The organism is Photobacterium sp., assembly GCF_033720175.1.
Classification (GTDB): domain Bacteria; phylum Pseudomonadota; class Gammaproteobacteria; order Enterobacterales; family Vibrionaceae; genus Photobacterium.
The window spans coordinates 1-115343 of record NZ_JAWWDA010000004.1 but is presented as its reverse complement, the minus strand read 5'-3'; the positions used below and the strand labels follow the sequence as shown (position 1 = coordinate 115343).

General features: G+C 46.7%; 93 protein-coding genes and 3 tRNA genes (1 of these 96 running past the window's edge). 62 read left to right on the top strand and 34 right to left on the bottom strand.

What is annotated here, in order from left to right; genetic code table 11:
- Nucleotides 1-301: the end of a lipoprotein-releasing ABC transporter ATP-binding protein LolD gene (lolD, locus tag R3289_RS06345; protein ID WP_318924654.1), read on the top strand. It extends 389 nt beyond the left edge of the window; only the last 301 of its 690 coding nucleotides appear in the window; its start codon lies beyond the left edge, outside the window; its stop codon occupies nucleotides 299-301.
- The gene (lolE, locus tag R3289_RS06340) at nucleotides 301-1545 is read left to right on the top strand and encodes a lipoprotein-releasing ABC transporter permease subunit LolE (RefSeq protein ID WP_318924653.1); all 1245 of its coding nucleotides are present in this window, start codon (nucleotides 301-303) and stop codon (nucleotides 1543-1545) included. Before lolD ends, lolE begins: the two co-directional genes overlap by 1 nt.
- A 191-nt stretch (nucleotides 1546-1736) precedes the next feature.
- Here the strand turns inward: lolE and R3289_RS06335 are convergent, their stop codons facing one another.
- Nucleotides 1737-2249 carry a DUF2062 domain-containing protein gene (locus R3289_RS06335; RefSeq protein ID WP_318924652.1) on the bottom strand — a complete coding sequence of 171 codons (513 nt, stop codon included), beginning with the start codon at nucleotides 2247-2249 and terminating at the stop codon, nucleotides 1737-1739.
- Between the two features lie 94 nt (nucleotides 2250-2343).
- Here R3289_RS06335 and R3289_RS06330 point away from each other — a divergent pair, with 94 nt between their 5' ends.
- The 5 genes from R3289_RS06330 (at nucleotide 2344) to kdsB (ending at nucleotide 8507) form a co-directional block, all read left to right on the top strand.
- A complete protein-coding gene (locus tag R3289_RS06330) occupies nucleotides 2344-4686 on the top strand; it encodes a DNA internalization-related competence protein ComEC/Rec2 (protein ID WP_318924650.1) in 2343 nt (780 codons plus the stop codon).
- 123 nt (nucleotides 4687-4809) lie between these two features.
- Nucleotides 4810-6567, top strand: coding sequence for a lipid A ABC transporter ATP-binding protein/permease MsbA (gene msbA, locus R3289_RS06325; RefSeq protein ID WP_318924649.1), 1758 nt, complete (start codon nucleotides 4810-4812; stop codon nucleotides 6565-6567).
- On the top strand, nucleotides 6567-7601 hold the full coding sequence (lpxK, locus tag R3289_RS06320) for a tetraacyldisaccharide 4'-kinase (RefSeq protein WP_318924648.1): 1035 nt from the start codon (nucleotides 6567-6569) through the stop codon (nucleotides 7599-7601). Before msbA ends, lpxK begins: the two co-directional genes overlap by 1 nt.
- On the top strand, nucleotides 7582-7761 hold the full coding sequence (locus tag R3289_RS06315) for a Trm112 family protein (RefSeq protein WP_107281432.1): 180 nt from the start codon (nucleotides 7582-7584) through the stop codon (nucleotides 7759-7761). Before lpxK ends, R3289_RS06315 begins: the two co-directional genes overlap by 20 nt.
- On the top strand, nucleotides 7761-8507 hold the full coding sequence (gene kdsB, locus R3289_RS06310; RefSeq protein ID WP_318924647.1) for a 3-deoxy-manno-octulosonate cytidylyltransferase: 747 nt from the start codon (nucleotides 7761-7763) through the stop codon (nucleotides 8505-8507). The genes R3289_RS06315 and kdsB overlap by 1 nt, the downstream gene beginning before the upstream one ends.
- 85 nt (nucleotides 8508-8592) lie before the next feature.
- On the opposite strand, the gene elyC is transcribed toward kdsB, so the two are convergent.
- Nucleotides 8593-9438 (bottom strand): envelope biogenesis factor ElyC, encoded by an 846-nt coding sequence (elyC, locus tag R3289_RS06305; RefSeq protein WP_318924645.1) that lies wholly within the window; start codon nucleotides 9436-9438, stop codon nucleotides 8593-8595.
- A 120-nt stretch (nucleotides 9439-9558) separates the two neighbouring features.
- Here elyC and cmoM point away from each other — a divergent pair, with 120 nt between their 5' ends.
- From cmoM to torA, 9 genes are all read left to right on the top strand, one after another.
- The gene (gene cmoM, locus R3289_RS06300; RefSeq protein ID WP_318924644.1) at nucleotides 9559-10335 is read left to right on the top strand and encodes a tRNA uridine 5-oxyacetic acid(34) methyltransferase CmoM; all 777 of its coding nucleotides are present in this window, start codon (nucleotides 9559-9561) and stop codon (nucleotides 10333-10335) included.
- Nucleotides 10336-10366: 31 nt separating this feature from the next.
- Nucleotides 10367-11689 (top strand): chromosome partition protein MukF, encoded by a 1323-nt coding sequence (gene mukF, locus R3289_RS06295; protein WP_318924643.1) that lies wholly within the window; start codon nucleotides 10367-10369, stop codon nucleotides 11687-11689.
- Nucleotides 11670-12395: a chromosome partition protein MukE gene (gene mukE, locus R3289_RS06290; protein WP_318924642.1), complete on the top strand. Its 726-nt coding sequence runs from the start codon at nucleotides 11670-11672 to the stop codon at nucleotides 12393-12395. Before mukF ends, mukE begins: the two co-directional genes overlap by 20 nt.
- Nucleotides 12395-16855: a chromosome partition protein MukB gene (mukB, locus tag R3289_RS06285; RefSeq protein ID WP_318924641.1), complete on the top strand. Its 4461-nt coding sequence runs from the start codon at nucleotides 12395-12397 to the stop codon at nucleotides 16853-16855. Before mukE ends, mukB begins: the two co-directional genes overlap by 1 nt.
- 282 nt (nucleotides 16856-17137) lie before the next feature.
- Nucleotides 17138-18142 (top strand): hypothetical protein, encoded by a 1005-nt coding sequence (locus R3289_RS06280; RefSeq protein ID WP_318924640.1) that lies wholly within the window; start codon nucleotides 17138-17140, stop codon nucleotides 18140-18142.
- A gap of 325 nt (nucleotides 18143-18467) precedes the next feature.
- Nucleotides 18468-19259 (top strand): tetratricopeptide repeat protein, encoded by a 792-nt coding sequence (locus R3289_RS06275; RefSeq protein WP_318924639.1) that lies wholly within the window; start codon nucleotides 18468-18470, stop codon nucleotides 19257-19259.
- 160 nt (nucleotides 19260-19419) lie between these two features.
- Nucleotides 19420-19593: a periplasmic nitrate reductase, NapE protein gene (locus tag R3289_RS06270; protein ID WP_318924638.1), complete on the top strand. Its 174-nt coding sequence runs from the start codon at nucleotides 19420-19422 to the stop codon at nucleotides 19591-19593.
- A gap of 36 nt (nucleotides 19594-19629) precedes the next feature.
- Nucleotides 19630-20814, top strand: a complete 1185-nt coding sequence (gene torC, locus R3289_RS06265; protein ID WP_318924637.1) for a pentaheme c-type cytochrome TorC — start codon at nucleotides 19630-19632, stop codon at nucleotides 20812-20814.
- Nucleotides 20815-20841: 27 nt separating this feature from the next.
- A complete protein-coding gene (gene torA / locus R3289_RS06260; RefSeq protein WP_318924636.1) occupies nucleotides 20842-23319 on the top strand; it encodes a trimethylamine-N-oxide reductase TorA in 2478 nt (825 codons plus the stop codon).
- 146 nt (nucleotides 23320-23465) lie between these two features.
- Here torA and R3289_RS06255 read toward each other — a convergent pair whose 3' ends face one another.
- Entirely contained in the window at nucleotides 23466-25151 is a 1686-nt protein-coding gene (locus R3289_RS06255; protein ID WP_318924635.1) for an NAD-dependent malic enzyme, read from the bottom strand.
- An 86-nt stretch (nucleotides 25152-25237) separates the two neighbouring features.
- Nucleotides 25238-26425 (bottom strand): dicarboxylate/amino acid:cation symporter, encoded by a 1188-nt coding sequence (locus R3289_RS06250; protein WP_318924634.1) that lies wholly within the window; start codon nucleotides 26423-26425, stop codon nucleotides 25238-25240.
- A 395-nt stretch (nucleotides 26426-26820) separates the two neighbouring features.
- On the opposite strand from R3289_RS06250, the gene R3289_RS06245 reads away from it, so the two are divergent.
- Nucleotides 26821-27720, top strand: a complete 900-nt coding sequence (locus tag R3289_RS06245) for a LysR substrate-binding domain-containing protein (protein WP_318924632.1) — start codon at nucleotides 26821-26823, stop codon at nucleotides 27718-27720.
- Between the two features lie 65 nt (nucleotides 27721-27785).
- Here R3289_RS06245 and aspA read toward each other — a convergent pair whose 3' ends face one another.
- The 5 genes from aspA to R3289_RS06220 form a co-directional block, all read right to left on the bottom strand.
- Nucleotides 27786-29216 carry an aspartate ammonia-lyase gene (aspA, locus tag R3289_RS06240; RefSeq protein WP_318924631.1) on the bottom strand — a complete coding sequence of 477 codons (1431 nt, stop codon included), beginning with the start codon at nucleotides 29214-29216 and terminating at the stop codon, nucleotides 27786-27788.
- A gap of 494 nt (nucleotides 29217-29710) precedes the next feature.
- A complete protein-coding gene (locus R3289_RS06235) occupies nucleotides 29711-30994 on the bottom strand; it encodes a dicarboxylate/amino acid:cation symporter (protein ID WP_318924630.1) in 1284 nt (427 codons plus the stop codon).
- 333 nt (nucleotides 30995-31327) lie between these two features.
- On the bottom strand, nucleotides 31328-32749 hold the full coding sequence (locus tag R3289_RS06230; protein ID WP_318924629.1) for a sigma-54 dependent transcriptional regulator: 1422 nt from the start codon (nucleotides 32747-32749) through the stop codon (nucleotides 31328-31330).
- Nucleotides 32749-34449, bottom strand: a complete 1701-nt coding sequence (locus R3289_RS06225; RefSeq protein ID WP_318924628.1) for a transporter substrate-binding domain-containing protein — start codon at nucleotides 34447-34449, stop codon at nucleotides 32749-32751. The genes R3289_RS06230 and R3289_RS06225 overlap by 1 nt, the downstream gene beginning before the upstream one ends.
- A gap of 360 nt (nucleotides 34450-34809) precedes the next feature.
- Nucleotides 34810-35520: an aspartate/glutamate racemase family protein gene (locus tag R3289_RS06220; RefSeq protein WP_318924627.1), complete on the bottom strand. Its 711-nt coding sequence runs from the start codon at nucleotides 35518-35520 to the stop codon at nucleotides 34810-34812.
- A 192-nt stretch (nucleotides 35521-35712) separates the two neighbouring features.
- Here R3289_RS06220 and R3289_RS06215 point away from each other — a divergent pair, with 192 nt between their 5' ends.
- Entirely contained in the window at nucleotides 35713-36594 is an 882-nt protein-coding gene (locus R3289_RS06215; RefSeq protein WP_318924625.1) for a LysR substrate-binding domain-containing protein, read from the top strand.
- Nucleotides 36595-36755: 161 nt separating this feature from the next.
- Nucleotides 36756-37526 carry a TSUP family transporter gene (locus R3289_RS06210; protein WP_318924624.1) on the top strand — a complete coding sequence of 257 codons (771 nt, stop codon included), beginning with the start codon at nucleotides 36756-36758 and terminating at the stop codon, nucleotides 37524-37526.
- Here R3289_RS06210 and R3289_RS06205 read toward each other — a convergent pair.
- On the bottom strand, nucleotides 37486-38331 hold the full coding sequence (locus R3289_RS06205; RefSeq protein WP_318924623.1) for a LysR family transcriptional regulator: 846 nt from the start codon (nucleotides 38329-38331) through the stop codon (nucleotides 37486-37488). The genes R3289_RS06210 and R3289_RS06205 overlap by 41 nt on opposite strands.
- A 102-nt stretch (nucleotides 38332-38433) precedes the next feature.
- Nucleotides 38434-38925: a MarR family winged helix-turn-helix transcriptional regulator gene (locus R3289_RS06200; protein WP_318924622.1), complete on the bottom strand. Its 492-nt coding sequence runs from the start codon at nucleotides 38923-38925 to the stop codon at nucleotides 38434-38436.
- 575 nt (nucleotides 38926-39500) lie between these two features.
- Between R3289_RS06200 and R3289_RS06195 the strand changes: the two genes are divergently transcribed.
- The 7 genes from R3289_RS06195 to R3289_RS06165 all read left to right on the top strand — a co-directional run bounded on the left by R3289_RS06195 (nucleotide 39501) and on the right by R3289_RS06165 (nucleotide 48232).
- Complete coding sequence (locus R3289_RS06195) at nucleotides 39501-41222, top strand: L,D-transpeptidase family protein (protein ID WP_318924621.1); 1722 nt, start codon at nucleotides 39501-39503, stop codon at nucleotides 41220-41222.
- Nucleotides 41223-41366: 144 nt separating this feature from the next.
- Nucleotides 41367-41906 carry a DUF882 domain-containing protein gene (locus R3289_RS06190; RefSeq protein WP_413466683.1) on the top strand — a complete coding sequence of 180 codons (540 nt, stop codon included), beginning with the start codon at nucleotides 41367-41369 and terminating at the stop codon, nucleotides 41904-41906.
- 77 nt (nucleotides 41907-41983) lie between these two features.
- On the top strand, nucleotides 41984-42637 hold the full coding sequence (locus R3289_RS06185) for an MBL fold metallo-hydrolase (protein WP_318924619.1): 654 nt from the start codon (nucleotides 41984-41986) through the stop codon (nucleotides 42635-42637).
- 450 nt (nucleotides 42638-43087) lie between these two features.
- On the top strand, nucleotides 43088-44485 hold the full coding sequence (gene uhpT / locus R3289_RS06180; protein ID WP_318924618.1) for a hexose-6-phosphate:phosphate antiporter: 1398 nt from the start codon (nucleotides 43088-43090) through the stop codon (nucleotides 44483-44485).
- A gap of 211 nt (nucleotides 44486-44696) precedes the next feature.
- Nucleotides 44697-45305, top strand: coding sequence for a transcriptional regulator UhpA (uhpA, locus tag R3289_RS06175; protein WP_318924617.1), 609 nt, complete (start codon nucleotides 44697-44699; stop codon nucleotides 45303-45305).
- A complete protein-coding gene (uhpB, locus tag R3289_RS06170) occupies nucleotides 45305-46816 on the top strand; it encodes a signal transduction histidine-protein kinase/phosphatase UhpB (protein WP_318924616.1) in 1512 nt (503 codons plus the stop codon). Before uhpA ends, uhpB begins: the two co-directional genes overlap by 1 nt.
- A gap of 54 nt (nucleotides 46817-46870) precedes the next feature.
- A complete protein-coding gene (locus tag R3289_RS06165; protein WP_318924615.1) occupies nucleotides 46871-48232 on the top strand; it encodes an MFS transporter in 1362 nt (453 codons plus the stop codon).
- Here the strand turns inward: R3289_RS06165 and R3289_RS06160 are convergent.
- Complete coding sequence (locus R3289_RS06160) at nucleotides 48211-48876, bottom strand: DUF2982 domain-containing protein (protein ID WP_318924614.1); 666 nt, start codon at nucleotides 48874-48876, stop codon at nucleotides 48211-48213. The genes R3289_RS06165 and R3289_RS06160 overlap by 22 nt on opposite strands.
- A 392-nt stretch (nucleotides 48877-49268) precedes the next feature.
- Between R3289_RS06160 and R3289_RS06155 the strand changes: the two genes are divergently transcribed.
- Nucleotides 49269-49676, top strand: a complete 408-nt coding sequence (locus R3289_RS06155) for a MarR family transcriptional regulator (RefSeq protein ID WP_318924613.1) — start codon at nucleotides 49269-49271, stop codon at nucleotides 49674-49676.
- A gap of 242 nt (nucleotides 49677-49918) precedes the next feature.
- Entirely contained in the window at nucleotides 49919-50224 is a 306-nt protein-coding gene (locus tag R3289_RS06150) for a hypothetical protein (RefSeq protein ID WP_318924612.1), read from the top strand.
- A 113-nt stretch (nucleotides 50225-50337) separates the two neighbouring features.
- Here the strand turns inward: R3289_RS06150 and R3289_RS06145 are convergent, their stop codons facing one another.
- Nucleotides 50338-51531 carry an amino acid aminotransferase gene (locus R3289_RS06145; RefSeq protein ID WP_318924611.1) on the bottom strand — a complete coding sequence of 398 codons (1194 nt, stop codon included), beginning with the start codon at nucleotides 51529-51531 and terminating at the stop codon, nucleotides 50338-50340.
- 392 nt (nucleotides 51532-51923) lie between these two features.
- On the opposite strand from R3289_RS06145, the gene R3289_RS06140 reads away from it, so the two are divergent.
- Complete coding sequence (locus R3289_RS06140) at nucleotides 51924-53495, top strand: BCCT family transporter (RefSeq protein WP_318924610.1); 1572 nt, start codon at nucleotides 51924-51926, stop codon at nucleotides 53493-53495.
- Nucleotides 53496-53600: 105 nt separating this feature from the next.
- Here the strand turns inward: R3289_RS06140 and R3289_RS06135 are convergent, their stop codons facing one another.
- Together R3289_RS06135 and R3289_RS06130 are read right to left on the bottom strand one after the other, a co-directional pair.
- Entirely contained in the window at nucleotides 53601-54335 is a 735-nt protein-coding gene (locus R3289_RS06135; RefSeq protein ID WP_318924609.1) for a 3'-5' exonuclease, read from the bottom strand.
- A gap of 17 nt (nucleotides 54336-54352) precedes the next feature.
- Complete coding sequence (locus R3289_RS06130; protein ID WP_318924608.1) at nucleotides 54353-56233, bottom strand: DUF294 nucleotidyltransferase-like domain-containing protein; 1881 nt, start codon at nucleotides 56231-56233, stop codon at nucleotides 54353-54355.
- 238 nt (nucleotides 56234-56471) lie between these two features.
- Here R3289_RS06130 and R3289_RS06125 point away from each other — a divergent pair, with 238 nt between their 5' ends.
- Nucleotides 56472-56945 (top strand): DUF1456 family protein, encoded by a 474-nt coding sequence (locus R3289_RS06125; protein ID WP_318924607.1) that lies wholly within the window; start codon nucleotides 56472-56474, stop codon nucleotides 56943-56945.
- An 87-nt stretch (nucleotides 56946-57032) separates the two neighbouring features.
- On the opposite strand, the gene asnS is transcribed toward R3289_RS06125, so the two are convergent.
- Entirely contained in the window at nucleotides 57033-58433 is a 1401-nt protein-coding gene (asnS, locus tag R3289_RS06120) for an asparagine--tRNA ligase (protein ID WP_318924606.1), read from the bottom strand.
- A gap of 765 nt (nucleotides 58434-59198) precedes the next feature.
- Between asnS and betI the strand changes: the two genes are divergently transcribed.
- The 7 genes from betI to R3289_RS06085 all read left to right on the top strand — a co-directional run bounded on the left by betI (nucleotide 59199) and on the right by R3289_RS06085 (nucleotide 68242).
- The gene (gene betI / locus R3289_RS06115; RefSeq protein WP_318924605.1) at nucleotides 59199-59792 is read left to right on the top strand and encodes a transcriptional regulator BetI; all 594 of its coding nucleotides are present in this window, start codon (nucleotides 59199-59201) and stop codon (nucleotides 59790-59792) included.
- Between the two features lie 41 nt (nucleotides 59793-59833).
- The gene (betB, locus tag R3289_RS06110; protein ID WP_318924603.1) at nucleotides 59834-61294 is read left to right on the top strand and encodes a betaine-aldehyde dehydrogenase; all 1461 of its coding nucleotides are present in this window, start codon (nucleotides 59834-59836) and stop codon (nucleotides 61292-61294) included.
- Nucleotides 61295-61331: 37 nt separating this feature from the next.
- Complete coding sequence (betA, locus tag R3289_RS06105) at nucleotides 61332-63026, top strand: choline dehydrogenase (protein ID WP_318924602.1); 1695 nt, start codon at nucleotides 61332-61334, stop codon at nucleotides 63024-63026.
- A 172-nt stretch (nucleotides 63027-63198) separates the two neighbouring features.
- A complete protein-coding gene (locus R3289_RS06100) occupies nucleotides 63199-64116 on the top strand; it encodes a choline ABC transporter substrate-binding protein (RefSeq protein WP_318924782.1) in 918 nt (305 codons plus the stop codon).
- Between the two features lie 116 nt (nucleotides 64117-64232).
- Entirely contained in the window at nucleotides 64233-65081 is an 849-nt protein-coding gene (gene choW, locus R3289_RS06095) for a choline ABC transporter permease subunit (protein ID WP_318924601.1), read from the top strand.
- 2 nt (nucleotides 65082-65083) lie between these two features.
- The gene (gene choV, locus R3289_RS06090) at nucleotides 65084-66286 is read left to right on the top strand and encodes a choline ABC transporter ATP-binding protein (RefSeq protein ID WP_318924600.1); all 1203 of its coding nucleotides are present in this window, start codon (nucleotides 65084-65086) and stop codon (nucleotides 66284-66286) included.
- Between the two features lie 177 nt (nucleotides 66287-66463).
- Nucleotides 66464-68242 (top strand): choline/carnitine O-acyltransferase, encoded by a 1779-nt coding sequence (locus R3289_RS06085; protein WP_318924599.1) that lies wholly within the window; start codon nucleotides 66464-66466, stop codon nucleotides 68240-68242.
- A 15-nt stretch (nucleotides 68243-68257) separates the two neighbouring features.
- On the opposite strand, the gene R3289_RS06080 is transcribed toward R3289_RS06085, so the two are convergent.
- Both R3289_RS06080 and queE read right to left on the bottom strand, forming a co-directional pair.
- On the bottom strand, nucleotides 68258-71029 hold the full coding sequence (locus tag R3289_RS06080; protein WP_318924598.1) for a hydrogenase expression protein HypA: 2772 nt from the start codon (nucleotides 71027-71029) through the stop codon (nucleotides 68258-68260).
- 196 nt (nucleotides 71030-71225) lie between these two features.
- On the bottom strand, nucleotides 71226-71894 hold the full coding sequence (queE, locus tag R3289_RS06075; RefSeq protein ID WP_318924597.1) for a 7-carboxy-7-deazaguanine synthase QueE: 669 nt from the start codon (nucleotides 71892-71894) through the stop codon (nucleotides 71226-71228).
- Between the two features lie 178 nt (nucleotides 71895-72072).
- Between queE and R3289_RS06070 the strand changes: the two genes are divergently transcribed.
- The 3 genes from R3289_RS06070 to R3289_RS06060 all read left to right on the top strand — a co-directional run bounded on the left by R3289_RS06070 (nucleotide 72073) and on the right by R3289_RS06060 (nucleotide 73596).
- Entirely contained in the window at nucleotides 72073-72396 is a 324-nt protein-coding gene (locus R3289_RS06070) for a DUF134 domain-containing protein (protein ID WP_318924596.1), read from the top strand.
- Nucleotides 72371-72931, top strand: coding sequence for a NifB/NifX family molybdenum-iron cluster-binding protein (locus R3289_RS06065; protein ID WP_318924595.1), 561 nt, complete (start codon nucleotides 72371-72373; stop codon nucleotides 72929-72931). Before R3289_RS06070 ends, R3289_RS06065 begins: the two co-directional genes overlap by 26 nt.
- Nucleotides 72932-73092: 161 nt before the next feature.
- Nucleotides 73093-73596, top strand: a complete 504-nt coding sequence (locus tag R3289_RS06060; protein WP_318924594.1) for a PaaI family thioesterase — start codon at nucleotides 73093-73095, stop codon at nucleotides 73594-73596.
- A gap of 92 nt (nucleotides 73597-73688) precedes the next feature.
- Here the strand turns inward: R3289_RS06060 and modD are convergent, their stop codons facing one another.
- Nucleotides 73689-74534, bottom strand: a complete 846-nt coding sequence (modD, locus tag R3289_RS06055) for a ModD protein (RefSeq protein ID WP_318924593.1) — start codon at nucleotides 74532-74534, stop codon at nucleotides 73689-73691.
- Nucleotides 74535-75337: 803 nt separating this feature from the next.
- Here modD and R3289_RS06050 point away from each other — a divergent pair.
- Both R3289_RS06050 and R3289_RS06045 read left to right on the top strand, forming a co-directional pair.
- The gene (locus R3289_RS06050; protein ID WP_318924592.1) at nucleotides 75338-76552 is read left to right on the top strand and encodes an ROK family protein; all 1215 of its coding nucleotides are present in this window, start codon (nucleotides 75338-75340) and stop codon (nucleotides 76550-76552) included.
- Nucleotides 76553-76671: 119 nt separating this feature from the next.
- Entirely contained in the window at nucleotides 76672-77076 is a 405-nt protein-coding gene (locus R3289_RS06045) for a thiol-disulfide oxidoreductase DCC family protein (RefSeq protein ID WP_318924591.1), read from the top strand.
- Between the two features lie 75 nt (nucleotides 77077-77151).
- Here the strand turns inward: R3289_RS06045 and R3289_RS06040 are convergent, their stop codons facing one another.
- The 6 genes from R3289_RS06040 to bioA all read right to left on the bottom strand — a co-directional run bounded on the left by R3289_RS06040 (nucleotide 77152) and on the right by bioA (nucleotide 83540).
- On the bottom strand, nucleotides 77152-78054 hold the full coding sequence (locus R3289_RS06040; RefSeq protein ID WP_318924590.1) for a LysR family transcriptional regulator: 903 nt from the start codon (nucleotides 78052-78054) through the stop codon (nucleotides 77152-77154).
- A gap of 86 nt (nucleotides 78055-78140) precedes the next feature.
- A complete protein-coding gene (locus R3289_RS06035; protein WP_318924589.1) occupies nucleotides 78141-78932 on the bottom strand; it encodes a lactate utilization protein C in 792 nt (263 codons plus the stop codon).
- Nucleotides 78933-78941: 9 nt separating this feature from the next.
- Entirely contained in the window at nucleotides 78942-80357 is a 1416-nt protein-coding gene (locus R3289_RS06030) for a LutB/LldF family L-lactate oxidation iron-sulfur protein (protein WP_318924588.1), read from the bottom strand.
- Nucleotides 80358-80369: 12 nt separating this feature from the next.
- The gene (locus R3289_RS06025; RefSeq protein WP_318924587.1) at nucleotides 80370-81089 is read right to left on the bottom strand and encodes a (Fe-S)-binding protein; all 720 of its coding nucleotides are present in this window, start codon (nucleotides 81087-81089) and stop codon (nucleotides 80370-80372) included.
- Between the two features lie 493 nt (nucleotides 81090-81582).
- Entirely contained in the window at nucleotides 81583-82149 is a 567-nt protein-coding gene (locus R3289_RS06020) for an LON peptidase substrate-binding domain-containing protein (RefSeq protein WP_318924586.1), read from the bottom strand.
- 131 nt (nucleotides 82150-82280) lie between these two features.
- The gene (bioA, locus tag R3289_RS06015) at nucleotides 82281-83540 is read right to left on the bottom strand and encodes an adenosylmethionine--8-amino-7-oxononanoate transaminase (RefSeq protein WP_318924781.1); all 1260 of its coding nucleotides are present in this window, start codon (nucleotides 83538-83540) and stop codon (nucleotides 82281-82283) included.
- A gap of 186 nt (nucleotides 83541-83726) precedes the next feature.
- On the opposite strand from bioA, the gene bioB reads away from it, so the two are divergent.
- Genes bioB through bioD form a run of 4 tightly spaced genes read left to right on the top strand, consistent with a single transcriptional unit; the run spans nucleotide 83727 to nucleotide 87479 of the window.
- Nucleotides 83727-84779: a biotin synthase BioB gene (bioB, locus tag R3289_RS06010; RefSeq protein ID WP_318924585.1), complete on the top strand. Its 1053-nt coding sequence runs from the start codon at nucleotides 83727-83729 to the stop codon at nucleotides 84777-84779.
- Nucleotides 84751-85962, top strand: coding sequence for an 8-amino-7-oxononanoate synthase (bioF, locus tag R3289_RS06005; protein ID WP_318924584.1), 1212 nt, complete (start codon nucleotides 84751-84753; stop codon nucleotides 85960-85962). Before bioB ends, bioF begins: the two co-directional genes overlap by 29 nt.
- Nucleotides 85955-86806, top strand: a complete 852-nt coding sequence (bioC, locus tag R3289_RS06000; RefSeq protein ID WP_318924583.1) for a malonyl-ACP O-methyltransferase BioC — start codon at nucleotides 85955-85957, stop codon at nucleotides 86804-86806. Before bioF ends, bioC begins: the two co-directional genes overlap by 8 nt.
- Nucleotides 86799-87479: a dethiobiotin synthase gene (bioD, locus tag R3289_RS05995; RefSeq protein ID WP_318924582.1), complete on the top strand. Its 681-nt coding sequence runs from the start codon at nucleotides 86799-86801 to the stop codon at nucleotides 87477-87479. The genes bioC and bioD overlap by 8 nt, the downstream gene beginning before the upstream one ends.
- 108 nt (nucleotides 87480-87587) lie before the next feature.
- Here bioD and R3289_RS05990 read toward each other — a convergent pair whose 3' ends face one another.
- Nucleotides 87588-87752, bottom strand: coding sequence for a hypothetical protein (locus R3289_RS05990; protein ID WP_318924581.1), 165 nt, complete (start codon nucleotides 87750-87752; stop codon nucleotides 87588-87590).
- Nucleotides 87753-88154: 402 nt separating this feature from the next.
- Here R3289_RS05990 and htpX point away from each other — a divergent pair, with 402 nt between their 5' ends.
- Nucleotides 88155-89033, top strand: coding sequence for a protease HtpX (htpX, locus tag R3289_RS05985; RefSeq protein WP_318924580.1), 879 nt, complete (start codon nucleotides 88155-88157; stop codon nucleotides 89031-89033).
- A gap of 72 nt (nucleotides 89034-89105) precedes the next feature.
- Here htpX and R3289_RS05980 read toward each other — a convergent pair whose 3' ends face one another.
- The 4 genes from R3289_RS05980 to R3289_RS05965 form a co-directional block, all read right to left on the bottom strand.
- Nucleotides 89106-90671, bottom strand: a complete 1566-nt coding sequence (locus tag R3289_RS05980) for an FGGY-family carbohydrate kinase (RefSeq protein ID WP_318924579.1) — start codon at nucleotides 90669-90671, stop codon at nucleotides 89106-89108.
- A gap of 308 nt (nucleotides 90672-90979) precedes the next feature.
- Nucleotides 90980-92197: an MFS transporter gene (locus R3289_RS05975; protein ID WP_318924578.1), complete on the bottom strand. Its 1218-nt coding sequence runs from the start codon at nucleotides 92195-92197 to the stop codon at nucleotides 90980-90982.
- On the bottom strand, nucleotides 92197-92370 hold the full coding sequence (locus R3289_RS05970; protein ID WP_318924577.1) for a hypothetical protein: 174 nt from the start codon (nucleotides 92368-92370) through the stop codon (nucleotides 92197-92199). The genes R3289_RS05975 and R3289_RS05970 overlap by 1 nt, the downstream gene beginning before the upstream one ends.
- 217 nt (nucleotides 92371-92587) lie before the next feature.
- Nucleotides 92588-93526, bottom strand: a complete 939-nt coding sequence (locus R3289_RS05965; protein ID WP_318924576.1) for a LysR family transcriptional regulator — start codon at nucleotides 93524-93526, stop codon at nucleotides 92588-92590.
- A 134-nt stretch (nucleotides 93527-93660) separates the two neighbouring features.
- Here R3289_RS05965 and R3289_RS05960 point away from each other — a divergent pair, with 134 nt between their 5' ends.
- Complete coding sequence (locus tag R3289_RS05960) at nucleotides 93661-94749, top strand: efflux RND transporter periplasmic adaptor subunit (RefSeq protein ID WP_318924575.1); 1089 nt, start codon at nucleotides 93661-93663, stop codon at nucleotides 94747-94749.
- A gap of 3 nt (nucleotides 94750-94752) precedes the next feature.
- Complete coding sequence (locus tag R3289_RS05955; RefSeq protein ID WP_318924574.1) at nucleotides 94753-97854, top strand: efflux RND transporter permease subunit; 3102 nt, start codon at nucleotides 94753-94755, stop codon at nucleotides 97852-97854.
- 149 nt (nucleotides 97855-98003) lie between these two features.
- On the opposite strand, the gene R3289_RS05950 is transcribed toward R3289_RS05955, so the two are convergent.
- A complete protein-coding gene (locus R3289_RS05950; RefSeq protein WP_318924573.1) occupies nucleotides 98004-99599 on the bottom strand; it encodes a BCCT family transporter in 1596 nt (531 codons plus the stop codon).
- Between the two features lie 560 nt (nucleotides 99600-100159).
- On the opposite strand from R3289_RS05950, the gene R3289_RS05945 reads away from it, so the two are divergent.
- Nucleotides 100160-100561, top strand: coding sequence for an H-NS family nucleoid-associated regulatory protein (locus R3289_RS05945; protein WP_318924572.1), 402 nt, complete (start codon nucleotides 100160-100162; stop codon nucleotides 100559-100561).
- A gap of 112 nt (nucleotides 100562-100673) precedes the next feature.
- On the opposite strand, the gene R3289_RS05940 is transcribed toward R3289_RS05945, so the two are convergent.
- Entirely contained in the window at nucleotides 100674-101261 is a 588-nt protein-coding gene (locus R3289_RS05940; RefSeq protein ID WP_318924571.1) for a LysE family translocator, read from the bottom strand.
- Nucleotides 101262-101371: 110 nt separating this feature from the next.
- On the opposite strand from R3289_RS05940, the gene R3289_RS05935 reads away from it, so the two are divergent.
- Entirely contained in the window at nucleotides 101372-101812 is a 441-nt protein-coding gene (locus R3289_RS05935; protein WP_318924570.1) for an Lrp/AsnC family transcriptional regulator, read from the top strand.
- A gap of 462 nt (nucleotides 101813-102274) precedes the next feature.
- Here the strand turns inward: R3289_RS05935 and R3289_RS05930 are convergent, their stop codons facing one another.
- A complete protein-coding gene (locus tag R3289_RS05930) occupies nucleotides 102275-105217 on the bottom strand; it encodes an MGH1-like glycoside hydrolase domain-containing protein (RefSeq protein WP_318924569.1) in 2943 nt (980 codons plus the stop codon).
- A 239-nt stretch (nucleotides 105218-105456) separates the two neighbouring features.
- Here R3289_RS05930 and R3289_RS05925 point away from each other — a divergent pair, with 239 nt between their 5' ends.
- The 5 genes from R3289_RS05925 (at nucleotide 105457) to R3289_RS05905 (ending at nucleotide 110561) form a co-directional block, all read left to right on the top strand.
- On the top strand, nucleotides 105457-106377 hold the full coding sequence (locus tag R3289_RS05925; RefSeq protein WP_318924568.1) for a LysR family transcriptional regulator: 921 nt from the start codon (nucleotides 105457-105459) through the stop codon (nucleotides 106375-106377).
- Nucleotides 106378-106590: 213 nt separating this feature from the next.
- Entirely contained in the window at nucleotides 106591-107514 is a 924-nt protein-coding gene (locus tag R3289_RS05920) for an HlyD family secretion protein (protein WP_318924567.1), read from the top strand.
- A complete protein-coding gene (locus R3289_RS05915; RefSeq protein WP_318924566.1) occupies nucleotides 107507-108433 on the top strand; it encodes an ABC transporter ATP-binding protein in 927 nt (308 codons plus the stop codon). Before R3289_RS05920 ends, R3289_RS05915 begins: the two co-directional genes overlap by 8 nt.
- Nucleotides 108430-109539: an ABC transporter permease gene (locus tag R3289_RS05910; RefSeq protein WP_318924565.1), complete on the top strand. Its 1110-nt coding sequence runs from the start codon at nucleotides 108430-108432 to the stop codon at nucleotides 109537-109539. Before R3289_RS05915 ends, R3289_RS05910 begins: the two co-directional genes overlap by 4 nt.
- Before the next feature lie 158 nt (nucleotides 109540-109697).
- On the top strand, nucleotides 109698-110561 hold the full coding sequence (locus tag R3289_RS05905) for a tetratricopeptide repeat protein (protein ID WP_318924564.1): 864 nt from the start codon (nucleotides 109698-109700) through the stop codon (nucleotides 110559-110561).
- A 110-nt stretch (nucleotides 110562-110671) separates the two neighbouring features.
- Here the strand turns inward: R3289_RS05905 and R3289_RS05900 are convergent, their stop codons facing one another.
- Nucleotides 110672-110965, bottom strand: a complete 294-nt coding sequence (locus tag R3289_RS05900) for a hypothetical protein (protein ID WP_318924563.1) — start codon at nucleotides 110963-110965, stop codon at nucleotides 110672-110674.
- 657 nt (nucleotides 110966-111622) lie between these two features.
- Here R3289_RS05900 and uvrY point away from each other — a divergent pair.
- From uvrY to R3289_RS05870, 6 genes are all read left to right on the top strand, one after another.
- Nucleotides 111623-112267, top strand: coding sequence for a UvrY/SirA/GacA family response regulator transcription factor (gene uvrY, locus R3289_RS05895; RefSeq protein WP_318924562.1), 645 nt, complete (start codon nucleotides 111623-111625; stop codon nucleotides 112265-112267).
- Nucleotides 112267-114102, top strand: coding sequence for an excinuclease ABC subunit UvrC (gene uvrC, locus R3289_RS05890; RefSeq protein WP_318924561.1), 1836 nt, complete (start codon nucleotides 112267-112269; stop codon nucleotides 114100-114102). The genes uvrY and uvrC overlap by 1 nt, the downstream gene beginning before the upstream one ends.
- A gap of 57 nt (nucleotides 114103-114159) precedes the next feature.
- The gene (gene pgsA / locus R3289_RS05885; RefSeq protein WP_318924560.1) at nucleotides 114160-114717 is read left to right on the top strand and encodes a CDP-diacylglycerol--glycerol-3-phosphate 3-phosphatidyltransferase; all 558 of its coding nucleotides are present in this window, start codon (nucleotides 114160-114162) and stop codon (nucleotides 114715-114717) included.
- A 271-nt stretch (nucleotides 114718-114988) separates the two neighbouring features.
- Nucleotides 114989-115062, top strand: a tRNA-Cys gene (locus R3289_RS05880).
- A gap of 20 nt (nucleotides 115063-115082) precedes the next feature.
- Nucleotides 115083-115158, top strand: a tRNA-Gly gene (locus tag R3289_RS05875).
- 95 nt (nucleotides 115159-115253) lie between these two features.
- Nucleotides 115254-115340, top strand: a tRNA-Leu gene (locus R3289_RS05870).
- Nucleotides 115341-115343: the final 3 nt, after the last annotated feature.

Genomic DNA, 115343 nt, shown 5'->3' with positions numbered 1-115343 from the left:
TGATTTGGTCGGCTTGAGCCACCGTTATGAACACCGGCCCTCTGAATTAAGTGGCGGGGAGCGCCAGCGTGTGGCTTTTGCCCGAGCATTAGTCAATAACCCCTCGGTGGTGCTGGCCGATGAACCGACCGGTAACCTGGACCATAAAACGGCATTAGAAATTTATGATCTGATGCGTAAGCTCAATAAAGAGTCGGGGACGGCTTTTCTGGTTGTTACCCATGATAATGAATTAGCCGCTAAGCTTGATCGCTGCATGCACATGCAAGATGGTGAGTTAGTTCAGGTCGAGGTAGCCTGATGTTCCGACCGTTATCGCTTTATATCGGCAGCCGCTTTAGTCGTGCCAAACAACGTAACCGACTGGTGTCGTTTATCTCTATTTCTTCCACCCTGGGCATTGCGGTTGGCGTTGCGGTGATTATTATCGGATTATCTGCGATGAACGGTTTTGAGCGCGAGCTGCAAAATCGGGTGCTGGCGGTGATTCCTCATGGTGAGTTGGAAGCGGTGCAACCGCCTTTTGCAGAATGGCAATCGGTACTGGAAACCGTCAGGTTGCATCCTAGAGTAACAGGGGCGGCACCGTATATATCGTTCACGGCTTTATTAGAAAAAGGTAATAATTTAAAAGCCGTGGAAGTGCGAGGGGTGGATCCGCAATCTGAAATTCAGATCAGCGCGCTGCCTCAATATGTGAAAGATAATGCCTGGCAGCAGCTCTCTGCGGGAAAAAAACAGATCATTGTTGGTCAGGGTGTCGCGGATAAATTAGATATCGATGTTGGCGATTGGATCACGGCGATGATCCCGAATTCTGATCCGGCACTGAAGCTTAAAGCGCCGCATCGTATTCGCCTTCAAGTCGCAGGGCTGCTGGCCTTGGGGGGGCAGATTGATCATAATTTTGCCCTGGTGCCTTTAACCGATGCCCAGCAATATCTGTCGATGGGCGAGGGGGTGTCAGGCATTTCGATCAATGTCGATAACGTGCTGGATGCTCAATATATCGTGAAAGAAGTGGGCTTTACCTTACCGGTTACGGTTTACCTGAAAAGCTGGACACAAAAGTTTGGTTATCTTTACCGTGATATCCAGATGGTACGGACCATTATGTACCTGGTTATGGTGCTGGTGATTGGTGTTGCCTGCTTTAATATTGTATCGACTCTGATGATGGCGGTGAAAGATCGCGCTCCGGATATCGCCATTTTACGCACGATGGGCGCAAGCGATGGTTTAGTGAAAGCGATTTTTATCTGGCACGGTATCTTATCGGGTGTCGTCGGCAGCCTGATTGGTTCGGCGATAGGTTCACTTGTCGCGGTAAACCTGACTCGCCTGATACAAGGTTTAGAAGCCCTGATTGGCCATCAATTTCTATCCGGTGATATCTATTTTGTCGATTTTTTACCGACCGAACTGGCGATGCAGGATGTTGCCATTGTCACCACGACGGCCATAGCCTTAAGTTTACTGGCTACCTGGTATCCGGCCAGACGAGCCAGTGCATTGCATCCGGCGCAGGTGCTGAGTGCCAAATAGCGGCGAGTGTCAGTAAATGAATCTAAAACGGAGCCTCTGGCTCCGTTTTTTGTGAAAGGGAAATATGTGAGTCGTGCCAAGAGAATAGTGAATGTGCGTTGAGGGTTGAAAGTCTTGGCGTTAATCCACTCTCACTTCAGGATAACGGGGCTGAAGTGTTTGTTGTATACGGTTTTATACCAGTGTTTATACTAATCGCGGGTTTTACGCTTGTTCCAGCTTCGAACGACAGAATAGCGCCATAAGCCCCGGATACCAAAGTAACCCAGCAGGGCGAACAGCATACTACTGACAAAGCAGCCCAACAGGAATGGAGGACCAATTTGGCTCATCTGGTGTAGCAGGAATTCCCAGGACAGTTCAAAGTGAAATGGCTGATGGGGCGTATTCATCAGCCAGGCCCCGACTTTATAGGAGCAATAGAAAAGTACGGGCATAGTAATTGGGTTACTGATCCACACCAAAGCGACAGACAAAGGAAGGTTTACACCAAGAAGAACGGCCAACCCTGCAGCCATGATCATCTGACTGGGCAAGGGAACAAATGCCATAAACAGACCGACAGCAAAAGCCCCCGATGCCGAGCGGCGGTTCAGGCACCATAAATTGGGGTTATACAGTACATTGCCAAATATCTTCAGCGCTTTCTGGCGCTTGATAAGCTCATGGCTGGGCAAGAAACGTTTAATAAATAGTCTTGGCATCGTTATACATATGTTATTAAAAACAAAGGTTCTGAAATGTAATGGTTTTAAAACTCACCGTTTTAAACGTTATGGCCTCTAAGGCAATACAGGGATGAATCAAGTCGCTTTCGGTATTGCTTTGGGGCTTTTATCACTTCATTGGTGGCTCTTTATTCCAGAGTCCTTGTGGTTTGTTACAGCCATAATGATCAGTGGTATAGTTTCTTATTATTCGCGAACCCGTTTGTTGATCTGGGCCACTTTTGGCGCTCTTTTGGCTAGTTTGGCAGCAGTTAGCTATTCAACTGCGGTAAAAACAATACCGATTCAGCGCGGAAATATTACCATAGTTGGCCAGGTTAGTAGCCTTTTAAATGAAAAGATCCCCAGTTCTAAAATAGATTTCATTATTATATCGCTTAATAAGCAACCCGCCCCCTCTTTCTACCCTATGCACGTGCGTCTTGACTGGCCGCAAGCACCTGATTTGAAACAAGGTGAAACCTGGCAGCTCAAGGTGCAATTGCGCCGCCCGTACGGGCGTTTAAACAGTGCCGGATTTGATGCTGAGCAGTACTATATCGGGCATGGATTTCATGGCCGGGGTACTGTTAAGTCAGGCCATAAATTAATACCGGCTGATGTCCGTAACGGCGATCATGCCCATGGTTCACGAACCCTGAGACAGCTTGTTTTTGATCGGGCAATGGTCGTACTGGCGGATAAACACCATATGCCATTCCTGATAGCCCTGAGCTTTGGCGTCCGGGATGCCTTAGGTGAGCAAGATTGGTCGCGTTTGCGCGACAGTGGATTAGCACATCTGATGGCTATCTCGGGTTTGCATATCGGCCTGGCAATGCTGCTTGGCTGGGGGCTGGGAAGCAAAGTGAAAGCGCTGTTGCCAGAGCGCGATTACTTAGTTTGGTTACCGCTATGGTGCGGTTTATGGGCAGCCTTCGGTTATGCGTGGCTGGCGGGGTTTAGTTTACCGACTCAGCGCGCCTTGCTGATGAGTAGCATTGTCGTGGTGTTAATCCGGTTTCGGGCACACTGGGCGGGCTGGCAAGTGTTTATCATCGCCCTGGCAAGTTGCTTAGTGCTTAACCCATTGGGATCGTATGCCGCCGGTTTTTGGATGTCGTTTGCAGCAGTGATGATTCTATATCTGGCTAATATCAGCGGTATGAGGGCTCGGCCATCGGCAGCACAAACACGGGATTTGTGGTGGAGCAAAGTGAAGGTGCTGGCCCTGCTGCAATGCGCATTGCTGGTTTTTATGCTGCCGCTACAGTGGCAGTGGTTTGGCGGGGTTTCTCTTGTTGCCCCGGTTATTAATTTTTTTGCGGTGCCCTGGGTAAGCATCTTAACGGTACCTCTGGTGTTAGCTGCTGTCTCGACTCTATGGTGGCCGGGGCTGTCGGATTTATTGTGGCTACTTGCCGATCTGACGCTTTACCCGGTGATGTGGCTAGCGGATTTATCAGCAGGAACCTGGTGGGCAGTATCATCACAATGGTTGCCATATGTCTGGGGGGCAATGGTCGGATCGCTGCTGTTATGGTTTCTGCCATGGCGGTTATTTAAGTGGCTGCATCTTTCGGTAATGCTGGTTATTATCACCTGGCGCGCCGAGCTATTTGTTCAGTCTGGAGTGCCAGAACTATCAGTACCGGACTGGAAGATAGAGATGCTTGATGTCGGGCACGGTCTTGCGATACTGATCGAACGTAATGGTAAGGTTGTCTTGTATGATACCGGTGAAAGGTGGGAGCAGGGCAGCATAGCTTCAGCCGTCATAGAACCTGTATTGCGTCACAAGGGGGTCTATCAGCTTGATGGTCTTATTTTAAGTCATGCTGATGGCGATCACGCTGGTGGTGCAAGGCAAGTGATAGAGCGCTTTCAACCGGGTTGGAAGCGAAGCAGTGATTATCGAGAGGGTTTTCTTTCCTGTATAAAAGGCGCTCAGTGGCAATGGGAAGGGTTAGACTTTAGCGTGCTCTGGCCTCCGAAAAGGGTATCGCGTGCTGCCAACCCGCATTCGTGTGTGATCCAAGTCAGCGATCAGGCAATTAGCCAAACAATGCCGACGACAGTGCTGTTTACCGGGGATATTGATGCAATATCTGAATTGTTGCTGGCTCGTCAGGTGCCAGATCTCAACCCCGATATTGTGTTTGTTCCCCATCATGGCAGTACGACGTCCTCGACGGATACCTGGCTGGCGGGTATGTCTCCTGATTATGCATTGGTTTCCGTCGCAAAACATAATCCCTGGCAGCTGCCATCCGAAGAGGTAAAACAGCGGTTTCTAGCAAAAGGAACAACCTGGCTAAGTACTGCAGAAACAGGGCAGGTATCAATAACAATCAATAACGGTGAACTTGATGTTCAGCGATATCGGCAAGATGTTTCTGATACCTGGTATCGACGCCTGTTTTATTCCGATTAAATACAAATGATTAATGCTTGTTCGAAAATTAGCCGACTTAAACATAGATGCTGTAACTTATTTGGTGCATTCGCCGGTTAGGAGTAGAATAGGCGGAATTGTTTTTAAGAAAAACTGATGTTAATGACGCAATCTACAGAAAAATCCACCTTGGATACATATAAGCGACTCTGGCCATATATCAGCATTTATAAGACCGGTTTAACGGTTGCGGTCGTTGCACTTATCATTAATGCTTTGGGTGATACCCTGATGCTTTCGATGATAAAGCCGCTTCTTGATGAAAGTTTTGGTGGCTTCGATCAGATAGAGTCAGATTTTCTGACCATGATGCCATTTTATTTAGTTGGATTAATGTTCCTGCGTGGTATCAGTGGTTTTGTTTCGACTTACTGCCTCTCCTGGGTCTCCGGCAATGTGGTGATGAATTTACGTCGCCAGTTGTTCAATCACTTTATGAAAATGCCTGTCAGCTTCTTTGATAAAGAATCGTCAGGTGCACTTCTCTCTCGCATTACCTATGATTCAGAGCAAGTAGCAGCCGCCACCAGCAGTGCATTAGTGAGCATGGTACGTGAAGGAGCTTCAATCATCGGTTTGATGGCTCTGATGTTCTGGAACAGCTGGCAGTTGTCCGCTATTTTACTGGTTATTGCGCCTGTTGTCGCAATCAGCATTCGGGTGGTATCAAAGCGTTTCCGTAAAATTTCCAAAAATATGCAAGATGCGATGGGATCAGTCACATCCTCTGCCGAGCAAATGCTGAAGGGCCATAAAGTAGTATTAAGTTATGGTGGCCAACAGGTTGAGAGTGCACGTTTCGATTCGGTAAGCAATCGCATGCGCCAGCAGACGATGAAGCTGGTATCGGCTCAGGCGACGGCCAACCCGGTCATTCAGCTTATTGCATCGTGTGCGCTGGTTGTTGTTCTTGTCTTAGCGAATTCAGAGTCGATGCGGGCAGAGCTAACGCCAGGTACTTTTGCGGTGGTTTTCGGTGCTATGTTTGGCTTAATGCGTCCATTAAAAGCCCTTACTAACGTCACATCACAGTTCCAGCGCGGTATGGCGGCCTGTCAGACCCTGTTTGAGCTGATGGATCTGGATGCTGAAAAAGATAACGGCCAGTATCAGGTTGAGCGCGCGAAAGGTGATATTGAAGCGAAAAATATCAGCTTTACCTATCCAACCAAAGATACACCGGCATTACGCAATGTCAGTTTCTCGCTTCCTGCAGGTAAGACACTGGCTCTGGTCGGGCGTTCCGGTTCCGGTAAAAGTACTATTGCCAACTTGTTGACCCGTTTTTATGACATTGATTCTGGCGAGCTTTGTTTAGATGGTCACAATGTCTGTGACTACAAGCTGTCAAACCTGCGTGATCAGGTCGCGGTTGTCTCGCAAAATGTTCATCTGTTTAACGACACCATCGCTAATAATATTGCCTATGCCAGTGGTGGTAAGTATAGCCGCGCTGATATTGAAAAGGCCGCTGAACTGGCTTACGCGATGGATTTCATCAAAGATATGGATAAAGGGCTTGATACCGTTATTGGTGAAAATGGTGTCAGTCTCTCTGGCGGTCAGCGCCAGCGCTTAGCGATTGCACGTGCGTTACTGCGTAACGCACCGGTCCTGATCCTTGATGAGGCAACTTCTGCTCTCGATACCGAATCGGAGCGTGCCATCCAGTCGGCGCTGGATGAGCTGCAAAAAGATCGTACAGTATTGGTGATTGCCCACCGTCTGTCGACGATTGAAAATGCCGACCAGATCCTGGTGGTTGACGACGGTGAAATTATCGAACGTGGCACACATGCCGAACTGATTGAACGTGATGGTGCTTACGCCCAACTTCATCGCATTCAATTTGGTGATTAATGGCTACGCTTATTGAAAAAATCTGGTTCCAGCGTCAGCCTCGCGGGCTGTTGTTGCTATTATTTGTGTTGATGTGGCCGTTATTGTGGCCGCTGAGCAAACTGTTTGGTTTGATCGGTCAGCGACGCCGTATGCAGTATCAATCGGGTCAGAAAGCATCATATCGCGCGCCACTGCCCATTGTTGTGGTGGGCAATATTACCGCCGGTGGTAATGGTAAGACGCCGGTTGTTGTCTGGCTCGTGGAGCAATTACAGGCTCAGGGTTTCAAACCTGGCGTTGTTTCCCGTGGTTATGGCGGAAAAGCACCGTATTACCCGTATTTGGTAAATAAAGAGACCGCAACTGACATTGCCGGAGATGAGCCGGTATTAATCAGCCGCAGAACAGGGGTCCCTGTTGCTGTTTCGCCCAAACGAGCTGAAGCGGTCAAAATGCTGCTTGAATATGATGTCGATGTCATTATTACTGATGATGGTTTGCAGCATTACGCCCTGGCACGGGATATTGAAATCGTCGTCATTGATGGTCAGCGCCGCTTTGGTAATCAGCAGCTGATCCCGTTGGGGCCGCTACGTGAAGCCTGCGCAAGATTAACCGACGTTGATTTTCTGATTTGTAATGGTGGACCGGCTCAGGCTGGCGAAGCGCCGATGCAACTTAAGCCGTCGCAGCTCATTAATCTGAAAACCGGATCGCGTTGCGCCGTAACAGAGCTCGACGATATTGTCGCAATGGCCGGAATTGGCCATCCGCCACGTTTCTTTAATACATTGAACGAGCTGGGAGTGAACCCTGTTCATTGCCAGCCTTTTGCTGATCATCAGGCATTTTCAGAGAATGCATTAAACCAATTGGCCCAGCAGGGGCTGCATTTAGTAATGACAGAGAAAGATGCGGTGAAATGCCACACTTTCGCACAATCAAATTGGTGGTATCTACCTGTAGATGCAGTGCTGCCAGAATCTGATGCGCAGGCCATTATTAACCGGATTATTGAGGTAAAGGAAGAGTATGGATCATCGTCTGCTTGAAATCGTGGCATGCCCAGTGTGTAAGGGCAAATTGAACTACGATAAAGATAAGAGTGAACTGGTTTGCAAGTTCGATCGTCTTGCTTATGCGATTAAGGACGGCATTCCTGTGCTGCTGGAAGTAGAAGCCCGTACGCTAAGTTCTGACGAGGTTAAATAATGTCATTTACGGTTATCATTCCTGCTCGCTATCAGTCGACCCGTCTGCCTGGCAAACCACTGGCTGACATTGGTGGTAAGCCGATGATTCAGTGGGTTTATGAGCAAGCAAGCAAAGCCGGTGCCGAGCAGGTTATTGTGGCAACCGATGATCAGCGCATTGTTGATGCGGTGAAAGGCTTCGGTGGCGAAGTGTGTCTGACCCGGGCCGACCATGAGTCCGGTACCGAGCGTTTGGCTGAGGTTGTCGCGAAGTATCAACTGGCTGACGACCACATCGTGGTTAACGTGCAAGGTGATGAACCATTGATCCCTGATACGATCATTCGTCAGGTGGCTGATAACCTTGCTAATAACAGTGCGCCAATGGCGACACTGGCCGTTGAGATAGATCAGCCTGATGAAGTCTTTAACCCAAATGCAGTGAAGGTTGTAACGGATAAAGATGGCTACGCGCTGTATTTCAGCCGGGCATCGATCCCCTGGGATCGTGATAACTATGCCAAGCGCCCCCAAGAAATTCATCATAACCTGATGCGTCATATTGGTATCTATGCGTACCGGGCCGGTTTTATTAACACCTATATTAATTGGGAGCCAAGCGCACTGGAAAAAATTGAAGCATTAGAGCAGCTTCGTGTGCTTTGGTACGGCGAAAAAATCCATGTTGATGTCGCTATTGATGCACCGCCAGCAGGTGTCGATACGCCGGAAGACCTTGAAAAAGTCAGGGCATTACTCGGTTAAACGACAGACAAAAAGGCCATCCGATTGGATGGCCTTCTTATTTATATCGTGGAAAGAGCAGGCAGCTTTTGCTTTAAAGGTTGAGCTAAGGCGTCTGTATTTCTGCATCGCCCAGTAACATTTCTGCCGGGTTGTCATTGACGTGATTGCGAGATTCTGTCTTTTTGGTATCCGTTGCCATACTACGTAGCTGTTGCCACCATTGCCCCATGGTTTCATGCCAGTAACGTTCTGTTTGCTCCAGATATTGCGCTTTAGGCGCGTACCTTATCCAAGGTTGCTTTATCTTGTTGCTTGCCAGGAAATTAGTTGGTGCTGGGGTTGGGTTCAAACCCGCCTGTTTAAACTCGTATAATGCTCGCGACATATGGCTGGCAGAAGTGACAAGCACCAGTTTTTTGCTGCCGACGACAGATGCCGCCTGGAAGGCTTCTTCCCAGGTATCACGAGCGGTTTCCAGCAGTAAAATATCTGTTTTGTTGACCCCTAACGCGAGAGCGGCTTTCGCCATCATTCGAGCCTGACTTATCCCGGTACCGCCGCCATAGCCCGACAGGATCAGTTTTGACCCCGGGAATAAACGATAGATCCGTATTCCCTCGGCCAGGCGCATTAAGGCCGTGCGGGAAAGTTCCGAGGTGATCGGCATCGCCTTATCGATAACATGGCCACTACCCAGCACCATAACGTAGTTGACGGGGGTTGAAGACGGAACAAATGGGTGATGCTCACGCTCCAGCGGCCTTAGCAGGCTGGTTGCAACCGGCTGGAAGGAGACGAGGAAGATGCCCAAAAAAGCAAAAGCAATAAAACATGATGCGAGACCTTTTCGTCGGGTAAACCATAACACCAATAGCCCGATGAACCCGAGAATGAGCATCGCGGGTAAGGGCATGAGTAAAGCAGATATCATTTTTTTTAGTTCAAACATGCAATGTAGTCCGAAATTTCAGCAGTTGAGCTTGAAAAAGCATCACAAGCCTTTATTCCTTTAACGCTTGTGAGAAAATAAGCCTCATTTTTAGAGTCGCCATCATAACGTAAAGCTGACGTGATTGAAGATCGAAATTTTGATGATTTATCGCAAAAATTTGCGAAAAACATTTATGGAACTGCCAAAGGGCAGATCCGCCAGACAGTCGTCTGGCAAGACATAGAGCAGATTCTTACTGTGCTCAATGAAGCCACACCGTTACGTATCTTGGATGCCGGCGGTGGGATTGGCCAATTGTCACAAAAAATTGCCCAGCGAGGTCATCACGTTACTTTATGTGATCTTTCTGGTGAAATGTTGAAATTAGCAGAGCAAGAAATTGCTAAAAAGGATCTGCTTGAGCAATATCGTCTGGTTCATTGTCCGGTGCAACAGATTGGCGAGCATCTTGAACACCCTGTTGACCTGGTGCTATTTCATGCCGTCATGGAATGGTTGGCTGAGCCAATGGCTGCGCTTGAGACGCTACTTGAGCAAGTAAAACCTGGCGGAATTATCTCAGTCATGTTTTATAACTACAACGGCTTGCTGTTTAAAAATCTTGTTTGTGGCAATTTGACGCATATCGAAGAAGGCATGCCTCACCGTAAGCGTTTTAAATTACAGCCACAACAAGGTATCAAACCTGAAGAGGTGTATAGTTGCCTGGAAAAATCAGGGTTAGCGATTTTAGGCAAAACGGGCGTACGTACCTTTCACGACTATATGCAAAACCATATGATCGGTGATTACAGTTTTGAACAAGTTCTTGAGATGGAGCAACGGCTTTGTCGTCAGGAACCCTATTTGTCTCTTGGCCGCTACATTCACGTGTATGCCCAGAAGCCTTATTAAGAAAATGATATGACAGCAATAAGGACAACGGATGAGTGAAGTATCCCAGACCGTTCCCGAGTTGGTTAACTGGGTTAAGCAACATGATTTTTCGCTTAACCTGCCAACTGAGCGGCTGGCGTTCTTGTTGGCGATTGCGGTCTTAAGCGGCGATCGCTTTGATGAAGAATTAGGGGAAAGCGAACTGGTTGATGCGTTCCGCATCGTGAGCGATATGTTCGATCAGTCGAATGAAACCCTGGCCTTTCGTGCCAATAACGCCATAAATGAACTGGTCCGTCAGCGCTTGATTACGCGTTTTACCAGTGACGTAACCGACGGTGTAAGTATTTACCGTCTGAGTCCGCTTGCCTTGGGCATTACCGATTACTACATCCGCCAGCGTGAATATTCGACGCTGAAACTGTCGATTCAGTTAGCGATGGTGGCCAATGAAATTAACAAAGCGGCTCAGGCAGCAAAAGAGGGCGGCGATGAAAAACATTGGCGTCAGGACGTTTTCGCGGTACTGAAGTATTCGGTCGCTGAAATTTTCGACCGAATCGATTTAAACCAGCGCACCATGGATGAACAACAGCAACAAGTGAAAACGGATATTGCTGAGCTGTTGAATCAGGACTGGCGTGCGGCGATTACCAGTTGTGAAAGCCTGCTGAATGAAACGTCCAGTACGCTGCGAGAACTGCAAGATACTTTGCAGGCTGCAGGCGATCAATTGCAGAGTCAGTTACTGGCAATCCAGGAAGAAGTGCAGGGTAACCCGGAGTTAGATTTCATTGATGGAATGATCTTCATTCTGCAGATGAAGCTAGATCGCATCATTAACTGGGGCCAGCAAGCTATTGATTTGTGGATTGGTTATGACCGTCATGTGCATAAGTTCATTCGAACCGCGATTGATATGGATAAAAACCGGGCCTTCAGTCAACGCTTACGCCAGTCTGTGACCGACTATTTCGATGATCCGTGGTTACTGACCTATGCCGATGCCGATCGCTTACTGGATATGCGTGATGAATCCTTGATATTACGTGATGATGAAGTCACCGGTATCGTGCCGGAAGAGATGGAATTTGAAGAACTCAGCCTCGTCAATGATCAGCTTGCTGGGCAGGTTGCCGAGATGCTACAAGCCCATAAAGAGACAGGTGCAGCCATTAATTTGAGCCTGCTTCTGAAAGATTATTTGGCTCAACACCCATACGCGCAACATTTTGATTTAGCGCGAATTGTGGTTGATCAGGCAGTACGACTCGGTTACTCAGAATCGGATTTCAATGCGATTCAGCCTGATTGGGAAGCGATTAATGAATACGGAGCCAAGGTACAAGCCAATGTCATCGATAAATATTGAAGAATTCATGCCTGAAAAGTTGGCAAAAGCAATTGCTAACCCACTTTTTCCGGCGCTGGATAATGCACTTCGTTCTGGACGCCATATTTCCAGCGAAGATTTAGACAACCATGCTTTGTTGATTGAATTTGAACAAGAGCTGGGTATGTTCTACCGCCGCTATAATGCGGAACTGGTACGCGCGCCGGAAGGTTTCTTATATCTTCGCCCGCGTTCAACGTCACTGATCAGCCGCTCGGTTCTGTCTGAAATTGACATGCTGGTGGGTAAAGTGTTGTGTTTCCTTTACCTTAGCCCTGAGCGTCTGGCCCATGAAGGGATTTTCACCAATCAGGAGATGTTCGAAGAATTACTGGCACTGGCTGATGAGAACAAGCTGATGAAGCTGGTGACTAACCGGGCGAGTGGTTCAGACTTAGATCGTGAAAAACTGTACGACAAAGTGAAAACCTCACTTCGTCGTCTTCGTCGAATCGGTATGATAATCCCTGTCGGCGAAAATGGTAAATTCCGGATCAGCGAAGCAGTATTCCGCTTTGGTGCTGATGTACGTACCGGGGATGATGTCCGTGAAGCTCAGCTGCGTCTGATCCGTGATGGTGAAGCCGTTGTTCATCAGCAAGAGCCTAGCCAGTCAAGCCTGCTCGATGGCAAAGAGCAACAAGAATTAGAAACTGAGTACGCAGGACTGGAGGGCGAAGCCTAATGGAACGCGGTAAGTATCAATCACTCACAATGGTCAACTGGAATGGTTTTTTTGCCCGTACTTTTGACATTGATAATCTGGTAACCACGTTATCCGGTGGTAATGGTGCGGGTAAGTCCACCACCATGGCCGCTTTTATTACCACCCTGATCCCTGATCAAAGCCTGCTTCACTTCCGTAATACCACGGAAGCTGGCAGTTCGAATGCCTCGCGTGATAAAGGCCTGCACGGTAAATTGAAACCCGGCGCATGTTATGCGGCCCTTGATGTGGTTAACTCGAAAAAGCAGCGCATTGTTTTTGCAGTAAAATTGCAACAAGTGGCGGGTCGAGACAAAAAAGTCGATATTAAGCCGTTTATCATTCAAGGCTTACCCTCACATATCAAGCCAACCGAGTTGTTGGTTGAGACCTTGTCTGAAAACCAGGCGCGTGTTCGTCAAATTAACGAAGTAAAAGAAATCGTTAGCGAATATGAGGGGGTGCAGTTCAAAGCATTTAGCTCGGTAACCGATTACCATGTCCAAATGTTTGAATTCGGTGTATTGCCGAAGAAACTGCGTAACAGCCAGGATCGCTCTAAGTTCTACCGTTTGATTGAAGCGTCACTTTACGGGGGGATTTCCAGTGCCATTACCCGTTCCCTACGTGACTACCTGTTGCCACAAAATACCGGTGTTAAGAAAGCCTTTCAGGATATGGAAGCGGCCTTGCGTGAAAACCGTATGACGCTGGAAGCGATTAAGCTGACACAAAGCGACCGTGACCTGTTTAAGCACCTGATCACCGAAGCGACCAATTACGTGGCAGCGGATTATATGCGCCATGCCAATGAGCGTCGTCAGAAGCTGGAAAAAACGCTTAGTTTGCGTGGCGAACTATTAGGTTCACGCCAGATTTTAGGCGATCAGCAACAATCGCTGATCAATATGACCGGCGAACTTGATGAGCTGACAGAGCGCGAAGGGGCACTGGAGCAGGATCATCAGGCGGCTTCAGATCATCTGCAACTCGTACAAACCGCCGTTCGTCAGCAAGAAAAAATCGAGCGCTATAAAGACGATCTGGAAGAGCTGACAGAACGTCTTGAAGAGCAAGTGATGGTGGTGGAAGAAGCCGCCGAACAACTTGCGATGACGGAAGAACAGGCTCAGCTGACGGAAGAAGAAGTTGATAGCCTGAAAACCCAGCTGGCTGATTATCAGCAAGCGCTGGATATGCAGCAGACACGGGCACTGCAGTATCAGCAGGCTGTTAAGGCGCTTGAAAAAGCCCGTCAGCTGTCTGGTGATGATGAGCTGCTTGCTGACAACGCACCCGCAGTGCTTTCTCAACTGAAGCAGCAGCAAGAATTACAAACAACCGCATTACTGGCGTTGAAACATAAGCTGGATATGTCATCAGCAGCAGCGCAGCAGTTTGATAAAGGCCTGCAGATTGTAACCACGATCGCCGGTGTGACTGATCGTACGACGGCGGGTAGCAAAGCACGTGAACTGATTGACCGTACCCGTCAGCTTCGTAACGTTGCTGAACGTGGAGAGCAGCTCAAAGCACAGTATCGCGATCTTGACCGTAGTGTTCGCAATCAGCGCCAGGCAACAGAGCTGGCTGCAACTTACAGTAAGCGTTTTGCCACGGCGATTGACAGTGAACTGGCGCTGGCTGAAGAGCAGGCACGTCACGAAGCGTCACTGGAAAGCCTGGAGCAAGAACAAGATCTGCTGGTTGAACAACGCAGCGATCTGCGCCGTCATGAGCAAACATTGGCTACCCAGATCAAAACGCTGGAAGCCGAGGCCCCGGCATGGATCAGCGCATCTGACGCGTTAGAAAAGCTGGCGGAACAGTCTGAATTAGAGTTGTTCGATAGCCAGGCTGTGATGAACGCTATGCAGGCGACGCTGGATAAAGAGCGTACAGCATCAGCAAACCGTGACCAGCTGGCCGCGCGTAAGCAGCAGCTTGAAGAGAGTATTGAGCGCCTTGCTCTGCCGGGTGGCAGTGATGATTCACGTCTGAGCGGATTGGCTGAGAGCTTAGGTGGCAGCCTGCTTTCAGAAATCTATGATGATATTACTCTGGCCGATGCGCCGTATTTCAGTGCTATGTATGGCCCGTCCCGTCACGCCATCGTCGTTCCCGATCTGAAAGGCATCAAAGAGAAATTGAGCGCCCTGGATGATTGCCCGGATGATTTGTATATCATCGAAGGTGATGTTGATTCATTTGATGACAGTGGTTTTGATGTCGACGAGTTGGACGGCGCGGTATGTGTTCATCTTAATGATCGCCAGTTACGTTATTCGCGTTTTCCTAAAGTCCCGTTGTTTGGTCGTGCAGCTCGAGAGCAACGTCTGGAACAGCTGCGTGACGAACGTGATCACGTTGTTGAAAATCATGCAAAAGCCGCATTTGATTCGCAGAAACTGCAACGTCTGTACCAGAGCTTCAATAGCTTTGTAGCAATCCATATGGGCGTGGCCTTCAATGCCGATCCTGAAGCTCAGCTGAAAGTCGCTCGTGACCAGCGTAATCAGGCGGTACGTCAACTGACCGATGTCGATGCCAAAGAGTTGCAGCAACGTAGCCAACTTGCCGCGGCACGTGAAGGTTTAGCCTTATTGGGTAAACTGAATCCGGTCGTTAACCTGCTGGAAGATGAGACCTTAGCCGAACGTTTCGCCGACGTTGAGCAACAGTTATCATACCTTGATGAAGCGCGTAATTACCTTGATCGTCATGGTAAGGCCATTACTGAGCTTGAAGGTCTGATCTCTGCCCTTGATGCCGATCCTGAGCAATTTGATGCCCTGCAAGCAAATTATGTTGAAGCGGACAGCACACTTCAACGACTGAAAACCCAGATGTTTGCGGTTGCTGATTTGGTAGAGCGTCGTCACCACTTCGGTTATGCCGATTCTGTTGAGTTGCTCAATAAGAGCTCAGAGCTGAATGAGCAGCTGAAGGCGAAATTGGTTGCCGCAGAGCGTGAACGTACCCGCTGCCGTGAAAGCCTGAAACAAGCGCGTGCTCAGATGAACCAGTACAACCAGCTATTTGCATCACTGAAGAGTTCGCATCAGGCAAAACAGGAAACCGTTCAGGAATTTGAACGTGAACTGCTGGAACTGGGTGTGCGTGCCGATCTCGAAGCAGAAGAGCGGGCGCGTGTACGTCGCGATGAACTCAATGAGCGCCTGCATAGCTCACGTGCTCGTCGAAGCCTGTTGGAAAAAGCAATCACATCCATCGAGCTTGAAATGAAAGGCTTGATCAAGCGTCTGCGCAAAGTCGGTAAAGATTACCAGGATATCCGCAAGCTGGTGGTGAATGCCAAAGCAGGCTGGTGCGCAGTATTGCGCCTGGCGCGCGAAAGTGATGTTGAACGCCGCTTGCACCGCCGTGAAATGGCGTACATGTCTGCCGATGAACTGCGTTCGCTGTCAGATAAATCACTGGGTGCTCTGCGTCTTGCTGTTGCTAATAACGAAGATCTGCGGGATGCATTACGTGCATCAGAAGATGTGTCTCGTCCGGAGCGAAAAGTACTGTTCTATATCGCAGTGTATCAGCATCTTCGCGAACGGATCCGTCATGACATTATCCGTACCGATGATCCGGTTGAAGCGATTGAAGAGATGGAAGTGGAACTGGCCCGCCTGACGGAAGAACTGACCGCGCGTGAACAGCGTCTGGCAATCAGCTCTGATTCTGTCGCTAATATCATTCGCAAGACAATCCAGCGCGAGCAGAACCGCATTCGTATGCTGAACCAGGGTCTGCAAAATATTGGCTTTGGTCAGGTTAATGGCGTGCGACTGAACGTGAAGGTACGGGATACCCACGAATCATTACTGACAGGTCTGGCTGAACAGCAAGATCAGCATCAGGATTTGTTCGGTAATAACCGTCTGACGTTCTCTGAAGCCATCGCTAAGTTGTTCCAGCGTCTGAATCCGCATATCGAAATGGGCCAGCGCTCACCACAGATCATGGGTGAAGAGCTATTGGATTACCGCAGCTACCTGGAACTGAGTATTGAAGTTAACCGCGGTACAGACGGCTGGCTACAAGCCGAATCGGGCGCATTGTCAACGGGTGAAGCGATCGGTACCGGTCAGGCAATCCTGCTGATGGTAATACAGAGCTGGGAAGAAGAATCACGTCGTCTGCGTGGTAAAGATATCATTCCATGTCGCCTGCTGTTCCTTGATGAAGCGGCCCGTCTGGATGGCAAATCAATCGCTACCTTATTCGAGTTGTGCGATCGTCTCGATATGCAGTTATTGATTGCGGCGCCAGAGAATATCAGTCCGGAAAAAGGCACCACCTACAAGCTGGTACGTAAGATCTTCAAAGACCGCGAGCACGTACATGTGGTGGGTCTGCGTGGATTTGGTCAAGAGGCTAAACCTGAACGTAATATTCAGGAAGTACTAGAGCTGGATCCTATCTAATTCCAACCGACAAAAAATGATTATCTGTTAGCTGGGTAATTAATAATCAAGGCCAGTATGATTTCGTTAAACGGATCGACTGGCCTTTTTTATTCATGGCTAAACGTAAGCTTAGGAGATGTAAGTATAACTCGGGCAAGCCTGTCTTGAGAGTAAGATCCCTTTCTCAATAGTTAATAACACCTTCGATAAATAATTTATGCGTTGATTCACTCCTAGAATTTTAGTGTTGGATTCGGCCATCCAACATAACTATTTTCACATTGTCGTAGGGGTGATGACATGAAAAGAATAATATTAATTATGCTCACCATGTTTGTGGTGGCAGGATGCGGTGGCTCTTCTGGAGATACAGAACTAGATTTAACACTTTCAAGCTCAGATACAGAGCCGGGGGCTGGATCTGATCCGGTGCCAATATCTGTTGATGTCGTAGTGCCGCCGACAGAAGTTCCAGCTCAAGATGAATTACAGGCTTGTATTGCAATTGATGCTATCAGCGTAACAGATTTAGCGGGAACGGTTACAGAGTGGACAACCAGAAGTATGAATGATCCTGAAGGTATTAATAATAATTCTCAGCAATGCATACCAGCAGATTCCGAAATTCCTATTGATAGTGACGGCTATCCTAAGTTTATAGTGATAGATCTTCATGATTTGACTGGTATCGATATTGTTCAGTTGCTTACAGAGCAGTTGGTTACGGCTGGAGAATATACCAGTATGTCGCTCTCTATTCTTCAAGGAAGCTACGGCGATTTTTATGATACGCCATATTGTCATATTGGAAACTTAGTTGATAAACACAAGATGGAAATTGCTGATGAACTGACTTTTGATGGTTTAAATATCAATATTGATGTGCCAACAACTTATACAATGTCATTTGACCTCAAGAGCATGTTGCAGTTAAGAGAAAATGTTTATTACTTGGAAAATGAAGGGTTTAGTCTAGTTGATAATTCTCTGGCCGGTATCATTTACGGGGATGTTGATCCAGCAACATGCGAGAATTCAGAGAATGCTTATGTCTATCTTTATCACATAGACGGTTCCGGTTATGGTGATTTAGGTTCTATAAATGCGCCAGTGAAGACTGCGAAGGTCATCAATGATAAATATTCAATGAAATATGTTCCTGAAGGAACGTACGATGTTGTATTGGCGTGTAATGCTATAGCAGATCTCCCGAATCAGGTTGATTTGGATATCGATTTAGATGAAGAATCTACGCATGAAGATCAGTTTGTGCATGGTGGTGAGGAATACTACAAAGCTTTCTAATCATTTCCTACCATATGAAACCAAAGCCGATGCAACTTGAGAGTTTGTCGGCTTTTTGTCACGAGGGTTAGGGCTTGTTGATAGCTTATTAAGTAATAGTTCAGTTATCATGAGACATCATAACTATACTAAGGTAGATCTACCTCTCATTATTAAGAATGTACGATAAACTTTCATCTGCTATAAGATCTTGACCAAGCAATAAATAACGGGTTTTGTCGGCGAAGTCAGTCATATCTGCCTATATCTTTCGGGTTGTTTTTTAATCGCCGCTTATATAAATTCAATTTCAACACCAGTTAGCCCTTTTGAAAGAGATCTATTTATGCAAGCTGTTATGACTCTGAAAAAATTCGCCCTCAGTGCCGTATTTGGCTTGGCCGTTACGGGGTATAGTATTTCTACCGCCACCGCTTCGGTGACGACCTCGCCGACCAATCACCTGCTTTCTACCCTTAAATATGTTGAATTGGAAGCCGAGCAGGGTGATACAAACATGCAGTTGTTTCTTGGACGCGCATATCTTGAAGGTTCTAACGGCTTAAAGTCAGATACATTGAAAGGCTTGTACTGGTTGCAAAAAGCTGCCGTTGATATGCCGGAAGTGAAAACAATGATTGGTGACTTGTTCAAAGCTGGTCAGGTACTGCCCCAAGATCCTACGCAGGCGGTAGAGTGGTATACAAAAGCGGCCGAGGAAGGTTCAGTACCGGCAATGGTTGAGCTGGGCGGTTATTATGCCTCGGGTGCTGCCGGACAGGTCGACTGCGGAAATGCGATTAAATGGTTCAATGAAGCCGCAAACGGTGGTTCTTTGGAGTCGAAACGTAACTTAGTTTGGTTGTATGCGACCTGTAATGATGAACGCGTACGTGATGGCCAGCGGGCTCTGAAATTGGCGAAGCAGGTGTTGAGTCGTAGTGGAACCGGAGATGCCGGTGACTATGATAATCTGGCAGCGGCCTATGCGGCATGCGGAGAATTCCAAGAGGCAGTGAAGGCGGAGCAAGAGGCCATTGGCAAATTGGAAAACACAAACACCCAGCGTTTTATAAAATTTGAGCAACGTTTAGAGTTATATAAACAGAATCAGACAATGTACAGCGCATCACTATAAAAAAGCGATTGTTTGTTTAGTATTAGAGAAAGGAGCCGAAAGGCTCCTTTCTTATTTTTGCGACGATAGTTTTTAAATACCATTCTGGCGTTTAACTATACTTTCAGGAATGGCTGCCCTTTTAGTTTTGGAAGGGGTAAACATAACTAGGATGTCAGCAATGAGTAACTCTGATGCAGTAGAAAAAAAAGAACGAGCAAAATATGAGTGGGGCTCCTTCTTATTTATCGCCGTCTGCCTGTTCCCTATTCTTGCAATTGCATTAGTTGGTGGCTTCGGTTTTGTTATCTGGGCAATCCAGGTCTTCTTTCTCGGCCCTCCTGGTCACGGCTAAATCAAAATCACAGCCAATAAAAACAGGTAGGTTATTATGATGAGTTTGATTAAAAAGCTGTGGGCTACCTTTTGGCGTCCTGCAGTGCATATTAGTTTGGGCGTATTAACCCTGGGCGGTTTTATTGCCGGAGTCTTTTTTTGGGGGGGATTCAACACGGCTCTGGAAATGACCAACACCGAAAAATTTTGTATCGGCTGTCACGAAATGCGTGACAACGTCTACGAAGAGCTGCAATCAACGGTCCATTGGTCGAATCGTTCGGGGGTCAGGGCGACCTGTCCTGACTGCCATGTTCCCCATAACTGGACAGATAAAATTGCACGTAAAATGCAAGCCAGCAAAGAAGTTTTTGGTTCTATTTTTGGCACCATTAATACTCGCGAAAAGTTTCTGGAAAAACGTTTAGAGCTTGCACAGCATGAGTGGAAGCGGTTTTCGTCGAATAAATCGCTGGAATGTAAGAATTGCCACGATTATGACAGTTTGAATTGGGAAGAGATGTCGAGCCTTGCCAATGTACAGATGAAGCAGGCCGCCGAGCGTGATCAGAGCTGTATTGACTGCCATAAAGGCATTGCTCACCAGCTACCCGCCGATATGGAAAGTTCCGGTGGAATGATTTCCCAATTGGTTCAGCAATCTTCCAGTACCAGCTTTAGTGCCGGAGAGACCTATTACAGTGTACGGCATTTGCCGATATATGAAGACGAAGCGTTAACCGTTGATGGCGGTCTGTTGAATCCTGCCTCTGCGATTAAGGTTGCAGACGTCACCGATAAGGCGATACAGGTCGAGCTATCCGGTTGGCGCAAAATGAAAGGATTCGGGCGGGTAATCAATGAAGACTTTGGTTTTAATATTGCATCCGCGGCGTTGAGTAAAGCGACAGCCCAGAATGATAGCCTGGTAGAACAGTTTGAAGAAAAAGAAGACGAACTGACGGGGCTGCCTTGGCAGCGTGTAACGGTGAAGCTCTGGATGCCGAAAGATTCATTAATTGATGATGTTCAAGTCATCTGGAATGAAGCGAAAGCTGCTTACAATACCAACTGTAGTGTGTGCCATACCCAACCGGCTGAAAATCACTTTGACGCCAATACCTGGCCTGGTATGTACGACGGAATGCAAGCGTTTGTTAACTTCGATAATGACAGTCAAGCCTTGGTATTGAAATACCTACAAAAACACTCGTCAGATTTTTCTGATGCAGGCCATTAAGGTGACAGAGTAAGCGAGGGATTTAATATGTCTCTGAGTCGACGTAAATTTTTAAAAGGGTTGGCCACAACAAGCGCAGCGTCTGTCATTGGGCCGGGTTTGTTAATGTCAGCGGCTAAAGCCGCAACAGAATCGGCTGGTGATCAAGCTAGCGGTATCTGGAAAGTATCAGGTTCGCACTGGGGCGCTTTCCGGGCTCGTATTTATAATGGCAAAGTGGCTGACATTAAACCGTTAGAGCTGGATAAGCATCCGACCGAGATGCTCAAAGGGATCAAGGGAATTATTTATAATCCGTCGCGGGTTCGTTACCCGATGGTTCGTCTTGATTGGCTGAAAAAGCATAAATACAGTGGAGAAACCCGGGGTAACAATCGCTTTGTGCGGGTGACATGGGATGAAGCCTTGGATCTGTTTTATCAGGAGCTGGAACGGGTACAGAAAGATTACGGCCCGTGGGCACTACATGCCGGACAGACTGGTTGGCGCCAGACCGGCCAGTTCCACAGCTGTACCAGTCATATGCAACGTGCAGTGGGTATGCATGGTAACTATATTACCAAAGTGGGTGACTACTCGACGGGGGCTGGTCAGACTATTCTTCCCTATGTTCTTGGCTCAACGGAAGTGTATGCACAAGGTACATCCTGGTCAGAAATCCTGGATAACAGTAAGAATATTATCTTATGGGCGTGCGATCCAAACAAGAACCTGCAAGTTGGCTGGAATTGTGAAACCCATGAATCATTTGCTTACCTGGAACTGCTGAAAGAGAAAGTTGCGGAAGGCAAAATAAACGTTGTTTCTATTGATCCGGCTAAAAATAAAACTCAGCGCTATTTGGGTAATAAGCATCTTTATATTAACCCGCAGACTGACGTCGCATTTATGCTGGCGTTGGCGCATACCTTATATAAAGAAGATCTTTACGATAAGAATTTTATAAAGACTTACTGCTTAGGCTTTGAGGATTTTGTCCCATACCTGCTGGGTGAGAGTAAAGATAACGTCGCGAAAACACCTGAATGGGCCGCTGAAATTTGTGGTATACCGGCTGATGAGATCCGTGAATTTGCCCGTATGCTAGTGGCTGAACGCACTCAGATCCTATTTGGCTGGGCTATTCAACGTCAGCAACATGGTGAGCAGCCCTACTGGATGGGGGCGGTACTAGCGGCAATGATTGGCCAGATTGGTCTGCCTGGTGGCGGGGTCTCTTACGGTCATCACTACAGCTCGATTGGTGTGCCTTCGACCGGTTTTGCTGCGCCGGGGGGGTTCCCTCGTAACGTTGACCAAGGCCAGAAGCCTAAATGGGATAATGACGACTTCAAGGGATACAGCCGTACGATCCCTGTCGCGCGGTGGGTGGATTGCCTGCTGGAACCGGGTAAAGAAATTCGTCATAACGGCTCAAAAGTAATACTGCCTGGGTACAAAATGATGGTGGTGAGCGGGAATAATCCATGGCATCACCATCAGGATCGTAACCGAATGAAAAAAGCGTTTCAGAAGTTGCAAACTATTGTCACCATTGACTTTGCCTGGACAGCGACCTGCCGTTTCTCTGATATTGTTCTGCCTGCCTGTACCCAGTTTGAACGTAATGACATTGATGTTTATGGTTCATACAGTGGTCGCGGCCTGCTTGCAATGCACAAGTTGGTTGATCCATTGTTTCAGTCAAAAACGGATTTCGAAATATTCACAGAATTAAGCCGCCGTTTCGGCCGCCACAAAGAATACACTCGTGGTATGGACGAAATGGAATGGGTCCGTTCACTCTATACCGACTGTCGTAACGCTAATAAAGGCAATTTTGATATGCCTGAGTTTGACGTGTTCTGGGAAAAAGGGGTACTTGATTTTGGCGGAGGTAAACCTTGGGTTCGTCATGCTGACTTCCGTGAAGACCCGGAAATCAATGCATTAGGTACACCATCGGGTTTTATTGAAATATTTAGCCGTAAAATCGACCGTTTTGGTTATGAACAGTGTCAGGGCCATCCAATGTGGTTCGAGAAGAGTGAGCGATCTCATGGTGGCCCGGGCTCGGATAAACACCCATTCTGGCTGCAGTCTTCTCACCCTGATAAGCGCTTGCATTCCCAGATGTGTGAATCTGATGAGTTCCGCGAGACTTATACGGTACAGGGCCGCGAACCTATTTATATTAATCCGGCAGATGCTGCAGCAAAGGGGATCATTGATGGCGATTTGGTTCGTGTATTTAATGATCGTGGCCAGCTATTGGCTGGTGCCGTACTGACTGATAGCTACGCCCCTGGTGTGGTGCGTATCGAAGAAGGTGCATGGTATGGGCCACTGAATGAAAAGGTTGGGGCGATTGATACTTACGGCGATCCTAATACGCTCACGCAGGATATAGCGTCATCAGAACTGGCGCAGGCAACCAGTGCTAATACCTGTAATGTAGATATTGAGAAATTTAAAGGTGAAGTACCACCGGTGACATCGTTCGGCGGGCCGATTTATGAGGTTTAGATAAGCTTTTATTGAATAGATTGTGATGCTGAGTAGTCGGAATGTTTCAGTTCATTTTGTCAGCTTTTGTGAGATATTTCAGGCGAAAAAATACCAATCTGAATAATGAGGGGGCACTAATCAGATTGGTAAAAAGTCGGAATGTTTTACAGTGCGGTTCTTTTGTATTTTAAGTATTCAGGTTTCCAGAAAAAACTGTCAATTTTTTCCAGTAACTGTTCATCGGTACGTTGCGGTGCTTTATGTTGTTCAACGGCTTTTTTGGCCACAGCCATAGCAATATGGCGAGAAACCTGTTGGATCTCTTGCAGCGGCGGCAACAGAGCCCCCTCTCCATGGCGAGCTAGTGGGGAGCATTCGGCTAAAGCGCGGCTACTCACCATCAACATTTCATCGGTGACACGGGTCGCACCAGATGCCAGCACACCAAGACCTATACCGGGGAAAATATAACTGTTGTTGCACTGGGCGATTGGATAGGTTTTGTCATTAAAAAGAACCGGATCAAACGGACTGCCGGTAGCAATTAGCGCGTCGCCTTCTGTCCAGCGAATAATGTCGGACGGCATACCCTCAACACGGCTGGTGGGGTTTGACAACGGCAAGACAATCGGGCGCTTGCAATGGGCATGCATCTCAGTGATCACCTCTTGGCTGAACAGACCTGGAACCCCCGAAACGCCGATCAAAACCGTTGGCTTGGCATTGCGCATCACATCCAATAGCGAGATATTACCGGTTTCATTCCATTGAGTGACGATGGCACTTTTCTGGACTAATTTTTGTTGGAAGTCGAGCAGGTTCTGCATGTCGTCGGTCAGTAGCCCCCAGCGGTCAACCATAAAGACACGCTCGCGTGCAGCACTGTCACTTAGCCCTTCGGCGATCATCTGTGCCACAATGGCTTCAGCAATTCCGCATCCGGCCGAGCCTGCACCGACAAAGGTAATGCGTTGTTCGGAAAGCTTTGAACCGGCGGCCTTACAGGCGGCAAGTAAGCTGCCGACGGTAACAGCGGCTGTTCCCTGAATGTCATCATTAAAACAGCAAACTTTATCTTTATAACGGTTGAGCAGAGGCATGGCATTTTTCTGAGCAAAATCTTCGAACTGGATTAATGCATTTGGCCAGCGGCTCTTAACAGCCTGAATGAACTCTTCGACAAAGTCATAATACTCCTGCCCGGTAATACGCGGGTGGCGCCATCCCATATACATAGGATCTGATAAAAGTTGGGTATTATTGGTGCCGACATCCAATACAATTGGCAATGTGTTGGCAGGGTTGATGCCACCACAAGCGGTATAGAGTGCCAGCTTACCGATAGGGATCCCCATGCCGCCAATGCCTTGGTCGCCAAGGCCAAGAATACGTTCGCCATCGGTAATAACGATAATTTTCACATCCTGACGGGCTGCGTTGTTTAATATATCAACGATATTGCCTTTGTCGGGATAGCCAAGGAACAGACCGCGGCCGCGACGATAAATATTGGAAAATTTCTCGCAGGCAGCACCCACCGTCGGGGTATAAATGATTGGCATCATCTCTTCGATATGATTATCAATCAAACGATAGTAGAGGGTCTCGTTAGTATCTTGAATGTTGCGCAGGTAGATGTGCTTATCCATATCATCGCTGAACGTTTGATATTGGCTGTAGGCTCTTTCTTCCTGCTCGTTAATAGATTCGATTGTTGCTGGCAGCAGTCCCATCAGACTGAAGTTTTGTCTCTCCTCCGGGGAAAAGGCACTGCCCTTGTTGAGCAGGGCATTTTCTAGCAGGGTTGGACCGGCATAAGGAAGATATAATGTTTTATTATTTTCGTACATTTAACAACTATCCTGTTTATCTCCGCAATAAGAGTTGTTTTGAAACAACTCTTATTGCGATAGCTAATAAATTAAATTCAGCCTGATTAGATTGTTTCTTCTACCAACTCTAATCCTTCTTCACTATCTGCTGTCTCGCCAGACATCTTGTCTATCAACAAGGCAATCACGCCATCGCCGGTCACATTACAGGCAGTACCAAAACTGTCTTGCGCCAGGTGAAGTACAATTTGCAGCGCAATCATTTCTTCGGTAAAGCCAAGCATTGAACCAAGCAAGCCGACAGAAGCCATGACGGCACCACCAGGCGCACCCGGGGCGGCAACCATAGTGACACCTAACATGGCGATAAACGGCAGGGCTTCGATCAAGCTGGGCACAGGGCCTGCACCGGTCATAAGAATGACGGCTACCGCAACACTGGCGATACTGATCACCGAGCCTGACATGTGGATATTGGCACACAATGGCACGACGAAATTAGCAATTGAACTTGATACGCCATTGCGTTTGGTCTGTTGCAAAGTGACCGGAACGGTCGCGGCAGAAGACATAGTACCAACAGCGGTAAAGTAAGCGGGCATCATGGTGCGCAGGATCTTTAGCGGCGATTGCTGTATGGCAATACCTGTAGTGACAAACTGGAAGGTCAACCAAACCCAGTGCATGACGACGACAGCAATTAACACCAGGCTAAAGGTTTGCAGGGTGGCAAACACCGTGCCTTTTACCGTCATATCGGCAAAGACGCCTGCGATATAAAACGGCAGGGCCGGGATGATGACTTTATTTAGAAACAACTCAATGATATCACGGCCCTGATCGCTTACTTTTTTCAGGTGTTCCGAACCCATACTGGAGATGCCGAGACCAAAAATGAAGGCGATGGTCAATGCCGTCATTATATTCATCACAGGTGGGATCTGAAGGGCTAAAAACGGCGCAAGAGAGGCTTTAGCCTCGGGCAGTTGACCAGCACCATCAAGTAAAACAGGGAACAGGCTCTTTGCGATCATGAATGCAAAAATACCGGCACCTAATGTTGACATATACGCCAGACCTACGGTCTTTCCGAGTAATTTTCCGGAGTTTTTTGGCAGGCTTGCTATACCGCTGGTAACATAGAAGAGAATTAATAATGGGATGGTAAATTTGATTAACTGGCTGACCAAATACTTTACGGTAATCAGGCCTTGAATAAGTACATCTGGTGCAAACATACCCATCAGTATGCCTATTAATATTCCACACAATAATTTAACGATTAAGTTCATTTTATTGACCTTTAATTTATTAGGATACGAGTTTCTTATAATAATATGTTGACTTGTTTCTAACTTGAATTGAATGGTTAATATTGAATCTATTTGTATGCGTATTGCTCATTACGTTTTTTTCTATAATAAATATGTTATTTATTAATAATATTACCAGCGAATGATATGACTATCTATCACGCTTGTGAAATGCAGAAAATAAAGGCCTGGTTATTAAAAAGCATCAGGTAAAAAGTAAGAATTGTGATCAACTTAATAGACAAGTGTTAATAACTTATTGATTATAGTTCTTACTGACTGGTGGCCCTTAGTTATGTATGTAATGGATTGTTTTTATAATGGATTATTCTTGGAGGATGACTGCCGTAAATCAATAGTATTGAGAAAAATAAATGAAAAATATAGAAACAAAATGGTTGCAAGATTTTCTTACCCTTGCTGAACTACAAAATTTTTCCCATGCTGCAGCTGTCCGCAATGTTACCCAACCAGCATTTAGCCGACGAATAAAATCGCTTGAGGCAGAATTAGGTTTAGTCTTGATTGATCGCAGCAAATCACCTATCGAACTGACTCTGTGCGGCAAGCAGTTTAAAACCACGGCACAATCCATTATTCATCAAATAGATGAAGAAGTTAACCGTTTATCCGGAAGCTCTTTTCATGGTCGGCATACTGTCCGGTTAAGCTCTGCGCATTCCGTTGCTATCAGTTTGCTGCCCAAGTTACATTCATGCCTGTTTAACCCAAAACTGAATACAAGTTTATCTGTTGATGCCAATGAAGTTGATGACGCTGTTGAATTACTTATAGACGGAAAGTGTGACTTTTTATTCTCATTTTATGAAGATAGGTTGCAAGTTGCTCCATATCGTTCAATATATCTTGGCCGTAGTTATTTATACTGTGTCTCAGCGGTGAACGAAAATGGAACTCCGATTTTTGATCTTGCACAAAATGATGATGTTCCATGTCTGGATTATACTCCTGAAAGCTATATGGGAAGAGCACTTCATCGAGCCAAGGCCAAGCTTACTCCAAATACGATATGTTCATCATCAATGACCAATTTTATTAAGGCTTTAGTGTTGCAAGGTAAGGGGATTAGTTGGCTACCTGATTATGCAATAAAAGAGGAGTTAGCATCAGGGCAATTGAAAATACTAACAGAGAGGGAGCCGGTTCCATTAGACCTGTATGTTTACCGTTATTATTCTAAGCTGCATGCATCGTGTGAAGCTATATGGAACGAGTTAAGTCAAGTGAGTCCGATAAAAGAGTTGAGCGGCTGATTAATACGGTTAAATAAAAGGGTTAGAAACTAACCCTTTTATTTTGGTGTTATTTTTAAATTATATTAATTATATAGTTTTGCTTTGTATTCTGGGTGCATCAGGTTATGTACGGAGAATATTTCGTCCAGGTGTTCTTCTGTTAGTAGCTTGCGCTCCAATACCACGTCTTTAACACTTCGACCTGTTTCAGCACAAATCTTGCCGACAATATCGCCCTCATGGTGGCCAATAAACGGGTTCAGGTAGGTAACGATACCGATGGAGTTAAAGACGAAGTCTTCGCACACCGTTTTGTTTACGGTGATCCCGCGGATGCACTTATCGGCAAGGTTGATACAGGCATTGTTCAGCAGTTCAATGGATTCAAAAATAGCCTGGCCGATCACCGGTTCCATCACATTGAGCTGTAGCTGACCGGCTTCAGCGGCAAAGGTCACCGTGGTATCGTTGCCGAATACTTTAAAGCAGACCTGGTTTACCACTTCAGGAATAACCGGGTTAACCTTGGCAGGCATAATTGATGAGCCAGCCTGCATTTCAGGCAGGTTTAGCTCGTTTAAGCCCGTACGCGGTCCGGACGAAAGCAGGCGCAGGTCATTACAGACTTTTGACAGTTTGACTGCTAAACGTTTTAGTGCAGCGTGAACGGTGATATAGGCACCACAGTCAGAAGTGGCTTCAATGAGATCTTCAGACGGTACACAGTCCAGCCCGGTTGCTTCGGCAAGGTATTTCACTGCCAGCTCCTGATAACCTTTAGCCGCGTTAAGTCCGGTACCGATAGCTGTTGCACCAAGGTTCACTTCCAGAAGCAGCGAGGCAGCATACTTCAGGTTTTTGATTTCTTCTTTTAGCAAGATGCTGAAAGCATGAAACTCCTGACCCACAGTCATTGGCACTGCGTCTTGAAGTTGGGTTCGGCCCATTTTCAGGATGTCCTGGAATTCTTCGCTTTTTGCATCGAAGGCTGTCTGCAGGTACTGAACCGAACCGAGCATTTTGATGATGCTATTGTATACGGCTACACGGAACCCCGTTGGATAGGCGCAGTTGGTCGACTGGCTTCGGTTGACATGGTCGTTTGGATTAATGATGTGGTACTCGCCCTTTTCGTGGCCTTTTAGTTCCAGCGCAACATTGGCGATAACCTCATTGGCATTCATGTTTACTGAGGTACCGGCACCACCTTGATACACATCAGAGATAAACTGATCCATGCACTTGCCGGTGTCGATGATCAAGTCGCAGGCTTCAATAATGTACTTGCCAACATCGCTAGGGATAGTGCCTAGTTCCATGTTTGCTCTGGCGGCTGCTTTTTTGGTAAAGACCATACCGCGAACCAACTCAGGAACGTCAGAAATTCTCGACGATGAAATAGAAAAATTCTTATAGGCACGAAGAGAGTGGATCCCATAATAAGCAGATGCCGGAATTTCAAGTTCACCTAGTAGATCTTCTTCAATACGAACCTTATTTGCAGTATCGAGCATAGCCTTTACCTTTATTGATAATGAGATGACACCGACACAATGGTCCTTTTATTTTCCAAAGTGAAATGCAAAAAAGTAAGCGATAATGCTTTTAATGCATAGTGGGATTGTTTGTTAAAAATACTGTTCAGTTGTTTTGTATTGTTAATTTAACGGCTGTAATTTTTCGTCGAACAGAATATTGGAGCGGGGTCACAGATTTTTCTGACGTTGAGGTATTTAGGCTGCCAAAACAGACTCAGCGTATCTGATATTTAATTTAATTGGTATTAATATGAATATGGCAGTGTTATCCGCAACAGCCCTGATTTAATGTTTATTTATATTGTTTGGTTATAGGTGAGTGACTTTCTCGCTGAACTTTGGATCTTGAGATGGTTTGGATATCAATGTAGGGCAGAAAGTGCGCCTGAACGTTATCGTCAGGCGCATATTTGGGCTGCAGTATTACTGTTTATACAGGCAAGCCTGTAACAGAATTAAATAATAGAGCTTTATGCCGCCTCTTCACTCGTACGGTTATAAGCTGCGCTGGTGCTGTTATAAACTTCGGTATCCAGCTCACCTTCGCTGCGGCCTACCAGTACAGACACCATCAGATCGCCACAGACATTAACACTGGTACGCGCCATATCCAGGATCCGATCGATACCGGCGATGATCGCCAGGCCTTCCATCGGTAAACCGACGGTAGTTAATACCAGCGAGAGCATGATCAGACCGGCACCGGGTACACCGGCGGTACCAATAGAGGCGAGAGTCGCAGTCATGATAATCGTCAGGTAATCAGCAAAAGAAAGATCAATCCCGAAGGCTTGGGCGACAAAAAGTGCGGCCACACCCTGATACAAGGCAGTACCGTCCATGTTGATGGTTGCACCAAGAGGCAATACGAAACTGGAGATCCCCTTCGAAACGCCCATTTCTTCTCGTGCGCACTTAATGGTTGCCGGCAGTGTGCCAGAGCTGCTTGTGGTAGTAAAAGCGACGGCGGCAGGGTTCACCAGCCCTTTCAAGTAAGGGACAGGGTTCAGGCGGCCAAAGAACTTGATCACACCGGTGTAGAAGACCAGTACATGGATCAGGCTTGCGATATAGGCAACGGCAATGACCTTGAACAACGGCAGAAGAATATCCAGACCGTACTTGCCGGCCACCCAAGCCATCAGGCCAAAGATACCGTAAGGTGCAAACTTCATGACTAATTCTGTCAGCTTGTACATTGCTTCAGCCAGACTTTCGAATACCTGTACGGCAGGTTGTGCTTTCTCGCCGCATAAATTAAGGGCAACACCCAGTCCAAGAGCAAAGACGATGATTTGTAAAATGTTACCGGCTGCCAGTGCGCTTACAGGGTTTTTAGGGATCAGATTAAGAATGGTTTGCACTAACGTTGGTGCTTCTTTCCCCTCGCTTGCTACCGCAGAGGCTGTCATATTCAAGCCTTCACCCGGTGTCAGCAACGTTGCCATGCCAAGGCCAATACTGATGGCGACGGCAGTCGTTGCGAGGTAAATGGCGATAGCTTTAACGCCGATACGCCCCATCTTCCGGGTATCTTGCATTGAAGTGACACCCACCACCAGTGAGCAGAAAACCAAAGGTACAATCAACATTTTGATGGCGTTAATAAAGAGGGTGCCGATCGGTTTGAGTAGTTCTGCATCAGGCCCGAGAACGCTTCCTGCGATCACGCCCAGTACCATACCGACCAGAATTTTTTTCCACAGGGCGAGGTTGCCCCAGAAGCCGCTAGGCTTAACTTGTGCTTGTTCCATGTTATTTCCTTGTCCGTCGTTTAGCGGGTTGAAGTTGTGTTACTTCCAATAATTTATTGTGTTTTGAGTGTTCAATAAATGGCTGAGCGGGAGATATCCCATTTTGCCTTGGAATTTATAATGCAACTTTAACGCCAAGTTAACATGATTTCGTATATCATTGTTTTTAATATAATAAATTGTTAATTAGTTAAGGTGATTTCAAGAAAGGGGTATAACCAAAGGAATAAGCTGCTGATGTGGAATCCTTTTATGTCTTTTTAATCAGTAGCTTATTCAAGATTGGTGCGGTTATAACTTTTCGCTAGGTTATAGGGGTTTGGCGGGAGTCTGTTACCGGTCGCCCCCTATGGCTGTTTTTTTGAGACGCTTACTTAATGCTGGCTGTGATATTCCCAGCAGTTTGGAGGCGAGTGACTGATTGCCCTGTGCCCGGTGCATAGCTTCACTGATCAGAAGATCCCCGACCTCTTGCAGGGTAGGCAAAGGGCGGTCCGGATTAAAGAGTATATGTTCGTTGCTGGCCTCTGGATCCGGTAGGGGGGCATATTGGTCAAGTACACGGCGAAAAACGTCCATAGAGAGCATCCGCGAGCGGTGTAAACTCATTGCGTCGTATGCCAGTGCCCGGAGTTCCCGTATGTTACCGGGAAATGCATAGTTGGCGAGTAAGACCGGAAGTTCTTTGGGAATGGTGGGTTTGTTTTTACCCAGCTCGTCTGCCGCCTCTTTGAGAAAATGTTCAAGCAACAACGGAATATCTGCGTTGCGCTGGCGTAGGGGAGGAATATCGACTTCATGGGTTTTTAGTCGGTAGTAGAGATCTTTGCGGAAATTCCCCTCTTTTTTCTTTTGCGCCAGATCCTGATGCGTCGCTACGACTACCCGCGATCGTAACCGTTTTGGCCGGTCGCTGCCCAAGGGGTAGTACTCTCTTTCCTGCAACAGGCGCAACAGTTTAATTTGTGAGGCTTGGCTCAAATCGCCGATTTCATCCAGAAACAGGGTGCCGCCCGCCGCCTGCTCTATGAGACCTGCCCGGGCTGTGTCCGCACCGGTAAACGCGCCGCGGTGGTGGCCAAAAAGGGTATCGGCAAACACATTGTCATCCAGCCCGGCCACATTGACGCTGACCAGTGGTCCCTGACGGTTGCTCAGCGTATGGATGGCCTCTGCGATCAGCTCTTTGCCGACACCGCTTTCACCACAGATCATGACGGGCTGGCTGCTCGGTGCGACTGACTCCAGATACTGGAAGACCGATCGCATGCCTTTATCTTCAGTGATGATCTTCGAAAAGGCTTCAGGGTGCTCTAAAGTATCGGTAAGAAAACGTCTGCGGAGCTCCTGATTTTCCAGCCGCATCTCCTGCATCTGAATGGCGCGTTTGATCCCCTCGTACAATCGGTCTTCTTCTGTGGTTTTGACAAAATAGTCGTAAGCACCGAGGCGGATACAGTTCACTGCGGTTTCCAGCTGGTTTAACCCGCTGATAATAATGACCCCGATCTCCGGGTACTCTTCGACGATTTTCTGCAACAGAACTTCGCCCGAGAGGTTGGGCATGGTCAGATCCAACAGCACCAGTCCAATATTTTCCTTGGCGAGAATTCCCATTACGTCACGGCTATCCTCACACTGGAAAATATGGTTAATTCCTCCCCGCCGTTCCAGAACAAGGCTGAGGCTGCGCAGGAAGGCAGCTTCATCATCAACCAGCAACACGCCAAAAGTGGGATAGTGATTAGTATTCATTAAGATGTGGTTCCTTTAATGGCGGGCAGCGAAAGTGTCGCACAAGTTCCATGCTTCGGGGTAGAGTCATAGGCTAGGGTACCACCATGTTCCTTAATAATGCTTGACGAGACCGATAGCCCAAGACCGGTCCCACCTTGTTCTCGTTTGGTGGTGAAAAACGGATCGCTCAGGTGCGGCAAGTGCTCGGGAGCAATTCCGTGTCCTTGGTCGCAAACTTCTAATTTCAGCATGTTTTGATGGCCCTGATAGATAGTACGGACTGAAATACCACGGGCAGGACTGTCGAGCGCCTGACAGGCATTGATGATCAAATTGATCACCACCTGCTCTATGCGCTGGGCATTACCTTCAAAACACGGCAGTTTGTCGGCGTAGTTCACCGTAAAGTGATGGGTGGACTTGGAAATGGTATTGTCGACCAGACGAATGGCCGTGGCGACGACATCGTTAAGGTCGACCGTTCCACTCAGTTCGGCCGGTTCCTGGCGGGCAAAATCTCTGAGATCATCAACAATTCGACGGATCCTGTCGGTACCGGTCAGCATATCATCCAGCATTGACGGAATGGCATCACGCATTCGGCTGTATTCCAGGCCGCCGAGAAGAAAATCACCGTGAGACCGGTAATGGGCTTCCAGGATCTCTTCGGCGTCCTGATAAACATCCTTCAGTATCGGCAGGTTAAGCAGTAACAGGCTGCTGGGGTTGTTGATCTCGTGGGCCACTCCGGAAACGAGAATACCCAACGAGGCCATCTTATCTGCCTGAATTAGCTGTTGCTGCTGCAGTTGCTGTTCCCGGGAGCGCCGTGCGACCTCTCGGCTGAGGGTCCGGTTCCAAATCATAATGATCCCGAGGATCAGTAACAGCAGTGCCGAAACAAAAGCGGCCGCCATCCCCAATTTCTTCCAGGTCACCCCGTTGTTTTCCATAGGACCCAGCCATTTGTCATAAATGGCCTGTTGTCGCCCGGTATTTTTGAGAATTGCCAAGCCCTCGCTGAACTGGGCCAGTAACTCTTGCCTGCCCTTCATGACAGAATAACCATATAGCTGGGCACCGAAAGGTTTTCCTGCCGGGAGTATGTTGGACAGCTCAAGCGCACGGCCCATATAAAGACCCGGCAGATTGGCAACCAGAGCATAATCGTGCTGGCCCGATGCCAGCAACCTCAGCGCAGCAGCATGGGTGTCGACCAAGATAAGCCGGGCGCCCGCATTTTTTTGCAACAAATAGTCGTGCATGATGCCGCCACTTTGCACGATAACCTCTTTGCCACTCAATTCGCTTAGTTCAGAAATGGTTGACGAGCCTTTACGGGCGAAAACAGACTGGTGGACAACCGCATGAGCGGGTGCAAAGTCGTAATTCTGGGTCCGGGCCTTGGACACAATCATTCCTTGTAATGCATCAATTTCTCCCGTTTCCAGCTTTCGGCGCATTGTGTCCCATTCACCAAGTTCGATGTCGACCTTGATCCCCATCACTTCAGCGATAGCCAGGGTGAGCTCAGTGTTGTAACCGTCGGGTTCGCCGTCCTCATTGAGAAATTCATAGGGAGGATAGTTATGATCCCCACCGACCCGGATGATATCGCCATGGTCGGATGCTTCGGCCTGAAGGATAAAGGCAGCTGGAAGCAACAGGATAACGAGCTTAAGCAGCCTGAAAATAGATTGAATTGGGGCAAATATCATACCGCTGTTCCTTTTAGCTGAACTCATTATTTTCCCTGAGGATCTGCCGTTGGCGGCTGATACTATTGATATTTTGAATATTATATAACGGATAACTAAGACGTATAACCCTTGGTACTGACATAAACTATTCAAATGTTATTCAGTTAGGCTTTAAGGAAGGGCAGGGGACGGCCTAAGTAGCAACGAGCAAACGAGGTAACTGGCATGGGGGAGGAGATGGACCGAAAATAAACGTATTGTCATATTATCATCAGGTTAGCTGAGATGCAGTGTGTTGTGAGTGCTGGCTCAGAATAGTGACAATCTTAGCTGCGCTGCCCATGAGGCTTTGAGCGCAGCCGATATGAGGTGAAACCACTAGGCGACAAGTTCGTGAAATTCGTCTTGCGACCAGGAAATACACTCAGTCGCTAAGATTTCAAGTGAATCCAGACACTGATCAGGCTGCTGATGGGCTTGCTCTGCTAGGGCGACGGGAATTTCAGTACACCCGAAAACAACCGCATTTGCACCGCGGGAAAGCATGGCCTCAAAAACCGGCGCCATTAAGCGTTGCCCGCGTGCAACGTCTCCGGCTTTGACTGCACAGATCCCTTCCATCACAGCCTGTTGTTCATGCTCTGTGGTTTCTATTGCATCAATCCCACATTGCGCCAGTTTTTCCTGATACATACCCGTCATTATCGTGGCTGATGTTGCTAAAATACCGACTTGACTATAACCACGCTGTTTTGCTTCAGTAACGACGCTGTCGATGATGTTGATGGTATGCACCTTGCTGATTGCCTGCAGTTGTGGATACCAATAATGCGCGGTATTACACGGTATAACAATACATTCAGCACCCGCTTGTTGTAGTTCTTCAAAGCCTTTTTTTAATGCAGGGAAAGGATCCAAACCATTTCCAATCAGAAAGTCGGTCCGGTCCGGGATCTGAGGAATATTACGAACCAGCATAGGAATATGCTGTTGATCATTACGAGCGGGAGTTTGTGCAATAATTTTATGCATAAATTCCACAGTAGCTAATGGTCCCATTCCCCCCAAAACACCTAATTTCCTGCTCATGTTCTTATCCCTACAGTGTTTTTAACTGTAATAACGATAAAATAGAACCTTCACGTTGAGAAATGCCATTGCTGTCACTCCCATGCCGGATCGGTATGGGGAATCAATAAAAATGTGAGATTAATCACTTGAAATCTGGTCAATAGGCACTACTGCTCCGTTATACTGTTTTTCATTTCGCGACCATAACGCATGAATATAGAAAGTAAGTGGCTGGAAGATTTTTTGACCCTGGCGGATGTGCGTAATTTTTCCCAGGCGGCAGGAATACGTAATGTGACACAACCGGCATTTAGTCGCCGTATCAGAGCATTAGAACATGCCGTAGGTGCTGAGCTGGTCGATCGAAGTAAAATCCCTGTCGAGTTAACACCCAGCGGAAGGCTCTTTCGGATTTCAGCGCGTAACTTAATTAATCAGATGGTAGATGGCATTGGTCAGCTATCCGGCCTCTCAAAGCTTGGTGGCAATATTGTGCGGGTTGCCGCCGCCCACTCCCTGGCAACCAGCTTAGTGCCGACAATCCAACCGCAGCTACTTTCCGGTAAGCATAACCCTCTACTCAGCGTAGAGGCGATCGATGTCGATCAGGCGATTGAAGAACTGCAGGAAGGGGGGTGCGATTTGTTACTTGCGTTTGATAATGAATTGTTGCGATTGCCTCCCTACCAGTCACTGCGTATTGGTGAAGCAGAACTATTACCGGTTTGTGCCTGTGATAGTGCAGGAAAGCCGTTATACCTGCTTGACAATAATAAAGCGGTACCCTGGCTTGCTTATAACCCGAGTTCCTATATGGGACGGCAAGTTGAAGCGATACGCGAGCAGGTAAAATTAGAGGCGGTGTTTTCTTCTTCGATGACGGATCTGCTGAAAATTCAGGTGTTGCAAGGGTTAGGGGTGGCATGGTTGCCGGACTATTCGATTAAGCAGGAATTAGCCGCAGGAAAAGTGGCCCTAATCGGCGAACCCTGTCTGAGATTACCTATTGCGTATTATGCGTACCGTTATCAGGCTCGGTTGCACCCAGCCGGTGAGCAAGTATGGAAAATGCTGTGTAATATGGCGAAGTAATACCAGTTCTGTTGATTGTCGCAGAAACGATCACCTTGAGGTTATCTGGGTCTATTTAACCTATTCCAAAGTGGAATGGGTTGGTGTCGTGCGTTTCGTTATTGTTTATTGATATATACAGGTAATCTAGCGGCCGATGATTATGATTAGGAAAACAATAGATGGATTTATCGCTCGAGATTATCACCATTCTCTTCATTGTTGCGGCAGTGGCCGGATTTATCGATGCCATAGCGGGTGGGGGAGGATTATTAACCGTTCCCGCACTCTTATCTGTCGGCTTATCACCTGCGCAGGCTTTAGCAACTAACAAGCTTCAGGGATCTTTTGGCAGTTTTTCCGCCACCCTTTACTTTATCCGCAATGGCGTCGTGAAGTTCAGTGAGATGCGCAATGGGATCATTTGTACTTTTATCGGCGCGGCATTAGGGGCTGTATTGGTACAAAAAATTGATGCGTCGGTATTAACTGCGATCATTCCGCTACTGCTGCTGGGTATCTCGTTTTATTTTCTTCTGGCGCCAAAATCCATTGCCGAGCCGGGTGAGTCTAAGCTGTCCGAAAATATGTTTGCCTTAACCGTTGGCACATCGATCGGTTTTTATGATGGTTTTTTTGGGCCGGGTGCCGGCGCCTTATTTACGATCTGTTTTGTTGCGATTGCAAAACGAGGAATAATCGAAGCGACGGCTAAAACAAAAGTGCTGAACTTTACATCAAACATCGCGGCGCTATTGTTCTTTATTATCGGGGGGCTTCCGGTATGGGAAGTCGGCCTGCTGATGGCTGCCGGTCAATTTATCGGCGCCAGATCGGGGGCTAAAATTGTGGTCACCAAAGGGCAGAAACTTATTCGCCCGATGGTGGTGATTGTTTCGATGGTTATGGCTATTAAGCTGTTGATCGAACAAAATCCACAATGGTTTCAATAAGCTGCTTAACTCTTTCAACTTTGTAGCTCTTGGGACGGTAACAAAGGTTAATCGGTCGGGTTAAATCATCAAGAAAATCAAAATGATGGCAATGCTCTGGTTTTATATTGAGGGTTTTTACCACAGACTCGGGTACCAGGGCCGGTGTTACTCCGCCGAGAGCTAAGAGGGCTGCTGCCGTATAGGAGTCCATTTGCATCAGCGGCTTGATCCCGGCTTTCTGTAAAATTCCTGCCTGATAGGTGTTAGCCGGATTTTTGAAGTCGTTGGTCAAAAGGGCGGATGGCGTCTTTTCTAGCGGAAGATTACTGATTATGGTAAACGATTCATTGAATATATGCCGGGTTGCTAAGCCGTGCTGAGGGGGAAGGTGCCCGGCACAAAAACCTAAACTGGCATCACCGGATTGCACTCGCTCAACAATGAATGGCGTTTGATGGGTCGAGATACTGATATAAGGATCTTGCGCAAGATAACACTTCATCATTTTACTCAGGTAGGCCGATACCAGTGTTTCAGAGCAAGCAAGCAAGATTGGCGAGTGGTCTTGTATTACCTGATGGTCAAACAATGCCCCCTGAATATCGGTCAGGCTCGGAGCGACACTCTCGATTAAAGCCACAGCTTCTGAGGTGAGCTTTATTTTTCTGCCGACAGGTTCAATCAGCTTTTTGCCTAACCGTTTTTCCAAATTGGCGATGCGCTTGCTGACCGCCGACTGGCTGATATATAAGCGACTTCCGGCCTTGCTCATGGTTCCTTCTTTTGCCAGAACCAATAAGGTTTCAATTCCTTCGAGTAACACAACGCAGTCCGATCATTGAAATTATGGCATTAATATAATGATGGTAAGGAGTGAAAGCCAGAACCAATTTGCAACAAAGCCAGTAAGTCTGGCTTTCTTCAATTATTCAGGAGGCGTCTCTTGCTGGGTAATGCTACCGACTTCAAGCAGCGGGGCAACATTCAGGTGCTCCGCATTCATCATCGATGAAATGCGCTGTACCGATGATAAAAGCAGCGATTGTTCCCAATCTTCAAGTTGCTGATATTCTGATACAAAATTGTCTTGCAAAGGGAGTGGCGCCTTTTCGAGCAGCTCTTTACCTTTTTCAGTTAAATGAGCATGAACTTTTCGCTTATCAAGCTTGCTTCTTTCACGAACCACCAGCTCTCGTTTTTCAAGACGATCAAGAATCGTTGTCGCTGTCGCCTGGCTCATGTTGGTATTATTTGATAACTGTCGGATCGTGGTTTCTTCGCCAGAGCCCCGGATTGCTCGCATCAACACCAATTGAGGGCCCGTTAATCCTGCATCTTTATTGAGTTTTCTCGAATGTAAATCAATGGCTCGGATTATCTGTCGAAGGGCAATGAGAACTTCTTCGTGTTTGTCCATTTTACTCTCCCAAAACAATTGCCGCGAAGTTACATCAAACGGCTTGAACATGAAAGTATTTGTTGCTATAGAAACGACATTTTTACTTACCCATCATACAAACATTGACATAAAAAGTTTAGTGTACTAATTAACTTTTTTTGGGGCTTTAACGTATGCGTTTAATGAGACACCACATTATGCTCTTCTTGGTTATCTTTAGTGATGTTTTTGCCTGTTTTCAGCTCGTTCGTTAATAGGTTAATCATTTTCAGTACAGGTTTGATTTTATAGGCTAATTTAAAATGTTATGAGTTCTGATGATTTTACACTAAAGGGTATTATTGGAAAACCGGGAATTATTCGTATCAGGTATGAGTGGACAGGTTCGTCTGATTTTGTTTGTTACAACTCCGGTTTAATGGCAGTCATCCAGAAGAGCTGACTTCCCATCATTTCTGAGCCTGAGGGGATCCCTCTCGTCCTGATGGCAAGATCTTGATAAGAATTGGTAGAAATGATCACGGAAAGCTACATTTAAGGCCAGAGGTATGTGAAATTGCCATACTTGAATTGATGTTCTTCGGGGGGCTGGCATGGCAATGATAAGGCAATGTTGTATCGCACTGGTTTTGATATTTGCCATGAGCTCGCAGGTATCGGCAAAACAATCGCTGCTAACGACACCCTCAATGGATGTTTTATCAGAGCAGCTGGGAGTGTCAGAGCCAACCGTGAAACCTGATATCGCTTTGCAATATCAACAGGCAAAGCTATGGGTGAAGGACGTTTCTGATAATTTGTTTGAAATCCAGTATATTGATGAGTTGGCGAAACTTTACTTTAACATTGGTTATACCCCGCTATGGCATGATTCTCTTGCCGCGACTGAATTTGAAGAGCAACTCCGCATTGTTGCTTTATCCGCAATCAGCTCAGATTTTTCCCAGCGTTATTCCCGGCTCAAGTATTACAAGTCGTCTGATGATTGGCGTCAGTATGATCTTTTGGCGACAGATACCTTACTTGCATTCATGAGTTATGTTGATAATTTACCCGCGTATGGCAGAGACTGGCTGTTTGGCGCCGGGGTTGATTTACGATTACCTTTACCATCGAAAACGGCAATCGCACGTCTGTCTCGGGCTGTTGAAAATAACCGTCTGCGATTTTTTATTGCTTCGCTAAAGCCTGCTGATCAGAGTTACACCAAAATCCTCCAGGCAATGACAGAGCTTGAAGTGCTAAATGAGGTACCTTGGCCTGGTTTTTACCAGCAAGGTATTATCCGGCCCGGAGACCGGTTACAGAGACCTGATGCATTAATTACTATTTTGGAAGGACTGGGAGATATCAGCAGGTATGAGGCGCAGCAGCTGCGCTCGAGGGATGTTGGTACTTTAAACCGGGACTTAACTGCTGGGGTGAAAAATTTTCAGCGGCGTCATGGTTTAAAAAGTGATGGGGTGATTGGGACGAAGACCCGGTATTGGTTAGCGCTAACACCTCAGGAGCGGATCCGCGTATTGGCATTGAATTCGCAGAGAGTGCGGTTATGGTCGGTCGAGTATTCATCGGTATTGATAGTCAATATTCCCGATTATGAAATGAGTCTATGGCTCGACAATGAGCGTGTGCTGGACAGTAAAGTGATTGTCGGACGGCCCAGCCGGCGTACTCCATTGCTGAATTCACGGGTTGATTCGGTGGTATTTAATCCCTATTGGAATGTCCCTATTTCTATTATGCGCAAAGATATTTTACCGCTGGCGCAGCGTGACCGGGGATACCTGTATCGCCATGACTATGACGTTATCCGGAGCTGGACAAATACAGAGCAGATACCTATTAATACGATAGACTGGCGTATTGTGAATGCCAAGCTGTTCCCGTACCGTTTACGTCAGAAACCGGGTGAAAAGAACGCTCTCGGGCTTTATAAATTCAACATGCCGAACCGATATGCCATCTATCTGCATGATACGCCAGCAAAGAGCCTGTTTAATAAAGAAGAGCGGGCATTCAGTTCAGGATGCGTACGTGTTGAGCAAGCAGAACATCTGGTCATGGCGTTGTTGAATTACTCGGGTATGTCAGAGCAGCAAATAAACGATCTGATATCCTATACAGAAACCAAGACAGTGGGTTTAAATAACCAGGTGAGAGTTCATGTTATTTATCAGACGGCATGGGTCGATACTCAAGGCATGGTGAACTTCCGTGGCGATGTATATCGCTATGATAAAGTGGGAAGCCGTTCGCAATTAGAAGAAAAATTTACATACCGCACAAATAATAATTTATCGATAACTCAATAAGTAGACGCTGCTTTCGTTATTAAGTGATATTTTTTTGCGATCTCGCAGTTTGACTGAGTATTCTCTGAACGTTATCGTGCTTAGATAATAGAGGCTTTATGGTTTGCTTCTTGTCAGATTTTGGTTTTGGTTAGGATGTCTGAGATTGATTACACGCGCCGTCAGATTTTAGTTGCTGGTGGGCTGACACTGGGCGCATGCTTGTTGCCAGGTGTGGCGATTGCCAGCCCGTTTAAAGCAACGAACCCGCGTAAAATTTCTCTTTGTAATATTCACACGCGTGAAGATTTAGAAACGGAATATTTTAACGGTACAAGTTATATCCCCGCTGAGTTACAGCGCATTAATCATATTTGTCGTGATTTCCGACGCAATGAAGCGGCTAAAATGGATCGCCGGCTGTTTGATGCTATAACGGAAATTCAGGCAAATTTAGGCCATAAAGGTCAGGTGCGAATTATTTCGGGTTATCGCTCACCGGCGACAAATAAAATGCTGCAGAAAAATGGTGGCGTTGCAACCAAGAGCTACCACATGAAGGGGGAGGCCGTTGACTTCAACTTAGAAGGCATACCACTGTCTAAAGTCCGACAGGCGGCACTTGAATTGCGGCTTGGCGGTGTGGGCTATTACCCGAAGAGTAACTTTATTCACATTGATACCGGCCCTGTACGTCGCTGGTAAGGGTCGTCATTCCCTTTTGGTTGTAACCATGGCATCCTTCACCCTAGTTTTTATGCCCGATTAGGAAAAGAGGACGTATGAGTCTCCAGTTTGAAATTGTTCCTGTAACCCCATTCCAACAAAATTGTTCTATCGTTTGGTGTGATGAAACCAAAGACGCCGCAATTATCGATCCTGGTGGCGATATTCATCTTCTTACCGACAAAGTTCATCAGCTTGGTTTGAATGTGAAACAGCTTCTTTTGACTCACGGCCATCTTGACCATGTTGGCGGTACCGCCCCCCTTGCAGCTCAGCTCAGTGTTCCTGTTGTTGGTCCTCATAAAGATGATGCTTTCTGGCTGCAAGGTTTACCGCGTCAAAGTGAGATGTTTGGTTTTCCGCTAACAGAAGCATTCGACCCTGATCAGTGGTTGGCGGAAGGTGATGAGATTGCCATCGGCAACCAAAAACTGCAGGTTCTACATACCCCCGGCCATACGCCCGGTCATGTCATTTTTCACAGCACTGAAGCCAAAGTGGCTTTTGTCGGTGATGTACTCTTCAAAGGGGGGATTGGTCGAACTGATTTTCCTAAGGGTGACTATCAAACCCTGATTAATTCGATCAAAGACAAATTATGGCCGCTGGGCAATGATGTGACCTTTGTATCTGGCCACGGGCCGGTATCCACTATCGGTCATGAACGCGCATCAAACCCGTTTGTTGCTGATGAGATGCCGATCTATTAAGTTTCGAGTAGCGCTTTTCCATTTCGGAAGAAGCGCTTTTTTTCCAGTATTTATTTTGAGGGAAGTAGGAGAGGTATATTGATGCTTTCTCGTTACTGGTCTCTTGTCCCTCGATACCTATCATTTTATTGTGATTACTTTCACGCTTTTTTATCCAGCCCCCAGAAACTAGGACTTTTTCCTAATGGCTTTAGGCCGCCTTCTCAAGCCAATTAACTACCCACTATTTAGAATCCTCAGCAAATCTGGTTAATCATCATCTTTGGCCGCTTACCAGCAAATAATACTCACCCCCGATGTATGTTTTGCAGTTAGTTGCCATGGCTTGGACATATAACAATTCCTCTGGCTCTTGATGATACCCAGCGATTCTGCTTACTGGATGCTGTGCCGATAGTCGCAGCATTTAGTAAGCAGGCTTATTCCGAGTAAATCTGTTGAGGGTTTCACATGTTTAAACTTTTGGAACAGGTCAGAAAGCCGACTTTAGACCTGCCTATAGAAGAACGTCGTAAAATGTGGTTCAAGCCATTTATTCAATCATATTTGGTTGTTTTTATTGGCTATATGGCAATGTATTTGATTCGCAAGAACTTCAATGTTGCTCAAAATGATATGATCTCGACATATGGTTTGTCGATGACAGAACTGGGTTTGATCGGCCTTGGTTTCTCTATTACTTACGGCATCGGTAAAACAGTCGTTTCATATTACGCTGACGGAAAAAATACCAAACAGTTTCTTCCATTCATGTTAATTCTGTCAGGTATCGCTATGCTGGGCTTCAGTGTCAGCATGGGTGGTTCAGGCGTGAGTCTGTTCCTGATGATTGCTTTCTACGGCTTGAGTGGTTTCTTCCAAAGTACGGGTGGCCCTTCAAGTTACTCTACGATCACCAAGTGGACCCCACGAAATAAGCGAGGTTCGTACCTTGGTTTATGGAATATGTCCCACAATTTTGGTGGTGCGGGTGCTGCCGGTGTTGCACTATTTGGTGCTAACTACCTGTTTGATGGCCATGTTATTGGTATGTTCATCTTCCCATCCATCATTGCACTGGTTGTTGGTTTTATCGGCCTGCGTTTTGGTAATGATTCACCGGAAGCTTACGGCTTAGGCACCGCGGAAGAACTCTTTGGTGAAGAGATCAGTGCCGAAGATCTTGAAGCTGAAGAAAATCAAATGACCAAGCGCGAAATCTTTATGGAATACGTGCTGAAAAACAAAATAATCTGGTTGCTTTGCTTCGCTAACATCTTTTTGTACATCGTACGGATTGGTATCGACCAGTGGTCTACCGTTTATGCTTACCAAGAACTGGGACTATCGAAAGAAACGGCTATTTCTGGTTTTACGTTATTCGAAGTCGGCGCACTTGTGGGAACGCTGATGTGGGGCTATCTGTCTGACCTTGCTAATGGTCGCCGCGCATTAGTTGCTTGTGTCTCGCTTGTTCTGATCATTTTTGCCTTAGAGTTTTACCAACATGCAACAAGCGAGTACATGTACCTGGGCTCACTGTTTGTACTAGGTTTCCTTGTGTTCGGACCTCAACTGCTGATTGGTGTAGCTGCGGTTGGTTTTGTACCGAAGAAAGCAATCAGTGTTGCAGATGGTGTCAAAGGTACGTTTGCTTACCTGATTGGTGATAGTTTTGCCAAACTAGGTTTAGGGATGATTGCTGACGGTACGCCTATCTTTGGCCTGACTGGTTGGAAAGGGACATTTGCGGCACTGGATACTTCAGCCGCTATTTGTATCGGGCTATTGCTTTTCGTTGCTATTGCCGAAGAGAAAAAGATCCGCCATGAAAAACGTCTGCTTAAAACAGCGACCACAGCAGCATAACTATTGTCTTGGTTGATAGTCGATGAAAATAGCCACCTTGAGGTGGCTATTTTGTTTGTGCCAACGGCAATTTCAAATTTTTATGGCAATAGAACCATGATGATAAACTAAGCATAATTTTAATAATTATGGTATCTCATTTTTCTATCTTGCTTGCACTGAAGGATGGATGTAGTTTATGCCTCTTTTCGCTATGACTGGGTATTTCTAGATGATCAAAGTTGCGTTAGTTGATGATCACTTCATTGTTCGTTCGGGTTTTGCTCAGCTGTTATCACTGGAGCTTGATGTTGAGGTGGTGGGTCAATTTGGTTCGGCCGATGAAGCTCGCAAAGGCTTACCAGGATCGAATGCGAATGTTTGTATCCTCGATATATCCATGCCGGATGAGAGCGGACTCTCCTTATTGGCTGATTTGCCTAAAGGGATAGCGTGTATCATGCTCAGTGTCCATGATTCTGTGGCAATCGTTGAAAAAGCCCTGGAATCTGGTGCACGCGGTTATTTAACCAAACGTTGCAGTCCTGAGGAGTTGGTGCAGGCCGTACGCACGGCAGCCGCTGGTGGTTGCTACCTTACCCCTGATATCGCAATGAAGCTGGCAGCACCGGATCGGGGGCGTAAGCTTCTTGGGCAGTTGACAAAACGAGAGCGCGAGATCGGCGAGATGCTGGCATTGGGGCTGGATGTCAAAGCCGTTGCCGTTCGTTTAGGATTAAGCCATAAAACCATTCATGTTCATCGTGCCAATGCGATGGATAAGTTAGGAGTGAAAAATAACGTAGCGCTGGCGAAATGTTTTGAGAGTGAGGCGCTTTAATGCGCAGTTACCTCATTACCTCACTGTGTGGCTGGTTACTGATCTCCTGCTGCTGGTTTTGTCTGTGGGTCCTGTCCTACTATTTTACCTTAGACCCTGAGCTGGCTATTTTACTCTTTCCCTTTGCCCTGCGGCTTGGCACAACGCTGCATACCCCAAAAGCCTACTGGACCGCGGTGTATTGCGCCGAATGGTGGCTCATGGTGTCGCTGGCGGTGTTGCTCGAACAATCGCAGTGGTTCTCGGCGATCATTGCCAGCATCGTTAGCGTGCCCATTTTGTGGTTAGCACAAAAATATTATTACGGTTCTCAGTGGCGACGACTGTGTGTGATGGGGGCGGTGATAGCACTGACCGCACTGGTGAATACTCTGGCTATCGGTGTCGTTAGCCACTCCCCCTGGATGGTATTACTGGTGAGTATTACCGGGGGCCTGATGTTGGTGCCCAGTTGTTACCTCATCTGGAGCTATTTGTTCCAGAATGCCTGGATCCCACTCACGGTCAATCTGGTATCAAAGCCTGTCGAGCTGCGTAGTCGGCATGTGGTGTTTTACGTCATCCTGTTCGCACTCAGTATTGCTCTTCAGGTGGGATTACCTGATGAGATGCGACGCTTTGCACCGTTCTGCTTAGCGATCCCCATTATTCTGCTGGCATTTCGCTATGGCTGGCAGGGAGCGTTACTTGGTACGTTATTAAATAGTGTGGCGTTAATCGCCGCACGAAGCGGTGTCAGTAATATGGAAATTACCGATCTGCTGTTATCACTGTCGGCACAAAGTATGACCGGTATCTTGTTGGGGTTGGGGATTCAGCGCCAGCGTGAACTCAATCAGAAACTCAGGTATGAGCTGGCGAGAAACCATAGCTTGTCACGTCAATTGGTGAAGGCGGAAGAGTCAGTTCGACGCGATATTGCCCGTGAGCTGCATGACGAAATAGGGCAGAACATTACGGCGATCAGAACTCAGGCCAGTATCCTGAAGCGGGTTGAAAATACGCCGATAGGCGAAAATTGCGCTTCGACTATCGAGCACCTGTCTCTGAATATTTATGACACGACTAAAGGTTTACTGACTCAGTTACGTCCTAAAACTCTCGATGATTTAGGGCTTGAAGAGGCGATATACCAGTTAGTACGAGAGATGGAATGCGAAGCGAGCGGTATTCGTACCTCGATAACCTGTGATGAACTCAATGAAAGCGATGCTGCGTTAAGCGATGCAATGAGTGTGACGTTATATCGGATCTGCCAGGAAGCACTGAATAATGTGGTGAAGTATGCAGCAGCGACGGAAGTCAGTATTACTTTGTCATTCCGGAAAGATGCATTTCTGGTGGTGAAAGATAATGGTATCGGCTTTCAACCGGAAGAGACAACCCGCGGATTTGGTTTGCGCGGTATGCGAGAACGGGTACAGGCTCTAGGTGGCCAGTTCACTTTGATCAGTTGTCAGAATGGAGATGGACGAGGAACTGAGTTGCAAGTTGTATTGCCGGTCCTTTAGCTTGGTTTGCATTAACGATGCTTTGCACATTTTATTAGTTGTAGATATAAAGTTATGATCGTTTTTTTTAAATCTGAACAACACGCTCCCGCAGTGACAGATCCTGACCAGGTGGATGATCTCTATCATCATTGGCGTTTCCATATCATGTTTACTATGTATATTGGTTATGCACTGTTCTACTTCACCCGTAAAAGCTTTAACTATGTGATGCCAGCCTTGATTGCCGATCTGGGGCTGGATAAATCGGATATCGGGATCATGGGGACGTTGTTTTACATTACGTATGGCTGCTCTAAGTTTCTGTCAGGGATCATCTCTGACCGTTCGAATCCCCGTTACTTCATGGGGCTCGGGTTGATTGCGACTGGCGTGGTCAATATTCTGTTCGGCTTCTCCAGTTCGATGATGATGTTTACCGCGTTGTGGATGCTAAATGCCTGGTTTCAGGGCTGGGGCTGGCCGCCTTGCTCTAAGTTGCTGACAACCTGGTATTCCCGATCAGAACGCGGATTCCGGTGGGCATTTTGGAATACCGCCCATAATGTCGGTGGCGCCTTGATCCCCTTGCTGGTGGGTTTCCTGACATTGCATTACAGCTGGCGTTACGGCTTAATTATACCGGGAATAATGGCGGTGGTTGTCGGGCTGTTCTTATGCTGGCGACTGCGCGATAAACCCATCACGCTGGGATTACCGACGGTAGGGCACTGGCGGCAGGATGTATTGGAGCTGGCCCATGAAAATGAAGGCGTAGGCTTAAGCCACTCCGAGATATTGAAAAAGTACGTACTGACCAATAAATACATCTGGTTGCTAGCCTTTAGCTACGTGCTGGTTTACATCGTGCGTACGGCAATTAATGATTGGGGCAACCTCTACCTGACCGAACAGCATGGCTACAGCCTGATCACCGCCAATACGGCTTTATCACTGTTTGAAGTCGGCGGGTTTATCGGTTCGCTGGTTGCTGGCTGGGGGTCGGATAAAGTGTTTGGCGGGAACCGTGGGCCCATGAACCTGATTTTTGCCATTGGAATTTTTTTGGCGGTCGCCGCATTATGGTTGATGCCTATGACCGGTTTTGTGCTCCAGGCGGGCTGTTTCTTTGCTATCGGATTCTTTGTCTTTGGTCCACAGATGCTGATCGGCATGGCAGCCGCAGAGTGCTCCCATAAAGACTCAGCAGGAGCCGCGACCGGTTTTGTCGGTCTTTTTGCGTACATGGGCGCGGCATTGGCGGGTTATCCGCTGGCGCTGGTGATGGAGCAGTATCACTGGACCGGTTTTTTTACCGTGATCTCTTGTGCGGCGGCGGTGGTTGGTTTACTTCTGCTACCTTTCTTAAAAGCGCAGGCGCCTGCCGTTGATGAAGATGACATTGGTGACAGAGACTACCTTGATTGCGCGAGGTAGCGGCGGAGCAGACCAATGAAATCATCGACAGGCCTGTCGAGTAAATCTTCTGAGATGAAAAAATCAAATCCCAGCAACTCCCGGTTGTAGTGCATTCTGTTTGCGAGCATAGCCAATAGTCCTTTGAGAACCTTACCGTCATGTGCCACGTAATGCGTGTCATCAAACAACATGTCTTCAATATCATGAGATGGTACATCCGCCCGTTTATAGGCAAGTATCAGTAACCCGCGCTGCTCCAGCAATAATTTGCTGGCAATACGCGGGCAGATGGTGGCCAAAAACTCGTCGTAGTCTTTTAACTTGATCCCTACCCAAGGCAGTGGACGGTGCCAGCCCTCGTAAGATAGCGAGACCGGGCCTATCTCCGTGATGTTTCGCCATCTGGCCAGCCAGCCGCCAGCCGAGCTATGAAATTGAATATGCATGAAAGTCAGAGTAAATGAAAGATCGGGTTCGTTTGATTGCTTTATCGCGATGATGAGCAAAGTCAGAGCAGCAATCAGCAAAATAGCGATAGCAGCCCCGCTGATCTCCGGATACAAGAAGACGCCCACTCCAATGGCAATAAAGGCAACAAAGCTGAAGATCAATAAATAAGCGCTGGGTTTAGGGAGTGGCGGCCTGATAAATAGCGTTTCCAAAGAGCCCCCTTCTGTTTGTCCGGTTTCTACTGGCATGTCATAAGTATGGCTGAGTATCAGATTTACAGGGCGTGCGCATCAAAATGACTATGATGTATGTTTTATACTGTGAATGATCAGCCAAGTTACTCCCGTAGCCTGCACTAGTTGTATTTTCTGGTGTTTTTTTATCCAAAATCTAATGCTACAAAGTTGCTCAAATTCACCTCATATCGCGTTTGTTTTTTGTGAAAATCGAGATCTTATCGCTTGTTTTTGAGTGAGATCATATTTTATTGTTGGTTAAATAGCCGTTTGCTGGCATTTCCCTGACATCCTTGGTATAACACGCGCTTACTTTTTCCCGCTGGTACAGTGGTGACTGAAAGTAGTGCAACGGAGTAGGAAATTTAATGAGAATCTCTCACAAACGTAAAGTTCAGCTTAAGCTACAAAAGCGAGTACAGGCATCTGTAGCAGTAGCAAAACCAGCAGCGAAGAAAGACGCTGTGAAAAAAGCACCAACTGCAGAAACGGTAAAAGCTGCTCCAGCGGCAAAGTCTGTTGAAGAGCAAAAGCCAGTTGAAGTGGCGGCACCTGCTGCAGTTCAAGTGGCTTTGACTCCGAAACAGCAACAAGTGCTGGATATCGTGGTTAAAAACCAAGATGGCCTAAACCCTAAAGGTATCGGCCTTCAGGCTGGTCAGGAAGATGCGAAAGCAGCTTCATGGGCAACAGGAGCGCTAAAAAAACTGACTGAAGAAGGTCTGGTTGAACGCATCCAATTAGCAGGAAACAAAGTGCTTTATAAAGCTGCTTAATGACTGCTAGACCTGCTCCTTAGTATTGAGGAGCAGGTGTCTCCCCGCTTATCTCTGTAACCGTTCCCCAAATTATTTATAGCCTTTATAAAACGACCATTAACTTGTGATTAAAGTGCCTATTGGTTGTTTCCCGATGTGTCACCAATCCTTAGAACCTGACGGTTTTGTCTGCCTCTGCTATAACTTATTTATGAAGAAGTGATTTTTTTCAGGGTCGAGACACTCGGAGGTGATTATTTATGACAATGATAAGTGCTAGAGAATTTTCTGGCTGGCTTCGTAATCGCTTTGCTGAAGATAATCAAGGGGTCTGTTTGACGCGCCAAGATATCAATCAGCTAACCGGCAGACAGAGTTTTTCTCTGGGGTTTGTTCACGATATCCATTACGAACTGATGCAGCATGGCATGGCATTTGTCACGGATACGTCCCGCGAAAACTTCTATCTCATTCCGCTCTCTAATAAACCCTGGCGTGAACAATTGGAGCACCAGTATGAAAGGGAGCTTTTTTGTAATGTGTTACCTCTGGATAAATCCGGTTAATATCCAGAAGTAACATAATGATGATGAAGATTTTGATTTTTTGGCAATAAAAAAGGACACTTTTTTGCGCCCTTTTTGGTTGATTTTATTAGATAAAACTGGCCGGTTTAGCCTTAGCTAAGAACTGCGGCAATGCCTTTACAGAGTGGTAGCATGTTGTTCTTAGTCATCCCCGCCACACTGATGCGGCCGGAGCCTACAATGTAAATGGCAAACTCTTCTTTCAGACGGTTAACCTGGGCTTTATTCAGGCCTGAGAACGAGAACATACCGTTCTGACGTTCAATGAAGCTAAAGTCGGCATTAATACCAAGATCTTTAAGCGTCTGTACGAACAGGGTGCGCATTTCCTGAATGCGGTCACGCATATCAGCGACTTCCTGTACCCATTCAGCACGCAGTTCGGCATCGTTAAGAATTTCAGTAACAATCGCAGCCCCGTGAGCAGGTGGATTAGAGTAGATAACACGGGCAATACTCTTGACCTGACTAAAGGCGGTGACTGCCAGAGCTGCATTTTCGGCGACCAGGGTAAAAGCACCAACACGTTCATTGTAAAGGCCGAAGTTTTTCGAGAACGAACTTGCAACCAGCAGCTCTTTACATCGTGCGGCGAAGATACGCAAACCTTGCGCGTCTTCTTCAACCCCTTTAGCAAAGCCCTGATAAGCGAAGTCGAACATAGGAAGCAGTTGCTTTTCTACACATAGCTGTGCAAGTTGTTCCCACTGAGCAGCATCTGGATCGATACCTGTCGGGTTGTGGCAGCAGCCGTGAAGCAGAACAATATCGCCGGCTTGTGCGCTAGCCAGATCGGTCAGCATGGCGTCGAAATCCATGTCTTTCGTTTCAGCATTGTAATAGCCATACTGAGCTGTTTCTAAGCCCGCCGCGCCAAATACACCCATGTGGTTGGCCCAGGTCGGATTGCTGATCCACACTTTCACATCGCCAAGCTGACGCTTAATGAATTCTGCCGCAACACGCAAGGCACCAGTGCCACCAGGAGCCTGAGCAGTCTGTGCTCGCTTGTCTGAAATAATAGAAGCGTCAGCACCAAATAATAGCTGTTGTACTGCCAGGCCATATTCAGCTGTACCGGGAATACTAAGGTAAGACTTGGTGGTCTCTTTTTTCAGTAAAATGGCTTCGGCTTTTTTTACCGAGGCAAGTACAGGTGTATTACCGGACTCATCTTTATAGATCCCAACGCCAAGGTTAATTTTCTCTGGGCGGGTATCATTTTTAAACTCATCCGTTAAGCCAAGAATAGGGTCGGCAGGTGCTGCAGTGATTTTTTCAAACATTAGTGGTCATCCATGCTGATAAATGATTCGGTCAAGAGCCCTATTTATACCCTTTGCGATAGAAGGTTGACAAGACAATGGAACAATTTCACTCGAGAAATTACTTATTTGTTGCTACCCCATTGTTCTGAATGGCGATGCCATGACGATAATTGGTGTGGTTATAGAGACAGGCAACGAGATGATTAATTAGAGTTCGAAATATTATTTGATTTTGTTCTGCTGGCAATATTCTGATTTTGGTCGGCAATAATGAGTAAAAACGTTATTTGACTCATATTTTCCGATTAAACTTGACACCTAAAGCACATAAATGATTTGATCTCTCAAATGCAATTTATTTATAGAGCTAAATAATCTTGGCAACTTGAGTGTCAAGATGGGATTCGATAATGAGTACACACGATAAGTACAGTATAGAAAATACGGATTACACTGTTGGGCAGGATAATATCCAGAAGTGGGGTTTTGATGTACATAATCCTGTTTTCGGAATAAGTGTTGCTCTAATTGCGTTGTTTTTGATTGCCGCTTTGGTTAGTGATGCCGCAACAGCAAAAGCTGTTCTTGACGGAGTGAAAAATAGCATCATTAATAATTTTGACGCACTGTTTTTATGGTCAGGTAATATTTTTGTCGTTTTCTGCTTCGCTTTGATTGTGTCACCGTACGGGAAAATCCGTATTGGTGGTGCAGAGGCAGAAACAGATTATTCACGCATGTCATGGCTATCGATGCTTTTTGCCGCCGGTATGGGTATCGGTTTGATGTTTTGGAGCGTCGCAGAACCTGTCGCATATTATACCGGCTGGTATGGAACGCCTTTAGGTGTAGAAGCCAACACTCCTGAAGCCGCTAAGCTGGCACTTGGTGCAACCATGTATCACTGGGGCTTCCACCCTTGGGCAATTTATGGGGTTGTAGCACTATCTTTAGCTTTCTTTACTTACAATAAAGGTCTGCCACTTTCAATTCGTTCGATCTTTTATCCGATTCTTGGTGATCGCGTATGGGGATGGCCTGGGCATATTATTGATATTTTTTCTGTCATCGCGACCTTATTTGGTCTGGCGACGTCATTAGGCTTAGGCGCTCAGCAGGCGGCAAGTGGTATTGAACATGTGTTTGGGATCGAGAGCGGGATAGGCATGCAAATCGGCGTTATCGTCGTGGTGACTCTGTTGGCTGTTATCTCGGTAGCTCGCGGTATCGATGGCGGTGTAAAACTGTTAAGTAATATCAATATGCTGGTTGCTGTTGCACTGTTGGTATTTGTCATTTTGGTGGGATTTGCCATATCAATGGGGTCAATTCCAACGACGATAAGTGCTTATCTTGATAACTTTGTTGCACTGAGTAATCCCCATGGCCGAGAAGATCAAACGTGGTTTCATGGCTGGACTGTTTTCTACTGGGCATGGTGGATTTCATGGTCACCATTTGTTGGTATGTTCATCGCTCGTATATCAAAAGGCCGTACCGTTCGCGAGTTTATGACTGCGGTATTGATTGTTCCGACCATGGTAACCGTTCTTTGGATGTCTACATTTGGTGGTCAGGCGATTGATCAGGTGATAAATGGCGTCGGTAGTTTAGGTGAAAATGGTATAACAGAAGTGCCTCTGGCGATGTTCCAGATGTTTGATGCGCTTCCATTTAGCTCATTGCTGTCGGTGACTGCGATTATTTTGGTGATGGTCTTTTTCATTACATCATCTGACTCAGGTTCACTGGTTATCGATAATATTACCTCTGGCGGTAAGATTGATTCGCCACTGCCACAACGGGTATTTTGGGCCACGGTTGAAGGTGCCATTGCTGGTGTATTGTTGTGGGTTGGTGGTACCGAGGCTATTGAAGCACTTCAGGCTGGTGCAATTTCAACAGCATTACCGTTTACCTTTATTCTGCTATTAATGTGCGTGAGCTTGGTATTAGGCTTCCGTACTGAGCGTTTTCGTTAATAAGCGAAGTGCGTAGAGAATAAAACACAACGCCGTTGCACTCTAAACAAGTGGCAGCGGCGTTTTTTTATGCGCTAATTTTGTGCGTACTATGATAATCAGGCGCTATTGCCAAATCTCTGATAATGGTGTGTCCGGATCAAAGTGATAGGCAATTTGAGCTTGTAACAGCTCTGCGGTTGCTAATGCATCGGTTAAGGCATGGTGGGGTTGATAGGCGGGTAATCCATAACGTTGTCTGGCTTTACCCAGCCGTACAGAGTTCGGTCTTTTCCCTTGCAGGCGTTTCCAAAAACCCCCATATTGGCGAGACTGTATCGCAGATTCGATCGCCATCGTGTCGACAACAGGAAATTGAATCCCTTCATTGAGCCGTTTCTTTAATGCCCGGTCCATAAATTCCCGCTCGATACGCTGGTAGTGCACCACAATTATTTTACCCGCTAAAGCATCCAGTACTTTTTCGAGAATGCGTAATAAATCAGGAGCATCGTTTACATCTGAGTGGGTAATACCATGGATCACTACTGACTCATCACCAAGAGGTTGGCGCGGATTGATGACCCAATGAGCCGATTCACGGCATCGAATACGTTGCAGGGTGAATGGCACGAGTCCGATGCTAACAATGCCATCTTTTCTGGGATCAAGACCCGTCGTTTCAAAGTCTAATGCGACAAATGGAACATTACGTAATGGTGTATCACCACTGACCATTTCTGTGCTGTAGTATTGCTTGAGGCGAGAGTCTTTGGCCTGACTGGCAATCTTGGCAAAAAAACTTGGCCAGTCAGGGGTTGCTGTATTGTTTAACAAACGTTTTGTTGGCTGGTTGAACATAAATACCCTAATGGTGGTTAGCGTCTATTGCCTTGGTAACGGAACTTGAGGAAGTTTTGTGCATTACTGAGGATCTGGAAGGCATCTTTTAAGTTTCGACGCTCAAAATCGGACATGTTTTCAGGTTCAATGCTGTTATCTGGTTCTGTACCGGCTTCAATATCCAGCGCTTGATGTCGAATGCGAACCATGGATATGAATTCCATGGCATCACGAAGATCTTGCCCTTTTCCTGCTGGCAGAATGCTTGATTCAATCACATCATCCAGGCGTTCAAAAGAATTTTGAGAGCGGGAACGAACAGCAAGAGCATGAACCCGGATCAAATCGGCCAATGGCGCGGTACCGCGTCGTTTAAGGTTAATTGAATTATTATGTCGGCCATCTTTCTCCATGACGAAGTCTTTAAAGAAGCCAAGCGGTGGTGTGCGATTTAAGGCGTTACGAGCCAAACAAGCGAGAAAACGATTGTTTCGCTGGGCTCTACGGCGGATAAAGGAATTCAATTGTTCAGCCCATTTAACCCGGCCCCAGACACCATCGAGGTCAAAAAAGATAGAACTATTGAGCAGTGCCTGCGGTTTTGGGTTGTCAATCCAGTCGGCAAAGCAGACCTCCCAATCATGGCGCGTTTTTCGCCATTCAGGATTAGTAGCCATCACTTCACCTTCACAGTAACTGTAACCGCAAGCAGCAAGACCATCACAGACAAAAGTGGCTAGTTTGGAAAAATACGCCCCATGATGAAGTTCATCATAAGCATTGTCGAGGATCAGCGCATTATCTTGGTCTGTAACGATGAGTTGTTCATCTCGAGCCATCGATCCAAGAGCAAGAAAACAGTAGGGGATCGGCGGTGGACCGAGTTCTTCTTCAGCAAGCTCCAGCAGCCTTTGTTTAAAACTTCGACCGATCACGGCCATTGCACTGCCAACCATATGGGCGTTGGCATCTTCGTTTACCATACGGACGAAGCAATCTTTTACTTGCTCTGATAATATCTGTAATTCGTCGACACTTTGTTGCTGAAAAATAGTACTGACCAACAAGAGACTATTTTGTGACTCGTACCGGACAATATCCGTTAGGCCAATGATACCTATCGGGTGTTTGTTGCGCATTACCGGCAGGTGATGCACGTTACAGCGCAGCATGGTTAGCATTGCTTCAAAAACATAAGCATTGTAATCAAGCGTAATGAGTTCAGTCGACATGACTTCAGATACCGGGGATGAGAGATCCATACCTGCTGCCAGAACGCGGGTGCAGAGATCGCGATCTGTGATGATGCCTATCATGTCATCTTTACCGTCCTCGTCGTCAGAAGAGTCCGGATCACTCAGTAGTAGTGCAGAGATCCCTTCTTCAGCCATTGTTTGCGCCGCGAACTGAATAGTTTCAGTTTTTGGGATAATTACCGCATCTCGAGTCAGTAATGTACGAACCTTAGAAGTAGTGAGATCATTAGCATCGGTATGAGATGAAACGGCATGACGCAGTCGTGCGTTATCTTCAACGTCGACAAAGTCGGCAAAGCTTTCAAATTCTTCATAAAGGTTATGGAAGGTTTCCTCGGGAATACAGTAAACAAGGGTATCTTCCAAAGCCTTGGCTGGCATACGTACGCGATTGTTCATTAGCAGCCCCATTTGGCCAAAAATGTCCCCCTCATCGATACGGTTGTAAAGCTCACCTTTACGTCGATAAATCTCAACCACGCCACTGCGAATTAAGAAAAGATCATGGATCTCATCACCCAAATTAAAAATGATGGAATCCGCACGGTAATATGCAACTTCGACTTGTAATGCTACTTGCTGTAACGTTTCTTCAGGCAACTTGTCGAAAGGAGGAAACTGGCTGATAAAGTTAAGTATTTCGAGCTGTTCTGCTTCCATTGCACTATCCGTTATTATGAAGTTATTCGTTCAAAAATATAAAGTCATTATACCCAAACTAACTCGAGATGCAGAGTTTTACGAGAATTGATTAGTATCTAGTCAGGGCCGTTATTTAAGCTGGGTTGATAAATAAATGCCGGGTAGGGGCATAGAATGCGGCGAAATCTGTTAAAATAGCGGGCTAACTTGGCAGTGAGTCGTTGTGACACAACTGCAATTGAACTAGGACATATTTGTGACCAATAACGATATCTTGCGCCGTATCCGCTATACCTTTGATTTTAATGATGCAACCATGATTGAAATCTTCGGCGCCGCCGATCATGAGGTAACGCGCGAGCAGGTCAGCGATTGGTTAAAGAAAGAAGAAGACGATGCCTTTAAAAAGTGCAGAGACATAGAATTAGCGATCTTCTTAAATGGTTTGATCAATGTTAAGCGTGGCAAGAAAGAAGGCCCGCAAGCTGAGCCCGAAAAGCGCTTAACCAACAATATGGTTTTCATGAAATTGCGTATTGCGTTAAACCTGAAAGCGGAAGATATTATTGATATCTTGAAGCTTGCGAACTTTAGCCTGAGTAAGCACGAGCTTAGCTCGTTCTTCCGTAAACCTGAAAACAAGCATTACCGTGAGTGTAAAGATCAAATTCTGCGTAATTTCTTACAAGGTATTCAGCTGGATATACGCCCTGAATCTGCTGCAGAATAAAGCGCAGGAATTACAAATAAACAAAAGGCTACCCGAAGGTAGCCTTTTTAGTTTGTTTGAAACTTCAGCTTATAGAGAAAGCGTTAATTAGAAGTTCGCAGAGCGTGGTGCACGCGGGAATGGGATCACATCACGGATGTTTGCCATGCCGGTTACATAAGTGACCAGACGCTCGAAACCTAGACCGAAGCCTGAGTGAGGAACTGTGCCGTAACGACGTAGGTCACGGTACCAATCTAGGTGAGTAGGGTCGATACCCATCTCTTCAATACGCTTGTCGAGTAGATCTAAACGCTCTTCACGCTGAGAGCCTCCGATGATTTCACCGATACCTGGTGCTAGAACATCCATCGCTGCAACCGTCTTACCATCGTCGTTCATACGCATGTAGAACGCTTTGATATCTTTCGGGTAGTTTTTAACAACAACAGGTGCTTTGAAATGCTCTTCTGCAAGATAACGCTCGTGCTCAGAAGACATATCGATGCCCCACTCAACGTCGAACTCAAAATTACGGCCAGAGGCTTTTAGGATTTCAATTGCATCAGTGTAGTCAACTTGCGCAAAGTCAGAGTCGACGAATTGCTCAAGGCGAGTGATTGCTTCTTTGTTGATGCGTTGTGCGAAGAACTCAAGATCATCACGGCGCTCTTCAAGCACGGCTTTGAAGACATACTTCAGCATGTCTTCAGCCAGTTTGGCTGCGTCATCGAGATCAGCAAACGCCACTTCGGGCTCAACCATCCAGAACTCCGCAAGGTGGCGGCTGGTGTTTGAGTTTTCGGCGCGGAACGTCGGGCCAAAGGTATACACTTTGCTTAGTGCACAAGCGTAAGCTTCAGCGTTCAACTGGCCAGATACCGTCAGGAAGGTTTCTTTACCGAAGAAGTCTTTATCAAAATCAACGTCACCAGCGTCAGTCATCGGAACGTTAGCCAGATCCAGAGTCGATACGCGGAACATCTCGCCAGCACCTTCACAGTCAGATGCTGTGATAAGTGGCGCTGACATCCAGAAGTATCCTTGCTCGTGGTAGAAGCGGTGAATGGCCTGAGACAGACAGTTACGAACACGCGCAACAGCCCCGATCACGTTAGTACGCGGACGCAGGTGCGCAACCTCACGAAGGTATTCAATTGAGTGACGAGTTTTCGCCATTGGGTACGTGTCAGGGTCTTCAACTAATCCAACCACTTTAACGTCAGTTGCCGCTAGTTCGAAATCCTGGCCTTTAGCCGGAGATTCAACAATCTTGCCTGTAACTTCAACAGAGCAACCAGTCGTCAGTTTAAGTACTTCGTCCTGGTAATTATTTAACTCATTCGGGACCACGGCCTGAATCGGGTCGAAACAAGAGCCGTCATAAATGGCAAGAAAAGAGATCCCAGCTTTGGAATCACGACGTGAGCGGATCCAGCCACGAACAGTGACTTCAGTGTCTACTGCTAGCTTTCCGCTTAATACGTCTGTTACAGGCGCGTAAGTCATGTTTAAATTACTCTCCGTTAAGGCACTTACTTTGTCATTAAAGATATATTGTGCTTTAAGATTCATTCCGAAGGAGCAATATTACCTGTCTTACGTCTAGCATCAAGCTTTGTTATCACTTGAAAGGGTAAATAGATGAAGTAATTGCTCTTGTAGCTCGGTTAACTGCTCAAGATTTGCACTAATCTCTCTCGATTGCAGTATATATGATATTGGATCGTAAGCATGATCGGTAATTATGTCCTGATGTTTATGGTAGGAACTCAGCGCTTTATATGCAATATAATGAGTATTGAGGTTGGCTGATCTTAGCGGTGTCTGGCATTACTTCGCCAATATGTTAGTCGTGCTTTTTTGAGCTGTATGGACTGTTTTTCTTTCTCAGATGCAACCTCTCTCCGCAGTGCCCGCAGCACACCGTATCACCATGCATTTTGTCATTTATTTATTGTTTGTCTTTTATTTATTGATAGTTATTCGAACTATTCCCTATTGAGCCGAAATGAATGTTCATTATGGCGGAAATCAACATCGACACTGCAGCACAAAGCCACAGACATTTCATTTCTACACAAAACATCAGGTTTGAGTTATAAATTTACGCAATTAATTTTAGGTCTTTTATTTCAGTAATTTAAGTTATTATTGGCTCGCTTTTACTTGATATAATTGTTTACTACACGAAACATTTCTTTTGACTTAATTTTGATATCGTGTAATTTTATTTTTAATTAAACGTTCAATTAAAAAAGTTGAGTGACAGTTATGCCAAAAGTAGGAATGCCAGAAATACGTCGCCCGCAGCTTGTTGAGGCGACAATGGCTGTGATTGATGAGGTCGGATTATCGTGTGCCAGTGTGGCGTTGATCAGCCGGAAGGCCGGTGTATCCCCAGGGATCATTAATCACTATTTTGGCGGTAAGCATGGTTTGTTGGAAGAAACCATGCGTACGGTATTACGTCAGTTATCGACCACATCAATCGAGCATCTTCGTGCTGTTGACAGTAACGATGTTACGGCAAGGATTGAGGCAATTGTCGCCGCTAATTTCGATGGCTATCAAGTCGAAAGCAAGGTAACGAAGACATGGTTGGCATTCTGGGCACAGTCAATGCACGACGGTGCTTTGCATCGACTTCAACGAGTTAACGAACGCAGGCTGTTGTCACACCTTCGATATGAACTCAAACAAGTTTTACCCGCGGAACACGCCCTCTTTGTCGCGCAAGGAATTGCGGCACTAATTGATGGGATCTGGCTAAGAGGTGCGCTGAATCCTAAAGGAATTTGCCCTGAAAAAGCACAGCAGATCATATCCGACTATCTGGAAAAGCAGCTCGCCCCTTACTCGAACTGACGTGTAACCCCATAATAAAAAATAATTATTAAGGCATTTTAATGAAAATGAAGTCCCTTTACGTCCACGGTCAAGCAACTGATGCTTCATCAGGAGAAAGCTTTACGACCTCTAACCCTGCAACGGGTGAGCAACTGGCTGAAATCGGTCAGGCATCAGCCCAAGATGTTGATCGCGCTATTGCCTCGGCGCAAGCAGGTTTCAAAGTGTGGTCAGCAATGAGTGGCATTGAACGCGGCCGTATCTTGATGCGGGCGGTGGCCATTCTTCGAGAACGTAACGATGAGCTTGCTGAGTTGGAAGTCAAAGATACGGGGAAACCGATCCAGGAAGCAATCGAGGTGGATATTGTTACCGGCGCGGATGTTATTGAGTACTACGCGGGGCTTGCTGCTGCGATTCAAGGACAGCAACAAGACTTGGGCTGCGGTCAGTTTTTCTATACCCGTCGTGAAGCGTTAGGCGTTTGCGCCGGGATCGGGGCGTGGAACTACCCAATTCAGATCGCCATGTGGAAATCGGCCCCCGCATTGGCGGCTGGCAATGCCATGGTGTTTAAGCCATCGGAAGAAACACCGTTGTCGGTATTGAAGCTGGCAGAGATCTTTACTGAGGCCGGTGTTCCCGATGGAGTCTTCAATGTTGTGCAAGGCGATTATCGTGTCGGCCAAATGCTGTCTCGCCATCCTGACATTGCCAAGGTCTCTTTCACTGGTGAGTCTGGTACGGGTAAGAAAGTGATGGCGGATGCTGCCGGTACGCTCAAAGATATTACGATGGAGCTTGGCGGGAAGTCACCATTGATTGTTTTTGATGATGCCAAGCTGGATAACGCCGTTTCCGCAGCCATGCTGGCTAATTTTTACACCCAAGGCGAAGTCTGCACCAATGGTACACGTGTGTTTGTACATGGTGCAATTTACGATGATTTCATTGAACAGTTAGCATACCGAACCAACAGGTTGGTTATCGGTGATCCGACCGATATGTCGACCCAAATCGGTGCGCTTATTTCTGGTGACCATCTGGAAAAAGTGCTCGGCTTTATTCAAGCGGGCAAAGAGTCCGGTGCGCGTCTTATCTGCGGTGGTGAGCGTGAAACTGGCAACGGACTCGACAAGGGATACTTTGTTCAGCCCACCATCTTTGCCGATTGTACCGATGATATGCCTCAAGTTCAGGAAGAGATTTTTGGCCCGGTAATGTCGATTCTGCGTTTTACCGACGAAGACGACGTGATCAAGCGAGCAAATGCAACGCAGTACGGACTTGCGGCAGGGCTGTTTACCCAAAGCCTGTCTCGCGCTCATCGCGTGATTGCGCAAATGGAAGCGGGAATTTGCTGGGTAAACACCTGGGGAGGCTCACCAGTTCAAATGCCGGTGGGAGGCTACAAACAGTCTGGAGTCGGCCGTGAGAATGGAATCGAAACGCTTAACCATTACACCCAGAACAAGAGCGTGCTGATTGAGTTGGGTGATCTTGAGTGTCCTTACGATTAATCCGTAATCTTATTTGTAGAAGCAACAGGGAAATCCAATGAAGACAACTTATGATTACATTATTGTCGGCGCGGGATCCGCTGGCTGTGTGCTGGCCGACCGTTTAAGCGCTTCGGGTGAACACCATATTCTGCTGCTTGAAGCTGGGGGCAGTGACCGAAGCATCTTTATTCAGATGCCAACGGCATTGTCATACCCAATGAACAGTGAAAAGTATGCATGGCAGTTTGAAACACAACCCGAGGCCGACCTCGATAGCCGCCGTTTACATTGTCCGCGAGGACGTGTACTGGGTGGAAGCTCTTCGATCAACGGTATGGTATATGTGCGTGGCCATGCCTGTGACTTTGACCAATGGGTAGAGCAGGGGGCTGCGGGCTGGAGCTATCAGGAATGCCTGCCGTATTTCCGCCGGGCTGAATCATGGATCCGCGGAGCAGATATCTACCGCGGAGGCAGCGGCCCTGTTGCCACCTGCAATGGTAACGATATGGAACTTAACCCGCTGTATGAGGCATTTATCGATGCCGGACAACAAGCAGGCTATCCGAAAACGGATGACTATAATGGTTATCAGCAGGAAGGTTTTGGTCCAATGCATATGACGGTTGATAAAGGCGTCCGTGCCTCGACCTCAAATGCCTACCTGCGACGTGCCATGAAGCGCAGCAACCTGACGGTGAAAAAAGGTGTTGTAACCCGCAAGGTACTGATCAAAAACAAACAGGCAATAGGTGTTGAAATAGAAATAGACGGTAAAGTTCAGTCTGTTTACGCCAATACCGAAGTGCTGTTATCTGCCGGCTCTGTTGGTTCTCCGCAGCTCCTTCAGCTATCGGGCATTGGCCCTAAAGCGGTATTGGAACAAGCAGGAATTACCGTTGAACATGACTTACCGGGTGTTGGTGAGAACCTGCAGGATCATCTCGAGATCTATTTCCAATATGCCTGCCACCAGCCGATTACCCTGAACAGTAAGCTAGGGCTTGTGAGCAAAGGCTTGATTGGTACGCGCTGGATATTGCGAAAAGACGGCTTGGGGGCAACCAACCACTTTGAGTCATGCGCTTTTATCCGTTCTCGCGCAGGGTTGAAGTGGCCCAATATTCAATATCACTTTTTGCCTGCTGCCATGCGCTATGATGGACAAGCCGCCTTTGATGGCCATGGCTTCCAGGTACATGTCGGTCCGAATAAACCGCAAAGCCGAGGTCGTATTTGGGTAACATCTGCAGATTCGCATCAAAAGCCAAACATTGAATTCAACTACATCAGCACCGAGCAAGATAAACAAGACTGGCGTGATTGCATTCGCCTGACCCGTGAAATATTAGCTCAGCCAGCCATGGATGATTATCGTGGCGAGGAAATTCAACCCGGCGCAGATATTGCCAGTGACGAAGCGATTGATGCCTGGGTTCGTCAAAATGTCGAAAGCGCCTACCACCCGTCTTGTACCTGTAAAATGGGGTCAGATAACGATCCAATGGCAGTGCTTAACCAAGATTGCCAGGTCAGAGGCATCGACTCTTTACGAGTGATCGACTCTTCTGTCTTCCCGACCATTCCCAATGGCAACCTTAATGCCCCAACCATCATGGTGGCAGAAAAAATCGCTGATGCCATTTTGGGCAATACACCACTCGCACCATCAAACGTGCCGACGTGGATCGCACCGCAATGGGAAACCGAGCAACGTAACGGTGTAGCACAGCGTTCAGCGTTTCCCTGACAACGCAGAAACTAATTAGCTAGCGACAATACTTTGTTGAGGACGTTTTTACGTTTCCTGCGGCTTACGACAACCTAAAAACCGGTCGTTGCATCAAGCTGCCTCAGCATTTAAAAAAATAAGGATAAAAGGAAAAGTCATGAAGACGAATACAACCATCAAACACGCAATTATGGGTAGTACAGCTTTACTATTCAGTCTTTCTGCATCAACGGCTTTTGCCGATCAATGCGACACGGTACGTTTCTCTGACGTAGGTTGGACAGATATTACCGCGACAACCGCGGTTACCAGTGAGGTACTCAAAGGACTGGGTTATGAAACATCAACGCAGCTGCTGTCTGTGCCTGTCACTTATTCTTCGATGGCAAACAAAGATATTGATGTGTTCCTCGGTAACTGGATGCCAACCATGGAAGCGGACATTGATAAATATCACCAAGATGGTTCGGTCGAAACCGTGCGCGCCAACTTAGAAGGGGCGAAGTACACCCTCGCGGTACCCAAATACGTTTACGATGCAGGTGTACGTAGTTTTGCCGATCTAGAAAAATACAAAGATGAATTTCGTGGGCGCATTTACGGTATTGAGCCGGGAAACGACGGTAATCGCCTGATCCAGGACATGATTGATAAGAATGCCTTTGAGCTGAAAAGCTTCCGTCTGGTCGAGTCCAGTGAAGCCGGCATGATGTCGCAAGTAAAACGGGCGGTTGACCGCGATCAGTGGATCGCCTTTTTAGGCTGGGCACCTCACCCAATGAACAGCAACTTTGACATGGCATACCTGGAAGGTGGCGATGACTTCTTTGGCCCGAATTATGGCGGGGCGAGTGTTTATACCAATGTTCGACAGGACTATCTGGAAACGTGCTCGAATGTTGGCCAGTTATTGCAAAACCTCAACTTTAGCCTGGAAATGGAAAACCAATTGATGGGCAACATTTTAAATGACAATCACAAGCCAGATGCTGCAGCGAAAGCATGGCTAAAAGCCAACCCGCAGGTATTAGAAAAATGGCTCGACAAAGTAACGGCACGTGATGGCAGCAATGCAGCTGAAGCCGTGAAGACTTATCTGAATATTTAAGACACAGCCCAATGCCAACGTTGCTGCTATCACAATGCGTGGCAGTGAGTTGGCGTTTATAGGTACGTACCGAACGACCTAAAATAAAAAACAATATGGACCATTAAGGAGTAACAGTGGACTTTATTACAGAGCATAAGATCCCATTAGGCAAGTGGATGGCAATCTTTGTGGATTGGCTTACCGATAATGCCGCAGGGTTTTTTGACTCGCTTTCATACACCCTGGAATCAATGATCATGTTATTGGTCGATCTCTTCAAATGGTTTCCACCTGCCGTTCCTATCGTCATGGCGGCTCTTTTGGCATGGTTCCTTCACCGAAGCCTCTCATTAGTCATCTTTATTGTTGCAGCATTGCTGCTGATCATGAACCTTGGTTACTGGGAAGAGATGCTAGAGACTTTTGTACTGGTATTAAGTGCAACAATGTTTTCGGTATTAGTCGGTGTGCCTATAGGGATTGCCGCAGCACATAAGCCCTGGTTATACACCATAATGCGACCGATACTTGATTTGATGCAGACAATACCGACATTTGTTTATCTTATTCCAACCTTAGTGTTGTTTGGTTTAGGCGTTGTTCCTGGCCTTATCTCTACCATTATTTTTGCCATTGCTGCTCCGATCCGCCTGACCTATCTAGGCATTAGCCGAGTACCGGAAGAACTGCTTGAAGCGGGTAAAGCCTTTGGTGCCAGCCGATTGAAGCTGTTGTTCAAAGTTGAGCTTCCGGCGGCAATGCCAAGCATTATGGCAGGGATAACGCAGTGCATTATGTTGTCGTTGTCTATGGTGGTGATTTCTGCGCTGGTAGGTGCTGATGGTTTGGGGAAACCCGTGGTCCGTGCGCTAAACACAGTGAACATTGCTCAGGGGTTTGAAGCCGGGCTTGCTATCGTTTTAGTTGCCATAATTTTGGATCGGATATGTAAAACGCCAGCAAGTCAGAGCAGGGAGGGATAACCATGAGTGCTATTAGTATTAAAAATCTGGATGTCATTTTTGGTAAGCAAACCGCCAAATCATTAGCGATGCTAGATAATGGCAAAAGCCGTCAGGAAATCATTGACGCTACAGGCGATGTGGTGGGCGTACATGACGTTAGCCTGGATATCGAAAAGGGGGATATCTGCGTATTGATGGGGTTATCGGGCTCAGGAAAATCGAGCTTGCTGCGTGCGATTAACGGGTTAAATACGGTTACCCGCGGCTCACTTACTATTCAGGACGGCGAGCAGCCAATTAACCTAGCAAATTGTGACAAGGCAGCACTACGCCACTTGCGTACTAATCGTATTTCGATGGTCTTTCAGAAATTTGCCTTAATGCCTTGGATGTCAGTTTTAGACAATGCCGCTTTTGGTCTTGAAATGCAGGGGATCAGTAAAGCAGAACGCCGTCGCCGTGCAGAAGAAAAGCTGGAAATGGTTGGTTTGGCAGAATGGAAGGATAACTACCCTGATGAGCTATCGGGCGGTATGCAGCAACGAGTCGGGTTGGCGAGAGCATTTACCATGGATAGTGATATCTTGCTGATGGATGAACCATTTTCTGCGCTTGATCCTCTGATCAGAAGCCAACTTCAGGATGAACTGCTCGAACTGCAGCGTAAGCTGAATAAAACTATCGTATTCGTCAGCCATGATTTGGATGAAGCACTTAAGCTGGGTAATAAAATTGCCATTATGGAATCGGGGCGTTTGATCCAGCACGGCAGACCGGAAGAAATCGTACTTAACCCGAATACAGCATACGTCGCAGAGTTTGTGGCTCACACCAATCCGCTGAATGTATTGTGTGGCCGTTCTTTGATGACAGATGCATCCACGCTGGAATTACAAGAGAGTCAACTGGTGCTGAGCCAGCATGATCAAACCTATATTGCTACTGATCATCAAGGACATGTTACTTCTGTGACCCGTCAGGGCAAGGCGTTACCGCTGCACTTATGGCAGGAGGGAGACTGCCTTGAAGGACTGAAACAAGATAGCCTGGTGATAACCCATCCGGATATATCGATGCGGGAAGGGCTGGAAATTCGCTATCGGACGGGGCAACCTGTTCTGCTGGCAGAGGATGGCCCGTTGGTTGGTGTCTTGGCGGACAGTGATTTTTATCATGCCCTTTTAGGCAAGCATATTTCTCTGGAAACCGAAACCAACACATAACTCGTCCCCTACGTTCGAAAGCGCAGAGTGTGCCTTCATCGCCTTTTAATATAGGGCTAGGGTGCGCCTTCGCGTTACCAAACAGGTGGCGTTGTATCCGTCGTCTGGCGGTAAGAATATCAGCACACAGCAAGACTCACTCTGAAAAATAGTCAGCCCCAGGAGTTAGACAGATCAATGGGAAACACATTTAGTTGCCAAAAAACATTACCGATAATGCCAGTGCCAGACATCAATCAAACATGTCGTAAACTTATCGAATGGGCTGATCCGTTATTAACAGAAGAAGAACAAGGCAGAACCAGAAAGGTGGTAGAGCAATTTCTTCAGTCTGGCGGAGAGGGCGAAATACTCCAAAATGAGTTGGTTGAATGGGCCGCTCGGCACAATCACGCTAACTGGTCGGCACCCGTCTGGCGAGCGATGTATCTGGAATCCCGAGATCCTCTGGTCATTAACAGCAACGTATTTTATTACCTGAAAAGCAAGCTTGATGAACAGGTATGTTCGCAGGCAAATATTGCTGCCGCGCTTATTGTCAGCGTTTATAACTTTATCGCCTTGATTGATAACAAAGCGCTTGTCGTTGACCTGCAAAAAGATATGCCGCTTTGCATGAATCAATACAATCACCTTTTTTCCTCAGTAAGAATAGCGCAACAGGGAATGGATGAGTTTAAAGTTTCATCGTCCAGAAAGCATATTGTGGTAATGCATAAGATGCGGATATACAAGATTGATATTCTTGATGCAAAAGGAAGTATTAGGTCGCCATCAGCGATTGAATCCGATCTTGATTGTATTCTCTCGGCCTCAGGGGAAGGGCAAAATGTAGGGATTCTAACTACCATGCAGCGGGATGCCTGGGCAGAAGCTAGGGCAGACCTGCTTCAGATCTCGGCTAATAACAGAGACTCGATGACAGCCATTGAAGACGCTGCTTTTGCATTGTGCCTGGATGAAAACAACCCGGAACAGATCACCGAGGTATCAGAACAATTACTTCATGGCGATGGCAAAGATCGCTTTTTCGATAAATCGCTGCAATTTATTGTCTTCGAAAATGGTAAGACCGGGGTCAATTTTGAGCATACCGCGGTGGATGGCTCCGTTATGTTACGGCTGATTGGATATCTCTATGACACCATTGATAAGGTCTCTTTTGATAATAAGAGGGCTTCTGCTGAGCCAAAAAGCACACTGGCTCCAAGCGTTGATGAGATTGAGTTTGATTTAGATGATGCGCTGACGCAGACGATTCGTGCTGCGGCGGATGATTTTTGTCAACACACAGCCAATACCCAGACCCGGGTGTTGAATTTCACTCAATTTGGTAAAAATCAGATCAAGCAATTTGGTGTGAGCCCTGATGCGTTCGTTCAGATGGCGTTACAACTGGCCGAGCATAAGCTTTATGGAAAGTGTTACAGTGCCTATGAAGCCGTAATGACCAGAACGTTTATCGACGGACGTATCGATGTTTTGTATACCGTTTCGCCCGAGTCACTGGCGTTTATTCACAATATGCGTGACCCCGATTGTAGCGATCAGGCGAAGATAGACTCGCTCATTCAGGCCACACGAATACATATCGAAAGGGCAAATGAGTGCAGACTTGGTGATGGAATTTATACCCATCTGCTCGGGCTTAAATATTGCTGTAAAGCGGCTGGCCGTGATATCGGAATTGAGACACTGCCGGAAATATTTACCGATAAAGGCTACCAGGCACTGACTCACAGTGTGGTTTGTACCAGTACCACGTCAGAATACGGCGTAGAGCTTGCTGGTTACGGGCCGATTGTCGATGATGGTTACGGGATCAGGTACTTTAAGCGAAATGATTCCATCTGCTTTAATATGACAAGCCGAACTGAACTACAGGACAAACTCGAGCAGATGAAAACCTATATCGAGCAGTCGCTGCTTGAGATGGCAGATTTGATGCGACGTTGATACTTCAGTCGTTCCCTACAGCGCAGAGTACTCACAAACCTGGCCGTCATTTAGAATAGTGCCTCCTGCTTGGGGCTCAGCGCCGTCTGGGTTATGTTCAACGTCTGGTACGTCAGAAGCCCTTATCAAGGTGACGATATCGCTCCACATTTCCCCTTCATCGGCAGTGTATTGCAGCGTTTCGTCGGTTTGCCAGCGGGTCTGATGGTTAAAGGCTTTAATAGCAAAGTGTAAGCCGTCTGATTCAGTAATAGCGATGTGTTCGTTCATTGAACCGTCGCTCGCTTCGTAGTAAAGCGTGCCATCTTCGTTGATCTTCCATTTGATCTCGAAATTAAAACCACAGCCATCATAATCAACATATCTGCCGGTGAAATATTCACCATCAAATTCATTGGTTAATAGTTTTAGGTAGCGTGATGGATCACCTGCAAAGGCAAAAGCGAGGTCATCATTGTCAACACCATTAAGAAGCATCGACTCGTTGAAGAGGGTGGTTTTGTTATCCCAGCTAACCATACAGCTGGCCGTCTGGCTCTGATATTGAGCCAGAGATTTTTTAATTGTCGGGGTGGTGGTTTCCTGACTCCAGCCCGAATCGTTAGCAGGACAAACGGCTAGTGCGTCTGGCGCGTATTCTTTGGTGATTTGCGCATAAATTTCACGGGTAGGCGCGCCTATACTTTCCTGGCGGGCCATATAGGTTTTGAGTGCCAGTAACTTGTTATCCGGATCCCGGCCCGTCAGCGCCCAGAGGTCGAAATCATCATCTGCTAACCGTGGGTTCCAGTTAAGGCGCAAATAACCTTGCTCGGTCAGCGACCAGGTTTTCACCGAGTCCTGTAAGAGACTATTAAGATAATACGCCCAGGTGTTGTCTTGTTTTAAGATAATGGCCCGGATATTACCCTCTGGATCGATTTGTACCAGTTGCTGATCAAACAGAGCTGACACTGATTGGGTGGTGAAGTGTTCATCGCCGCCGCACTCGATCACCGCATTTAAGAACTTGTCTTCTGTTGCCGCTTGATTGTCACCAAACAAACAGTAGCCAAAGGGGGGCAGATTGCCTCGGCTGGCAGCACTGAAAATTTGCTCTTTAGCAGCGTCATTGAAGCCTGAATAGTGAAATTCCTGTAGATCCAGGATAGTTTCGCCAATGTTGACGTAACCTTGGTCTTCGACCAGAAACAGATATCGGGTGTTAAAGCGATAGCTGTTGTCGAGTTGGGTGATCGCTTCAGGCACTTCGAACTGGATTATATTGAAGCCAAATATTTGCTCCGATGACCAGGTGGCTGTTTTTTGAATTTGCCAGTTGTTACCGGCAATATTGAACCAGTAATGAACGCTGCCGCGGTTAGGTTCATCTTCATTTTTGACGAATTCCACAATGACCTTGTCAGAGAGCTTAAAGCCGTTAACCTTGTCGAAGGTGGCACTGGCTTCGCTGCTCATTACATCGTCGACAGCAGTATAAAAAGTATCAGGTATCGCTAGCGGTGAGATCCGGCAAGCGTCGGAGTCATTGCGGTTGTTACATAACGTATAGCGCGTATTTTCAGGCCGCCAGGTAAAATAATAGCCAACCGCGCCATCTTCAAAGACGGCATATTCTGCAATGTATTTGGTTAAGTGGTGGTTCTCTTTGGTAGATAAAAAGTTGTGAAGCTTTTTGCCGGCCAGTGAATATGAACTGACTTCTAAGAAGGTGCCGGCATTATCATTTTGTGTCAGTGCGGCATCGGTCAGCAGGGCTGTGCTGGATGTCGCAAGTAATACCTTGGCATAGCCGTAAAGACCGACCCAACCCTGAGCGGTGAGCACTTGGTGTTTAATGTCAGTGGGCTCAAATGGTGTGTTCTCACTGCTATAGGTAAACTGTTCCATCAGGGTGATATCGTTATCCCCGTCTTTTTCCCAGCCGTATTCCGTCATTGTGGTGACCGGATCGCGATATTGCATGTTATCGGCATTGATACCGCTGCCATCATTGGAAGCAAAGCTGTTCAAACGCCAATAGCCACCGTTTAGTACCGTTTCGATGCTGGCTTTACTAGCGGTTTGCTCGCTGTATTTGCGTTCAATAATTCCTGCCGTGACTCTCTTTACGATACTGAGGCCCATCAGATCACGGATCTTCATGCCCAGGGTACCGACTTGCGGCATTAATGTGATTTCAAGCTCCTCACCGACATCATCAACAAAGTCTTGGGCCGCGGCCAATTTACGGCGGCTGGGATCGCTGACCACCTCGTAAAAAATGCTCCAGCTCTGGTCTTGTCCGACTCGCTTGGCAAGGGCGGAATAGGCCATGGTTGAATTTAGTGTTACCACTACATCGGATGCCGTAAGCGGTGCCATTAACAGGTTATCAGGCAAGGGTTCGCCAACCGTAAAATCAGGCGTGTTATACAGGTCGATTAACAATACCGCATTGAAACGTTTCGCCACGCCTGCATCAATGAGGTAGAGGCCATTCGACTGTTTTTCCCAGTTGGTTATATCGGCCTGCCGGTAAATATTGCCAACCAGGTCAAGTAATACAATGGCAAAGTTATTCTCAGTCAGGTTGGCCTGAGTATCGGCGTAAGCATGATTAATCAGGGTAAGGCCAGTGCTGGAAGCGATTGTCAGCCCGACGGGGGCGTCGACATTGATGCTAAAACGTGTTGAAAGTGGTACTTGTTGAGTGGCTACGTCGACGGGATCACCGCTCCCTCCGCCACAACCCTGCAATAACCCTGCGACGGCAGCGCAAAGAAAAAGGCCAAGATAAGCGCGCATACTCATTTCCCCAAGCAAAGAAACATTGATGTCTATGATGTTTATGTTTTTGGTTAGTATAGGTAGGTGTCGCGCTAAGAATATAAAAGATGCCGGGGGATCTTGCAGATAGTGCTGAATCTAACTTTTGAGATTCTCATAAGAATTTGAGAATAAGAAACCGCTGGCTCAGCGGTTTCTTATCTGTTTACACGGATTACGCAATCGCCAGATATTTATGAGTCTGAATCGATAAACGCCAGTTGCGTTTTATACAAGTGGCAATGCAAAGCTCTGTTGCGCGTGGTTTTTGGCTGATCGGCTGCAAAGCCACTTCCACCGTGTCTTTTAGCGTCACGCCGTCAAGCAGATTATCAAGTTGTTCGATATCCTTAGCGGTACCAACCGGATGCTTTATTTCATCGGCACGCTGCAGTGCCGAAGAGAGAACCGGCAATTTTGCCTTCATATTGATTTTCGGTGAAACCGTTACCCAGGTATCATCGGTTGCACGAATTTCTGAGGTACCACTGGTTTCGATCTGACAACGGTAGCCCGCCTGCTCTAGTGCCTGAGTCAGTGGTATTAAGTCATAGATACAGGGTTCACCGCCTGTTATTACAATATGCTTGGCGGTATAACCCTGCTCACGAAGCAAGGCTACAACGCCTTGCGCATCAATATTGGTCCAGAGCGGAGAATCGCTCTTCTTCGCCATGATGTCATCGACAGACGCATAATCAGCAGGCTCGGCATTCCAGGTTTGTTTGGTATCACACCATGAACAGCCAACAGGGCAAATCTGTAAGCGAACAAAAATGGCTGGAACCCCGGTGAAGACACCTTCTCCCTGAATAGTCTGGAAGACCTCATTAATCTTGTACACTGCTAACCTCGTGGTGAATTGGAAAATACATGCCTTAAAAACAGCAGCAGAACATTATGTCAGAACGAAAAGCGGTTGTCTTTAGCCATTCGACGTGATGGATGCCATGGAGTAAAAGTTTCTGGCATAAGCCAATAACTAGGTGTATAAATAGCATATGCCATTTATAGGAGGCCTCATGCCAAGACCAAAAATCCCAAGAAATATTTGTGGTCGCCCTGCTGATAGTTGCTTTAAACCCAACAGGATCCCAATGAGTCAGCTTGAACAGGTTCAACTTGCCAATGATGAGTTTGAGGCGTTGCGACTGGTTGATCTATTGAGAATGCAGCAACAAGAAGCGGCAATCGAGATGGGTGTCTCCCGGCAGACCCTGGCCAATGTTCTGAAATCAGCCCGTTTCAAAGTAATGGACTGCCTTACTCAGGGCAAGGCCCTCATCATGCACTGTGAGGAAGAAGAAGGAGTAACAAATTATGATCACTGCAATTCCGATGAATGAAGATCGTATTGCCAATCATTTCACTAAGGCTGAAAACTTTGTTTTTATCAATGAGCAAGGCGAGGAAGTTAGCCGCCATGCCAATCCGGCACACAGCATTCATTGTGCAGGTAAGCAGAATCTGCTGGATCTGCTAATCCAGCAACATGCTGAGCGCATCGTCGTACGTAATATTGGTATGCAGATGTTAGGCAAACTACTCGCTCATCAGCTTACCGTTTTTCAAACCAACGGTGGTCGTCGCAACACAGTAGAGCTGGCCAATCCAGAAGCCGCCGGGTTGGTCCCTCTGACTGAAGCCGACCAGGGACGTCCGTCTCTCAATCATGAAGTAAAGAAAAAAGAGGGTGGTTGTCGACATAAGAGAGTGTCTATATTTAAACAGGGACGCTGTTGTCAGCAGCAAACTGACGGTCATGAGGCATATGGAAGACATCAGCATAGAGATGGTCATAATGCTCATAACCGAGGCCATGGTCGATGTGGACATGGTACGTCGAGAGGCAGCCACTGTTGCCGCACGACCCCTGTTTAGTTTATTGCATTTTTCGCTCAGGTAACTGACCAAGCTACATAAGGAAAACTGTGGTTGTCATACCGCGAGTATTAGGGCTTCAATAGCACAAATAATAACTTGGCTCCTGAGAAAGTCCGGGAGCCTATTTAGCATCAGTTTTATTTTAAAATGGATCCGCCATGTCTTCATCTGTAATGAATTATCCGGAAAAAAGATTTTTACAAAATGAGATTAAGAAATGCGACTTATTCAAGTCAACGCTTCTCTTGGATAAAGTGAATAAACAAAAGAGCCATCAACACTGTATGTTATGTGGCACACAATCAACCTTTGGTTTGAAACTTGATTTTTACAATGATCAAGAGGGTGTCGTTTGGGCAAAGGCTAAAGGGAGTATTCATCAGCAAGGTTATCAAGGTATTTTACATGGTGGCTTTATTGCGGCGTTACTTGATGCCGGAATGTGCAACGCGATTTTTAATCAGGGCGTTGAAGCTGTAACAGGTGATATAAATATCCGCTACCTTGCAGAAATTCCACTCACAGCGGATATTATTATTCGAGGAAAAATAAACTCTTCCTACTTAACACTCTATAAAGTTGAAGCAGATATTTATGTTGATCAACAGCTTATGGCAAAAAGCACTGCGCGTTTTATGAAGCGCAAAGAGAGGCTTTGTTGAACGTGCCCAAGGTTTTATGTTCTGTCAAACGTCCAGATCGCGACTTGGGCCTTTAGTTCATTGCTTATGCGCAGATCATGTTAATATTACCTTTAAATTGGCGTGATAATTACTTTAATGTCTTCTGGTGCGGCATAGTATGGGGCAGAGGTAATAAACAAGGTTACTCCTGTCTGAGCATATTCCTCAGCATTCGTACGATTGATGCCTCCGGCGACAGAAAGCATCGTTTGCTGACCTGACTTGGCTAATAGTTGCTGTGATTGGATCACTTCTGACACGGTAAACTTATCAAGCTGAATAATATCCGGTGCGGCTTTCACTAGCTCTGCTATCTGGTCGGGTGTATCTGCTTCAATTGTAATTTTATTTTCCGGTGCCTGCTGGCGTAACAGGCTGACATGCTGTTGCCAGTTTTCAGGTTCTAGGCAGAGGCGACGGTGGTTTGTGAAAACCAGTAAAGTTTCGCTAAGTCCCGAACGATGAATATGCCCCCCGCCGGCCAATACGGCAGCTGTGGCAAGCTTACGGGTTCCCGGGATACTTTTTCGGGTACAAGCGACAATGGCATTCGGATTGGCCCGCTGAACTTGCGCAACCATATCCGCGGTATACTGGGCGACGCCACAGCACCATTCCAGCACCAGCTGGGCGGTTTTCCAGCCACTGTGCAATTGTTCGGCTTTCCCTTCGACTTCAAGCAAGATCGTACCGGCATCAACGTCGACACCATCTTCTATATGTTTGACAGGCTGAAGCCCGAGTTTCGTCAATAAGGCGCTCGCCACCGCTATCCCCGCTACACGGCCTGCTTGTTTTCTCTTAAATACCATTTTTGCCGTATGTTTCTCGATCCCTAGGGTACGGGTCGTTAAATCCCCCCGGTAAGCATCTTCCAGCAAAAAGGTATCGAGTTCATGATCCGAAAAATACAGCATATTATCTCCTGTTAATGGACTTGTGCCTGGCGACGATACGAACCTGACGCTCGGAAAGGGCCGCGGGCCTCGTGTGGTTCATGGGTAAGTAAGAGAATGTTTGTGACTGCCATGGCGCGTTATAATGAACCTAAAATAATCAACAAAATGATTAAAATCAGATTATTAGCATAACATTTACGGGAATGTTGAAATGTGAGAATACCCACATCCGTATGGATGGTAAAGGCTCCCGAATGCAGGGCATTGCTTTCTCTAGACATAACGTCTCTCCGATACCGCGAAAATGCTTACATAGCAAAAATTCTACACAGACGTCCCCCAATAACAGATTGTACGCGGTTAAATCTGGTTAAGACTCGTTTTCAGGAAAAGCATAATATTTTTTGAAGCATTTAGTCGGTTAATTCAATCAGCCCAAGGAAAATATCATCTTAAGCATTGTGTTTTATATGTTGGTTATATCGTTATTATAACAACGGTGTGATATACATCGGACAAGAAAGGGGATGATTTAATTTAGGCCATGAAAAATGTTGTTAGTGATATCCACTTCACATCCTTAACATGAAAATTTGACCATGTTTTAGATTGCTTAGAAAATGAAATCTGTGAGCTAATCCTCTTAATGCGAGCTTTTTTAAAGCTAATATTCAAAAAGAATCTGTTCATTTCTTAGTGAAAATGCGTTTTTTTTAGGCTGAGAATTAAAGATTTCTTAACAAAATTTGTTTTTTGTTAATGGTAATGTAAGCCTTTTTTATTAAGTTGTTGTTTTTATTTTTATTACGGGAGCATACAAGATGTATGTCGCACAGCCAGGACACATTGACCATATAAAACGAAATAATGCTGGCAGCGTATACAAGCTTATTGATCAATACGGACCTATTTCGCGCATTGAATTATCTAAGCGAAGCCTGCTCGCGCCAGCCAGCATTACTAAAATCACCCGTGAGTTAATTGATGCTCACCTTATAAAAGAAACTCAGTATCAAGAGACTACCAGTCGAGGTCGGCCGGCGATTGGGCTATTGCCGGCCAATGAAGGTTGGCAGTTCTTATCTCTAAGGTTAGGGCGTGGTTACTTAACGATCGCCTTACATGAGTTGGGGGGGGATATTCTGGTTGAGGAGCGCCAGAATATTGAAGAACTTAACCAGGATGCTGTCGTCGAGAAGTTATTGTCTGAAATTAATGTGTTTTTTGCCAGTCATGTCAGTGAACTTGATCGGATCACCGCCATTGCAGTGTCACTGCCGGGACTAGTCAATGCGCAGGAAGGCACAGTCTTGCAGATGCCGCACTACAACGTTCGTAATCTGGCCCTGGGGCCGGTTATTCATGAGGCAACAGGGTTACCGGTATTTATCGGTAATGATACCCGCTCCTGGGCGCTGGCTGAGAAGCTATTTGGCAATTCACGTGACGTCGAAAATTCTATCCTGATCTCTGTTCATCAGGGAGTAGGTGCCGGTATTATTCTCGATGATAAGGTATTGCAGGGCAGCACGGGTAATGTCGGAGAATTGGGGCATATTCAGATCAAACCCTATGGTAAACGCTGTTTTTGTGGCAATCATGGCTGCTTAGAAACGGTTGCCAGCCTTAGCGCTATTTTGGAGCAGGTTGAACAACGACTCAGGGAAGGGCATCCATCCAGCTTGTATGGCACGGTACTGACCATCGAGAAGATTTGTGATGCCGCCGTGGCCGGTGACGCTTTGGCAAGGCAGGTAATCGTTGAACTGGGTCATAACCTGGGGCAAGCCATTGCTATTATGGTAAACCTGTTTAATCCGCAGAAGATCCTGATCGGTGGTGAGTTTAATCGGGCAAAAAGTGTGCTTTATCCTGCTATCATGGAGTGTATTCGCGCTCAGTCGCTACCTGTGTATAACCGGGATTTAGTGATTGAAGAAAGTTGTTTTTATACTCAGGCAACTATGCCGGGGGCGGCACTGGTCAAGCAAGCCATGTATGACGGTCATTTGCTGATGAAGCTGGTTGAAGGTTAACAATTATTCATGTGGCATCAAAAACACAGCTCAGGCTGTGTTTTTTTATGTCTTTTACACGCAGCTGTACAACACTTAAAGCTGGATGATAAGTCCAATCGGGATAAGAGATAAAGGTCATGTCACATTGCAAACTGATTGTCTTCTATGACGGGGCGTGCCCGAGCTGTGTTAAAGATCGCGCCAGATATGAATCATGGCTTGGCAGGCGCGTGACATCACTCCGCGAGCGACAGAATAAAGTACAGGGTGAAGAGCAAAGCGAGCAGGTCGAATGGTTTGATATTACCGGTCAGGAAGAAACGCTACGAGGTTGGGGGATTGACCCGGAACAGGCATTGCGTGAATTGCATGTTCGGGATCAAGACGGCAGGATCCATCGCGAATTAGACGCCTATATTTTACTGTTCAACCAAATCGGGTGGCTTAAGCCCGTTGCCTGGTTAATGTCATTCAAATGGATTAAAGCATGGCTTTCCATTGTGTATCGGCGCAGCGTCGATGCCCGTTTAGCGAAGCGGTGATGCTTGGCTGACACAATGGTGATGAAATACGATAAGAAATGTGAACTTGCACAAGCCCACTTCATTTTGCCGACATCAGAAATGATCTTTGATTTCCATATAACATTCACGGATATGCTCGATTAGAGCCTGGATCCGTTTGGCCGGTTTTCTGGTGTAAGGATAAACAGCATATATACCCACGACTTTGCCGGTATGTTCCGGCAACACTTCAACCAATGTGTTATTTTGCAGATCATCGTAAATCAGGCAGGTTGGCAGATAAGAAAGGCCATTCCCTGCAAGGGTTGATTTTCTCAATGCCGCGGCATTGTCTGATGAAAAGTTACCTGCCACTTTTAAGGTGTAAGGTTGGCTGTTTTTAATAAATAACCAGTCAAACGGTCCGGAACTTTGCTGGGTATAACCCAGACAGTTGTGGCGTAGCAGTGCTTTGGGTGTGTCGGGCGTACCGTTTTTCGCCAGATAGTCGGGGGAGGCACAAATCATCCAGCGGGAATTGAAAATATGCCGCGCGATTAGGCTGGAGTCTTCCAGGTAACCGGTTCTTATCACCAGATCATAGTTTTCTGCGACCAAATCAACAAACTGATTATCCAGCGACATGTCGACGCTCAGCCCCGGATGCTTCTGGCAAAAATCTGATACGGCCTCTGCCAATAACAGCTCACCGGAAATGGTCGGCACCGACATTCGAATATGACCAGACAAGGCCTCGCTGTAACCGGTAATGGCATTAAAAGCCGATTGAGCGACCTGATTGATATCTTTAGCCCGGTGGTAGAGCACGGTACCCGGCTCAGTCAATGTAAGCTTGCGGGTTGTGCGATAGATAAGCTGTACGCCAAGTTCGGCTTCCAGTTTACTGATGCGTTTGCTGACCACGGATTTAGTGATTTTATTCAGTGTGGCAACTTTGCTGAATGAACCGTGTTCTATAACTTGGGTAAACAGGACAAGGTCATCAATCTGGGGCATGGTTACTTCTCATATGGCTTTTACGCAAGTATACCCAAATGAAGACGCGGGAAGAAATTACCTGCGCCTTATTTGATGTTCGAAACTTACATATCACTAATGATGACGTAGGTGGCATAGATCGGGCCGTGCACCCCCACGACTTTAATTAACTCGATATCAGCGGTTGAACTCGGACCCGAGATGAAATTGACACAGGACGGAATACGTTCGCCATTACGTGCCTTTTCATGCAACGTTGCCGTTGCCTGAGTCAAGCGGGCGACCAAAGCACTCTGAGGTACTACAAACACCGACGCTTCCGGTAACAAACTGATCGCGCGCCCTTGTGCCGGGTTGCTGTACAGCACCATAGTGCCTGATTCTGCCAGCGCTTGCTCTGCGAAGACAATGCCGGCTTTTGCCCTTTCGGCAATACAGATATTCGGTTCATAGCCAGCGTTCTGATCCCACACATGTACGCGATGGGTGTCAGTAGCCAACTGCTCAATATCAACCAGTGCCAATAAACGCGGGTCGGCTGACAAGATAGTTTCGTTTACGGCCGACTTGGACGAAGTTGAATCGGCGGCTTCGCTATCTTCATCGTGACAGAATTTGTTACAGATTTCAGCCAGCGTTTTCGTCAAATCGGCTTGTGTGGTCTCAACGGCGTGAGCACCCAGAGCGGTACGGGTGTAATTGATCAGCACCTCTTTCAATTCATCGGGCGAATGGCCCGCCATGACTTCTTGATGACAGGTGTATTTCAGCGCCGGACGTTCCACCGGATCGATTTGACGAGGCCGACCAAGCTTTTGGGCGATATTGTCTAAAAAGCTCTCACGATGATGAATCTGGTTCTGGTTTTCAGAGCCTAGTTTTTGAGACATAGTCATACTGATCCTTTAATCCTGATTTCTGTTCTTGAACCAACTGCGAAATGATTCACCATCTGGATTTGGTAAATCGCGGGTTTCCGTCCATTCCGTGATTGGACCCATGTTGATTGGTAGCTTGCCGTTTTTAATTAAGCCGCTGGCAAGTGTTGCGCCGACCTTAACGGTGGCATTCCAAAGGATTGGTCTGGCATTGATAAAGTTAAAGATCCCTACCGATGCACGCTCTCCAAGCGGTGTGATCTTCTCTTCACCCATTTTCTGGCGATGTTTCAACAGTAGATCAGAAAGTGGGATTTTGACCGGACAAACATCATGGCAAGCCTTACATAAGCTGCAGGCATACGGCAGATCTTTAAAGTCATCATAGCCGCCAAGTAGTGGAGAAAGAACGGCCCCAATAGGACCTGAATAAATCGAGCCGTAAGACTGGCCGCCAATATGACGGTAGGCCGGGCAGGTATTGACGCAAGCTGCACAGCGTATACAGCGAAGAATGTCTTTAAATTCTGATCCCAGAATGTCAGAGCGACCATTATCGACAATAACTAAATGGAATTCTTCAGGGCCATCACAATGTTCGTTTTCACGCGGACCGGTTAACGCAGTGACATAGCCGGTAAGAGGCAGGCCAACCGCACTGCGGCACAACAGACTTACGACTATATCCAGCTCTTCGAAAGTAGGAACAATACGCTCCATACCCATAACGGCAATATGGGTCTTTGGTAAGCTGGTGGCTAAGCGGGCGTTACCTTCATTGGTCACTAGGGTAACGGTGCCTGATTCGGCCACAGCAAAGTTACAGCCAGTGATACCAATTTCGGCCTCCAGGAAATCATGACGAATGTAGTTACGGACATACCGGGTCATTTCTTCCGGATCATTACTTCCTTCATAACCGATTTTATCTTTGAATATATCGCGGATCTGGGTACGGTTTTTGTGCAGGGCCGGAACGACAATGTGCGACGGTGGATCGCAATCATCAACTTGCAGAATATATTCACCCAGATCGGTTTCAACCACCTCGCAGTTATTACGTTCGATGATCTTATTCAAGCCGATTTCTTCTGTAACCATCGACTTGGATTTCACTACTTTCTTGGCATTTTTTTCCTGGATAATGCCTTCGATATAGTTGGTGGCTTCTTCTGAAGTACGGGCAAAGAACACATTACCACCGTTCTTATGCACACTTTCACTTAGCTGATGCAGGTAGTAGTCGAGGTTTTCCAGAACATGGTTGCGGATATCCATGCCCATTTCCCGCCACTCTTCCCAGTTGCCTAGCTTATCGGCTGCAATCTGGCGGTTAGTGAACATACGTTGCTGAGCATTGGCCACTGAGTGGCGCATGAATTCATCTTTCATCTGAACGTTAATACGTTCTTTGAATTTGATATTACTGGTTTTCATCGACATAGTACGCTCCTCTTAGCGGCTCAACAACACATCGACAATGTGCATGACTTTGATCGGTTTACCTTCACGGTTGATACGACCGCCGATGTTAATCAGGCAACTGATGTCTGCGCCGATAAGGTATTCAGGTTCAACAGCACTGATATGGCGCACTTTTTCCTTAACCATTTCTCCGGATATTTCAGACATCTTGATGGAGAAGGTGCCACCGAAACCACAACAGGTTTCCTGATTATCAATTGGTAGCATTTCAAGCCCTTCAACATTGGCCAGTAGACGAAGCGGCTCTTCGCGTATACCCAGTTTGCGGATCAGGCTACAGGAAGGGTGATAAACTGCGCGACCGTTAAGGCGAGCACCAACATTCTCAACCCCCAACTGATTGACAATGAACTGGGTCAGTTCATAAAGGCGATCTGCAATCTTTTGCGCCCGTTCAGCCCACTCTGGCTCATCAGCCAGATATTCTGGATATTTTTTTACCGTTGCCGCGCACGAACCTGCCGGAGTCACAATCGGAAGGTCATTTTCTTCAAAGGCCATAATCAGGTTTTTCATTGCTGGCTTACTGCTTTCGATGTAGCCACTATTAAGTGAAGGCTGGCCACAGCATCCTTGTTTTTCAGGGAATATGACTTCACAGCCTAGTTGCTCTAACAGCGTGACTGTTTTCTTGGCAACCTCTGCTTTTACCGTGTCGCACAGACAGGTGACGAAAAAATTGACCTTCATGCTATTGCTCCAGTAGATGCTCTAACCGCTTTCTATCGTGTTGTTGTCGGTGTGTGTTAATGATCTTTTGTTGTTTTTTTATTAAAAAGTAAAGAGGCGTCGATTTTGAAGGGTTCGACGATGTTGTGGGGGAAGTATTCTAGGTGGGAAATACGGATTGGCTATCTATTTTTCTATCATCAATGGTCTGCCAATGGTGCTAATTGTGACTAAAATCCATTTGTTAAAAATGACAAAGTTAGATTATAAATTTAACTATCAGCTATTTGTGTTAGTGGGACAGTCGAGTGGTTATCGTGATTGGTGGGTTATTGGAAACAATGATTTTGTGATTGTTACCTAATTGATCAGAGATATATCGGGCAAGTCGAGCGTGGTGTAGGAAAAAGGTAAAAACGAAATGCGTTATCAAATATCGCAATTGTAGTAAAATGACAACAAAATATCTCAATAATGCCAGGATCCGTTAGCCTCTATTGAGATATGCCATCGATTAATCGTTTCGATATTTTTCATCAATCACGCCACGCAGAAAAGACAGTGCGGCCCGATGATCTTTTCTACTCATAAACCACTGCTTCTGGGTTGTATCCAAAGGCAGAATTTCTAACCACCGTTGGCAGACCCATGTCAGATCCTCAAAATCAGGGGTAGGGTAATTAACTGAATGTTCAGGGTACTCTTTAAACAAGACTCTCAGGGTTTTGGGGACGTCACGGTCAATGGATCTAATTTCACTCTTTGACCAGTTGTCCATCAGGGTAACATCACCAAAATGTAAACCGTCATCTTCCTGCCAGTAGTCATTAATAACGAACTTATCAACGCCTTGAATCGTTATGCCTAACACGCCATCGGGCTGGCTCTCAAAGTCAGTTATGATGGCACGGGTACCAAAATGACAGATTTTGTCATTGCCTTTCATACAGAGCCCAAATCCATCGCTTGACGCCATAGCCAGCTTGATCAAACGAAGGTATCGAGGTTCAAAAATCCTCAGCTTATTGATACCACCGGGTAACAAGTAAAGCTGCTGAGGAAAAAGGGATAAACGCATCATTATTAATCCTTACTTATACTGTTAGTAATGATTTGCAGGATTGGATTTCACTCAATTTATAGAAATAATAATTAGTATTATCAATGTTTATTATAAGCAGACAAATATAGGAATTTGTCTGCTTTTCGATACTATTGAAGAGTTCGTAAAATTGCTAAAGTGAGACAGCTAAGTTCTTGAGGCTTAATAATAAAAGGCGGCATGATGTAGATAAGCTTGCCGAAAGGGCGAATCCAGACACCGGTGTCTACAAAAGCTTTTTGAATTTCGGCCATGTTTACAGCCTCATGCAGTTCGACGACGCCGATTGCGCCTAACCAGCGTACTGCTTTCACCTTATCCAGTTTTCCGATTTCAGGAAGCGATTCAGCCAGTTGTTGTTCTATACTCTGAACCTGTTGCTGCCAGTCACCTTGCATCAGCAGTTCGAGACTGGCATTCGCTACCGCGCAAGCTAATGGATTGCCCATAAACGTCGGGCCATGCATAAAGCAGGCGGCTTCCCCGCTACATACCGTGTCGGCAACATGTTTAGTTGTCAAAGTGGCTGATAATGTCATGTAGCCACCGGTCAGTGCCTTTCCGACACACATGATGTCTGGGCTGATATTGGCATGTTCACAGGCAAACATTTTGCCCGTACGACCAAACCCGGTGGCGATTTCATCGGCAATGAGCAACACGTCATACTCATCGCACAATTGGCGAATACGGGTCAGATAAGTCGGGTGGTAAATACGCATCCCTCCCGCGCCCTGAACGACGGGCTCGATAATAACAGCCGCCAGTTCATCGCAATGAGCGATCAGATTTCTCTTAAAATCAGTGATGTCGTCTTCACACCACTCATCATAAAAGCCGCATTCAGCGGATTCTGCGAAAATGTGTTCGGGTAAGAAGCCTTTATAAAGGCTGTGCATAGAGTTGTCGGGATCGGTGACCGACATCGCGGCAAATGTATCGCCATGATAACCATGACGTACGGTCAGAAATTTTGGACGACGCTGCCCCTTAGCATGCCAGTATTGCAAGGCCATTTTCAGTGCAACTTCAACAGCGACAGAGCCGGAATCGGCCAGAAAAACATGTTGTAGTGGCGCCGGGGTCAGTGCTACCAGCTTGCGGCACAGTTCGACGGCAGGCTGGTGGGTAATGCCACCGAACATGACATGCGACATTTTATCAAGTTGGTTTTTGGCCGCTTGGTTCAGAGCCGGGTGGTTATAGCCATGAATGGCAGACCACCATGATGACATGCCATCAATCAATTCCCGGCCATCTTCAAGTTTCAGGTATACGCCCTGTGCACTTTCGACAGGGTAGCAAGGCAGTGGATTGATGGTCGATGTGTAGGGGTGCCAAACGTGTTGTTGGTCAAATTCGAGATCAATATTGCTGGTTGTTTTTTGCACAAATGTAAACCCTTGGTCTTATTCTCAGTTGACAGTCTACTAACTAGAAGTAGACTAGCCAAGTATTGAAACCGGTTTGAGCAATGATTTGTGCTGTCTTCACCTTAGAAACCGACAGGTGCATTGTTCAAACGTGAAATGATAATAAAGAAGAGGTTACTACACGTGGAAGTACGTCACGACTGGACAGTCGAGGAAGTTCAAGCCTTATTTGAAAAGCCATTTATGGATCTGGTGTTTGAAGCTCAGCAGGTGCACCGCCAGTACCACGAGCCCAACAAAGTGCAGGTAAGTACTTTATTATCAATTAAAACCGGCGCATGCCCGGAAGACTGTAAGTACTGTCCACAGAGTGCGCATTATCGTACAGATGTAGAGCGAGAGCGTTTACTGGAAGTGGGGAGTGTGCTTGACGCCGCCAAGAAAGCGAAGTCGTCTGGCGCAACCCGGTTCTGTATGGGCGCGGCGTGGAAGAACCCGAAAGAACGCGACATGCCCTATTTGATGGAAATGATCCGCGGCGTGAAGGGGATGGGCCTCGAAACCTGTATGACGCTGGGAATGATCACCGGTGATCAGGCGGATGAACTGGCTGATGCCGGTCTGGATTACTATAACCACAATTTGGATACGTCACCGGAATACTACGGCAATATCATCACCACCCGTACCTACCAGGATCGTTTAGATACCCTGAGCCATGTCCGTGATGCCGGAATGAAAATCTGCTCGGGCGGTATTATCGGAATGGGTGAAAGCTCTCGAGACCGTGCCGGCCTGTTAGTTGAGCTGGCGACTTTGCCGACTCACCCGGAAAGTGTGCCGATTAATATGCTGGTAAAAGTCAAAGGCACACCACTTGAAGATGTAGATGATGTTGACCCATTTGATTTTATCCGGATCATCGCGGTTGCCCGTATCATCATGCCACTGTCGGCAGTCCGTCTGTCTGCGGGGCGTGAAGACATGAACGAACAAATGCAGGCGCTGTGCTTCATGGCGGGTGCGAACTCCGTTTTCTACGGTTGCAAATTGCTCACCACACCGAATCCGGGCGAAGACAAAGATATACAGCTGTTTGCAAAGCTGGGCATTAATAGTCAGGAAAAAGTCACTAAACCTGATGAAATACAAGAGCAAGAGTTGCTGGGTCAAGTAGCACAGCGGGTTGCTGCCCGTCCGGACAAAGATGATTTGTTCTACGATGCGTCAATTTAATCGAAGCTTTAATCAAAAAATTGAGCAGGCACTGGCTGAGCGAAAGGCCCAGGGGTTATATCGCCAGCGTGCGTGCTTGTCTCGCAACAGGCAGAGGGTTCAGGCTCAAGGGCAATCGTTGGTTAATTTCTCCAGCAACGATTACCTCGGTCTGGCGCAAGATCCGGCTTTGCTTGCTGCATGGCAGGAAGGCTTAACACGCTACGGCACGGGCAGTGGTGCATCACCGCTCGTAACTGGTTTTCATCCCGCTCACCAAGAACTTGAAGTACAGCTGGCCGACTGGTTGGGGTATGACCGTGCCTTGTTGTTTAACAGCGGGTTCAGTGCTAACCAGGCGGTACTATTTACCTTGCCGGAAAAAAATGATCTTTTGCTGCAAGATAAGCTCAATCATGCCTCGCTGATGGAAGCGGGCATGTTATCTCCCGCCACCATGCGTCGTTTCGCCCATAACGATATAGCAGCATTAAGCGGCTTGCTAACCAAATCGGGCAATGGCAAAACGGCTGTGAATGCCGATAAACAAGCAGCAACGCCTTTGGTGATCACCGAAGGCGTATTCAGCATGGATGGGGATCTCTCGCCACTAGCCGAAATGGCTCAGCTTTGTCGTCAGCATGACAGCTGGCTGATGGTTGATGATGCCCATGGCTGTGGTGTCTTAGGTGAGCAAGGGCGCGGTAGCTGTGCGTATGCCGATGTGAAGGCTGACATCTTAGTCATCACTTTTGGTAAAGCGTTTGGCTTATCAGGCGCGGCCGTATTATGTGATGAAAATACCGCGGAATACCTGATCCAGTTTGCCCGTCACTTTATCTATTCGACGGCTATGCCGCCAGCCCAGGCGTATGCCTTAAGTACTGCTTGCCGCTTGATCCAGCAGGGTGACTGGCGTCGCGAAAAACTGCAAGAGCTAAGTCATCACCTGGCCGCCAGGCTAGATAGCGGGATCGGTTTTGTTGATACCCTCACCCCCATAAAGCCACTGCTCATAGGTGATAGCGAGCAGGCCGTGGCAGCATCACAAGCCTTGAAAGAGAGAGGGGTGTGGGTGAGCGCGATAAGACCTCCTACCGTTCCCGTAAACAGCGCGCGTTTAAGGATCACCTTAACGGCAGCACATACGCTTGCCGATATTGAGTGCTTGACAACAACTTTAAATGAGGTGATTCATGGCTAACAGAATGAATGCTGTCACTCATGAGGCGAACATGGCACAGCTCTCAACGGACGCTGATAAAACAACGCCAGTCGATAAGCGAGCGGTCGCCGAGGCCTTTGGTCGTGCAGCTAAGCACTACGATAATGCAGCGGCGTTTCAGCGCGAAGTCGGTCATCGGTTGTTAGACCTGCTACCGGCCGTGACCTACGCCGGAAGTACAGCGCTCGATTTAGGTTGCGGTACGGGCCATTTCTCGCAGCATTTAACTCTGCGAGGGTATCAGGTTTGTGCCGCAGACTTGTCATTGAAAATGCTGGATCAGGCAAGGTTACGTTGCGGTGATAATGTGACGTATCTTGAAGCCGATGCCGAGTGTCTGCCCGTTAGTGATAACCAGTTTGATATCGCTTTTTCCAGTTTGGCATTGCAGTGGTGTGATGATCTGTCAGTGTCGCTGAAAGAACTGAAGCGGGTGGTTAAACCGGGTGGGGTGATCCTCTTTACCACTTTAGTAGAGGGTTCTCTGTATGAGCTTGTCCAGTCGTGGAAACAGGTTGATCAATATCAACATGTGAACCAATTTCTTTCGCAAAACGCCATAAAACTTGCGCTGGCGCAAGCGGGCTGCGTAATCGATACCCTAGAATTCACGCCAATTAAAGTGAACTATCCAGCGGCAGTTGGACTCATGAAGGACCTTAAAGGGATAGGGGCGACACATCTGCAACAAGGGCGTAAAACAGGCTTGGCCGGTCGTAAAACGATCAAGGCATTAGAAAGCGCCTACGATGAGTTTCGAGATGAGAATGGACAACTGCCAGCTACATATCAAGTCTGTTTTGGAGTAATTATTAATGACTAACGCTTTCTTTTTAACAGGAACAGATACCGAAGTTGGTAAAACTGTTGCCTCTCGCGCAATTTTACACGCAGCTGCCAGCGCGAATATAAAGATGGCGGGTTATAAACCTGTAGCGTCAGATAGTACGCTAACAAGTGAAGGCATGCGTAATTCCGATGCATTGTATATTCAGGCCGCTTCAGTTGTTGAGCTGGAATATGATGAGGTTAACCCGTACGCTTTTGAAGAGCCTGTTTCCCCTCATCTGGCTGCGGAACACGAAGATCGCGTTATTGATTTTGACGTGCTGTCACAAGGTTTAGAAAACCTGAAGGCAAAGTCAGATGCCGTGTTAATCGAAGGGGCGGGTGGCTGGCGTGTACCTATTTCTCGAAGCGATTACCTCTCAAGCTGGGTAAAGCGTGAAAAGTTACCGGTGATCTTGGTTGTCGGTGTGAAGCTGGGTTGTTTAAGTCACGCTATTTTGACAGCAGAAGCGATTCAACATGATGGCTTAGAGCTGGTTGGCTGGGTGGCAAACCGGATCAATCCGGGACTGGAAAACTACGCCGAACTTATTCGTATGCTAGAAGACAACCTGCCAGGTAAAAAGCTAGGTGAGATCCCTTACATGCCGGGCATCAAAAAGCGCGATTTGTCGAAGTATATCAATTTAGAGCCTCTGGGGCTTTAGTCGACAGACGCGTATAACGTTTGGTTCCGAGAATCGAAAGATTAGGACTCCATACAGCTCTAGCGAAAAAGGCACCTATCGGTGCCTTTTCTGTATTCTTTGAATAGCTTAGCAGTTATCGTCAGTCAGGCCGATAAGGGCTTCTTGCGTATTCGTTAGCGGCTTCTCGCCTGAGGAGTCCAGCCCTAATTCTTTATGAGCTTCATCAACCGTCATGCCAAGATGGCAGCAGAGGATATCAATCGCAACTTGGTATTTTTCTTGATCAGCCATGATTCTTCCTTGATAAATTAACTAGGAAATAAATTATCTTACCAGACAAACATAGCCAAATTTTTTTGCTGATGCAATAAGACTAAAGTCTAAGGCCTGAATCTAATGCCCGAAGAGCTATAATCAGACAGCGACTATTAGTTGTAAGTTTTCACTAACAGGGGGCATCATTCATTGCGCATGTGTAAAATCAGCCTGTTAACTGACAGAGTGGGTATTGATCATTACGAATGGTAACAATTTACAACTTTCACTTTTAATCACTATGATCGATCATACTGTAAATATCTAGCCAGAATAATCGGTGGCGCACTTTTGATTGATTGTTTATACCTGTGACACCATAATAATCCTGTTAGGTATAAAAATCAGAAGCTTCTTTTGTTGGAGAAAATTGTAAATATGAAGCGAATTGCATTGTTTTTGGCAACTAACCTTGCGGTAATGCTGGTTTTCAGTATTGTCCTGAATGTTATTTATGCTGTCACTGACCTCCAGCCGGGAAGTCTTTCAGGCCTGTTGGTGATGGCTGCCCTGTTTGGTTTCGGCGGTTCGTTGTTCTCTTTGTTTATGTCAAAGAAAATGGCACTTCGCTCTGTGGGTGGCATGGTTATCGAACACCCGCGCAATGAAACTGAGCACTGGCTGATGGAAACGGTTTCTCGTCAGGCGCAAAATGTCGGTATCGGCATGCCGACCGTCGCGGTCTATGATTCACCCGATATCAACGCGTTTGCAACAGGTGCAAAGCGTGATGATTCATTAGTCGCAGTATCAACAGGATTGCTGCACAGTATGACGCGTGATGAAGCGGAAGCTGTACTGGCACACGAAATCAGTCATATCTCGAATGGTGACATGGTTACTATGACTCTGATGCAGGGCGTCGTGAACACGTTTGTTATCTTCATTTCTCGTTTAGTTGCCGGTATTATTAGCGGTGTTAACAGCAGTGACGAAGAAGGCGAAGGCGGCAGCTACATCACTTACTTCATCGTATCTTCAATTATGGAAGTGCTGTTCGGCTTCCTGGCAAGTATTCTGACCATGTGGTATAGCCGTCACCGTGAATTTAAGGCCGATGCAGGATCTGCTCATTTGGTTGGTAAAGAGAAGATGATTGCAGCGCTTGAGCGGCTTAAACTTGGTCAGGAATCTCAGCTGGAAGGGTCAATGATGGCCTTCGGTATCAACGGTAAGAAATCGTTGTCTGAATTGTTTATGACCCACCCGCCACTGGAAAAGCGCATCAATGCACTGCGTCGTGGTGAGCACCTGTAATAGCCTGAACTGCTGGTACCGTTTCTCGCTGAAAACCCTTTTGCTTCTCTTATGGCAAAAGGGTTTTTTTGTCTATTCGGGGTAGCAGGTTATTTCGCGGATTTTCGCGTACAGCGGCTGGAGTTTTTTATAGATATCGAGATAAACCTGATTATAGAGTTTATCGTACATTTGGTGATGCATCGGGTTGGGTTCAAAACACTGCCCCTTATGAACCATGGCCTGTACCGCATCAGCGAAACTGCCGTGCAGCCCCATGCCGACGGCAGCATCAATCGCGGCACCCAGGCCAGATGTTTCGTATGTATGTGGCCTGATGGCTGGCAGACCGAAGATATCGGCAGCAATTTGCATTGCGGCATCGCTTTGTGAGCCGCCACCGGATACCCTCAGTTCCGATATTTTACAACCACTTCGTTTTTCAATGGCTTCCAGGCCTTCTCGCAGGCCGAAAGCCAGTCCTTCTAAAATAGCCCGATAAAGGTGAGCTCGGGTATGCAGATCGCCAAACCCTATGACCGCCCCTTTGGCTTCCGGACCGGGTTGTTTCACACCGGGGCCCCAATAGGGTTGTAACATTAACCCCATCGAACCGGGCGGGACAGAATTGACCAGCTCATCGAACAATGATTCGGCTTCAACGCCAGTCTGCTCGGCTTTGATTTGTTCCAAATGGGCAAATTGCTCCTTGAACCAACTGACCATCCAGAACCCGCGATAGAGCATTACTTCAGAGCAGTAGGATCCGGCGACTGCTGATGGATAAGGCGGAAGAAAGCGAACTGCCTCGACATACTTGGGCATAGTGACATTGATAGTGGCTGTCGTGCCAAAACTTAAACAGCCAATCTCAGATGATTGACCGCCAGATCCCAGTACTTCGCAGGCCTTATCGGCAGCGGCGGCAATAACGGGCAGATCTACGGGGATCCCGGTTTGTTCTGCCGCCAGCGCTGTAACCTGACCGATCCGGGCGCCAGGCTTAACCAGCTTGAGCAGTTGCTCCGGCCTGATATGCAATGCCCGCCATTTCCAGTCCAGATCGCCGGCCCATTTATGCTTTTTGTAGTCAAAAGGCAGGTAACCGACCTGCGAACCCGATGAGTCAGCCCACTCAGCGGTTAACCGATGGTGAAAGAAGCCAGACAGGAAGGCGAACTTATGGGTTTTATCCCAGATTTCACGCTCAGCCTGATAAATCCAGTTGGGCTGGGCTTTTTGGCGAAAAGTATCAATTGTTTCGGTCAGGCCCAACAGCTTAAAGCTGCCATCCCAAAACCATCCCAGACCTGTATCTGGGTGATATTTTCGCTGATCAAGCCAGAGAATAGCCGGTCGCAATGGTTCCCCATCAGCATCAAGTGGGAGCATCGTTCCGCGCTGAGTCGTCACAGACATCGCCTTGATACGGGATTTATCGATGTCTTGCTGCCAAAGCCGCTGACAAGCCTCGCAAACTTTTTGCCAGTAATAGCTGCCGTCTTGCTCACACCAGCCGGGTTGTGGGCTCACGTACGGCGTTAGTTTGATCTTAGATTTGGCAATCAGTTGCCCTTGCAGATCAAAAACCAGTGCACGTACACTTTGGGTACCGTTATCGATGACCAGCAGCCATTCGCTGTTATTATTAATTGTCATGAGGTATCTGGTAATGCCGCTCTGAGGTGTGCCAATCGAGTTGCCACATCTGGTCAGCAAAAGCGCCAGGTGACAGTGTAACTATTGACTCTATATAGGTTGATTCTGGTTAACTGAATTGTGCCGTTGTTAGTTGTTTGAATAAATCTGCTTTTTTCCGTTTTGCGGCATCAAGCAATTGTGGGATCAAGTTTGTTATGAGATCGCGAGGATGAGCGCCACGCTAGTCTTGCTCAGAGGTTGGCGTTGTTCAGAGAAAAGAACCTGGATATCCAGGTTCTTTTCATTGTTACTTGTTTAAGAAATGATCAGGCTGCGGCGACTGCTGTTAAGCGCGCAACCGGACGATCATTAATTGGCAGGTGGATCAGTGCTGCGCATAATGCCAGTGCAACGGTTGTCCACCATATTGGCTCGTAAGAACCGTAGTAGTCATAGATTCGCCCACCAACCCAGGCACCTAAGAAGCTGCCAACCTGATGGGTGAAAAACACCAGCCCATACAGCGTCGACATATAGCGCGCGCCGAAAATCTGGCGAACCAGGCCAGACGTTAGCGGTACGGTGCCTAACCAGCAAAAACCAATTGCGCCACCGAAAATAGCGGCGGAATCGACAGTAACGGGCAGAACAACAAAAGCGGCAATGACCACGGAACGGATCAGATACAGTGATGCCATCACGTAGCGCTTATCGAACTTATCTCCCATGACACCCCAAAAATAAGACCCGAAAATATTGAATATCCCTACATAGGCCAAAGCCATCGCGGCGGTCGTGCCAGGCAGTCCTTTATCGGCCAGATAACTTGGCAGATGCGTTGCGATAAACATCACGTGGAAACCGCAGACAAAGAAACCAGCATGGATCAGCCAGTATCCGCGGTGACGAAAGGCTTCTTTTAACGCTTCAGGAAGGCTTTGAGAGTCATCAGCCACAGACCGATTTGTGTCTGACTGACTGTTTGAATTGCTCATAAACGAAGCGAACGCAACCATCAAGCAGCACATCAGGGCAAAGATTTGCAGTGCACTCTGCCAGCCATAATCACTTAGCAGTGATTGTGCTCCGGGGATCACCGCAAACATACCAAAAGAACCCGCCGAGGTTGTTAAACCAAAGGCTTTAGCAGTGTGCTTGGCTGGTACAACACGGGCAATAGCCCCGAGAATAATTACATAGCTAGTGGCACTGAGTCCCAACCCGACCAAAGCGCCAAGGGTGACGTACAGCCAGCTTGGTTCGGTTGCCAGCGACGTCAGGTACAGACCTGCAGCATAAGCCACGGCGCCCAAAGCGATAATCCGGCGTGAACCCCAGCGATCTGATGCCATTCCGACAAAAGGCTGGAAAAGGCCAAATAGCAGATTTTGCAATGCAATTGCGAAACTGAAAAACTCACGACCGGTGTGAAATGAATCTGAAACGGGCATCATGAAAATGCCAAAAGATTGCCTGATCCCAAGGCTGATAATTAATGTCCCTATTCCCATCCAAACTAAAAGTGGAAAACGAAAAATACTCATTAATGGTGCTCTGCATGGTTTTGTTTAATGGAATTTTGCTGGTGGCAACCACCGCTTGTGGCACGTTCAGCCAACGCATCCAACAATGGTTGACAATGATGCACGCCATAAAGGGTAACAATGAGCAGTATCAACATACGTAGTAGCTGCGCAAAAAGTGATTGTGAAAACATCAATGCCTCCTGTCGCCAGAATTAGCGAGGAGCGAGATAGTAGAGAATGGCGAATCATGACGCAAATGAATAAAAGTCACGATTAATATGTATAAAACGCAATTGGCGGTATTTTACGGGATTAGCGCAAATATTGGCTATATTTGCGCCTGTTTGATAGGAAGGTATACCCATTCTATTGAATAGATTGTCGTTCACACAATTAATGGTGTTGGAATTAAATCAGCATTTTCTGGATATCTTGCGGGTGTGCGGTACACGTCGGATCCTGTTCAACATTCGACAGCATATAATCGACAAAAGTACGTGCTGTCAGCGACAGATGCTTGCGGGAAGGGTAAACCAGCCATCCGTAGTGGACTGCTGATTCAATGTTGTCGAATAACTGAACCAGCTCTCCCTTTTCTACATAGTGGTTAGCGATACTATCTGGTATGAATACAATCCCTCTTCCCAGCAAACCAGATTCAATGATCAGCGGAACACTGTTGATGACTAAGTTACCGGAGACTTCCACCGCTTCGTGTGTTTTCCCTATTGGTAGTTGGCTGTGGATCTGACCATCAGGAGCACGAAAGCGAATTACGTTGTGGTTTTTGAGTTTATCCGTGCTGGTAGGGTGACCGTGTTCTCTGATATAGCCAGGGCTGGCATAAAAGTTTAGTTGGGCAGATTTAAATGGCCGGGCAATCAGGGAGGAATCTTTCAGGCTCTGACCAACACCGATCCGAAATGCAACATCAACATGGTTTTCTGCCAAGTTTTTATCTTCTGAACTGGTCAGTACTTCTACGGTGATCTTAGGGTAGAGATCCATGAATTTAAAAATCATCTTTCCGATCATCAGTAAGTCTGGCAAAGGCAGTAGCTGAATTCTCAGATGGCCGCCAATCTCATTGCTGGGTGCCGTAACTTCCTGAATCGTATTTTCAAGCTGGTTGAGGATCGGCTTGGTTTGTTTATAAAACTTTTCACCGGCTTCCGTAAGCAGCATTGAACGGTTCTGGCGGTGAAACAGCAATATATTGAGTTCTTCCTCCAGCCCTTTTAAGCGGCGGCTAAGGTTGGATTTTGGCAAATCAAGGATTTCTGACGCATGTACCATGCTGCCGGTTTCAACGATCTGATGGAACAACTTGATATCTTCGGTTCTCATGGTATATCCGCTCAAATGTTGTACTGACAATTAAGTTCTGAAAATCAGAACTCAAGGTTTCGAATAGTTTTATTTTTTTCAACATCATAGCACGTTATATTCGCGCTCAAAAGATACTAACAGGGAATAACCCAATGAAACCGGCCACTTTGAGCGTACTTGCTCTTGTTTTCTCAACCACAGTCCTGACCGGATGCGATTCTGCAGAAAGTGCAGTCTCACAAACCGCACCGGTTCGTCCGGTGAAACTAATGACCATCGGAGATGCTGCTCAGCAGACACGCATTTTCCCCGCTAAGATAGCGGCTAGTCAGCAGGCTGATCTGGCCTTTCGTATTAATGGCGAATTGGTAACATTGAATCTGACGGAAGGCCAGCAGGTGACTCAGGGGGAGTTACTGGCAAAGCTTGATGATCGTGATGCAAAAAATGCCTTGCTCAATGCAGAAGCGAACTATGATCTGGCGGCGGCCGATTTCAAACGGAAAGAGGAAATCTTTAAGCGACAACTGATCTCAAAAGCGGAGTTTGATACCGCTAAAGCGACACTGAAATCAGCAAAGGCGGCACTTTCAACCGCGGGTGATCAGCTCGACTACACGCGTTTGACGGCGCCATTTTCTGGCATCGTAGCCAAAGTTGAGCTTGATAACCACCAGATGATCCAACCTTCTCAGACGGTACTTTCGCTACAGGGCAATCAGCGGCTTGATGTGAAAATCGAGTTACCTGAGTCGTTACTGCTTACCCTGAACAATAAGCAGTTGGATGAAAAATTCCAGCCTCAGGTTCGCTTTGGCTCGCATGATGAGACTTTCCCCGTCGTTTACAAAGAACATTCAAGCAAGGTTTCGCCGGGTACCCAAACTTATGAAGTGGTATTTAGCCTGGACCAACTTGACCACCTTAATGTACTGCCGGGTATGAGTGCCGAACTTCTGCTGAATATGTCGGCAATGAATAATGATAGCGTCGGCGCAATTGCGATATTGCCGCAAACCGCGATATTTAAAAATGATGAAGATAGTTTAACGAAGGTATGGCGTTACAGCGCCGAAACAAAAAAACTGGAATCTGTAGAAGTGACGTTAGGCCAGATACGGGCACACGGGATTGAAGTGCTGTCAGGTCTTGATAAAGGTGACCAAATTGTTGCTGTTGGCGCAAGCGTTCTTAAACCAGGCATGGGTGTGAAACCTCTTCGCTGGGAACGGGGCGTTTAATCGATGAATGTTGCTCATTACAGTATTAAAAATAAAGTCATCAGCTGGATGTTTGTTCTGCTGATGCTGATTGGCGGGGCCATCTCCTTTACCGGTCTTGGCCAGTTAGAATTTCCGGAATTTACCATTAAAAATGCGTTGGTTATTACACCGTATCCGGGCGCGTCGCCAGAGCAGGTTGAAGAAGAAGTGACGCTGGTGCTGGAAGATGCTATCCAGCAGATGAAGCAGATCAAACACATTACCTCAATCAACAGTGCAGGGTTGTCGCAAATAGATGTGGAGATGGAGGATCGCTATGATGCCACTATGCTGCCGCAGATTTGGGATGAGCTTCGCCGGAAGGTGAATGATGCGGTAGCCGATCTGCCTCCGGGTGCCGTTACCCCGATGGTCATTGATGACTACTCAGATGTGTTCGGCATTCTGATGAACATCAAAGGTGAAGGTTACAGTTATCGCGAACTGGAAAATTATGCCGACTTCTTGCGCCGCGAATTGGTACTGATTGATGGCGTGAAAAAGGTTTACGTGGTCGGTGCACCAGAAGAACAGGTGGTGGTTGAGATCAGCCAGCAGAAACTGGCGGCATTGGGCTTAGATCAGAGCTATATCTATGGCCTGATCCAGACTCAAAACGTCGTTTCAAATGCCGGAAAAATCCGCGTGGGTGACGGGCGGATCCGGATCCACCCAACCGGTGAGTTCGCCGATGTTACAGAGATGGAGCAGCTGCTTGTCAGCCCTCCGGGTAGCCAGCATTTGGTCTATCTCGGTGATATAGCCAAGGTTTACAAAACGGAAACGGAAACACCGGATCTTTTGTACCACAATATGGGCCAAAAGGCGCTGTCACTGGGTATTTCGTTTACCTCCGGAGTCAATGTTGTTGATGTCTCGGTGGCGGTCGCAGACAAAATCGAGAGACTGGAAAGCCGCTTGCCGGTAGGCATGGATCTGAATACGGTTTATGACCAAGGGGCTGTCGTTGATGTCTCGGTGGCGGGCTTCCTGCTCAACCTGGGTGAATCTGTTGCGATCGTCATTGTGGTGCTACTGGTCTTTATGGGACTGCGATCCGGCTTGCTGATCGGCGCGGTACTGCTGTTAACGATTTTTGCCACCTTTATTGTGATGAATGTGCTGGGCATTCAGCTGCAGATCATCTCTCTGGGTGCCCTGATCATTGCGCTCGGGATGCTGGTCGACAACGCCATTGTGGTGACTGAAGGGATCTTGATTGGTATCCAGCGCGGTCAAACCCGGCTGGAAGCTGCCGGTGATGTGGTAAAGCAGACCCAGTGGCCTTTGCTTGGTGCAACAGTGATTGCGATTATGGCCTTTGCGCCGATTGGCCTGTCGCAAGATGCGTCGGGGGAGTTCTGTGGATCGCTGTTCAAGGTGTTGTTGATTTCACTGTTTTTCAGTTGGATCACCGCGATTACGATCACCCCGTTTTTCTGCTACATGCTGTTTAAGGATGGTGAAGTCAGTGATGAGCCTCAAGAGCTGTATAAAGGTTGGTTCTTCAATGTCTACCGCGGGATTCTGACTTTTGCGATGCGTTTTCGGATACTGACTGTGGCGGCAGTGGTTGCTATGCTAATCGTGGCAGTGATGGGGATGGGGCACGTGAAAAATGTGTTCTTCCCGGCTTCCAATACGCCGATCTTCTTTGTTGATATCTGGCTGCCTGAAGGGACGGATATTCGCGGCACCGAAGATTTTGTCAGCAAGATTGAAGATGTAATTCTCGCGTATGAGCAAGAGAATCACATTGGCCTGAAGAATGTCACCTCGGTGATTGGCCAGGGCGCACAACGCTTTGTATTGCCATATGTTCCCGAGAAAGGCTATGACGCGTATGCCCAGCTGATGATCGAAATGACAGATCTCGAAGCAGAGCAGGCAAACATGCCGGGTCTGGCCAAGCATCTGCAGGATAATTACCCCGAAGCCCAGTTCCGCGTCAAAATGCTGGAAAATGGTCCGTCACCTGCGGCAAAAATTGAAGCTCGCCTCTATGGTGAAGATCCCGAGGTTCTGCGTCAATTAGCTACGCAGGTGGAGCAGATCATGCTGGACGAGCCTGCAGCAATAAACGTGCGCCATGACTGGCGTAACCAGGTGATGGTTGTTCGCCCTCAGCTAAATCCGGCCCAGGCAAGGGAGGTGGGGATAAGCAAGCAAGATCTTGATACGGCTATGCTGATTAACTTCAGTGGGATGCCGGTGGGTACCTACCGTGAACAAAGCCACCTGATGCCGATTGTGGCCCGGGCACCGGAGCAGGAGCGGCTGGATGCCGATAGCTTGCTGAAACTGCAAGTGTGGAGTGCCGAGAACAATGTTTTTGTTCCGGTGACTCAGTTGGTCCGTGACTTTAAAACCGAGTGGGAAAATCCAATCATAAAGCGTCGTGACCGTAAGCGTATGCTTACCGTAATGGCTGATCCGATACTGGGAACGGATGAAACCGCTGATTCGGTACACCGTAAGATCCGCGGCAGCATTGAAGCCATTCCACTACCCGATGGTTATGAGCTGGAGTGGGGCGGTGAATATGAAACGTCCCGAGATGCACAGGCAAGTATTTTCAGTTCTCTGCCAATGGGTTATCTGGCGATGTTTTTGATCACCGTACTGTTGTTTAATTCAGTAAGACAACCGTTAGTGATTTGGTTTACCGTTCCGCTGGCGATAATTGGTATTGCATCCGGTCTGCTTCTGTTCGATGCGCCAATGAGCTTCATGGCTATTTTGGGCGTGTTGAGTTTAACCGGAATGATTATTAAGAATGGTATCGTTCTGGTGGATCAGATTAATGCGGAGTTAAATGCGGGAAAAGACCCATATGCGGCAATCTTCGCATCATCGGTGAGCCGTGTGCGTCCGGTTTGTATGGCAGCGATCACCACTATGCTGGGTATGATCCCGCTGTTGTTTGACCCGTTCTTTATGGCGATGGCGGTGACTATCATCTTTGGCCTGGGTTTTGCGACACTGCTGACGCTACTGGTACTGCCTGTTTGTTATGCGATGATATTCCGTGTTCCTAATTCAGAGCCATCAGTGACCGCACAGGAGCTTGGTGTTCTATATTGAGCATCAGTAGAAAAAGGCATTTCGGTTGGAAGGTAGCTGGCAAAATCGTAATTGCTTAGGGTATATGCCGAAGCTTAGGATGGATATTGAATGAAGACAAAAACTCCACCGCCTGGTGGAGTTTTTATCTGGTGTCATGGGACTTGCTACTAGGAGTTATTGGCTACCTTGTAGTGAACCATTTCGGTTCGCATTCCCATCAGTAGGCTCACGCACATTATTAATAAGATAATAGTGAATGGCAGGGCTGTGGAAATTGCCCCCGCTTGTAGCGCTTGTATTGCCTCTGTACCACCAACCCAAAGCAGAACGGCTGCAATCGCTCCTTCGATTGTTGCCCAGAAGATACGTTGAGGAACTGGGGCATCTATTTTCCCGCCCGATGTAATACTGTCGATAACCAGTGAAGCGGAGTCCGAAGAGGTGATAAAGAACACCATGATTAGGATAATCGAAATCACTGAAAGCATCGTGCTTAACGGTAGCGCCTCATAGAGATTGAACAGAGAGAGAGTGATGTCTGTCAAACCGTTTGCACCGAGTTCACCCACTTTATTGGCGACCTGGTCAATGGCAATACCACCAAAAACAGACATCCAAACTAGCGTAATTAGAGTAGGGATGAAGATCACTGCCACGATAAACTCACGTACGGTACGGCCTTTTGATACTCGCGCAATAAACATACCTACACATGGAGACCAGGAAATCCACCAGGCCCAGTAGAAGACTGTCCAGCCATGCATCCAGGTTTCGTCTTCACGGCCATGAGGATTACTGAGCGGTAAAATGTTTTCAATGTAGCCCATAAGGGTTGTTGGCAGCGTGTTAAGCGCAATGGCAAAACCAGCAAGGGTAACAAACAATAACAAGGCAAATGCAATGAGCAAGTTTGCATTACTCAGGACTTTCACACCGCCATTGATACCACGCACGACCGAAATCACAGCCAAGCAGGTGACAAAAATAATCACCCCAATTTGCAAACCGATACCCGCATCGATACCAAACACGTGACTAATACCACTTGCCGCCTGTTGTGCGCCTAAACCCAGTGATGTCGCTAGGCCAAACAGCGTCGCGATAACTGATAATATATCTATGATGTGGCCAAACCAGCCCCAGGTGCGGTCTCCAAGGATAGGATAAAAAATGGAGCGCATTGAAAGTGGCAGGCCTTTGTTATAGGCGAAAAAAGCGAGAGAAAGCGCGACTATCGCATACATTGCCCACGGGTGAAGTCCCCAGTGGAACATCGTTGCGCCCAAGGCAACTTTCGCCGCTTCGGGTGTATATGCCTCTACACCAAGTGGCGTTTCATACCAACCCGTATAGTAAGCCACTGGCTCTGCGACCCCCCAGAACATAAGGCCGATACCCATACCTGACGCAAATAGCATCGCAAACCAGGAGCTATTGGAGTGATCCGGTTTTGCGTCTACTCCGCCGATACGAATTTTACCAAAAGGAGAGACAACCAAAGCCAAACTGAAAATCAAGAAGATATTACCAGACCACATGATCAAACCATCAAAGTTATTGATGATCTGCCACTTGATACCGTCTAGTGTTGCTTTAGCTGTTGAGGGATCTGTTGCAAGGAGCGCAACGATGAAGAATATGATCAGTCCTGCACTTATGCCAAAAACGGGATTGTGAACGTCAAATCCCCATTTCTGGATGTTGTCCTGACCGACTGTATAATCAGTATTATCGATACTGTACTTGTCCCTAACCTTTGACATCTTGTTCCTTATCAGTTAGCTCACTAAGTATTTTGAGTGGCTTTGAGTCATTTTTTTGTAACGAAACAAAGTAAAATACTTTAGTGCACTTAATAAAACGTTGGGGGATAATATCAAGAATGATGATAAAAACCAAATTAACCTGAAATTAGCGAATAAAAACGAGTATTTATGCGCGATTTTGGGTGTTTTTTTAGCTTTAAAGGTTAGTCATCTAATTGTTTTCATGGGTGGTGGTGAGGCGTTGTTGGGGCGAGGTCTGTTGTTCTCTAAGTATTTTGGGTGTGTTTTTACCGCCCAAGTTACCGCTGTCAGATGATGCCAGGCGCAATTCTTTAGAATTATGTTCTCTCATCACACGAGCGTTCTCGTAGTTGCTTGCCTCTACTGCTAACCGAAAAAGGTTCATATGGTAACGAGTAAAAAACTGATATTGAGAACAGAGAAACCACGCAATGGGCCAAAAGCGTTATAAGTGTTATTGTCATTAATAGTGTGAATAGTCCAATTCCCAAATTTAGTGTAAAGTACCTGCTTTATTTGCTATTAAAATTAAAATTATGAGCGACGTTTTTAAGACATTATTAAACCTGCGTTCTCTGCGCGCAGCAGCACGAGAAGAATTTACGCTAGAGCAACTTCAAGAAGCCCTTGAGAAACTGCAAGCAGTGGTTGCCGAGCGTGAAGAAGCCGAAGCAGAATCTCGCAAGGCAGAGAAAGAAAAAGAAGAAAAATTAAAGGCATACCGCGACATGCTGATCGCAGATGGTATCGATCCAGAAGAGTTGGTAGCAACCCTGGCCGAGGCACCTAAAAAATCTAAGCGTGCACCTCGTCCAGCCAAGTATAAATTTACCGTTGATGGTGAAGAACGTACCTGGACAGGCCAAGGCCGTATGCCTGCGCCTCTGAAAGAAGCGATCGAAAATGAAGGAAAATCACTTGATGATTTTCTGATTTAATCGGTGCAAAGCCCCAACTCTGGGGCTTTCTCTTTAATGATACTTGTTTAACAGATAGTTTTCGTTACAACTTCACTGGTCAATCAGTTTTAAGCAACACTGCAAATCAAACTCAGAACATCAATAGCGTAGATACCAGCAGCAACCCCGCCATTCCATAATTAAAACATTTCATCTTTAACTGATTATTTAGAAAAGCCTGAAGTTGCTTGCCAGCAATTGTCCAAATGCTTACCGAGGGTATATTAATCACGGCAAACACCAGAGAGATAAGTAAAATGCCGTACACAGAAGCAGAGGTGTTGTAAACACTAATTGCGGTCAATGCCATTGACCAGGCTTTTGGGTTAATCCATTGGAAATAGACGGCGGCCAAAAAGCCCATTGGCTTATAATCCGATCCGTTATTGTCTGCTGGTTGGCTCAAAGCAATTTTCCAAGCCAGGTACAAGAGGTAGGCAACGCAAATTATCTGTAAAATTTGCTGGGCAACTGGGTATACAGTAAATATCTCCATTAGGCCGACACCGACCAAGATCATCATCAGACTAAATCCCAATACGATCCCAGACATATGGGGGATGGTACGCATGAAACCAACATTAGCTCCGGATGCCATCAGCATAATATTGTTGGGCCCTGGTGAAACGGTTGATACGAACGCGAAGGTTATTAGGGCGAAAATCTGTTGGTAATCCATATTTCTTCCATTTATTGTCTGTTGTGTCTCCTTGTATATTAATGAGAGATGGCGTAAATTTTGTGTCTATATTTGCTCTAAAGTTGTTTTTTTGACAATAAGTGAAAGCTATGGACCGATTTGACGAGAGAATATTGCGCGAGTTGAAATCGAACGGCAAGTTGTCCAATGTGGATCTTGCTAACCGGATTGGTTTGTCTCCTTCGGCGACATTGCGACGGGTACAAGAACTCGAACGTCGCGGCGTGATAAAGGGATACCGGGCGGTACTCGATCCAAACAAGCTGGGAATTGGCTTTGTCGCTTATGTCACCATTGGGCTGTCGAACCATAGCAAAAAGTCACAACAGAGTTTTGAAGGACACATCATGGAGGCGGCAGAAGTCAAAGAGTGCTACAATGTCACGGGCGCAAATGAGTATTTGCTCAGGGTAGAGACCCGTGATTTGACGGCCTACAAGCGTTTTCATTCTGATGTGCTGGGAGAGATCCCCCAAGTAAACTCCATTACGACGATAGTGGTAATGGACACCCCAAAAGACGAAAGATGAAGTAGATAGGGAAGGTATAGTGTATGCCGTCTTTAATCATCTATATCGCTGCAGATAACCCCCCCCCTTCAATATTTCCTACTACAAGCATTACATCGAATATCTAAAACCAAACCAAAAGTAAATTGAGGATTGAAGTGCTTGTTAGCTCCCCCCAGTGCTTTACATTGTGAGTCAATTTCTTTCTGTGATAAATCCGAATTGAAGTACAAAACTAATTCAGTCCCCAGGCTATCCAGCATTGCTCTTTCTAATGCCAAAAATACAACGCAGTATTGTGATTGTTTATCATAATAGGGTGAAAGTAATGTAGACAGTCATCTCAGCCGTTAAGTTTCGACAATTCATGTGCTAGAACAGTTTGACTATCGCAACTCAAAATTAAGGCAAACAAAAAGCTTTTTGATGAGAAATGCCAGTCAGCAAATTGCTGACTGGCATTTAGCCTAGTAGTTTCGAGGATTAATGACGGGTAATTTTCATGTCAACCAGGTTGGTTGAGTTCTCAAAACCATCCAGTCCGCCAGAGTAAATGTACGTATTGTTGGAGTTGAGATAGCTCATGTTGAAATAATCACTGAGGGTAAAGCTGTAATCGACCCCTTGTGATAACTGAACGGTCACCGGTGTTGACATGCGTAACCCCTGTGCTTCGCCAATATGACCCATTTGTAAAATACCATCAGCAACAACTTTGCCATCACCATCTTTGACCGTCAGTTTTTTCACGGCATTGGTAATACCGGTATTAAGCTGACCAAGGTTGTTATTGTAGAGTGCCGCAAAATCGTAAGTACCCGTTTCTGCAATCCGGAACGTCTGTTTACCGTCTAACTCGTTATTGATCCCGTCAAAAGAAACGACATATATATCCTTGTTAAATACGGTATAGGTTCCGTTGAATTCAACCTTCAGCGCTTCACCGGTACACACTGGCTTACTCGGGTTAGAGCGATAGCCCGCACTGTTAATAGTTTCCGCTACATAACAGACATATTCATTGCCGTTTAACTTATCTGTGAACTTACTGCCACTGTAGTTGGTGTGAAATTGCTGACTATTGCGGTAGATGTTCACGGCGTAGTTGTTTTGATTTTCAATCACAACACTTATATCACCATCGGTGTTGGTGAGTTCCAGGGTTGGCTCTTGCGGAGAGAACGCTTTGGCATTATCGGTATCGTAAGGCAGTACGCCTTCGATAAGTGTTAGAGACTCATCACCCGCTAGGCGTTGGCCCAGTGTGACAACAATGTCGTTGTTGGTCTTGTTGACCGATGCGATGTCAAAATAGCCACTGTTATTGTCGTCAACCGCTGGCAGTTCAACGGTTACGCTGTATTTTGCACCTTTATAAACCAGGTTTTCAATTTTTATTTGTGAGGAGTTTTTGAATGTGGTGTTTCTCAGTTCTGCCGTAATAAAGGGCTTAATCGTGAGCATGCCATTGTCGGTGTTAAAGCCAAAGATGTTTTCGACCACCATTCCCAAGTAACCACCGACAGACCATAACTGGCGCTGAGAGTTAATAACTGGGCCGTCGAGTGAAGAGTCTTTACCATGGTCGCCGTGTAAAACCAGTGACTGGCCGGACAGCCATTCTAAATTCTCCATATTTGACAGATTCAGTGCGGTACCGCGAAGCAGGGATTGATAGGCATTGTTTGCCGCGGCGACATTTTTGGCTTTGGCGGCTGCTTTCAGACTGTAGGCTGTGACAAAAGGCCAGATGGCTCGGTTGTGATAAACCGCGACGCCTGGCTGCTGCGGGAAGTAAACCGGTACACCAAACTCGCTATGCGGATAATTGGCCATGATTTTTTTTGCCTGATCTTCATCGGCAATACCGCTGATGATTGCCAGTGCTTCACCGAGCATATCGTATTTATCAACCTGAATGTTGGATTTGGCATCAAAACGATAGCTTGAATACAGTCCTTTAGTGCTGTTCCAGAACTGATCATTAATGGCTTTCTTCAGTTCATTCGCCCATTGCTGGTATTCTGCTACCGCTGAGGTGTCATAACTTTCTGCGAGCTTTGCCGCCAGCATCAGAGCGCGATAGTGGACAATATTCGTAGAGAGTGCTTTGCTGGTGGCGATGTAATTCACATCATCGGGTGTCCAGCTTGAATATGTCTGATCACGCCAGTCGAGGAAAGACTGTTCTCCTTGATACAGGCCGTCGGTTTCATCAAAAGCGGCGACCCGGTCGGCTTTAATGGTGTTGCTCAGGGCATGGTAAGCGCGCATGGCAAATGCATCGTACTCTTCCCCAGTGAGTGTGCTGAGCAGGCGCTCGGCACCCAGTGCCCATGACGTTCTGTCGGTACTGATTGGCCAGCTGCCGCCGGTACCGGTGTCCTGGATAATTTGTTCACCATCATATTCACGATCGGTACCTTCTCTGAAATCAGACAGCTTGAATTCCAACCCGTTTTTGACACGTGTCGGATCAAGCAGTGCAACGGACAGATCAGCGGCATAAGCAAGGTCGCGAGTCCAGACGTAATGCCATTTAGCCCCGGTTTCAAAAACATCCGCTTTAATCGGTTTGTTATGGTTGTAATTGCCGTCTTTGATTTCGGAGACGGCAAGTTGGTTTAGTTCCTGAACGGACAGGGCGAAAAGACCATCAAAGGCCAGATCACCTGTTCGTACTCGTGGCTTGTCACTATCTTCGCTAACGTACAGCCCCTGATCCAAGGCGTCGCGTAATTCTGCTGTAGTGGAAATTCCGAACGTACGAAGGCTGGCATTCGGATCTTTAACTGAAACTTTTACGGTATCGGTTGTGTTGTCATAGTTACTATAAAGGCTGGACGTTAATTGCTTATGTCCGATATGCACCGTGGAAGGATCAATAATGGCATCGTTATAAAATTGTTCGGCTTCTTCCTGAGTGGCTTCTGTAACGGTTAACTGAAGTCTTTTTATATCTGACAGATCGACCGCAAACTTGTAATAGCCTTTATCAGGAAAAGTAATTTCAGAATTACAGTCCTGATTCATACAGTCTGTGTTTTCGGCAGGCTTACTGACAAATTCATTCTGCTGGCCGAATACAATGGGTGTGCGGTAGCCGGTGTATTCGATCTGCCAACCTTCGTCTGCAACTTTAAACTGGTTCGTTCCCCTGGCGACACGGATGACAGAGACGTATTGGCTCTTACCCTGGTATATCAGTTTTGCGCGATCTGATGCTCCCCAGTCACCGTTGATCCCCCGTAAGTATAAGGCCTCTTCGATGACAGGTTTGTCTTCACTGATGATCGGTATGTCTTGACCGCCATTGTCGGTATTGCCCGTATTTCCCATAACAGTGTCCGAACGGGTATCACTGGAGTTACAACCAGCGACTGAGAACACAAGTGCGACAGCAACCGCGAGGAATGTTGGTTTCATTGTTCTTTCCTTAAATTATAGCTAAACCTGCTGCGCATCTTAGATCGTGGCCTGATACAGTAGAAATAGTAAGGAAATGTCATGGTATAAGTTTTATTTATAATGCAAGGAGAAAAGGTGAGTTATATCGACTAATTGCCATAATTGGCTATTAATAAAACTGATGAATATGTGATCATGGGAGCAATATTTTCAAATAATCAATCGTTGGATTATTTCTTCATTATAACGAGATAGAAATGGACAAAGTATTACAGTATTTTTTACTGGTCGCCCGGCTGGAGAGTGTGAGCGAGGCCGCCCAGATGCTGGGAATGAGCCAGCCTGCGGTTACCAGTAGCATTAAAAAGTTAGAACACTCATTGGGTGTTACGGTATTTGAGCGAAAAGCTTCCGGGATGAAGCTGACCGAATTTGGCGAAATCTTGTTTGATGATTGCTCAGTTATGCAGCAGCAATATAAGCATATGCTGGATCGGATCGAAGAGCGAAAACAACATAGGGCCGGAAAGTTGCGAATTGGTACTGGTGACGCGTGGTGGACTCTTTTTATCAAAGATCTTGTACATCAGTACCGTCATTTTTGTCCATTTGCGTCAATTCAGGTGGAGTTCGGGAATCATCTGAGTTTGATGGATTCTCTGGTTAAAAATGAGATGGAGCTGTTTATTGGACATGAAATTGTGGGACTGTCATCGAAGTTCAATGTGATTTTTATTCCGCTTTTTCAGACCTATGACAGTTTTTTCGTCAATGATTCCCACCCGTTGCGTGATCAGCTTGTCACCGATGCGATGCTTGAAGAATACCCGTCTGTTGCGGTTACTTATGATGCTGAAAAATACAGCCATATTATCGAAAATCCGGTGCCTAAGCGTATTGAACGACAAAAACAGAAGCTGGATGAGCGCACGGTTTTTGAAATGGGATCACTGCTTGCGAGTATCGATATAACGCTTGAAACAAATGCGGTGATGCCGTATCCAAGTGATATGACGTCATATTTTTCACGTTTCGGGCTTCAGCCGCTCACGATGGAAAAACAATATTTTCGAGGAACGGTGGGCATATATACCTCAAAAGAGCTTTTTCCACAGCAGGAAAAAGTGATTGAAATGATCAAATCTCTCGCTTGCAAATCCCTGTCAGACTCTGAATAACAATTGGTCGCGGAACATAATGTCAAAGCAATACGGGTAATTGGCACCGGTAGTCCAGTGGTGTTGATTTAACCGTATTAATTCAATTGTATACCTGACAAAGAGGCGTACACTTTTATTATTCCTTTGCTGATGGCCGGGCAGAATATGATGAAAAGAGAACGCATAGCTTTATTTCGTCACAGAATATTATCTCCCTTACTTGTTTTAAGCATGGTGACGTTACTTGCCGCTTGTGACAATAACCGCGCCCATCAGGCTCTTGGTATACTGGAGCGTGACAGGGTCACTCTCACCGCGACGGCAAATGAAATTGTTCGGGAACTACCAGTAAGAGAAGGGGCGCTGGTGAAGCTGGGCGATGTGCTGGTGAGACTCGATACCAGGCAGCAAAGTGCAGTTCTTGCCAGAGCAGAGGCTGAAAAAATGAAAGCAGGCGCTTACTTACTACGGCTAACCAACGGTGAAAGGGGAGAAGATATCGCTGCTGCTCAGGCAAACCTGGAACGCGCCTTAGCGCTACTGGTCGAGGCGCGGAAATCCTATCAACGGATGAGTAAACTGGTTGAGCAGAAGCTGGCCAGTTTTGCCGAAAAAGACAAAGCCAGAGCACAAAGAGCTGCGGCTCAGGCAGATTACGACTCGTCAAAAGAAAAACTCACCAAACTGACCAATGGCGAACGGCCCGAAGATATCAAACAGGCCCAGGCCGCGCTGGCAGCGGCAGATGCGGAAGTACAGTTGCAACAGCAAATTCTCAGTGATCTGACGGTGGTTGCCACACGTAACGGGGTGCTAGACAGCTTGCCGTATAACGTGGGGGAACGTGTGCCGAAGAACGGTATTGTCGCCACCATTCAGACTGATACCGTACCTTATGCCCGGGTGTATGTGCCAGAACCCTATCGGGTGAAGTTACAGGTGGGGGATCGATTCATTGTCCATGTTGACGGTATTGAGCATAGCTTTGAGGGAACATTGCGCTGGGTGTCAACCGAGCCTGCCTTTACGCCTTATTTTGCGTTAAATGAACAAGATCGGGCGCGACTGGTCTATCTGGCCGAAATAGATCTATCTGACGAAGCCAGAGCCCTGCCTGCAGGAGTGCCTGCGCAAGTGGAGATGCCGGATGAATGACAATGTCATTATTGCCAATAAGCTGACCCGCAAGTTTGGTGATTTTACCGCTGTTGATGGACTGGATCTGGTGGTGCCCGAAGGCAGTATTTACGGTTTTCTCGGTCCGAATGGTTGCGGTAAGTCGACAACGCTGAGGATGTTAACCGGGTTGCTGAGTCCGACATCCGGTACGGTCGAGGTACTCGGATTGTCAGTTCCGCGGCAGGCAGAAAAGCTCCGTTTACGTATTGGCTACATGACTCAGAAGTTCTCGCTGTATGACGATTTGACGGTAAAAGAAAACCTTCAGTTTATCGGCCAGATTTTCGGAATGCCGGGCAAGCAATTAAATCGCCGCATCGAGGGGCAGCTCTCCACTTATGGCTTAAGCTTATTGACAAAACAACGGGCAGGCAGTCTCAGCGGTGGCCAGAAGCAGCGACTGGGCTTAGCCGCTGCCACCATGCATCAGCCGAAGATGTTGTTGCTTGATGAGCCAACCTCAGCGGTCGATCCAGAAAACCGTCGCGAGTTCTGGGAGCAGCTGTTTGATTTGAGCGATCAGGGAACCACAATTCTGGTGACCACACATTATATGGATGAAGCTGAACGCTGCCATGCCCTGGCAATTATGGAGTCGGGGGTGATACGGGCCGATGATACGCCGGAAGCACTGATGACGAACATGGGGGTTACGGTCGTAGAAATTCAGGCGGCGGATCTGCGACAGTTAAAAGAGGCTCTGCTCAAGCTGCCGGAGGTGCGCTCAGCAGCCCAGTTAGGCATCCGGCTGCGTGTGCTGGTTCGCAAGGAAGTTAACGATCCGGTTGGCTGGCTGCATGCGGGTTTTCCCCATCTGGAAAAAGCAGAGCTAATTATTGCGCGTCCTAGCCTTGAGGATGTGTTCGTAACTTGTACGGGGGAGGGGCGGCAATGAATCGGTTTCTTCCTACAGGCTTGTTCCGTATAAAAGCGATAATGATTAAAGAAATACGGCAGCTGTTCCGAGACCGTCTTACCTTTGGCATGGTGGTGATGATCCCGTTGATCCAGCTATTGTTATTTGGTTATGCCATCAACACCGATGTCAGAAATATCCCGATAGCGGTTGTTGATCAGAGTGATTCCGCTGCCGGGCGAGTCATTACCGAATCAGTCAAAGCTACTCAGGTGGTAACAGTGAAACAGGTGTTTCTGACCGTCTCTGAAGCTGAGCGGGCGATAAACGAGGGGTCGGTACGTGGTGCGTTAATTTTACCAGCGGATTTAACTCAGCGGATCGAACATAACCGTATCGTCGGACAGTGGCTGGTTGACGGTTCCGATACGATGATCAGCGCCGCTTTGTTACAGTTGAGAAATATGCCGCTGAAAGAGCTGATAACCTATCAGCCTGCCGGACTATCCACTTTTGAAGTGACCTTGTTGTATAACCCAGAAAGGCGCTCGGCGGTGAATATTGTTCCGGGGTTATTGGGAGTGATCCTGACGATGACCATGATATTGTTTACCTCTGCGGCCATTGTACGTGAGCGGGAGCGAGGCAATCTGGAATTGCTGATCACCACACCAGTGCATCCGCTGGAGCTGATGATCGGCAAGATTATTCCCTATATCTTTGTTGGTCTGATCCAGGTCGGGATTATTCTCGGGCTGGGACACACTATTTTTAACGTACCGATTAACGGTACAGTAGGTCAGATCTTACTGGGCACTTTGCTGTTTATTTCTGCCAGCCTGACGTTAGGTTTAGTGATTTCGACCATAGCCCAGACTCAGTTGCAGGCGATGCAGATGACGATTTTCATTCTTTTGCCATCAATCTTGCTGTCGGGCTTTATATTTCCTTACGAGGCAATGCCGATCGCCGCGCAATGGATATCTGAAATTCTGCCGGCGACGCATTTTATGCGGATGATCCGCGGGATTGTTCTGCGTGGTGCTCAACTCGTTGATTTATGGCGTGATGCGCTCTGGCTGATGGGGTTTACTATTATCGGCCTGCTGATTGCATCGCAGCGGTTTAAGAAGAGCCTTGATTGATTTTATGAGTGCGTGTAGATGCATATCAAGTGTTGATGTATCAAAAATGTAGCCCACAAAATGTCATTCAGTATGGCTAACGTCTGTTTAAATTTGTTAGGGTGTGTCGGTAGTGGTGTGGTTGCTACTGGATATCGTCATTTTTAATAGGGCTCATTATGCTTCGAACTATTTTGCTTGCGCTTGTATTGGCAAGCTTATCATTTTCCAGTCTGGCTGCAGAAAAGTACTCAGAAGAAAGTATTTACGATAAGCCGTTAATGGAACGTTATGTTCTCGATGAACTTAAATCGTTGCGAATGGATCAACAGGATTTGGAGCGGCGTTTAGTTGTGAGCATTACAGATCGTGAACTTTCCGTTGCCGATAAATCACTGAATTATGCCAATGTTACGGTGACTTATTTTTTCTACATTATCGCGGGTGTCGCGTCTTTGATTGCGATGATTGGTTGGCAGTCTTTGCGAGAGCTTCGTACAAACACAACAAAAATGGCGGAGCAGCAATTACAAGACGCCGATAAGAAATTACAAGAAATCGCGGAACAATATGAGAAAAAATTTCAGGTATTGGAACGTGACCTGAAACGTAAAACCCGCAACATCAGTGAAAACAACAAAGAAATTGAGAGAATCAACGAAGTCCATAATCTCTGGTTACGTGCACAGGGCATGCAGACACCAGAGCAGAAGATGGAAGTTTACGACGAGGTATTGAAAATACGGCCGGGTGACCTTGAAGCGTTGACCTATAAAGCGGATGCGGCGATGGAAATACGAGAATTCCACTGGGCACTGAGTTTGTGTAATCGCGTGTTAGAAGTTGATGATAGCAATGCTCATGCCTTTTATCAGCGTGCTTGTGCCTATTCTTGCCTTGGGGTAGAGGAGCAGGCGATTTCAGATCTCGAACGTGCCATTACGGGGAGTGCATCATTGCGAGAATTAGCATCAGAGGAAGCGGATTTTGAGATGTTGAGAGGCAATGAACGGTTTGAATTACTCATGGCAAGTGTCGATTAATCCCGGTTTTTTCTAACGTTAGCTCTGCCTAATTCGGAAGGCCAGCACTAATGCTGGCCTTCTTCCGCTTAAGTTAGGCGCATACAGAGTAAGAAAAGGTAAGATGCTGATTAGTATTGCATTTGTCTTATATCGACAAGTGTTTCACCTTTGGGCTTATTATCATAAAAATTGTCATAATTAATTAAATCAATCACAGTCACTCCGGTAATAGCACATTTACGGTTGAGCTTTTGGCTGTGAGACTTAGTGATAGCATCTCCGTTTTTATCGAGACAAACAGAGATAAAATTCCTCAATGCTCCTGTTGAGATAGCAGGATTACCGCCGTAACTTCCTCCACTGCCAAAAGCAAACACGTAGCTTGACAGAGAGAGCATAATAATGGCAAATAGTGCTTTCATGTTACATCCTCCTGGTTAATAAATGGCAGCATATAATTTGGTTTGTTGTTTCTATAATAGCCATATTTAGTATAGACCTCTTTTTTTTAGGTTATTCCCGTTATTCGTAAAGTTATGACAATTATCGAATGGCTAATTTTTCAGACGAAATGGTCACGGCAAGAAAGCTGAAATTGTGTGGTTAGCAGGTCTCCGGGGATAACAGTGATATAGGTGAGTTTTTTTGCTCAACAATAAAATAAAGTTGTGTTTGTTCAAGATTTATTGGTAACAATATCAATAAGGAAGGTTTATACCTGTAGATTGAGAGTGTTTTGATATGATTTACTGATTAAATACATATTAAATCACTGGTTAGTTTAGACGGTTAGCCCGCTTTTTATGTCTAGAATATAACTGCTTAGATATTCTGAATTTTTCTCTTTATTTTTTCATATGTATGGTAAATACTGCTGTTTATGTTTTTTTGTCTTGAAATGTGCAAAAATGACACTTGACTATATAGAGTCAAGCATTAAGTTTATTCGAAAATTTGCGCTAATACGCAGAATCCGTGTGTGCTCGGATTTCAAGTTAGGGTAAAATTGGGTAATATCAGTAATAGCTATCCTGCCAATTCTGGCTGGGTGCAGAGCCAAATCATATTGGAGATACAGCTTGATTAATGTATTCCTTGTAGATGATCACGAACTGGTTCGCACAGGGATCCGACGTCTTCTTGAAGATGTCCGTGGTATAAAAGTGGTAGGGGAAGCCGACAGTGGTGAAGATGCCGTAAAATGGTGCCGTAGTGAAAATGCGGATATCGTTCTTATGGATATGAATATGCCAGGTATCGGTGGCCTGGAAGCAACCCGGAAGATTCTTCGTTTTAATCCCGATATTAAGATTATTGTACTGACAATCCATACCGAAAATCCTTTCCCAACGAAAGTGATGCAAGCCGGTGCCGCTGGATACCTTACCAAAGGTGCAGGGCCTAATGAGATGGTCAATGCAATTCGTATGGTTAATAGTGGGCAACGCTATATTTCGCCTGAGATTGCGCAGCAAATGGCGTTAAGTCAGTTTGCACCAGATTCTGAGAATCCTTTTAAAGAGCTTTCAGAACGTGAACTTCAGATCATGATGATGATCACGAAAGGACAGAAGGTTACTGACATCTCGGAGCAACTCAATTTAAGCCCTAAAACTGTTAATAGTTACCGTTACCGCCTATTCAGTAAATTAGACATTAACGGTGATGTAGAGCTAACCCACCTTGCTATTCGCCATGGGATGTTGGACGCAGAGACTTTGTAGTGTCAGATGCATTTGATAACAAAAGCTTTCTGAAAACAGTTACTCACCAGCCAGGCGTCTACCGGATGTATGATGTCGCTGGTGAGGTTATTTATGTCGGAAAAGCAAAAGACCTCAAAAAACGCCTGTCAAGCTACTTTCGTACCAATGTTGCGGGCGAAAAGACCCGGGCCTTAGTCAAGAATATCCGTAAGGTTGATGTCACGGTAACCCATACCGAGACAGAAGCACTGATCCTCGAGCATAATTACATTAAGCAGTATTTGCCAAAGTACAATGTACTACTGCGTGATGATAAATCTTACCCTTATATCTTCATGAGCCACCACCGCCATCCGCGTCTTTCTATTCATCGCGGGGCAAAAAAGCGTAAAGGCGAATATTTCGGTCCGTATCCTGACGCAGGAGCAGTACGCGAAAGCCTGCATTTGATGCAGAAACTGTTTCCTATTCGCCAATGTGAAGATTCTGTTTATGCGAACCGTAGTCGTCCTTGTCTGATGTACCAGATTGGTCGCTGCTTAGGACCTTGTGTTAAAGGACTGATCAGTGAGGATGATTATCAGGATCAGGTCGGTTATGCGCGGATGTTCTTGCAAGGCAAAGATCGTCAGGTGATTACCTCTTTAGTTGACAAAATGGAGCAGGCAAGTCAGAGCCTCCATTTTGAACAAGCAGCCCTTTTCCGCGATCAGATCCAGGCATTACGGCGGATTCAGGAACAACAATTTGTCAGTCATGATAACGAAGATGATCTCGATGTTGTCGGTATCGCTCAGCAGAATGGCATGGCATGTATCCACGCCTTGTATATTCGGCAGGGTAAAATACTGGGTAGCCGGAGCTACTTCCCGAAAATGCCGACTGGTGCCGATGTGACTGAAGTGCTGTCCAGTTTTGTCACCCAGTTTTATCTCAGTCAGGCAGAAGGGCGAATTATTCCGTCAGTCATCATTCTGGGTTCAAGCTTAGGTGATGAAAAGGCAGTGATTACCGATACATTATCGGAAATGGCTGGCCGAAAGATCGCACTGAAAATCAATCCTCGAGGTAATCGTGCGCGCTATTTAAACCTGGCGCAGACCAATGCCCTGACAGCATTGACCAGTAAGCTCAATCATAAAATGACGATTCAGGAACGCTTTGTTGCATTACGTAAAACATTACAGCTTGATTCGATTAATCGAATGGAGTGTTTTGATATCAGTCATACCATGGGGGAGAAGACTGTTGCCTCCTGCGTGGTCTTCAATCGGGAAGGGCCGTTAAAACAGGAGTACCGGCGTTACAATATCACGGGTATTACCGGCGGTGATGATTATGCTGCAATGGCACAAGTACTGGAACGACGTTACGGCAAACAGATGGATCCCGATAAAATCCCCGATATTATTTTTATTGATGGGGGCAAAGGTCAGCTATCAAGAGCGTATGATGTAGTAAAACCTTTTATGGATGAATGGCCTAAACAACCTTTATTGATAGGTGTTGCTAAAGGGACAAGCCGTAAACCTGGCTTAGAGACCTTGATTTTTATTACGGGTGAAGAATTATCAATGTCAGGTGATTCACCCGCTTTGCACTTAATTCAGCATATTCGCGACGAAAGCCATAATCATGCGATCAGCGGGCACCGAGCACAACGTGCTAAAGTCAGAAAACGCAGTGCATTGGAAGATGTTGAAGGTATCGGCCCTAAACGCCGTCAGGCATTATTGAAGTTCATGGGGGGATTGCACGAACTAAAACGAGCGAGCAAAGAAGAAATAGCTAAAGTGCCAGGTATTAGCAAGGCTTTGTCAGAAAAGATATATGACGCATTGCAACATCACTAGCTTTGCGGCACTCTTGTATCTGTAGTGATACTGTATTTAATCATAAGAACTAAAATTATGCGTTTATCAATCCCTAATATTTTGAGTTTCATCAGACTGATCCTCATTCCTTTCTTCGTTATTACGTTTTATCTGCCGTATGAATGGGCTGCATTTGCAACAGCGCTAATTTTCTTTATTGCCGGTTTAACTGATTGGTTTGATGGATTTCTTGCTCGCAAATTGAACCAAACCACCCGGTTTGGGGCGTTTATTGATCCTGTCGCTGATAAGTTAATGGTAGCAACGGCGTTAGTGTTAGTGGTTGAAGACTACCATTCTATTTGGGTCACTATTCCTGCTGTTACGATGATTGGGCGTGAAATTATTATTTCTGCTCTGCGTGAGTGGATGGCTGAACTGGGCAAACGTGCAAGTGTTGCCGTTTCCTGGGTGGGTAAAGTGAAAACGGCTTCACAAATGTTTGCATTGCTGTTGCTACTTTGGCATCCGCACCCATGGATCGTCTGGTTGGGTTATGCATCTCTCTATGTCGCTATGGTGCTGACGTACTGGTCAATGTATCAATACTTAAAAGCGGCTAAAGGTGATTTATTAAATGCAGAAAATCATTGATCAATAAAAATATTACGAATTCAAAATCAAAGCGGCCTGCTGGCCGCTTTTTTATTGCCAGTCAAATAGTGCGAAGGTGATAAAATTGTTGAGTAAATATTCATTCTGGTTTAATTCTGCTGTTTTTGGCTGAAATATAATCGAACGATCTTGTTGGATGCATTTTTTTAGTGACAGCATAAATGGAATCTGTAAAATGGCCGCCGTACCGCAGCGGGAAGACTTGCTAAGCGGTTAGCAATCGAGAGATTGTTTACTTCTACGAAGTAATGGCGCGTTGGCAGAGTGGCTATGCAGCGGATTGCAAATCCGTGTACCTCGGTTCGACTCCGGGACGCGCCTCCATTATTCTTTTTGAATAATATGCGACACTAGCTCAGCTGGTAGAGCGCAACCTTGCCAAGGTTGAGGTCACGAGTTCGAACCTCGTGTGTCGCTCCAAATTTTGCAATGACGATTAGAAATATTGGCAGATCGTTATTTAAAGATGGTGTCTAACTTAAATCAGTTACGAGCACCGCAATCAAGAATTGCGTGCCCTGGTGGTGGAATTGGTAGACACAAGGGATTTAAAATCCCTCGGCGTTCGCGCTGTGCCGGTTCAAGTCCGGCCCGGGGCACCATCT

What these genes read in the sequence shown, in the direction of transcription:
- lolE (WP_318924653.1), top strand. Translation starts at nt 301, where the DNA reads ATGTTCCGACCGTTATCGCTTTATATCGGCAGCCGCTTTAGTCGTGCC.
- R3289_RS06335 (WP_318924652.1), bottom strand. Translation starts at nt 2,249, where the DNA reads ATGCCAAGACTATTTATTAAACGTTTCTTGCCCAGCCATGAGCTTATC.
- R3289_RS06330 (WP_318924650.1), top strand. Translation starts at nt 2,344, where the DNA reads ATGAATCAAGTCGCTTTCGGTATTGCTTTGGGGCTTTTATCACTTCAT.
- msbA (WP_318924649.1), top strand. Translation starts at nt 4,810, where the DNA reads ATGACGCAATCTACAGAAAAATCCACCTTGGATACATATAAGCGACTC.
- lpxK (WP_318924648.1), top strand. Translation starts at nt 6,567, where the DNA reads ATGGCTACGCTTATTGAAAAAATCTGGTTCCAGCGTCAGCCTCGCGGG.
- R3289_RS06315 (WP_107281432.1), top strand. Translation starts at nt 7,582, where the DNA reads ATGGATCATCGTCTGCTTGAAATCGTGGCATGCCCAGTGTGTAAGGGC.
- kdsB (WP_318924647.1), top strand. Translation starts at nt 7,761, where the DNA reads ATGTCATTTACGGTTATCATTCCTGCTCGCTATCAGTCGACCCGTCTG.
- elyC (WP_318924645.1), bottom strand. Translation starts at nt 9,438, where the DNA reads ATGTTTGAACTAAAAAAAATGATATCTGCTTTACTCATGCCCTTACCC.
- mukF (WP_318924643.1), top strand. Translation starts at nt 10,367, where the DNA reads ATGAGTGAAGTATCCCAGACCGTTCCCGAGTTGGTTAACTGGGTTAAG.
- mukE (WP_318924642.1), top strand. Translation starts at nt 11,670, where the DNA reads ATGTCATCGATAAATATTGAAGAATTCATGCCTGAAAAGTTGGCAAAA.
- mukB (WP_318924641.1), top strand. Translation starts at nt 12,395, where the DNA reads ATGGAACGCGGTAAGTATCAATCACTCACAATGGTCAACTGGAATGGT.
- R3289_RS06280 (WP_318924640.1), top strand. Translation starts at nt 17,138, where the DNA reads ATGAAAAGAATAATATTAATTATGCTCACCATGTTTGTGGTGGCAGGA.
- R3289_RS06275 (WP_318924639.1), top strand. Translation starts at nt 18,468, where the DNA reads ATGCAAGCTGTTATGACTCTGAAAAAATTCGCCCTCAGTGCCGTATTT.
- R3289_RS06270 (WP_318924638.1), top strand. Translation starts at nt 19,420, where the DNA reads ATGAGTAACTCTGATGCAGTAGAAAAAAAAGAACGAGCAAAATATGAG.
- torC (WP_318924637.1), top strand. Translation starts at nt 19,630, where the DNA reads ATGATGAGTTTGATTAAAAAGCTGTGGGCTACCTTTTGGCGTCCTGCA.
- torA (WP_318924636.1), top strand. Translation starts at nt 20,842, where the DNA reads ATGTCTCTGAGTCGACGTAAATTTTTAAAAGGGTTGGCCACAACAAGC.
- R3289_RS06255 (WP_318924635.1), bottom strand. Translation starts at nt 25,151, where the DNA reads ATGTACGAAAATAATAAAACATTATATCTTCCTTATGCCGGTCCAACC.
- R3289_RS06250 (WP_318924634.1), bottom strand. Translation starts at nt 26,425, where the DNA reads ATGAACTTAATCGTTAAATTATTGTGTGGAATATTAATAGGCATACTG.
- R3289_RS06245 (WP_318924632.1), top strand. Translation starts at nt 26,821, where the DNA reads ATGAAAAATATAGAAACAAAATGGTTGCAAGATTTTCTTACCCTTGCT.
- aspA (WP_318924631.1), bottom strand. Translation starts at nt 29,216, where the DNA reads ATGCTCGATACTGCAAATAAGGTTCGTATTGAAGAAGATCTACTAGGT.
- R3289_RS06235 (WP_318924630.1), bottom strand. Translation starts at nt 30,994, where the DNA reads ATGGAACAAGCACAAGTTAAGCCTAGCGGCTTCTGGGGCAACCTCGCC.
- R3289_RS06230 (WP_318924629.1), bottom strand. Translation starts at nt 32,749, where the DNA reads ATGAATACTAATCACTATCCCACTTTTGGCGTGTTGCTGGTTGATGAT.
- R3289_RS06225 (WP_318924628.1), bottom strand. Translation starts at nt 34,449, where the DNA reads ATGATATTTGCCCCAATTCAATCTATTTTCAGGCTGCTTAAGCTCGTT.
- R3289_RS06220 (WP_318924627.1), bottom strand. Translation starts at nt 35,520, where the DNA reads ATGAGCAGGAAATTAGGTGTTTTGGGGGGAATGGGACCATTAGCTACT.
- R3289_RS06215 (WP_318924625.1), top strand. Translation starts at nt 35,713, where the DNA reads ATGAATATAGAAAGTAAGTGGCTGGAAGATTTTTTGACCCTGGCGGAT.
- R3289_RS06210 (WP_318924624.1), top strand. Translation starts at nt 36,756, where the DNA reads ATGGATTTATCGCTCGAGATTATCACCATTCTCTTCATTGTTGCGGCA.
- R3289_RS06200 (WP_318924622.1), bottom strand. Translation starts at nt 38,925, where the DNA reads ATGGACAAACACGAAGAAGTTCTCATTGCCCTTCGACAGATAATCCGA.
- R3289_RS06195 (WP_318924621.1), top strand. Translation starts at nt 39,501, where the DNA reads ATGGCAATGATAAGGCAATGTTGTATCGCACTGGTTTTGATATTTGCC.
- R3289_RS06185 (WP_318924619.1), top strand. Translation starts at nt 41,984, where the DNA reads ATGAGTCTCCAGTTTGAAATTGTTCCTGTAACCCCATTCCAACAAAAT.
- uhpT (WP_318924618.1), top strand. Translation starts at nt 43,088, where the DNA reads ATGTTTAAACTTTTGGAACAGGTCAGAAAGCCGACTTTAGACCTGCCT.
- uhpA (WP_318924617.1), top strand. Translation starts at nt 44,697, where the DNA reads ATGATCAAAGTTGCGTTAGTTGATGATCACTTCATTGTTCGTTCGGGT.
- uhpB (WP_318924616.1), top strand. Translation starts at nt 45,305, where the DNA reads ATGCGCAGTTACCTCATTACCTCACTGTGTGGCTGGTTACTGATCTCC.
- R3289_RS06165 (WP_318924615.1), top strand. Translation starts at nt 46,871, where the DNA reads ATGATCGTTTTTTTTAAATCTGAACAACACGCTCCCGCAGTGACAGAT.
- R3289_RS06155 (WP_318924613.1), top strand. Translation starts at nt 49,269, where the DNA reads ATGAGAATCTCTCACAAACGTAAAGTTCAGCTTAAGCTACAAAAGCGA.
- R3289_RS06150 (WP_318924612.1), top strand. Translation starts at nt 49,919, where the DNA reads ATGACAATGATAAGTGCTAGAGAATTTTCTGGCTGGCTTCGTAATCGC.
- R3289_RS06145 (WP_318924611.1), bottom strand. Translation starts at nt 51,531, where the DNA reads ATGTTTGAAAAAATCACTGCAGCACCTGCCGACCCTATTCTTGGCTTA.
- R3289_RS06140 (WP_318924610.1), top strand. Translation starts at nt 51,924, where the DNA reads ATGAGTACACACGATAAGTACAGTATAGAAAATACGGATTACACTGTT.
- R3289_RS06135 (WP_318924609.1), bottom strand. Translation starts at nt 54,335, where the DNA reads ATGTTCAACCAGCCAACAAAACGTTTGTTAAACAATACAGCAACCCCT.
- R3289_RS06130 (WP_318924608.1), bottom strand. Translation starts at nt 56,233, where the DNA reads ATGGAAGCAGAACAGCTCGAAATACTTAACTTTATCAGCCAGTTTCCT.
- asnS (WP_318924606.1), bottom strand. Translation starts at nt 58,433, where the DNA reads ATGACTTACGCGCCTGTAACAGACGTATTAAGCGGAAAGCTAGCAGTA.
- betI (WP_318924605.1), top strand. Translation starts at nt 59,199, where the DNA reads ATGCCAAAAGTAGGAATGCCAGAAATACGTCGCCCGCAGCTTGTTGAG.
- betB (WP_318924603.1), top strand. Translation starts at nt 59,834, where the DNA reads ATGAAAATGAAGTCCCTTTACGTCCACGGTCAAGCAACTGATGCTTCA.
- betA (WP_318924602.1), top strand. Translation starts at nt 61,332, where the DNA reads ATGAAGACAACTTATGATTACATTATTGTCGGCGCGGGATCCGCTGGC.
- R3289_RS06100 (WP_318924782.1), top strand. Translation starts at nt 63,199, where the DNA reads ATGGGTAGTACAGCTTTACTATTCAGTCTTTCTGCATCAACGGCTTTT.
- choV (WP_318924600.1), top strand. Translation starts at nt 65,084, where the DNA reads ATGAGTGCTATTAGTATTAAAAATCTGGATGTCATTTTTGGTAAGCAA.
- R3289_RS06085 (WP_318924599.1), top strand. Translation starts at nt 66,464, where the DNA reads ATGGGAAACACATTTAGTTGCCAAAAAACATTACCGATAATGCCAGTG.
- R3289_RS06080 (WP_318924598.1), bottom strand. Translation starts at nt 71,029, where the DNA reads ATGCGCGCTTATCTTGGCCTTTTTCTTTGCGCTGCCGTCGCAGGGTTA.
- R3289_RS06070 (WP_318924596.1), top strand. Translation starts at nt 72,073, where the DNA reads ATGCCAAGACCAAAAATCCCAAGAAATATTTGTGGTCGCCCTGCTGAT.
- R3289_RS06065 (WP_318924595.1), top strand. Translation starts at nt 72,371, where the DNA reads ATGATCACTGCAATTCCGATGAATGAAGATCGTATTGCCAATCATTTC.
- R3289_RS06060 (WP_318924594.1), top strand. Translation starts at nt 73,093, where the DNA reads ATGTCTTCATCTGTAATGAATTATCCGGAAAAAAGATTTTTACAAAAT.
- modD (WP_318924593.1), bottom strand. Translation starts at nt 74,534, where the DNA reads ATGCTGTATTTTTCGGATCATGAACTCGATACCTTTTTGCTGGAAGAT.
- R3289_RS06050 (WP_318924592.1), top strand. Translation starts at nt 75,338, where the DNA reads ATGTATGTCGCACAGCCAGGACACATTGACCATATAAAACGAAATAAT.
- R3289_RS06045 (WP_318924591.1), top strand. Translation starts at nt 76,672, where the DNA reads ATGTCACATTGCAAACTGATTGTCTTCTATGACGGGGCGTGCCCGAGC.
- R3289_RS06040 (WP_318924590.1), bottom strand. Translation starts at nt 78,054, where the DNA reads ATGCCCCAGATTGATGACCTTGTCCTGTTTACCCAAGTTATAGAACAC.
- R3289_RS06035 (WP_318924589.1), bottom strand. Translation starts at nt 78,932, where the DNA reads ATGACTATGTCTCAAAAACTAGGCTCTGAAAACCAGAACCAGATTCAT.
- R3289_RS06030 (WP_318924588.1), bottom strand. Translation starts at nt 80,357, where the DNA reads ATGTCGATGAAAACCAGTAATATCAAATTCAAAGAACGTATTAACGTT.
- R3289_RS06025 (WP_318924587.1), bottom strand. Translation starts at nt 81,089, where the DNA reads ATGAAGGTCAATTTTTTCGTCACCTGTCTGTGCGACACGGTAAAAGCA.
- R3289_RS06020 (WP_318924586.1), bottom strand. Translation starts at nt 82,149, where the DNA reads ATGATGCGTTTATCCCTTTTTCCTCAGCAGCTTTACTTGTTACCCGGT.
- bioF (WP_318924584.1), top strand. Translation starts at nt 84,751, where the DNA reads ATGATTTGTTCTACGATGCGTCAATTTAATCGAAGCTTTAATCAAAAA.
- bioC (WP_318924583.1), top strand. Translation starts at nt 85,955, where the DNA reads ATGGCTAACAGAATGAATGCTGTCACTCATGAGGCGAACATGGCACAG.
- bioD (WP_318924582.1), top strand. Translation starts at nt 86,799, where the DNA reads ATGACTAACGCTTTCTTTTTAACAGGAACAGATACCGAAGTTGGTAAA.
- R3289_RS05990 (WP_318924581.1), bottom strand. Translation starts at nt 87,752, where the DNA reads ATGGCTGATCAAGAAAAATACCAAGTTGCGATTGATATCCTCTGCTGC.
- htpX (WP_318924580.1), top strand. Translation starts at nt 88,155, where the DNA reads ATGAAGCGAATTGCATTGTTTTTGGCAACTAACCTTGCGGTAATGCTG.
- R3289_RS05980 (WP_318924579.1), bottom strand. Translation starts at nt 90,671, where the DNA reads ATGACAATTAATAATAACAGCGAATGGCTGCTGGTCATCGATAACGGT.
- R3289_RS05975 (WP_318924578.1), bottom strand. Translation starts at nt 92,197, where the DNA reads ATGAGTATTTTTCGTTTTCCACTTTTAGTTTGGATGGGAATAGGGACA.
- R3289_RS05970 (WP_318924577.1), bottom strand. Translation starts at nt 92,370, where the DNA reads ATGTTTTCACAATCACTTTTTGCGCAGCTACTACGTATGTTGATACTG.
- R3289_RS05965 (WP_318924576.1), bottom strand. Translation starts at nt 93,526, where the DNA reads ATGAGAACCGAAGATATCAAGTTGTTCCATCAGATCGTTGAAACCGGC.
- R3289_RS05960 (WP_318924575.1), top strand. Translation starts at nt 93,661, where the DNA reads ATGAAACCGGCCACTTTGAGCGTACTTGCTCTTGTTTTCTCAACCACA.
- R3289_RS05955 (WP_318924574.1), top strand. Translation starts at nt 94,753, where the DNA reads ATGAATGTTGCTCATTACAGTATTAAAAATAAAGTCATCAGCTGGATG.
- R3289_RS05950 (WP_318924573.1), bottom strand. Translation starts at nt 99,599, where the DNA reads ATGTCAAAGGTTAGGGACAAGTACAGTATCGATAATACTGATTATACA.
- R3289_RS05945 (WP_318924572.1), top strand. Translation starts at nt 100,160, where the DNA reads ATGAGCGACGTTTTTAAGACATTATTAAACCTGCGTTCTCTGCGCGCA.
- R3289_RS05940 (WP_318924571.1), bottom strand. Translation starts at nt 101,261, where the DNA reads ATGGATTACCAACAGATTTTCGCCCTAATAACCTTCGCGTTCGTATCA.
- R3289_RS05935 (WP_318924570.1), top strand. Translation starts at nt 101,372, where the DNA reads ATGGACCGATTTGACGAGAGAATATTGCGCGAGTTGAAATCGAACGGC.
- R3289_RS05930 (WP_318924569.1), bottom strand. Translation starts at nt 105,217, where the DNA reads ATGAAACCAACATTCCTCGCGGTTGCTGTCGCACTTGTGTTCTCAGTC.
- R3289_RS05925 (WP_318924568.1), top strand. Translation starts at nt 105,457, where the DNA reads ATGGACAAAGTATTACAGTATTTTTTACTGGTCGCCCGGCTGGAGAGT.
- R3289_RS05920 (WP_318924567.1), top strand. Translation starts at nt 106,591, where the DNA reads ATGGTGACGTTACTTGCCGCTTGTGACAATAACCGCGCCCATCAGGCT.
- R3289_RS05915 (WP_318924566.1), top strand. Translation starts at nt 107,507, where the DNA reads ATGAATGACAATGTCATTATTGCCAATAAGCTGACCCGCAAGTTTGGT.
- R3289_RS05910 (WP_318924565.1), top strand. Translation starts at nt 108,430, where the DNA reads ATGAATCGGTTTCTTCCTACAGGCTTGTTCCGTATAAAAGCGATAATG.
- R3289_RS05905 (WP_318924564.1), top strand. Translation starts at nt 109,698, where the DNA reads ATGCTTCGAACTATTTTGCTTGCGCTTGTATTGGCAAGCTTATCATTT.
- R3289_RS05900 (WP_318924563.1), bottom strand. Translation starts at nt 110,965, where the DNA reads ATGAAAGCACTATTTGCCATTATTATGCTCTCTCTGTCAAGCTACGTG.
- pgsA (WP_318924560.1), top strand. Translation starts at nt 114,160, where the DNA reads ATGCGTTTATCAATCCCTAATATTTTGAGTTTCATCAGACTGATCCTC.